We start from the raw sequence: 115,343 nt of genomic DNA on the forward strand, positions 1-115,343 counted from the left end.
GCCGCAACGGTTATTTTACAACTGTACTTTTTCTTTCCGATAACTGCCTGTACCTTTGCCGAACCCTTTTTTAAACCTTTTACGGTGCAGCCTGTCTTACTCTTTTTAGTTATCTTTACATATTTTTTTCCTTTTGAAACTTTCCATTTAACACTCTTTTTGTTGTTTTTAAGTTTTACCCTTACGGTCTTTCCCACCGTAACTTTTGCACTTTTTGCAATACTTGTTTTTTTTGCCGCAAGTGCAAATGTGCCAATATGCACACTTGAGATTATAAGCGATGCTGTCACAATACCCGTAAGACACCGCTTAATTTCCTTTTTTGTCCTTTTCTTCATAATAATCCTCACTTCTGCACACTTTTTTGCATATCAGGTTTGTGTCAGGTGTGCACATACACAAATCCTGTGTGTGAAAAATATTATTTTTCACACTATGGTCCCTCTTTTCTAAGATTTTTAAGAGTAATTTTGTTATATGGGATAAAAATATCTCTGTAACAAAAATATTCTTAACAAGCATATTTTAATCATAATATTTATATTTGTCAACTTTTTACATTCTAAAAAATATTCCTATCTGGCACACGGCGGCTGTTTCTTTTCTATTCTTAAGAAGCATATTGAAATGTGAGCACACATCTATAATATCTTTATAATTTGGCATTTTTGCCGCTTTTTACACATATAGGAGGTTTCATGAAAGCATTTTGGTATAACGAAAACAGAAAAAATATTATCGGTCTGGAAATAAGAAAACTGCGCCGCGAAAAGAAATTATCAACACGTGATCTTGCTGCAAAAATCCAGGTTAATGGTTATAACGATATAACTGAAAACACAATATCTAAGATAGAACACGGACGCCGTTTTGTTCCCGACTACGAAGTCAAGATTTTTGCAGATGCTTTAGACACGACGCCTAGCAAACTTCTTGAAATTTCACAAAAAACATTATAATGTGAAAAAATCACCAGTGGTACTTCTTATGTAAATAACACCAAAAACAAAGTCCCACAGGAACTATCCCGTGGGGCTTTATGTTATCTTTTCAATATCTTTGCGTATAATTTCAACTTACTCTTTGGCACTTTTATCTTAGCTTTTTTATTCAGCTTTTTAAATGCACCTTTTCCTACTGTTTTTGAAGTGAGTTTCTTTGTTTTAACTGTGAGGTCTTTTAGACCACTGCACCCGTAAAATGCATTTTTTCCTATTTTTTGTACTTTTGACGGAATACTTACCTTCTTAATCGGACAGAACAGTAACCTCACAGTCCGCTTCTGCATCTCCTAATTTAGCCGTTACCATTACCTTTCCACTCTTATATGCTGTTATGTTTCCTGCAATATCAACTGACACAACATCATCATTGTCATACGACCATTTTACATTCTGCCCTGTTGTATCAATATCAGAATATGCAATGCTTAACTTGTCCCTGTCTCCTGCATTTAAGCTTAACTTTGTCTTGTCAAACCGTATCTTACTCTATTCTTTATATGACAGACTTGAAGGCAATGTGTAGCTTATCTTTCCCTCTGCTGTCTCATACGCAATAACAGACTGTCCCGATACATAACCGAGCGTGAGGTTTCTCACAATGCTTTTTCCGCTGAACACCGTTTTCACAATCCGGTTATTCGCTTTTCCTAATGCGACTTTTAAACCCGTCTGCATACCCTCACTATCGTTTTCATTGTCCTGTACCACTGTCGCCGCTTTTGCACTTTTGCCATACTGATATTGCGGTGTCCCTGTAAACACCATGGCAGATGCAGTTATAATGGAAATCACACGCCATATTCGACAACAGAAAGTGAATCAAAAAGGTACACTAATAATCTTCACAAAACCCTCCCCGCAATCTCCTTCCCCGAAACCGTTCCGGCAAGTCCACCTACTCCGGTTTCTTTGAGCGACTCATCCATCTTGTCGCCTACATAAGCCATCGCATCTATAACCTCATCAACGGGAATCCTGCTTTTTATGCCAGCCGATGCCATCTGGGAGCTTGATACTGCATTTACCGCACCGACAACATTTCTTTTTACACATGGCACTTCAACAAGTCCTGCGACCGGGTCACAGACAAGTCCTAAAAGATTTTTAAGTGCCATTGCCACGCTGTCTGCTATCTGCTGTTCATTGCCGCCCTGAAGATATGTGAGTGCTCCTGCTGCCATTGCACTTGCCGAGCCTATCTCCGCCTGACATCCTCCTCTCGCTCCGCTTATCGATGCTCTCCGGGCTATGACCTCTCCTATACCTGCCGCCACATAGAGAGCCTTTATTATCTTTTCATCTGCTTCTTTTTTTGCTTTTGTGTCTTTGTCCTTCTGCTCTGCATTATCGGTCGTTATGTTATTTGATTTATTATCTCCATAATCGGTAGTTATGTTGTTTTTTGCATTATCTTCCACATTTATATTTTGTAAAATCATCCTCTCATAGTAAGGCACGAGGATTGCAGGCATAACACCACACGCACCCGCTGTCGGGGCAGCTACTATCCTTTTCATACAGGCATTTGACTCTCCCATCTTAAGTGCCTCCGTGATAACTTTTCCCATAAAATCACCGCAGAGACATTCGTGTGTCTTTATATATTCTTCCATCTTTTTGCCGTCACCGCCGCTTAGTCCGCTCGCTGATTTTATACTGCCGTCATATCCCTTAGCCGCCTGATACATTGCATCCCACAATTCTCTCATCTTTTGGGCAGACTCGTTCTCATCCACATTCCTGTCTGACATATCATCCTCAAGGATAACTCTCCAAAACTCCCTGCCATCACTCTCACACTTATCTAATATCTCTTTTATCGAACCAAACATATAGTTCCTCCTCTCACTCCATAATATTTACATAAGTAACCTTTATCACACCCTCAAGATGTTCAAGCCATTTAATAGACTCTTCCGGTATCTGCTGGTCTGTCTCTAGCACCATAACCGCATAACCTCCTCTTTTATCCCTGAAAAGCTGCATTGTCGCAATGTTTACACACTTATGTGAAAGCATTGATGTTACCTCAGCGACATGACCCGGCTGGTCTATGTTGTGAACGATAAGTGTCGGTTTTTCCGCTGAAAAGTTTACATCTATACCGTCTATCTTATTTACCATTATCCTTCCACCGCCGAGTGACGATGCCTGAACGCTTAATTTTCGGTCATTTTTTCCGACCATTTCTATAAGTGCAGTGTTCGGGTGTGCATTTCTTATGTCCGCATTGTAAAATTCAAACTCTATGCCTGCCGCCTTAGCAAGTTCAAAACTTTCAGGTATCCGCATATCGTCAGGATGCATATCAAGTATGCCTGCGATAAGTGCTCTGTCTGTTCCATGACCTTTTCCCGTTTGTGCAAATGAACCGTAAAGTCCTATCTTTACTTTGCATGGCTCGTCCTTTAAAAGATGCCTTGCGACATAACCTATTCTTACTGCTCCCGCTGTGTGCGAGCTGCTCGGTCCAACCATGACAGGTCCTAATATATCAAATAAGTTCATTTTTTCTCCTCCTTTTATTTTATAGATAACTACGAAACTGATATACTTTGTGTTAATTGCAATGATATCATCGCAATTTTATCAAGGTTTACGACAGTTTCGCAATTTTTTTATGAAAAAAGGAGCAAACATACTGTTATATATGTTTACCCCTTTGTAAATCTTTTATGACTTTTTTAGTTGTTTACACCGTGATGTACTGCATCTGTGCTGGCTGTTATAGGCAGGAACACATATCCGTGCTTTTTGCCGTATTTTATCATTTTGTCCAATGCATTTATTGTCTTGTCGTTTCCGTAAAAATCATGCATGAGTACGACATTTCCTCTACCTTTACAAAGTTCGCTGGTAACATTATGGAAAGTCTGCTGCGGATTTCTTGCTCCGCCTGCATCTTCGCTATCGACATTCCAGTCAAAGTAATGATAACCCCAGCCGTCAAGCTTCTTTGTAAGTCTTGTCATGATGCCTTTATTGTATCTGCTGACTGTATTTGAACTTCCACCCGGAAATCTTGATACGGTGCACCATACTCCAAATTTCTTAAAGAAAAGATTGCGGAGTTTGTCAAGGTTTCCTTTATAAACTTTTTCAGATTTGTATATCTCATAATATTTATGTTTATATCCGTGTAAAGCAAGTGTGTGTCCCTCGTCTATAACTCTCTTTGTAAACTTAAAGTCATAGCTTGCAGGACGAAGTTCAAAGAATGTTGCTTTTACATGATTTTTCTTGAGGATATTTAATACTTTCGGTGTCGTGTAGCTGTTTGGACCATCATCAAATGTAAGATATACTATATTCTTTGGTCTTTTTTTAACTGTTATCTTTGATACATATGTCCTTTTGCCATCATTTCCTTTTATGATAACATTTCCTCGTTTTTTTGCAACTATTTTTCCTTTTTTGTTTATTGTTGCGATTTTTTTGTTTGTAGAACTCCACCTGACATTTTTAGCTTTTACCTTAGTGCTGAACTGCATATCTAAATGTTCACCGGTAAGCATTGTAAATTTAGGATAAACCATCCCATGTTTCGCTACCTTTATCTGATAATGGATGACTTCTTTATCACTTTTCATAGTAATGGTTGTTTTTCCACGCTTAACACCATGTACTACTCCATTTTTTGTGACTGTCGCAATTTTTTTATCTGCTGAACTAAACTCAGCATCTTTGACTTTGTCAGGCAGTGATTTTGCTTCACTAAGAACAAGTTTTACCGCCTCTTTTTTCTTTACGACATTTTCCTTTGCATTAACAGTTTCACCGCTTTTTTTTGCCTCATCCTTTTTTCCTCCACAGGCACTACAGCTTACTGCTGTTGCAAACAATACCCCAAATAAAATACCCTGAACATATTTTTTCTTCATTAGTCTCATTCCTCACTATCCCTATTTTTATTATCAGACTTATGTAAGACCAGCTATTGCCAAATGCTATAAAATCTGCTAAAACACAGATATTTATGTCATATTTTATCAATGCCATGCTTTTTATTGCCATATTTGACACTGTAAAAGCATAATCCACTACATTGTAAAATCGTGGTTTATGACATTGTAAAAGGGCAAACACATCTATGTTTGCCCTTATGGTTTTCACATAAGCAATATAATCATAACAAATTAAAAATATAAGTCAAGGAAAAAAGTATTGCTTTTTGATTAAGAAATTGTTACATTTGCCAGCGTGCCACCTTTGCCTTGTCCGCCTCCATCTGGTTTTTCAGTTCGTCAAGTCCCGGAAATTTCTTTTCCGGTCTTATACGCTCATAAAATTCAACCATTATCTTTTTTCCGTATATATCCCTGTCAAAATCAAGCAGGCAGGTTTCCACACCTATGTCATATCTGCCGATAGTAGGTTTTCTTCCTATGTTTGTCACGCCTTTATAGACCATGTCATCACCTTCAATCATTACTTTTGACGCATATACTCCTGACGGCAGGAGCAGTTTTGATTTTTCCGGTATAATATTTGCTGTCGGCATATTCATTGTTCTTCCGAGTGCATTGCCATGAATAACAGTCCCCTCTATAAAATAACTGCGTCCGAGAAGCTCGTTTGCACGCACCACATCTCCGTCCTCAAGTTTTTTTCTGACAAGCGTGCTGCTTATTATCTCATTGTCAGACTCAAGCTTATGAAATATCTTTATGTCATAATCGTATATAGAAGCATATTTTTTTAACATTCCGACATTGCCCTCACGTTTTCTTCCAAAACGAAAATCTTCACCGACACATATATATTTCACATCAAGTTTTTCTACAAGAAATTTTTCTATAAACTCCTCAGGAGCCATGTTTTTTGTGTGCTCATTAAATGGAAATATAACCTCTCTTGCAATTCCTATTTCCTCTAATACTTTGTTTTTTTCATCCTGTGAATATATATATTTCTGAGGTGTATCTGACATTTCAAATGTAAATACGGTCGGTACAAGTTCTTTTCTCTCTGATATTCCGTTAAGCAAAAGGCGGTGACCTCTGTGCACACCGTCAAACTTTCCAAGTGATACCGCACTGTTTTTTACTTTTATATCCAAACCTTTTAGGATTTCCATTTTTCTTCTGCCTCCTTGAAAACTAAAACATTTTAAACACTTTAAAATCATTTTCATTTTTCTGATATACTGCCTTAAAATTGTTATTTTCATCGTAGACAAGTATTTTTTCATCCTGTTTTATCCCGGATACATCCTGCTTAAAATCTTTTGCCTTTAAAGTATTTCCATTTTGCAAATACCTTATCCCGTCACCTGCCACATTTACCTTAGAATAATCAAATAGCGAGTCAACGCTATAAACTTTCTCCCTGAATATCTCAGGCTTTTCTTTTGACAGAATTTCTATGTCATTCAATGTAAGTGCATCTTCTATCTTAAAAACTGACACTCTTGTCCTCATAAGTTTTTCCATTGTGGCACAGACACCTAGTTTCTTCCCTATATCGTGACAGAGTGTTCGTATATATGTTCCCTTTGAACAGGTAACATCCATTGTAAATATTTTTTCTTCAAGATTTATATCAACAATGTCTATCTCTGATATTGTTATCTTTCTCGGTTTTCTCTCAACGGTCTTTCCCTCTCTCGCAAGTTCATACAGCTTTTTGCCATTGATTTTTAAAGCCGAATACATAGGCGGTATCTGCTCCGTCTCACCGACAAAAGAATTTACACAGTCTCTTAACTGCTCCTCAGTAATCATATCAGTATCACATTCATTTAAAACTGTTCCTGTCATGTCCTGTGTGTCAGTCTCAACTCCGAGCCTGCACACTGCTCTGTACGATTTATCTTTGTCCGTAAGCAGTTCGCAGACCTTTGTTGCCTTACCGCAGCATACCGGAAGCACACCTGTTGCCTCCGGGTCAAGTGTGCCTGTATGACCTATCTTTTTCTGTCTTAATATCCCCCTGAGTTTTGCAACAACATCATGAGAAGTAAAACCTGCTTCTTTATATACATTAATTATTCCGTCCAAATTCCGCTTTCCATCCTTTATATTTTTATAACTGCTATTATCATCTATCATAAACAGTCTCTTTATTTATTGAACATCTGACTTTCAATATGACCTGTTATATTGTTTACAACATCATGTGCAGAGCCACGCATTGTAAAGCCTGCCGCTTTTACATGACCGCCGCCGCCAAAAAATGATGCTATCTTACTTACATCTATATAATTGTTTGACCTTAAACTTACTTTGTATTCCTGGTCGCCTATCTCGTGTAAAAGTATTGCAACTTCAACACCCTGTGTTATGCGAAGCTGGTCAATTATTCCCTCTATATCCTCTGTTTTAGCTTCATAAAACTCCATCATTCTTCTGGTGATAGTCGCCACTATACACTTTCCATCCATAACACGCATACTCGCAAGAAGCGTTCTTCCAAGAAGCTGTGTCTGTGTATAAGTCCTCTGGAGAAAACACTCATCAATATATTTCCAAAAAGGAATACCTGTTTCTATAAGTTTGCCGGCTATCTCCATCGTCTTTTTTGATGTATTTGAATACCTGAACACTCCCGTGTCAAATATTATTCCTATGTATAAAGCTCTCGCAATCTCAAATTCCAGCTTTTTGTCATTTTCAAGCGACAAAATGGCATCTGTAATATTTGCCTTATTTAGTGAATTTGAGAACTTTTCATCCTCAGACATAAGACAATACAACACTTCACAGGTTGAACTTGCATCCGCTTCAACGATATTTACTCCCGCATAGCATCTGTTGCTTATATGATGGTCTATGCACATTGTACTTTTGGCATTATAAAATGCTTTCTGTGCATCACCAAGTCTGTCGGGCGAGCTGCAGTCAAGTGCTATAAAAAGGTCAAATTTATCCTGCGGCACGCTGTTTGAGAATATATCTTTCTTATCATCCATAAACTGAAATACTTCCGGAACAGTTTCTATATAAACACATAGATTTTTTTCAGGATAAAATCTTTTAATATACCTCTGTAATGCAACGCACGCACCGATACAGTCACCATCAGGTCTTACATGACCTGCTATCATGATCTTTTTCGCATCGTCAATAGCCTTATTTAATTCATTCATTTGTCATGTCCCCTTTTCTTCACGATTTGCAAAAAAGAGCAAAACCAGCGTTTTGCTCTTTTTACGCCCTCATATCAGAGCAAAAACTTAAAATTATTTTTCATTTTCAGACTCTTTTTCTATGAGTTCATCAATTTTCTTTGACATATTTACACCGTATTCAATAGAATCATCTATATAAAATGTAAGCTCCGGTGTGTTGCGAAGGTTTAATGATTTAGCAAGGAGTGAACGTATATGTGATGCGGCACTTGCAAGCCCTTTTTTTGTTTTCTCCTTATCTTCATCATTTCCAAGAACACTCACAAAAACCTTTGCAAATTTCAGATCCGGTGTCACATCCACTGACACAACAGATGTCATAGGATGTATTCTCGGGTCTTTGATGTCTCTTGAAATAATCTTACTTAGCTCTCTTTGAACTTCTCCATTCATACGAGAATATTTTATACTGTTTTTTCTCATATAAATCATCCCCCTATTCTTTTTTTAATGTACTCTCAAAATTCTTCGTTCTGAAGATTCTGAGAGTACATTTATATTGTATGAAACATAAACATTGCTGTCAAATCATAGGTATTGCCTTATAACAATCTCTTAGCTTCTAGGAACTTCCACCATGATATATGCTTCTACCTGGTCCTCTACCTTGATATCGTTAAATCCTTCAAATACAAGACCACATTCATATCCGGCAGCAACTTCTTTAACATCATCTTTAAATCTCTTAAGCGATGCAAGCTCACCCTCGAATATCTGCTCGCCCTCACGGCTTATTCTTACCTTACAATTTCTCTCAATCTTTCCGTCAAGTACATAAGAACCTGCGATCATTCCGACACCTGATGCCTTGAATGTCTGTCTTACTTCTGCATGACCGATTACTTTTTCCTCATATTCAGGATCAAGCATACCCTTCATTGCTGCCTCGATGTCTTCGATAGCATTATAGATTACCCTGTAAAGTCTTACATCTACTTTTTCTCTGTCTGCTATCTCTTTTGCTGTATTGTCAGGTCTTACATTAAATCCGATGATTATCGCATTTGACGCACTTGCAAGAGATACATCCGACTCATTGATAGCTCCAACTGCCCCGTGGATTATCCTTACGGCAACCTCATCATTGCTGAGTTTAAGAAGACTCTGTTTAACTGCTTCAACTGAACCCTGCACATCAGCCTTAACGATAAGGTTAAGCTCCTTGATATTTCCTGCCTGTATCTGAGAGAACAATCCGTCAAGTGTAAGTTTTGACTTGGTATCATCAAGTAGTTTTTCTCTTCCCTGTTCAATATATACCTCGGCAATGTTTCTTGCTTCTTTATCGCTGTCTGTCGCCATAAATATCTCGCCTGCATCAGGAACATCATGAAGTCCCAATATCTCAACAGGTGTTGATGGAAGTGCGGTCTTAACTCTCTTACCCTGGTCATCCATCATGGCTCTTATCTTACCATATGCAGCACCAACTGCGATATTGTCTCCGACATGGAGTGTACCTTTCTGGACAAGTACAGTTGCAACAGGTCCACGTCCTTTATCGAGCTGTGCCTCGATAACGACACCTCTTGCTTTTCTGTTTGGATTTGCCTTAAGCTCAAGCACTTCGGCAGTAAGGATTATCATTTCAAGAAGCTGGTCGATACCCTCTTTTGTGTGGGCTGAAACAGGTACGAATACCGTATCGCCACCCCAGTCCTCTGCAATAAGACCATGCTCTGTAAGCTCCTGCTTAACTCTCTCGATATTTGCACTAGGCTTATCAATCTTGTTTACTGCAACGATTATTTCTACACCTGCTGCCTTAGCATGGCTGATAGCCTCTATAGTCTGTGGCATAACACCATCATCAGCCGCTACTACAAGTATAGCTATATCTGTTGACTGTGCACCACGCATACGCATTGAAGTAAATGCTTCATGTCCCGGTGTATCGAGGAATGTTATCTTCTCACCGTTTATCTCTGTCACATAGGCACCGATATGCTGTGTGATTCCGCCTGCTTCTCTTGATGTTACACTTGTTTCCCTGATTGCATCAAGAAGTGATGTTTTACCGTGGTCTACATGACCCATTACACATACTACAGGAGGACGCTTAACCATAAGGCTCTCGTCTTCTTCATCTTCTTTAAGTATCTCTGCTATCTTGTCAACCTTTTCTTCCATCTCAGCGATACAGTTATATTCAAGAGCGATTTCCTCTGCCTCCTCAAATGTTATCTCGTGGTTGAGTGTTACCACCTGACCGCGCATGAAAAGATTTTTGATAACAGTTGACGGTGTTACTTTCATTATATCTGAAAGTTCTTTGATAGTCATCTTTTCAGGAAGTGTAATAGTACGGATTCCATCTTCCGGCTCCTGTGGCTTTGCTATAGGTTCAGGCTTGATGAAAGCACCCTTACGATTTGGATCCTTTTTCTTCTTTCTGCCCTGCGTAAACATCTCTTCATCATCCATATCTCTGTCACGCTCTCTGCCATGTCTTTGTTTTGCACTTCTTGAATCCTTGTTTGCTCTCTGCTGTCTTGACTGCTTAACCTCAGATTTCATCGAATCCATAGGCATTGCAGGACCTCTTGAAAATCCGCCGCCGTTTCCGTTTCTATTTCTGTTGTCTCTGTTTCCACCGTTTCTGTTGTCACGATTTCCATTTCTGTTGTCTCTGTTTCCACCATTTCTGTTGTCACGGTTTCCGTTTCTGTTATCTCGGTTTCCACCGTTTCTGTTGTCTCTGTTTCCACTGTTCCTGTTGTCACGGTTTCCGTTTCTGTTGTCTCTGTTTCCACCGTTTCTATTGTCACGGTTTCCGTTTCTGTTGTCTCTGTTTCCACCGTTTCTGTTGTCACGGTCATCCCTATTTCCACCGTTTCTGTTGTCGCGGTTTCCGTTTCTGTTGTCACGGTCATCCCTGTTTCCACCGTTTTTGTTATCACGGTCATCTCTGTTTCCACCGTTTCTGTTATCACGATTTCCGTTATTTCTGTTTTCTTTGTTGTCTCTCTTTGTTTCTTTCTTAGTTTCCTGAGACTTTATTTCCTTTTCTGTTTCTGCTTCTTTCTTAGTTATATCTTTCTTTTCTTCAGCTTGCACAGTTTCCTCTTTTCCCTTTTTCTCTGTTTCCTTTGTCTCTTTTTCCGGCTTTGTCTCCTCAGCTTTTTCAATCTTCTTTTCAGTTTCAACAGCCGTCTTTTCTTTTATTTCTTCCTTTTCTGCCTTAGCTTCTTTTACTTCCTCTTTGACCTCAGCTTTTTTTACCTCTTTAGTCTCTTTCTCAGGCTCAGCTTTCTTTGCTGCTTTTGTTTCTTCCTTAACAGCCTTAGCCTCATCAGCTTTTTTTGAAGTTTCTGCTTTTGCTTCAGCTTTCTTTGGCTGTTCTTTTTTCTTTGCACTTTCTTTCTTTTTAGAATCTGATAAATGCTCTTTTGCGTGTTTTAACAAAAATCCTATAGCATCATCCTCTATAACACTCTGAGAGCCTTTAACCTCAAATCCGTTTTCCTGCAATAATGTAACAACATCTTTATTCTGTAAATTCGGAAACTGTCGCTGCATACTGCTGACAATTTCGTATATCTTCATTTTAGCCATATATTACCAAAACCTCCTAGTCTATATCCATTTTTTTCATAATTGCCTGTGCCAGACCACTATCAGTCACCGCCAGAGATGCCCGAAATGTTTTACCTGTTGCTTTTCCGAGTTCATCTTTCGTCCAACATTCTTTAATCGGCACATGATAAAACTCACACATATTTCTGAATTTTTTTTTGGTATTGTCAGATGCCTCCGCTGATACTATAACCAAAGATGCCATGCCTGACTTAACGGCATTTTCAGTCATAAATTCACCGCTTGCAATCTTTCCTGCTTTTGTCGCAAGACCTATCATACCAAGAGCCTTATCAACTTTCACCTTTAATCATCTCCTTTTCAAGTTCCTGATATATGTCCTTTGGAATCGGTGTCTTTAATGAGCGTTCTAAGGATTTTTTCTTAACCGCCTGCTTTAAACATTCAGTTGAATTACATATATATGCACCCCTGCCATTTTTCTTTCCGGTAAAATCAACTGTTATCTCACCCTCCGGTGTTTTTATAACTCTAATAAGTTCTTTTTTGTCTTTTTTGTCGCCACAGCCTATACACTGGCGTGTTGGCGTTTTCTTTCCGGCTAATGTATTACCCTTACCCAATTCTGACACCTCCTAAGTGTAACAATTATTCACATTTTATGTCTATCTTGTAACCTGTAAGTTTTGCTGCAAGTCTTGCATTCTGTCCCTCTTTGCCTATGGCAAGTGATAACTGATCCTGTGGAACAACGACGCTTGCAGTCTTTTCTTCCTCGTCTACATCAACAGATATGACCTTTGAAGGACTGAGTGCATTTTCTATAAGCACTGCCGGAGAATCACTCCAGTTGATAATATCTATCTTCTCACCACGAAGCTCCTCAACGATAGCATTAACTCTGCTTCCGTTTATACCTACACACGCTCCTATGGCATCTACATTAGGGTTGTCTGTTGAGACAGCCATCTTTGTACGCGAACCTGCTTCTCTTGCGATACTTCTTATCTCGACTGTTCCATCCTGTATCTCTGTTACTTCTTCTTCAAAAAGTCTCTTTACAAACTCAGGATGTGAACGCGAAACCGTAATCCTAGGCCCCTTTGTCGTATCCTTAACTTCAACGACATAAAGCTTGATATGTTCTGTCGGTTTGAAATGCTCGCCCTTGACCTGCTCACTCTCCATAAGGATGGCATCTACTTTTCCAAGATTTACACATATATTTTTTCCACTGTATCTCTGAACGATACCTGTGATAACCTCCCTCTCTTTTTCAAGATACTGAACATAGAGTACCTTTCTTTCTTCTTCCCTTATCTTCTGAACAACAACCTGCTTTGCTTTCTGTGCTGCAATTCTTCCGAAATTTTTAGGTGTGACCTCAACTTCAACGGTATCACCTATCTCAGTCTTGTCATGGACTAAGATTGCTTCCGTGATACCCATCTGTGTAGCTTCATCTTCAAGATCATCATCATCGACAACTTCTTTTATGGCAAATACCTTTACCTCACCCGTCTCTCTGTTGACATTTACCCTGATATTCTCTGATTTGCCAAACTGGTTTTTACAGGCAGCGAGAAGCGAATTTTCTATTGCTTCGAGAATAACTTCTTTACTTATCTGTTTTTCCTTTTCAATTATATCTAATGCCTCGATCAATTCAGACTTATCTGATTTTGTAGTTTTTTTAGCAGCCATTTTTGCCTCCTTATTCTTTATCATTTTAAAAATCTATTGTCAGTTTTACAGTTGAAATATCTTTTCTGTTTATAACATATTCGTTTGCAAAATCTGTTTCAAGAGTTATCGTGTCCTTGTCAAACTCTTTGAGCATACCCGTTATCTGCTTAACAGACATCTCTTTGCCGTTTCTTGGATTTGGAATCTTAACTGCTTTATAAAATTTCACATCCACATCTTCACCGATGCTTCTCTTAAAATCTTTTTCTTTCTTAAGCTGTCTTCCAAGTCCCGGTGAACTCACCTCAAGTATATATGCATCCGGAATGAAATCCTGTTCATCCATAATATCACTCCATGCACGGTTTACAAGTTCACAATCATCAAGCGTTATACCGCCCTCTTTGTCAACATAAGCACGCAGATACCAGTTTCCTGCCTCTTTTACATACTCTACATCGACCAGTTCAAAATTATTCTCTGTCATGATAGGTTCGAGAATTTTCTCTGTCCGTGTTTCATATTCTTCGCGTTTTGTCAAGCACATAACCTCTTTTCCACAAAATTAAAGAGTGGACTTGGCAGCCCACTCTAAGTATAATTACTTATTAACAATAAGATTTTATCACAAATTCCCATAATATGCAAGTGCTTTTTGGTCGATTTGCCTATATTTCTGGTATTTTTACATCAAAATGATATATTTTCTATATTTTAATCAAAGGACTGAATGCCATTTCTCAGATTTAAACAGCATAGCATTATCTCATACTTTGACATTTATTCCGACTGATATTCCTGCCGAAATAATAATCCTCGTCTCAAAACCATTCTTGAACAAATTATCTTCCGCTGCCCTTGCATCAGCATACTTTTCATATCTGCCGTGGCATACACTGTAAAGTCGGCCGCTCTTTTCAACAAAACAGTCAAAGCCGAGTTTCTGGACATTTTTTGCAAGTTTGTCGGCATTTTCATAATGCCTGAACAGCCCCATCTGTACCGAAAACCTCTCAGAAACGCTGCTTAAATCAGTAGCAGTTCCACTATCTGCTCTATCTTTTTCAGCTTTGAACCCGACAGCAGTTTCGTCTTTTACAGCAGTTTTATTTCTATTCAGAGCGATTGCCGTTTTGCTCTCTGACATCATTGAAACTCCCGTTCCTGCTGCCCCCGACACCGTTCTTACGATGGCATCCGCTATTCCTCCTGCTATCTCATCGTTTTTTTCATCAAACAGCCTGTTATCCGCATCAGTATTTATAAATCCCGTTTCAATAAGCACCGCAGGCATCCTTGTTCCTCTGAGTACCGCAAGATTTGGTCTTTCGATTATACCAAGATCTTTAAATCCCACATTTACAAGTTCTTTATTTATATTTTGTGCCATAACAAGCGGTATTCCCTCTGCTGAATACACAAGCGTCTGAATGCCTGAATATGTATCAGGCATCGGGCTTGAATTTCTGTGAAATGATACAAAATAGTCGGCATCACTCCTGTTTGCGATACCTGCTTTCTGGTTTGGACTCTGGTAAATATCTTCCGTTCTCGTATAAATAACATTCACACCTCTGTCCTCAAGTTCCTGACCAACCTTGAGCGTCAGACTAAGATTGTCATCTTTTTCTTTTCTTCCGTTAAACATCGCTCCATTGTCAAAACCTCCGTGACCGGCATCAAGCATTACTGTAGCCAATTTTTCCACCTCAAAAACTTTTTGTATCTATTATATTCATGTATGGGTGATAATTGATAAAATTATTTTTTTAATATTCAAAATTTAAGGCAATAAACTTGACAAGAGCAGGAGAATACCTTCTCCCGCTCTTAATTTGCAAATTTTTTAATTCAATTTTTTCTTTTAAGCCATACTTTTTTGCATACTTTAAAATCTTAGTTTACACTTTAATTTTTCTTAAATTCAAGAAGCTCAAGCCCCTCATTATCCTCTAATACCATTCTTATCATCCACTCATTTACAAATAGTAATAAAGGATTTCCTTTCATGTCTTTTACAGCTTTAACATTGTTCATCCGCTTAAGTTTTGTCACATCTGTTGACGGGTCACCTACCCATCTGATGTATTCATAAGGAAGTGCTTCAAGGCGTATCTCACATCCGTATTCATTTTCAAGACGGTATTTAAGCACATCAAACTGAAGCACACCTACAACACCTACGATTATCTCTGACATTCCCGCCGAAAACTCTTGGAAAATCTGTATCGCACCCTCCTGTGCTATCTGGGTTATACCTTTTACAAACTGCTTACGCTTCATGGAATTAAGCTGTATAACCCTGCAGAAATGCTCCGGTGCAAATGTAGGTATTCCTTCATATTCATACTTATGTCCAGGCATCGTTATCGTATCACCGATAGAAAATATACCAGGGTCGAATACACCGATAACATCACCGGCATACGCTTCCTGTATGACCTGTCTGTCCTGTGCCATTATCTGCTGCGGCTGTGAAAGTTTGAGTTTTCTTCCACTCTGGACATGATAAACATCTTTATCTGCGTTGAACTTGCCTGAGCAGATACGCATAAATGCTATTCTGTCTCTGTGTGCCTTGTTCATATTTGCCTGTATCTTAAATACAAACGCTGAAAACGGCTCCGATACCGGGTCGATAAGCCCCTCATCTGACATTCGCGGAAGTGGTGACGATGTCATTTCGAGGAAATATTTAAGGAAAATTTCTATACCAAAAGTATTTAATGCAGAACCGAAAAATACAGGTGAGAGTTCTCCCTTGCTTACTTTCTCCATGTCAAGCTCATCGCTTGCACCGTCAAGAAGTTCAATCTCATCAACAAGCTGGTCATAGAGATTGTCCGGAACAATCTTTCGTAACTCGGGGTCGTCAATCGCATAATCTGTTTCTGCCGCTGATTTTGCACCGCCTGTTGAAACAGCTTCAAAAGTCCTGACTGTCTTTGCTTTTCTGTCAAATATTCCTTTAAACTCCTTACCTGAACCGATAGGCCAGTTTATCGGACAGGTTCTTATTCCGAGAACGGTTTCTATATCATCGAGAAGTTCAAACGAATCTTTTGCGTCTCTGTCCATCTTGTTTATAAATGTAAAGATAGGGATATGACGCATAACACATACCTTGAAAAGTTTTATCGTCTGTGCCTCAACACCCTTTGATGCATCAATAACCATCACGGCTGAATCTGCCGCCATAAGCGTTCTGTAAGTATCCTCCGAGAAATCCTGGTGTCCCGGTGTATCAAGGATATTTATGCAAAATCCATCATAATTAAACTGCATAACCGAAGAAGTAACAGAGATACCACGCTCTTTCTCAATCTCCATCCAGTCCGATACGGCATATTTTGAATTTGCTTTTCCCTTAACCGAGCCTGCCGTATTTATGGCTCCTCCATAAAGAAGAAACTTCTCAGTAAGAGTTGTTTTACCTGCATCAGGATGAGAAATAATCGCAAAAGTTCGTCTTTTCTCAATTTCTGATTTTATATTATCAGCCATCATAACCTCTTTTCCACAAAAAATTACAGCTCACATATTTTATGTGTGAACCGTAATTTTTAATCATTTTTTATTTATCTGCTTTCTATAAGATGAACGCTTTTGCGTTCATCATTCATAATCAAGCTTATATCTTTACATTGAAGTTTCGCTAGAAACTTCTAAGATGAACGCTTTTGCGTTCATCATTTCATCTGTTTTATATAAGCTTCATAACCTATCTTGCCAAGTTTCTCGTCTTTTGCAACTACCTGGTCTTTAAGTTCTTCCTTATAATTTGCAAGTTTCTCTCTAAGCTCCTTATCAGAGATAGAAAGCATCTTTGCTGCAAGAATAGCTGCATTTGCTGCTCCGTTTATAGCCACTGTCGCAACAGGTATTCCTGAAGGCATCTGTACAATCGAATAAAGCGAGTCAACTCCACCAAGTGACTTTGTATGGATAGGGACTCCTATTACCGGAAGCGGGAACATTGCTGCACACATACCGGGAAGATGAGCTGCTCCACCTGCACCTGCTATGATAACCTCAATGCCTTTGCTCTCTGCACTCTTTGCATACTCGACAAATACATCCGGTTCTCTGTGTGCTGATATTACTTTCATCTCATAGTCAATACCAAACTTTTCAAGCATCGCTGCTGCCTTTGACATAACCGGTAAATCTGAATCGCTTCCCATTAAGATACTTACTTTAGCCATTTTGTATTTCCTCCATTGTTTAAAATATTATAATGTTGGGGGCAAAAGGTGCTCTGCCCTTAACTGATGCCACAAATTGCTCCATTGCTAAACAACTTGAGCAATCCTGTATATTTACAATCAAATCTTATTTCTGTCTGCTTTAAAGCAGAAACTCTGACAAAATATAATTACTTAAATCAATTCCTTTATCTGTCAGATAAATTCTATCACTATTATCATTTTCAGACAATAGGTTATTTTTTATAAATTTATCTATCACATCACCGTAAATTTCATCAATACTGTAATTAAACCTGTTCTTAAACTCAGTTTTTGACACACCGATGCACTTTCTAAGACCGACAAACATAAATTCTTCCATCTTTGCTTTTTCTGTCAGCTTCTCATAACTTTCAACTTTACTTTTTATTTCCGTATCAAAATTACAGCCAACCGTGGAAGTTTTCATCCTGTTTTTTCCATTTTCTTTGTCTGAAACTATCGCATCACAAGAAAATATATTCAATTCGTTTACTTTATCAGAACACATAACATCCTGATATTTCTTCATTTCTGAGAAGTTTGAAAATCTCGCTCCCTCAAAATATGATGAGGCACCAAGCCCTATACCGATATAATCGTCAAGATTCCAATAGACGAGATTATGCTTACATTCCCTGTCTTTTTTGCAATAATTTGATATTTCATATCGGTGGTACCCGTTTTCTTCAAGGAATTTTTTTGTATAAGAATACATCTGCCTGTCTGTATCTTCATCAGCAATATCAAGAAGTCCATCCTCGTGCATCTTATAAAAGACCGTTCCCGGCTCGATTATAAGACTGTACGAAGAAATATGTTCCGGATTCAATGCCACAACACGCTCAATAGTTTTTCTGTAACTATCGAAACTCTGCTTAGGAATGTCACTCATTAAATCTATATTTATATTGTTGAAATCAGCACCCCTGAGCAGATGATAACTCTCAAGAAATTCCTCGTAGGTATGAATTCTCCCAAGAAGTTTAAGTTCCTTGTCAACTGTGCTCTGAAGTCCGAGACTCACTCTATTCACACCAATCTTTTTGATTGCATTTATCTTTTCATTGTTGAGAGTTCCCGGATTTGCCTCTATCGTAAACTCTGCATTATCGTCAATATCAAACTGCTTTATAATATCTCCAAGCCGTTCAAGTTCCGATGCCGAAAGGCAGGTTGGCGTACCGCCGCCGACAAAAACAGTCTTAATCCTGTATCTGCCTGAAAGTTTATTTTTCCAAAAAATACTCTCCCTGTAAAGGGCATCAAGGTATTTTCTTTTCGTATCATCATCAGAACTAAACGAAAGAAAATCACAGTAATTACATTTTTTCACGCAAAACGGGATATGGACATATAACGCAATATCTTTTTGCATTTGCAAATACCTACCCTTTTATCTTAGTTTTAGATACGATGTTTTACTCCTCATCAAGTTTCAATACACTCATAAATGCCTGCTGTGGGATTTCTACATTTCCAAACTGGCGCATCCTCTTTTTACCTTCTTTCTGTTTTTCAAGAAGTTTTCTCTTTCTGGAAATATCACCACCGTAACATTTGGCAAGCACATCTTTTCTCATTGCCCTTACTGTCTCTCTTGCTATTACTTTTCCTCCGACTGCCGCCTGAATAGGTATTTCAAAAAGCTGTCTCGGTATCTCATTTTTAAGTTTCTCACACATCTTTCTTCCACGCTCGTATGCCGTGTCTGCATGAAGTATAAATGAAAGTGCGTCTATTTCTTCTTTATTTATAAGAATATCAAGTTTTACAAGTTTTGACGGAACATATCCATTCATCTCATAATCAAGCGAAGCATATCCTCTTGAACGGGATTTGAGTGCATCAAAGAAATCGTAAATAATCTCATTGAGCGGCAAGTCATATTTAAGAAGTGCTCTCGACTCCTCCATGTATTCCATTCCAATATAAACTCCTCGTCTTTCCTGACAAAGTGTCATTATCGCACCTACAAACTCCTTAGTAACCATTATCTCGGCTGAAACCATAGGTTCTTCCATATGCTCTATTTCTGACGGGTCAGGAAGATTTGACGGATTTGTAACCTCTATCATTTCACCGTTTGTCTTGTAAACATGATAGATAACACCAGGTGCTGTCGTTACAAGGTCAAGATTGTACTCTCTCTCTAATCTCTCCTGAATTATCTCAAGATGCAAAAGACCAAGAAAGCCGCATCTGAAACCAAAACCAAGTGCAATGGAAGTCTCAGCTTCAAACTGTAGTGCCGCATCATTTAATTGAAGTTTTTCAAGTGCATCCCTAAGGTCAGGATATTTCGCACCATCAGCCGGATAAAGTCCGCAATAGACCATCGGCTGGACTTTTTTATATCCCGGAAGTGCCTCGTCACAAGGATTTTCTTCAAGCGTGACCGTGTCACCTACTCTTGTATCACTTACATTTTTAAGACTTGCCGTGATATAGCCTACCATACCTGCCGAAAGCTCATCAGACGGAATAAACTGACCCGCTCCAAAAATACCGACCTCGACAACATCTGCTTTTGCCCCTGTTGCCATCATTTTTATCTCGTCACCCTTTTTGACACAGCCGTCAAATATACGGCAGAATATGATAACACCCTTATAAGCATCATATAATGAGTCAAAAATAAGTGCCTTAAGCGGCTTGTCTACATCTCCTGACGGTGCAGGAATCTTCTTAACTATCTGCTCTAAAACTTCATCTATGTTTGTTCCCATCTTTGCGGAGATAAGAGGTGCATCCTCGGCATCAAGACCGATAACATCCTCTATCTCACTCTTAACTCTCTCAGGCTCGGCACTAGGCAGGTCTATCTTATTTATGACAGGCATTATCTCTAGGTCATGGTCAAGTGCAAGATAGCAGTTTGCAAGTGTCTGTGCCTCTATACCCTGTGCCGCATCAACAATAAGTATGGCACCCTCGCAGGCAGCAAGGCTTCTTGAAACCTCATAGTTAAAATCCACATGACCCGGTGTGTCAATAAGATTAAATATATATTCCTCACCGTCTTTTGCCTTATATACGATACGCACTGTCTGTGCCTTTATCGTGATACCACGCTCTCTCTCAAGCTCCATATTGTCAAGAACCTGTGCCTGCATCTCCCTGCTCGTAAGGAGTCCCGTTTTTTCAATGATACGGTCTGCAAGCGTAGATTTACCGTGGTCTATATGTGCTACGATACAAAAATTTCTGATATTGGACTGTTTAATTCTCTCCATTGTATTCCTCCGCTGTTTTTTTCCATTGTTTTTTATTGTATCACATACGACGGTTATCAGTCAAAACATTTAGGTTTCCGTAACAGTTCAGCCATAAAAAGATAAGCCTGTTACTATCTGCCGTCTATCAGTACCTCTTTGTCGCAGTTTAAAAAACAAACTGCAACAGATTTTGGCAATGCTTCGCATCCTAAATTGCCAAAATCCTCACACGAAACTTTTTCTTACGATATTTTCGGTTCCGAAAATATCTACCGTCCATCTATCAACACCTCTTTACCTCTAAACGCAAAACCATAGTGATGAATGTTTTCTTCTTTCACTCCTCGTTTAACAAGCTCTGCATTATAGTTTTTTTCTTCTATCTGCTTTAATGCCGCTTTTACCGTTTCTTCAAGTGAGTTTTCTTTTCTATGATTTATCACTTTAAATTCTATTACGATGCCCGGCAGTTTTTCATTTGTTTTGTCTATTGGTTCAAGCATTATGTCATATCGACCGTAGCCGCTCTCACGGTTTGAGGTAATGATGTAGTTTTCTGTCTGGTCTACTATAAGTCCTAGTACAAATCCGTGGTAAAAATTTTCTGGAGCTTTTCTTTCTGAATTATGTTTTCCTGAGTCAAATGAACTAAATGTATTCAATGCTACATCATTCATGTACTCATTCATACTTTCTATATCACCACTTATGAGTGCTCTTATAAACTCATTTGTTTCATGCTTTGCGGGACTGAACCATCTGAGTATCATTTTTCTGAACATAAACAATATCTCACGGTTTGTCAATGCAAGTTCATATTCATTATCGCTTTCTCTTATCAGATTCAACTCTTCTGACGAAACAACTTTCAAATAGCCGCTCGCAAGCATAAGACTCCACACAGCATCTTCTGAATAATCAAGTTCAGAGAATACTATCTGTTCATCTATAACGACATTTATTTTTTCACCCCTGATAAGATTTTCTACCATTGTTTTTATATATGAGCTTCCTTTTTGAACAAGACTGTTTATAAGTCCATTTGAACTTGACTCTGCCCAATACAATGCGATTTTCTTTTTATCCAGATAATTAATTATCGACCACGGATTATAAATATCACTTTTTTCTCCAAATTTAAAGCCATCATACCATGTTTTCACAATTTCTTTTTCATCTGGCAGCCCCTGTTCATCAAGTGCGTTAAACACCTCTTTTTCAGTAAATCCAAATGAAGTCTCATATTTTGGTGATAATGTCGTAACTACTTCAAGATTATTCAAATCAGAAAATATGCTTTCTTTCGATACCCTCGTTATACCTGTCATTATCGCTCTTTCGAGATATGGATTTGTCTTAAATGTTGAATTAAAAAAGCTTCTTGTAAAAGCTACAAGTTCTTCCCAGTACCCGTTTACATAAGCCTCCTGCATAGGTGTGTCATACTCATCAAGAAGTATGATTACTTTTTTGCCATAATAACGGCTGAGATAGTGAGAAAGATTATTTAAAGCCTCTTGAGCTGTCTCATCATCCATCCCCACTCGAACAGATTTGTATTGCAGCCTTTCATTTTCATTATACAAATCACTTTTCATTATATAATCAAATACATTATATAAATTTATAAGCTCGTTTTTTATCTGCTTTACAGCACTCTTATAAGTATTCTGTTTTATCTTGGCAAAACTTAAAAACATCACCGGATATGTCCCCTGCAATTTGCGATACTTTTCATCGTTCCATATTTCAAGACCCTCGAATAAATCCCCTCTGTCCTTATATTTGTTTGAGAAAAAACATTCAAGCATACTCATGTTTAATGTTTTTCCAAAACGGCGTGGGCGTGTTATAAGTGTAACTATATCGTCATTGTCCCACCACTCTTTTATAAAATTTGTCTTATCTACATAAAAGTTATCTTTTTCCCGTATTGACTCAAAACTTTGATTTCCTATACTTATAACCTTTGCCATATGCACCCTCCTGTTTATTTTTCACTTATCCAGTCCCTTATTTAGTAGCTTCATTTTAACATTGAAGTATGGTAATGTAAAGCTAATACCCCTGCAGCAGCTTACCTGCCGCCAAGCACCTGACCTATCACTCCTGCAAGATGCGGCATGGCATTTTTTGCCTCCTGTAATGTATTGTTTTCATTTCCAAGTTCTATAAGGAGCGACCTTTTTCTAAGATGCAGGTTATAGCGATAGCCTTTAAGATAGACCGGCTTTGCAAAATCAGTATAATTTTCCATGCACTTTAATTTTAACTGTAAACTAAATGCAAGATTGTATTGAAGATTTGGATTATAAAGATACCCTATATTTCCACGGCGATTTCTTGATAATCCGTTAAAAAGCATAATCTGTGCTGTCCTCTTACCGTTTATCACGGTTGTTCTGTGCACCTTGTTTCCTACTCCGTCCCTGTGCAGATCTATCACCACTTGTACTGACGGATATTTTTGCAATGTCCTCTTTACCTGATTAGCCGCATTATTATAAGCCCTGTTTCTGTCTATCCTGCCATTTATTATGTCATATCTGGTTGTATCATGTATCACATTGTAACCTTGTTTTTTCAGATAATATGTAAGTGTTGTACCGACTCCGACAATCGACTGGCTGACGACTCCGCTCTTGCTGTCACGAAATGCTTCTGAACCTCCATGAGTATGAAATATAAGTATCTGCGGCTTTCTTCTGTTCTTTTTTATTCTAAGGTCTGCCGACAAGAGTTTTTTTACATTAAAAATCTTATCATCAATGGAAGTTGTCGAATCTGTTATATAAAAATTTTTTAAAAGGTAATTCCTGTTAAGTCCTTTTTTCAGCGTATTTATTTTACTTATGTTTGCCTTTAATGCAGCCCTGCTGTTATGACTTATCACTATATCCTTCTGTTTTATCTTTTCACTGTCACCTTTTAGTTTTTCCTCTTTTTTTGCCGCTTCATTTTCTTTTTTTGCAAGCTCTAAATCTTCATTTTCTTCCTGACAAGCCTGTCTGTATAATTCTCCTGACATTCCGCTCCATGTATTTTTACGACTGTTTTTTCCCGCCCATGTCATTGCCGTTTTTTCAGCATTTTTCTCACTAACACTCTGAAATCTGTTTCCATTTTCAACTATATATGTAACTCCCGAATTTGTTCCTGTTATAAACTTAAGCCAAAGTGGAACCTCACTTCCGTTTTTTGCCATACTTATTGTTGTGGAATTTGAATATCCAAAATCCACGAGTATATTTGCAGTCATTTTTTTTAATTTATCCGCAATATTTAATTTCTCCAGCCTGACTATAAAAAAACTTGACAGCCATATGATAACAACAGCAACAGCAACAAATTTCCTTGTATTTTTCATATACCATGTCCTACTCTTTCCAACAGCAAATCCCCACTGCCGATGTGTCACGGCATCCATTTTTATATAATGTACCCCGAAATCTTCTGAATGAAGAATTTCGAGAGCACATTATGCCTTTACACAACAGCTATTGCCGTTATTACATATTTTAAATATTACTACTCACAGTTACGATGTAAAAGTAACTATATATCTTCTAAGAACAAAATATGCAGAAGATTTTATTTATATGATTTTATTTCTGCAAAGCCATATTTAGTCCGCCGGCTATTGCTTTTCCGATAAAAAATATCTGCTCGTCAATATCTTTAGGTGTCACAAACAGACCGCTGTATTTGTCATTTGACATTCCATTTAAAAATATGTCAGTTTCCTCCTGAGAAAATCCCTGCTTAAGAAGCGTCTCCTCTATACAGTCATATGCAACCGTAGCCATTGATACAACTGTCGGCACACCTATCGCAATCACCGGAATTCCCATGACATCCCCGTTTATCTCTTTTCGCCTATTTCCAACCCCCGCACCTGGTGATATTCCCGTATCCGTCACCTGAATTGTATGACACAGCCTTTCAGTATGTGTTGAGCAGAGTGAATCTATCACTATAATGCAGTCAAAATCCCCTTTGCACACAATATTTCTTATTATGTCGCAAGTCTCCATTCCTGTCTGCGACAACACTCCCGGTGCTATGGCACATATTTTTTCAGGGACTATATCTATATACTCCACAACTTTATTACCGAGCATATCAGGCGTCGCATATCTGTTGCCAAGCCCAGCTATCATTATTCTTTTATCTGCTTTATCTCTGCTTACTGTTATATTATCTATTTTTATTTCACTATTCTCTTCATATATTCTTTTTTTATTTGATTTATCACACTCTTCATTTTCTCCTGTTTTGCCTTTCTTTATCCTATCATTATCTTCATCTTCTTTATTTTTCTTCTGATTTTCCCGATTTTCGTTTTTTTTATTCTTCTTTATATTTATATTCTCATCACCTTCACCCAATACACTCCCTGCCACTTTTCTGTTCTTACTTACTTTTTCAACAATAATGCTTTCCACAATCCCTGCCAAAACTTTTTCAAGCCCTGTCTCGTCACTTTTTTCCCACTCTCTATCTGAAAATTCAAGAGTAATATATTTTCCTACCGGCTTTCCCATCGCTTTCATGCCATGTTCATCCTTAATTTCAACCTCCGTCATAGAAATTCCTGAAATGCCGGTATCTCTCTTTATTATCTTAACTCCTGGAATCTCTACATTATCATCCGGAAAACTCTCCCTGACTTCAAGAGCCAAATCTGTCACTCTGCTAAGCATAATTTCCTCCCAAATATAAGCTGTGTTGATTGCGAAGATAACGATGTTTTTCAATCACACGATTACTCATAAAAATAAATTTTTCCATTAATATATCTAAAATAACCACACCTTTTAACTTCTCCAAAAAAAATATAAATATACAATTACAAATACAAACAAATTTTCCACCACACCAAACTCACAGCCGAAGCAAAAGATTGTCATACTGACCGAAGGGCGTAGAACCGTGTCGGTACTTGGCAGATGTATTTTATCTGCCTATGTACTGCTACACGGTTCTCCGAGCGAAAGCGTCCCTGAGCGTAGCATGAAAATCCTTTGCTTCGGCGTCCGTTCGCCAAAAAAATTATAAAAAACTCTCAAAAACCACTTGACAAACACCTTAAAAATCACTATGATAAATGAGTATGTTTACTTCAAAGCGACCGTGTCCGGTTTGATGAAACAAAAGATTTCACAATTGGGAGGTGTAAGGAATGGCTAACATTAAATCAGCAAAGAAAAGAATTTTAGTTGATCGCAGAAATGCAGAGAGAAATAAAGCAATCAAGTCTAAAGTTAAGACAGCTATCAAAAGTGTTGATGCTGCTATCGCAGCAGGAGATAAAGACGCTGCTTCTAAGGCTTTAACAACAGCAATCTCTGAAATCAATAGAGCTGCAAGCAAAGGTGTTTTCCACAAGAAAACAGCTTCAAGAAAGATTTCTCGTATTACAGTTGCTGTAAATAAAATCGCGTAATCTATTTAAAATTTAAAGAGTTGCCAATGGTGTGGGCAACTCTTTTTTGATATATAGGAAAATACTCTTAATGCAGCGTGAAGCCAACGAGAATTGTAAAGCAATTCTTGGTTGCAAAACGCTGGTTTTGACCTTTTTATAATATAAAATACAGGAGACAAACGATGAAAAAAGAAAATTATTTAAAATGGGATGAATATTTTATGGGCATTGCTCTCCTCTCTGCTGAAAGGAGTAAGGATCCACATACAAGCGTGGGTGCCTGTATTGTCAGTGAAGATAATAAAATCTTATCCGTCGGCTATAACGGGATGCCTATGGGCTGTTCTGACGATGAATATCCGTGGGAACGCACCTCTGACAATGAACTTGATGCCAAATATCTTTATGTCTGTCATGCTGAGCTTAACGCATTATTAAACTATACCGGTACAAACTTAAAGAATGCCACGATTTATACTACACTCTTTCCGTGTAATGAATGTACGAAAGCTCTCATTCAGTCAGGTATAAAGGAAGTTATATATATGTCAGACAAATATTCTGACACTCCTTCCGTTATCGCAGCAAAAAGGATGATGAACTCCGCTGGAGTAAAATTTACCCCATATAAACCAATAAACCGAAATATAGAATTACAGCTTTAAACCTAAAAAGGGAAATACCTCATCAACGGTATTTCCCTTATATTTTTATATCTATACTTTCTTACTGAGCCTTTCCTTTATATCTCATTATGTAAGACCAAATATCATTTTTTAAATCTCTCCATTTAGTCTTATGCTTGACATAATAGAGCGGGCAAAGCTTACCAGTCACATCATAATGTCTTATCACATTACTTTTACTGACATCGTACCGCGTACAAAGCCAGCCTGTAAGTTTTATCAGTGACTTATAAGTTTCCATGGAAAACTTACCGGTTTTGTCCGGATGGCAGCACTCAATCGATATGGTATCAGAGTTTCTATTATTTGAAGCATAAGAAATTTCATTTAAAGGAATACATTGTATAATCTGTCCATGAAGTCCGATAATAAAATGACTGCTCACTTTGTTTTTGCTGCTGTCTTCCTCATTTTTCCTGCTCTCAAAATAATTTCTGTTTGCCATCGCATCAGTTCCCGGATTTGCTGTATAGTGAATAACAATACCTCTCACTCTTCTTAAAGCAATTCCTGGTCTTGAATTTATATTTTCCGTAAGTAATCTCACATTTATCTTTGGTCTTGGCACTTTTATACTGCTCAAGTTGGTTTTTGATACATCAGAGCTTCTCTCTTTTAAAAACTCTGATTTGACAGCCAATATGCCCCCAACAACTAAAACAGATATAACTGCTGCCAAAACCGAAACACGCAATACTTTCATTCTACGACGCCGCTTCGCTTTTGAAAGTTTTTTCATATTTCCTAGTTATCTCCTACGCTGTAGTTTGGAGCTTCCTTTGTAATATGTATATCATGTGGATGACTCTCTTTAAGGGATGCTGAACTAATCTTTACAAACTCTCCTGTCTCCTGTAATGTCTTGATATCAGGTGCTCCACAATATCCCATACCTGAGCGGAGCCCTCCCATAAGCTGGAATACAGTATCTTCTACCGTTCCTTTATATGCAACTCGTCCCTCTACACCTTCAGGAACAAGCTTCTTTGCACCTGTCTGGAAATAACGGTCTTTACTTCCATTTTCCATAGCTGCGATAGAACCCATACCACGATATACTTTGTATTTACGTCCCTGATAAAGTTCAAATGTTCCCGGACTTTCATCACAACCTGCAAAGATGCTACCCATCATGCAGACACTTGCACCTGCTGCGATAGCCTTTGTCATATCTCCCGAATATTTGATACCACCGTCAGCGATAATAGGAATATCATATTTTTTAGCAACTTCATATGCATCCATGATAGCTGTTATCTGTGGCACACCGATACCTGCAACAACACGTGTTGTACAGATAGAACCCGGTCCGATACCAATCTTGACACAATCTACACCAGCTTTTATAAGAGCCTCTGTAGCTGCTCCTGTTGCTACATTTCCTGCGATTATCTGAAGGTCAGGATATGCATCACGAACCATCTTTATAACCTTTAATACATTTGCACTGTGACCATGTGCAGTATCAATAACGATACAGTCAACATGTTTTTCAACAAGTGCTGCAACTCTGTCAAGAATATTTGCAGTAACTCCGACTGCCGCACCACATAAAAGTCTGCCCTGGGAATCTTTTGCAGCTAAAGGATACTGTATCTGTTTCTCAATATCTTTTATTGTGATAAGACCTGCAAGATTTCCATCCTTATCTACTATAGGAAGTTTTTCTTTTCTTGATTTTGCAAGAATCTTCTTTGCTTCCTCAAGAGTAATTCCAACCTGTGCAGTAATAAGTCCTTCTGAAGTCATAGACTCCTTAATCTTCTTAGAAAAATCAGTCTCAAATTTCAAATCTCTGTTTGTGATTATACCGACAAGTTTTTTTCCCTCTGTAATAGGCACACCAGAAATATGAAACTTAGCCATAAGATTGTTTGCATCTTCTAAAGTATGCTCCGGTGATAAATAAAATGGGTCTGTGATAACACCGTTCTCTGAACGCTTAACCTTGTCTACCTCATCAGCCTGTGCCTCAATTGACATATTTTTGTGGATGATTCCTATACCACCCTGTCTTGCCATTGCAATTGCCATACGATACTCTGTAACAGTATCCATTCCTGCGCTCATCATAGGTATGTTGAGCTTAATTGATTTAGTCAGATTGGTTGCTAAAGAAACCTGATTTGGAATTACCTCTGAATAATGCGGCACCAATAAAACATCATCAAATGTAATGCCTTCACCAATAATCTTACCCATCTTAATATCCTCCTTATTAAATTCGTAAATAGTGTATTGTATTAGTATATAACAATGTTTTTAAGCTTGTCAACACTGATTTTACCTATGCCTCCTGTACCTTACTTCTTCCCTTAAGCTTCATAAGCTCAAGCATTTTTTCATCAGGAGTAAATCTTATCCTCTCTTTTCCTTTGTCCCCAAGTACAACTGCGATGTAATGCTTGTCATCGGACATTCTTGAAGAATAATCTTCCATCGGAAGATTTCTTGAATTGTATAAAACAGGTGCATCTTCAGGTGCAATAAGTTCTATTTTCTCCATATCAATTCTCTTTTTATGTTTTCTTCTCTCACCATTGATTATAAAATCAAAGTCTATCTGACCATCGACAAAAACATATTCATATGCAACATTTTTCTTTGGCAGAAAATAAATTATCATGGCATCAACAATAAAAACAAATATCAGAAGATATAAGCTTTTTAAAACCATAAGATCAAACGCTACCAAAAAAAGACATAAGAAAATCAGCCCAAACCTTAATGCCGTTCTTTTCGGTGACGGCTTAGCTTTTAAATAAGTTTCTGAATATAATTCTTCCATATTTTATATTTCCTCTCTTTATCATGAAACTATCTGACTCTTCTTCTTTCCAAGTAAGAACCAGAATTTTGAATTTATTATCAACACCAGACTATACTCTATCATCATAAGAATAGCCAGTATGATAATACATTGACCAACATATTTGTGATTTCCTACATCAGGAAGAAAAGTAACCTTTTCCCATCCAAAATACGCTACCGAACGCAGTCCGAAAACAGTATGCGTACACATGACGGCAAGCGAATTTTTTCCCCAGAAATCAAGACCTGACAAACTAATTCTTTTTGACAGAAAATCAAGTATCATTATGACACCAATGGACCCGACAATGCCGCATATATAAAACAATGCAGGTTTGTCTCCCTCTTCAAGCATATGGATATCTACATGTGGATTCATCTGTGACAATATCACATTTACAATGGAAAATGTAATACCAGCCACTAATTTCAAGCCGTCACTTTTTATCTTGCGATAGTATTTATATATAACATATCCTGCTCCGATAAACCATGCCGCCATAAATCCTTTTCCGATGGCACTAAGCAAAGCCGAAATATTATCTATGCTTGTCTGTGTAATCTTTCCATCTGCACGAAGCACAAAACTGTCAATAATATTGTTTGTAGCTGTTATCGCATACAAACCTGCAACTGAATACAAAAGCTTTATTGCAATGTGGCTTCTTATTAAAAAGAAAAATATAATCTCTCCGAAAAAAATAGTCGGCAAAAACCACATTGAATTTATACCTGCTAAAAACACACTGTCCCAAAGATATTCCCAAAATACTTTCGTAATCTTTTTTATTGGCTTTTCTTTCACATAAATACAACCAACCTTGAACATAATACCAAGAATACTAAAGGTTACATAAGGTATGGCAAGACTTGTGAGTGTTTTTTTCATGAACACACCAAAACTTCTCTTTTTGACAGATCCCGTGTAACTCATCAGAAAGCCGGACATAATATAAAAAATAACTACCTTAAATGATGACATCCATAAATCAACAGGATTATCATACTTAGTGATGTGTCCTAACATTATCAGCAACATTCCCAACCCTTTAGCCGCATCAACATAACCAATTCTTTCTTTCATTGTCAAAATCCATCCTAAAACATATATTTATTTGTGCAAAGTTTATTATAATGCATACACTTTTTATTTTCAAGACAGAGTTTTCGTTTTCATCGTCCACATACACGATTAAAACCAACTGTCACAGCATAAAAGTAACCTGAATTTCCAGGATTTCATCTGACTAAAAATCAACAGAGGGCTTCATATCTGAAACCCTCTGTCTTAAATTTAATAATATGGTCTGTATTATTTATTACATCATTCCCATTGGTGCCCCACCTGCCGGCATAGCTGCTGGTGCATCTTCCTTGATGGTAGATACTACTGACTCTGTTGTAAGAAGTGTTGATGCAACGCTTGTAGCATTCTGAAGTGCACTTCTTGTAACCTTTGCAGGATCAACGATTCCTGCTGCCACCATATCTGTATATTCTTCTTTAAGGATGTTAAATCCTGTTCCTACCTCAGACTCACGAACCTTGTTGATGATAACTGCACCTTCAAGACCTGCATTATGTGCGATAGTTGATAAAGGTGCTTCGAGTGCTTTAAGGATAATATTTGCACCTGTCTTTTCATCACCCTCAAGTGTAGCTGCAAGTTTTGCAACTTCTTTTGAAGCATGAATATAAGCTGAACCACCACCTGAGATGATTCCCTCTTCTACTGCTGCCTTTGTTGCTGCAAGAGCATCTTCCATACGAAGTTTTGCTTCCTGCATCTCTGTCTCTGTAGCAGCTCCGACACGGACAACTGCAACTCCTCCTGCAAGTTTTGCAAGTCTTTCCTGAAGTTTTTCCTTATCGAAATCAGATGTTGTCTCTTCCATCTGTGCTCTTATCTGGGCAATTCTTCCTGCGATAGCATCCTTGTCACCTGCACCGTCAACGATAACAGTGTTCTCTTTCTGAACCTTAACAGATTTAGCACGACCAAGCTGCTCGATAGTTGTATCTTTAAGCTCAAGTCCGACTTCCTCAGAGATAACAGTACCGCCTGTAAGGATTGCAATATCCTCAAGCATAGCCTTTCTTCTGTCACCATATCCCGGAGCTTTTACGGCTACGACATTGAATGTACCTCTAAGTTTGTTGATAACGAGTGTTGTAAGAGCTTCACCCTCAACATCCTCAGCGATGATAAGTAATTTAGCACCGCTCTGTACAATCTGCTCAAGTAATGGGAGGATTTCCTGAATGTTAGAAATCTTCTTGTCTGTAATAAGGATGTATGGATTGTCAAGGTTTGCTTCCATCTTATCCATATCTGTTGCCATATATGCTGAAACATAACCTCTGTCAAACTGCATACCTTCAACGAGGTCAAGTTCTGTTTTCATAGTCTTTGACTCTTCGATAGTGATAACACCGTCATTTGAAACTTTTTCCATTGCATCTGCAACCATTTCTCCGACTGCTTCATCACCTGCTGAGATTGCTGCTACTTTGGCAATCTGGTCTTTTCCTGTTACTTTTGAGCTCATGCTTGCAATAGCATCAACTGCACAGTCACAAGCCTGCTTCATTCCTTTTCTTAAAATGATAGGATTTGCACCTGCTGCAAGGTTTTTCATTCCCTCATTTACCATTGCCTGAGCGAGAACTGTAGCTGTTGTTGTACCATCACCTGCAACATCATTTGTCTTTGTTGCAACTTCTTTTACAAGCTGAGCACCCATGTTCTCAAATCCATCTTCAAGTTCAATATCTTTTGCGATAGTAACACCATCATTTGTGATAAGCGGAGCACCAAATGATTTATCCAATACTACATTTCTTCCTTTAGGTCCAAGTGTAACCTTTACTGTATCTGCAAGTTTATTTACACCACTCTCAAGAGCTGCTCTTGCGTCTGCACCGAATTTAATTTCCTTTGCCATTATTAAAAGCCTCCTAATCTGCTATATTTGATTTCTATAAATCATTTTAATTTTATTGTGTCAAATTCTATTGTTTTAAATCTTTTTATTTGAAATAAGATTATATCTTATAACTGATATTTTTTAATAAAATATATTAACCTTAATCCTCTACGATTGCTACAATGTCATTCTGACGAACTACGATAAACTCCTCATCTCCGAGTTTAACTTCTGTACCTGCATATTTAGAATAGATAACCTTATCTCCTACACTAACCTGCATCTTAACTTCTTTACCGTCAACAACTCCTCCCGGACCAACGGCAATTACTTCTGCCTGCTGTGGCTTTTCCTGGGCATTTCCCGGTAATACGATACCTGATGCTGTTGTCTCTTCTGCTTCTAACTGTTTTAATACAACTTTGTCTCCTAATGGTGATAATTTCATGTCTATATCCTCCTTACGCTTCTTAGTTTACTAGCACTCACTTACTCTGAGTGCTAACCATAGCTTTAATATATTTCATTTAATGATATTCTGCAATATTATTCATTATGAAAAAACAGCTTATTTTCCCATAATTCTCATATTTTCTCTTTTTTTCTCTTTTTTACTCACTTTTAAATTTTTTATATTTATTTTCAAATTTTTTAACTTTCCACATTTAAAATTTACCTATATCTGCGTCAAAACAGTCATAAAGAAAATAATCGGTACAATAATGTTTTTTGACAGCCGAACCTATATATAATATAATTTTTTAAGAAACACAATTAAATCAGGCACCTATGGAGGTCACAATGAAAGAACAGCTTTATACTATACCTGTCAATGATGCATTTAACCAACCATGTGAATGTCCTCTCTGCAAGATATATGACAATCTCGAACAGGAATCAATTGATTTTATGTTAGGACCAAGCTATATGGAAGACGACATACGAATGGAGACAAACAAAACCGGATTTTGCACAAAACACATAAAACAACTCTACGACAGACAAAACCGTCTTGGTATCGCTCTTATGCTGCATACACATATGAAACATACCGGTGAACATATTGAGAAAATGGCAAAATCATGCGATTCTTCCAAAAAAAGTCTGTTTGGCAAAAAAGAAAAATCACCGCTTATTGATTATATTAAAGAAATTGAAAATTCATGCTATATATGTAACCGTATAGAAAATGTATTTGACAGATATATAAAGACAGTCATCCACTGCTACACACATGATGATGATTTCAAAAAGAAATTTAATGAATCTAAAGGCTTTTGCACAAAACATTATGGTATGCTATATGAATATGCCAAAAAAACATTAAATTCTTCAGCTTTAAATAATTTTATATCAGACTTAAATGATATATACATAAATAATTTTAAGCGTGTGACAGATGAGCTCGAATGGTTTATCGATAAATTTGACTATAAAAATGAAAATGAGCCCTGGAAAAATTCCAAAGATGCCATTCAAAGAAGTATATTAAAAACAAATGGACTTTTCATAGAATAGACTATTTAAAAATATACCATTAACAATCTGTTTTAAAATCTTTTATGCTATAAACGAAAAACAAACTAAAACAGCCACACAGAATAAAAAATCATCAGAACAACAAAGAGACAGAATTTAAAATCCTGTCTCTTTTATCATTTAGCTGATACCAGCTTTCTTCTTGTCTTCGTTAAGAAGTTCCTTAATATCTCTTGCCTTATTTTTAATTCTCTCATTTGCACTGCGTGAAGTGAGCACTTTTGATATCCATCTTCCTGATTCTTCATATTTGCCCGTTCTTCTTGCAAGCTCGGCAACAAGGAAAGTAACCGTCATTTCATCCATACCGCACATAGGGAATGACTCTCTTGAAAATGCTGTCATAAATCCATCATAAGCCTTAGAAAGAAGTTCTGTTTCCTCTTTTTTAAGCTCTTTTATAGTCTTATCATAGTCCTTTGTCTCTTTTGGAAGAGTCTCTGCTTTTCCTCTGTAGAGCCATGCCATTTTAAGACAGGTATATGCTTTCTCACTGTTCTTTGCCTTTTTCACTATCGCATTTGCAAGAGCAAGCTGATGACGAAGTATCGCATCATCATATGTGTATGTACTTCCCGTTTTCGGAAGTCCGCTGAAATTTTTACTTATATTTTCACGAATAAGTTTCGCCTGTGCCGGCATCATAAATTTAAAGAAACGGCTTAATGATGCATATCCGCACTCAGGACACACAAGTGCATCATATTTAAGCGAATCTACAAGCTGATATTTAGGTCTGAGATCAGTATCCGCAGATAAAAGCTTAACCTTTCCGGTTCTTATCATTTTTGAATGAAATTCATTGTCACATACCGGACATGTATATGATTTATCAAACAGCAGATCTTCTTCTGTCACCTTATGTTTTTGTGTAGCTGCTGTACCCGGCTGCCCCGGCTTTGCAGCATTTTTCTTGGAATCTTCTTCAAATACTTCAAGCTTGTCAAGCTTTCCAAGTCCCATTTTCTCTAATCCGGAAAATAATCCCATGATAAATCCCCCTTACTTTGGTTTGTATGAACTTTTTAATGAAACAATACGATTAAATACCATATGCTCTTTTGTTGAATCTTTTGAATCAACACAGAAATAACCATGTCTTACAAACTGGAAACTGTCAAGTGCTTCTGCTTCTGCAAGAGCAGGCTCTACATAACAATCATCAAGAACTGTCAATGAATTTGGATTAACATTAATCGAACCATCTTCATTATACACCCCTTTTTCCTCATCTACAATATTCTCATACAGCCTTATCTCGCATTTTTCTGCCGTTTCAGCACAAACCCAGTGAATCGTACCCTTAACTTTTCTTGCATTAAACCCTGAACCACTCTTTGTCTCCGGGTCATAAGTACAATGTACTTCCGTGACATTTCCGTCTTCATCAGTCACATAATCCGTACAAGTCACGAAATATGCATTCATAAGACGGACTTCATTGCCTGGATACAGTCTGAAATACTTTCTAGGCGGTTCAATCTTAAAATCTTCTCTATCAATATATAAAACTCTGCCAAATGGAACCTTTCTGCTGCCCATCTCAGGATTTTCCTGATTGTTTGACACATCGAGATACTCTATTTCATTTTCAGGATAATTTGTAATAACAAGTTTTACAGGATCGAGCACTGCCATCATACGAGGTCTTTTCATCTTTAAGTCCTCTCTTATACAATACTCAAGCATCGCATAATCAGATGAACTCTGTGCCTTTGATATTCCCGAAAGCTCAATGAACATTCTTATTGACTCCGGTGTAAATCCACGCCTCTTAAGTGCTGCTATAGATACAAGTCTTGGATCATCCCATCCGTCAACTATTCCATCTTCAACAAGCTTCTTTATATAACGCTTACCTGTCACAACATTTGTAAGGTATAATTTTGCAAACTCAATCTGTCTTGGCTTGTTTTCCATGTCGATCTCATTTACTACCCAGTCATACAAAGGTCTGTGATCTTCAAACTCAAGTGTACATATAGAATGTGTAACTCCCTCAACCGTATCTTCAATAGGATGTGCGAAATCGTACATAGGATAAATGCACCACTTGTCACCTGTTCTGTGATGACTCATTCTTGCAACACGGTAGATTACGGGATCTCTCATGTTTATATTAGGCGAACTCATATCTATCTTCGCACGAAGTACCTTGCTTCCATCCTCAAATTCACCGTTTTTCATTCTCTCAAAAAGATCAAGGTTTTCTTCAACCGTTCTGTCTCTATATGGGCTGTTCTTTCCCGGCTCCTTTAATGTTCCACGATACTCTCTTATCTCATCTGCTGAAAGATCACATACATACGCCTTTCCTTTCTTGATAAGTTTTACGGCACATTCATACATCATATCAAAATAATCTGATGCATAAAAAACATGCTCCATATCAAGATCTCCGCAGATCCATTTAACATCTTCGAGAATTGAATCAACAAATTCTGATTTTTCTTTTGTAGGGTTTGTATCATCAAAACGCAGATTAAACTGTCCGCCATATTCTTTTGCAAGGCCTGAATTTAAAATAATAGACTTTGCGTGTCCAATGTGAAGATAACCATTTGGTTCAGGTGGAAATCTTGTTACTACCTTTTTGCAGCGTCCCTCCTCAATATCTTTATCTATTATGTTTTCAATAAAATTACGAGATACTGTCTCCTTCTTTTCCTCTGAATTTTCCTTAATATCAACCGGACTACTCAACTGTGTCTCCTCCTTCGATCTTATATCTTATATTTAAAATACTGTTACCTCTCACATTATCGTGCAGCGATAACAAAATACTGTCCTATATTCTAACATAAAATTTACAAATATTAAAGTATTTTTTATTTTTCACTTTTTAACGGTAATATTTCCTATACTTTCAAAAAAGACATATCAATATCTTGACATGTCTTTTGTATTCTTAATATATTATTTAAATTTATGACCACCAAGTTTCATTCTGGCACCTGCAAGATATACACTGAAGAAATGAAAACTTTTCATATTCTTTGTCTTTCCTCTGTAAAGGATAGTTTTCTGTCCCTGTAAAACTCTTTTTGCAGCACTTATACAGCTTTTCCACTGCTTTGAACCTGTTCTTTTTGCATCATACTGTTTTAATCTTTTTTTAAGCGAACCATTTCTTACCGGCGAAAACTGTCCTTTCTGATAAATAACACCTTTTATGCTGTTTGGAAATGACTTTGAACTTACTCTGTTCATTACTACGATACCAACTGCAACTTTTCCCTGATAAGGCTCTGAACCTGCCTCACAGTTAATTATGCTTGCCATAAGTCTTAAATCAGCTTTTGAATATTTTTTCTTTTTCCTTTTCTTAGTTGTTTTTTTAGCCTTTGTTGTCTTTTTATTTGAAGCCTTTGTATCTGATTTGTCTGATATACTTGAAGATGTTGCAACAGACTGAACTACAGTAGTTTCTTCTATATTTACATTTTCAGATTTGAGTATCATGCCCTCAATCTGGGTATCTGCTGTCTCATTGGCTGATGCATATGAAGAACCGGCTGTGAATGATGTCATAAATAATGATACTGCCATGACCATCACAGCGACTTTCTTGAATCTCATAAAATATAACCTCCTAAATGTTATAATTGCTTTAATGCAATGCAATATTTTTTAAACCTTTGCTTAACAATTATGTAACAATTATAACACAGATTTTAAAAAATGCAACCCCCCTAACACAAAATTTTAAATCCACACCTATTATCCCCTAATAGTTATTGTATATTCTGTATGTTTTTGCATTAAAAAAGAGTGTAAATTTTGTCATTTTTCGACAATTTTTACACTCTTTATTTTGTTTATATTTATTTTGATATTTCGCATTTAAAATTTATTACAAAATTGTTACGCCATTTCTTACACATTGCACATCTTAAGATTTGCATATTTTATTTTTCCGCCAAAGAGATCAAGTGCACTTCCTATTGTAAAATCAACCCTGCCATTTCCCTTTTCCCTGATAAATGAAATATCTTTCATTGAATGTATTCCACCTGCATATGTCACAGCTTTGTCCTCGAGTTTTCCAAGTGTTTCTACAACATTTTTTTCAATACCCGATGATTTTCCTTCGACATCAACAGCATGAACAAGAAACTCATCACAATAACTTCCAAGTTTCTCTAGAAGTTCGCTATCAAATTTTTCTTTTGTCATCTTCTGCCATCTGTCAGTGACTACATAATAATCATTGCCATCAGAACGGCAGCTAAGATCCAGTACAAGTCTTTCTTTTCCCACTAAATGAGATAGATTTTTCAATCTGTCATAGTCTATAATACCATCTCTAAATACATAAGATGTCACGATAACATGGGAGGCTCCCATATCCAGATATTTTTCTGCATTATCAGTATTTACTCCACCGCCTATCTGCATTCCTCCAGGATATGCTGCCAATGCAAGTTTTGCCTGTTCTATATCTTCATTATAATATGTACTTCCTGCCGGGTTTAATATAATTATATGCCCGCCTTTAAATCCATCTTTCTTATACATATTGGCATAAAAATCCGCTTTTTTTTCAGAGACAAAATTATTTTTTGCCTGATTTTCGTTGTCAGTCAGCGAACCTCCAACTATCTGCTTTACACATCCGTTATGAATATCTATACACGGTCTGAACTTCATCCTGATTCCTCCATTTTTACTGCACTGCGGCAAAAACAAAAATATTTATATTCACACTATTTTTTGCTGCCTGACTTTTTCTGTTTAGTTATCATCTTGGCTATCTCACTAAAATCCTCATCCTCTTCAAACTGATACTCGCCAGCCCTTATCTTTCCGGCATAATCATTGTCTTTCATATAATCGACAAACTTATCTGAATCGTCTATAACTCCTTCTTTTTCAAGTTTATCTGCGACTTTCTTTGCCCAGTCTCCGCTATTTATTGTCAGATTTTTCTTTTCATTTTCCATATCCTGCTCTAACTTTTTCTTTTCACTTTTAAACTTGTCTGTATCACTGCTCTTTTTTGAAGCCTTAGATGATGCTTTTGGTGTATTTTTAATATTGTTATCCTGCTTATCTGCATCTTCGCTACTTGACTTGCTGTCATTTCCACCTGATACTGAGGAACCTGTTGCCGGTACTTTTGTATCTAATACACTTTTATTGCCGCTCGTGCTAAAAGTCATACCAAGCTTTCTCGCTCTTGATATAACTGCCGAATCAGATGTCCGTATAAGACATGATATTCCAAGGATAACAGCAACAAACAAAACTCCTGTTCCAAAACCTCTTATAAATGATTTTTTATCCATTTTATCTCTCCATTTCATTACCTGTCAATCTATCGCAGCCGTCCACATACACTATAACTATACAACCGCCATTTATTACTGTTCCCCCCACGGTGCAGCCAGAATAATCTGACATTATCTTGCGTTATATAGGTCTACAACAAGTTTTACCTCTCCCTGTCCGATTGAAAGCATCTTTGATATTTCCAATATACTTATTCCTTTTTTATACAATGCAATAATCTCACTATTTGAATTTGAAGAATTATCATTTCTTTTATTTCCGTCATAATAAGTATTTTCTTCTTCAGAATATCCTCCGTCCGATGTCTCGGTAATCTCAGCTATTGCCTTTGCTTCATCATCATCAAGCACTGATGAAAATGCCTCATTTGATTTCTCATCTTCACCTGTATTCCTTACATTTTCAACCTCAATCTGCCTAATGGCACTGTCAACATCCGACAACTGTTTCTTTACTTCCTGATATGTCTTAGCTGCTTCATCACGAAGACCTGCATTTGTTGTATCTACGCTGTGAACAAGCTTCTGTATCTCTTTTTCCTTTTCCGTCAGCATATTGTATAAGAAAACAGTTTCTTCATGATTTTTTTCTATTTTATCAAAAACCTCTTTTGAATACTCATTAAATCCCATTATCTTGTCATTTGAAATCTGACTGAATTTTTCATCTGCTTTCGTTATGATGTAGTCTTCTGTTTCTTTAACGGCATCCTTTATCTTTTCTTCGAGTTCTTCTGCATCTATATTACTCTTTGTATTATCTGTTTCCTTTTCATCTGACAGACGAAAACTTGCAATAACTGCTGCTATACCAATTATGAGCATTATTATTTCTATTGCGATCATTTTACTTTTATCCTCATTTCTTTATCATATCTTTATATCAAATAATCCACCCTCTGTCGGGTTAAGATTTTTAACCTTGTCTTTTTCGGAAGATTTTTTATTTTTTCCGTTGCTATTCTTCCCGTATTTTCCTTTTCCTCCACCCTCTTCATCATTCTTTAATTCGTCATTATTAACATTTCGTCTCGCTATTGCAGTTTTTGTTTCTTTCTGCACAGTCTGTTCAAACATTGCCGCCGTCTGCTGATTCTCAACATCCTGTTTTATATGCTCCGACTGTTGAATCTGTGAAATTTCCTGCGATTTTGGTGGCATTGTTATATAATCTACCGTCAATGACATTGAAATCACCCCTTTCAGCTTTATAAAATTTCTTTTTTAGTAAGGTTTTATTCTTATATCTGCACCTTCTCTGACAAAAGTGCAATGCTGCGTCTCTGTATGTATAAATGATGTCATGTTTGATATTACTATCTTAACTCCGGGATATGCAATACTTTCTACTCTTATCTTTCCTCCGTCAGAGGTTCTTCGCATCTCCTCATCAATTTTTTCATATTCTTCTGTCTCCTCCTCAACAGTATTGTCAATGACTTTGATTCTCTCTGTACCCTCTTTTATAAATTTCATCTTATCTGCCGGAAGTTTTCCCTGTGTCTTTAATCGCTTTTGCAGCAATGCGAGATTTTTTACTATCGACTCTTTTTCATCCATCAATTGGTCGATATGTTTTTCTATAATACGATATCTTTCACCTAAAGTTGTGTCCAGACCAACCTCTAATTCTGTCGGTGTCCCCATTGTAGAGCCTGCAATTTTTGTCTCAATCCTTGTCGTAGTTGCAACACTTCCACCTGCTATCAATCCTCTTTTACCACTTACTATAATGTCACTGTTTGCATCAATCTTACTGTGCATTATGGCATCTGTGTAAACAGCTCCTCCGGCTTTAACAGTTGCACTTTCAATGAAGTTTGAAATAACATCACCTTTTGCTTCCATAACTCCTTTTCCCATGCCCTGCATACCTCTTTTCAGGACTATCTTCCCTTCTGAAATAAGTGTCGCTCCCTCTACTGCACCTTCCACTGTAATATCTCCGGCTGCCTTGACAGTATATCCGGTAATAACATTTCCTTTAACCTCTACTGCACCATCATAGTCTACATCTCCGGTTGAAGGACCTACATCACCCTCTATAACATATGTATCTGATACAAAAACTCTGTCCTCAACAAGCGTTACATTACCTGAAACATCCGAATACATCTTAAGACCATCTTCCGATAAATGTATATTTTTCCCATGTCTTAGTCTCTTATTTCTGACTTTTTTAGGTCTTATGATATTTCCGTAAACATCCTCTCCCGGTGTACCATAATCAATCGGAACAAGAGTAGCAAGTAACTGTCCCTCCTGTACTTTTTCTATCATGTCAAGCTTATGAAAATCTACACTTCCATCCTCACTCATCGCCGGTTTTGATGTTTTGTCAGCATCAAATTCATATATTATCTCTGCACTTTTTCCATCTACCGGCATCTTAGCCTTGGCAATAAGTATATCCGTACAATATAGTCTGGCTCTTAATGCCATTTCAATATTTTTGTCAATAAAACCAGATTTGATTCCACGCTGCTCTATCAGATTTTTCAATTCTGAAACCGAAAGTCTTGCCCCTTTGTCGGATGGCGGATATAACCTGATTTTTGCATAAAATCCATTTTTGTCCGTAGAAATAATTGCAAATTCTTTCTCAGGAAGATGATTTCCTTCTAAAACTTTAACTTCTACACTTCCTGTTTCGTCTGCATTCGCCTTTTCTACAAATTGTTTTACATTTCCTGTTTCTATATCTCTTAGATTTTTTTTGTCTATATAATCAAGTATATCCTCCATTGTAAGCTTTTTTCCGCCTTCAACTTCCGGATATGATTTAAGATACATCCCATCTTTTTTTTGTATAATCTGAAAAAATGCATTTCTCCTCATCAGCCTACTCCTCTCGATAAATCGCTTTATATATACGATAACTTCTATATACACATATAAGCACAAACTCAACATGCCTGTGCTTATATATTCAATATACTGAAAATACCCATATTTTCTTTTCCAATTTTTTCTCTCATTTTTTTAAGTGCTTTTGTATGAAGCTGAGAAACCCTTGACTCTGACACACCAAGAACTTTACTAATCTCTTTTAGTGTCAGTTCTTCAAAATAATAAAACGCAATTACTTTCTGTTCATTGTCATTTAATGCTTCTATAGCCTCCGTCAATGTTCTTTTAAGTTCCTGACGGTCTATAACCTGTTCCGGACTTTCAAAACATGACTTGTTATTTCCTTCTGGTGATATATCGCTTCCCTGTTCAAGATATTCATCAAGCGAAACAAGACTTGCTATCTGTGTCTGATTTACAAGCCCCTTTAACTCTTCTACTGATATATCCATTTTTTTTGATAATTCTTCGCTGGTTGCAGCCCTTCCAAACTCTACTTCAAACTCATGCATAGCCTGCTCAAGTTTCTTTTGTTTCTGTCTGAGAGTTCTCGGAATCCAATCCATCTTTCTTATCTGATCAAGTATAGCTCCTCTTATCCTAAGACTCGCATATGTCTCAAATTTAACACCCTTTGTAAGTTCAAATTTGTCAATAGCATCAATCAAACCAAATATTCCATAACCTACCAGATCATCATATTCAACTGTATAACCAAGATACATAACAAGACGACCGGCAACAATTTTTACAAGTTCGGAATATTGCAATATAAGTTTTTCTCTAATCTTAGGATCTTTAGTCTGTGAGTATTCTTCCCACAAAGCTGTCTTGCCTTTTTCATCCATAGATATTTTCCTTCCACTGCTGTCCAGAGTCCTTATTATTTATTCTGATCTTCATTGTCAGATTCAGACTCTTTATTACCTTCTGAAGGAGAATCTTCTTTTTTCTCCTCATCAATATCTTCTTCTGCCTGTTTGTCAATCTTTTTTCTTAAAACACTATTGCTGATAAGTATATTCTGTATCATTCTTTTCACAAGACAACCTACTATATAAAAAATAATAAGCGTAGCCAGTAAAAATTCTAACGAGCGCGTTACATCCACACCGTTTATAATACAGACTATTGATACCATAGCACCTGCAAGCAGTGTTATAACTTTTGGTATAATCTCTGTTTTCACAAGATAATCCCCCCATTAAATAGTCTTTACGAGTTTTCCGACAGACTTAATTATAAAATCTCCTGTCTCCGGATAAAATTCTACCGTACGACCATAATTTAAACCTGTATCCTCAGCAAGTATGCGAATGCCTAATTTTTTTAATTTATCCTTAACAGCCTCCACATTTCTTTCACCTACTCTAAGCATATCATTACTGGAACTAAACGCAAACATCTGTGCACCTCCTGCAATTTTAGCAGTAAGTGAAGATTTTTTTGCACCTTCCTTTTCTAACAATTCTATCAGATAATCAATTCCTGTATCTGCAAACTTTGCCCTATTCTGATTTTGTCTGACTTTCGTACTGTCAGGAAGCATAACATGCACTAACCCGGCTGTTTTTGTGTTTTTGTCATATAAAGCAACACCAACACATGAACCTAATCCCAATGTTGTTATTGCATCTGGTGAATGACATATATTTAAATCTGCCATTCCAACCTTAACCATTTTTGCCATTATCCATCACCTATAACCCTAACGATGTCAAAATTCGTCCATATGATTCTAATGTAGGTATTAATATGAAATAACCACTGATATCTACATCCAAATCCTTAAACTTCGATTCTATTAATAACGCTTTATCTCCAAGTTTTCCAAATTCAATAGCCGGGACACTAAGGATTGCCCCTGCCATATCCACTGCAAGATAAGGAACCGAAGATGTTATTTTCATATTTGTTAATTCTGAAATTGATGATAAATATGCTCCTGCAATAATGTTGCCGATTTCCATCAGAGCCGACTGTTCCATCTCTGAAAAATCTCCCTTGTTTTCACCTGAAACACACCCCATCAACTGGTCTACAAGAAGATGTGCAGCAGAACTTTCCAGCACAAACAGCATCATTCCGTCTACATCACCTTCTAAAGACAATAATATACCTGCAACCAGTGTTTCTGCTCCGCCAACAATCTCCGCCAGCTCTGAAAAACCAAGCAAATCCACTTTTGGGACACGCATATCAATACGAGCGTTTATGAGCTGGGACAATGCTGTTGTTGCATTGCCCGCTCCAATATTTCCAATTTCAGTGAGAACATCAAATTCAATTTCTTTTCCCTCTGAATTATTATTGTTTTCCTGCACTTAATTTCACCTCTGCGATTTTAAATAATCTCTTTTTCAATTATTACTGATGCAATATTAAGCAAAGAAATCAATCCATCTCCATGCTTTCCTATTCCACTAAGATACTGCACCATAGAATCTGATGCATCTGAAACGGTTGGCTTCTCTATTGAATCTTCACTTAATGTCACAACTTCCTTTACCTCATCAACAATAATTCCAATAGCAGATTGAGGTTCAAGCTTTATTATGATTATGCGTGTTGTGTTAGTGTATTCATCTGGTTCAAGTCCAAATTTTAATCTAAGACTCATAACCGGTATGATTTCACCACGAAGGTTAATAACACCTTTAAAGTAAGGCTGAGCCTTTGGAATTCTTGTAATACGCTGATTCCTTACAATGTTGTCAACATATTTTATATCTATACCATACTGCTCTGTTCCTATCCTAACTACTATATACTGCTTGCCATCACTTGCAGTTTCTATATTCTGTACATCATTCATATCTTCCATTGTCAGACCCTCCCTATACCAAAGAATTTACTTCAAGAATCAATGCTATTTCACCGTCTCCAAGGATAGTTGCACCACCGATCATCTTACTACAGTTAATGTAATTGCCGATTGACTTAATAACAATCTCCTGCTGTCCGATAAGATTATCTACAACAAGTCCTGCAAGCTTGTCGCCTTTCTTTACGATTACAACCGTAAGATTTTCTGAATCATTTTCAACCGGTTCTACATCAAGTATCTGGTCAAGTCTGATAAGCGGAATAACCGTACCACGAAGATTGATAACTTCCTTAGTCTGCACATATTTTACATCTGAGATAAGGACATCTTCTATAGTCTGGATATTTCCGAGAGGAATAGCGTATTTTTCAGTACCAAGTTCTACCATGAGAGCCTGAATAATTGCGAGAGTAAGAGGAAGTCTGATAATAAAGCTGCTTCCCTCTCCAAGCACTGATTTACATTCTATGTTTCCACCAAGTTCCTCGATCTTTGTCTTTACGACATCAAGACCTACACCACGACCTGATACATCAGTAATTTTTTCTGCTGTTGAAAAACTTGGTCTGAACAGAAGGTCGATAACCTCTTTGTCAGTCATATTTTCAGCCTGCTCAGGTGTTATTGTCCCTGAACTTATTGCCTTATTTTTAACCTTTTCGATATTGATTCCGCCGCCATCGTCACGCACTTCAATGTTTACATTATTTCCATCCTGATATGCATCAAGATATATATTTCCAACTTCTTCCTTACCTAATGCCACACGCTCTTCATTTGATTCAAGACCATGATCAGCGGCATTACGAAGAAGATGCTGAAGTGGATCTCCAATTTCATCTATAACAGTTCTGTCAAGCTCTGTCTCCTCACCTGTCATATGAAGTGTCATCTTCTTGTTGAGTTTTTTCGTCAAATCTCGAATCATTCTAGGAAATCTGCTAAACACACTCTCAATAGGTACCATCCTGACTTTCATAACTGACTCATGAAGATTTGTAGTCACACTTTCAAGATATTCTATCTGTTCATTAAATCCTGTGTCATTTCTGGTATCACTCTCAGACGAACTTATTGAAACAAGTCCATTTTTTGCAATGATAAGCTCGCTAACGAGATTCATAAGTACATCAAGCTTTTCTATATCTACGCGGACTGTTCTTCCTACAGCCGGCTTTGCGGCTTTCTTTGCTGTAGCAGTTGTCTTTTTATTCTTTGCCGGAGCCGCCTCAGCTTTTGTAGCAGCTTTTGCAGCATTGTTTTCGCTGCTCTTTGCAGCTTTTGCAGCTTTTTCCTCTTCTTCTTTTTTCTCTTTTTCCTCCTGTGCTGCCTGTTTTGCCGACTCGTCAAGTTTTATCTCAAATGGTCCTACTACTGCGTTTTTCACTTCAGAAACATTTTCAATGGCAGCCTTAACAGTTTCAAGACTCTCTTTTGTGAAATAGACAAGACTGAAATCAAAATCAAATTTTTCATCCTCAATATCCTGCACATTTGGCACTGCCTTTATAACTTCACCTAATTCTTCAAGTGCCTTGAATACAAGAAATGCCCTTGCGGCCTTCAATATGCATGATTCCTGAAGATATACCGTAATACCAAAAATATTCTGATTCTGACTTTTTGCCTTATCAAATGTATTTCTCTCAAAATCAGATATTTGAATAGAATCATACTTAGCACCCTGGATATCTTCTGTCTTTTCTTTCTCCTCTGCCGGTTTAGTTTCTGCCGGTTTTGATGCTGTGCTCTTTCCTGTAGCATTCTCAGCAATGGAGTTTAAAGCATTGATTATTTCTTCATTATCCTCTGTTCCTTCATCAGCAGTATTTATAATATTATTTAAATATGCATCTAAAGCATCAAGTCCTCTGAACAATACATCAACAAGTTCCGGCTTGACTTTCATGTTTCCGCTTCTGATTTCCTGAAAAACATTTTCCATGTCATGCGTAAGACGCTGCATACGCTTATATCCCATGGTTCCTGCCATTCCTTTCAAAGAATGTGCTGCTCTGAATATCTCATTAATCGTATCAGTGTTTTCAGGTTCCTGTTCAAGTATCATCAACTGATCACTTAAAGTCTGTAAATGTTCTTTTGTTTCATCAATAAAAATTTCAAGATACTGGCTTACATCCATTTTATCGCACCCCCACATGTCTTGTTATCGCATCAGCTATCTGCTTTAATGGCAACACCTCATCAACTAATCCTGACTCTGCGATTGCCTTAGGCATACCGTAAACCGTACAAGTTTCTTCATCCTGACCGATAACATAAATTTTGTTGGTTTTATTTAACTGTACTATTCCCTGAGTGCCGTCGGCTCCCATACCCGTCATAACAACACATATCACTTCATCAAAATCCATATCCATAAGTGACTCATACATTATATCCGCACATGGTTTCAAGCCGTTTCTGGCTGCCTCAACTGTTACTGACAATGTGTATGTCCCAGCAGCAGCTCTTTTAAGTCTCATCTGTGAACCGCCTTTGGCAATATACACTGTGCCATTTTGAAGAATGTCTCCATCTGCTGCTTCCTTAACATTAATCCTGCTTAATTCATTCAGTCTTTTGCTAAGTGATGCCGTAAATCCCTCCGGCATATGCTGCACCAGCAGTACGGCTGCATCAAGATTTTTAGGAAGGAATGGAATAACATACTGTAGAGCTCTGGGACCACCGGTAGAGCACGCCAATGCCACAAGCTTCTTCCTGTACTTTACACCTGGAACAGATGCCGATGCTTTACGGTTTTTAGTTCCACCTGTCTTTATAACCGGAGTCTGCTTTCTGCCGCCTACCATGTTCTTAACTTCTTCTGCAGCTTTTTGAACTATGTATGTGATTGAAACATTACATGCCGCATAAATCATACTTATAAGTCTGTTTGAAAATTCAGAACCCTTTGCTTCAGCAAGGCTGTCCGGTTTTGTGACAAAGTCGAATGCACCAAGTTCCAATGCTTCAATAGTCTCCTTTGCACCCTCCTTTGCGATTGTGCTTACAATAATAACATTTTGTTTTATCCCTTTTCTGTTCATGGTCTTTAAAAACTCAATGCCATTCATCTTTGGCATATTTATATCTAAAATGATACAATCAAATCTCTGCCCTGACTCAAGCATATTTATAGCTTCAAGACCATTTGTAGCAGTTCGCTCACTATGCAATTCTTCATCTGAATTTATTATATCAGATATTATCCTTCTCATAAGTGCAGAGTCATCTATAATCAATATATTTTTCAATATTTTCCGCCTCCATTCTGAACTTAAGATTCATTTATGGCTATCTTCACTTATATCTATACTTCAAAAACCATATGAAACTACAATGTTCCTATTTATTTCTATTTCTAAACATTTTTGAAAACAAACCTGACAAACCTCCCAATGTCTGTCTCTGATTCTCCGGCTCAACATTAGCAAGTTTTTCTGCCATTGCCTTAATGGATTTAGATGCCGGAGTATTCGGATATGCGACTGAGACCGGCTGTTGTTTCATCACAGCTTTTGTCAAATTTACATCAAAAGGAACTGAGCCCAGATACTCCATATTCATATGTAAAAATTTAGTGACAACCGAGTTCAGTTTATTATAAAGTTCTTCTCCATCTGACATACTCAGCGTTCTGTTTCCGATCATCTTTATTTTTATATTATCATTACTGTAACCCGGAGCTTTATTTATAGTTTTTAACAATGCATATGCATCTGTTATAGATGTAGGTTCCGGAGTTGTGACAAGTAATACCTCTGAACTTGCAAGTACCATGTCAATTACCGCATCTGATATTCCTGCACCGGTATCTATTATAATTACATCCGCTATAGAATCAAGCTCATACATCATATTTACTATACCTGAAATCTGGTCTTTAGACAAGTTTGACAACTCTTTAATTCCGGAACCCCCTGATATAAATCCTATATTTTCAGGGCCACGGCAGATTATATCCTTTATGCCTTTCCTACCGTATATCATATCTGCCATATTGTATCTCGGTCTTGTTCCAAGCATAACTTCAACATTGGCAAGTCCAAAATCAGCGTCGAGTATCACAACCTTTTTCCCAAGTCTGCCAAGCTGTATTGCCATATTGACAGACATATTTGATTTACCGACACCACCTTTTCCGCTTGTTACTGTTATAACTCTTGCAAGATGCTGCTGCATATTCTGTTGTTTTATTATATTTCTAAGCTGCTGTGCCTGATCCATCAACCATTTCCTCCAAGTAGCTGCTTTGCAATTTTCTGTGCATTAAATTTCCCTATATCGTCAGGTACATTCTGCCCCCAGGTCGCATATGAGAGCGGAGCACCTGTTAGCACTCTCAGATTATATATGTTTCCTACTGTATCTGTCTCATCAAGTTTTGTGAAGATAAGATTATATTTTGTCATTTCTGAATATACCTGTGATATTCTTACGAGGTCATTGTATTTGGTAGTAGAGCTTAAAACAAGAAATACCTCCTGCTCGTCTTCAGGTACGGATGCAAGCAGCTTTATCAAATCTTCCTTTTGCTCGGCATTATTATGTGAACGACCTGCCGTATCGATAAGAACAATATCAAATGCAAGCAATTCGTCCCTTATACTCTCCATTTCCTCTGCGGTATAAACTACTTTAAGCGGAATGCTTAAAATATTCGCATAAGTTCTAAGCTGCTCAACTGCTGCTATCCTGTATGTATCTGATGTAACTAATGCAACTTTTAATTTTTTTGATAACTTCATAGTTGATGCTATCTTTGCAATAGTTGTCGTTTTGCCTACTCCGGTAGGACCGATAAAAAATATAAATTTTGTTTTCTCATTATCTGTATCAATCATGTGAGGCTGACCGATTTTTAAAACAATCTTCTGATAAACACTTGCCAGAACATTATCGAGTGAAACATTTCTGCCAAGACTTCCCTTAATCTCATCCATAATCTGATCTATATAGACAGCCTCAACTTCATTTTGCAAAAGCTGCTTCTTTATCAGCTCAAGATAGCCCTGATTTTTATCTTCTTTTTGTTCATTTGCTTTTTGCTCATCTTTAATACTCTGAGCCATCTGTTTCTCTATAAGATCCTGAAGTGTATTTAACTTCTGTTCAATCTCATTGCTTGAATCCATTTTGCCGCCGACAACATCAACAACATTATCCCTTATAACCTGATTATTTCTAAACAGTCTCTCCTTATTTTCTTCCATTCTTGCTGTCTTAGAATCCGGAGCCGGTGTAAAACCATTTCCATCAAGTGCCTGTTGAAGTTTTGCAAAATCCGTATGCTCTTTTTTTCGTTCAGGTGTTTTTGATTCCGTTTTGACATCATCGATTGCAGCAGTAACTTCGACACTGCTCTTTTTAAACAATCTTGAGAGTCCTTTCGGATTGTTTTCTTTAATATTCATAATTGTGACATCTTCACCAAGCTCAGCCTTTGCAAGTGAAACTGCCTCTTTTTCAGTCGTTGCAATATATTTCTTAATAATCACTATACTGTCACCATCCCTATAGATTGTAATTCAACATCAGTATCGATTTCATTGTAAGATACAACTATCAAATCCTTAAACTGCTCTGATGTTATCTTCTTAAAATACATACGAACTATCGGCGAAGTCACAATTATAGGATTTTTTCCAAGTTCTTCCATTTTGTCAACTTCCTCTTTAACCGAGTTTAATATATCCTGTGTCTTTTCAGGTGCAAGATTGATATATGCTCCCTGCTCTGTCTGTTTGACAGAACTCATTATCTCCTGCTCTATCTTAGGATCAAGTGTTACTACACTTGTCATCTCGTTTGCAGGAAAATATTTATTAGATATAGCTCTCTTAAGACTCTGTCTTACATACTCCGTAAGTACATCTGTGTCTCTTGTCGTTGCCGCATTGTCGGCGAGCGTTTCAAATATCGTCACAAGATCTCTTATCGAAATCCCCTCTTCAAGAAGATTCTGGAGCACTTTCTGAATCTCACCTACACTTAAAAGTTTAGGTACAAGTTCAGAAATAAGTGTTGTATTTGCCTCCTGAATATTATTTATAAGATTCTGAACATCCTGTCTTGTAAGAAGTTCATTGAGATTGTTTCTTATAACCTCAGTAAGATGTGTCGCGATTATCGAAGGCGGATCAACAACCGTATAACCGAGTGATTCTGCCCTCTCCCTCTGTGACTCTGTTATCCATATTGCCGGCAGATGGAATGACGGCTCAAAAGTCGGAATACCTGTTATCTCCTCCTCAACATATCCCGGATTCATAGCCATGTAGTGGTCGAATAATATCTCGCCCTCGCTCACCGGAACACCTTTTATCTTTATAACATATTGGTTTGGATTAAGCTGTATATTATCCCTGAGTCGTATCATAGGCACGACACAGCCAAGTTCAAGTGCTATCTGTCGTCTTATCATAACCACTCTGTCCAAAAGATCACCGCCCTGATTTACATCGGCAAGCGGTATGATACCATAACCAAACTCTAATTCTATAGGATCAACTTGCAAAAGTGAAACGACATTTTCCGGCCGCCTTATCTCCTCTGCTGACTGCTCCTCAGTTTCAACTTCATCCTCGATCTCTGCTTCCTCAACATTAGCCTGTATCGCTCTTCCGGCCGCAATAAATAAGACTGCATATATAAGACATAACAATGTGTTAAGCGGTGTGCATATGCCAAGGAAAGCCATGGTCAATCCGACTATGTATAATACTTTAGGTATTGAAAAAAGCTGTCTTATAAGGACATTTCCAAGATCAGATTCTTTTGATGCCTTTGTAACTATAATACCTGTTGACAAAGATATAAGCAATGACGGAATCTGCGAAACAAGACCGTCACCTATCGTAAGAATAGTGTACTTTGACAACGCATCACTTATTTCCGCTCCCTGTACAACAACACCGAGTACAATTCCGCCAACAAGGTTTATCGCCGTTATGATAAGACCTGCCGTGGCATCTCCTTTTACATACTTTGTAGCACCATCCATCGCTCCAAAGAATGTTGACTCGTCCTGTATCTTTTCACGACGCCTTTTTGCTTCGGCATCATCTATCGCACCCGTATTTAAGTCGGCATCTATCGCCATCTGTTTACCCGGCATGGCATCAAGCGTAAATCTCGCAGTAACTTCTGATACACGCTCAGAACCTTTATTGATAACTATAAACTGAATAATTATCAAAATAAAGAATATAACCATACCAACTACAAGGTTACCGCCACCTACGAATTGTCCGAATGTCTCTACGACATTACCTGCGTATCCGTGTAATAAAATATTTCTCGTAGAACTGACATTGAGTGACATTCTAAACAGTGTCGTCATCAAAAGCAGTGTCGGAAATATCGACATATTTAATGCTTCTTTTGAAAAAAGTGCATTAAAAAGAATTACCAGTGCAATTCCTATATTAAATAAGATTAAAATATCTAGTAACAATGTTGGAATCGGTACAATCAAAAACACGACCGGTACCAAGATATATAAGCCCAGAAATATATCCTGTCTTTTCATACATACCTCCATATATTAATAACAATTTTAATATAACTTTTAATTTATACACAACCGTATGAACATATATATGATAACATAACATTACGGTATGTATATTTACCCTTAAGATTTCCCTTTTAAATTATATACATAAGCGAGAACTTCTGCAACCATCTGATACAATTCAGGTGGAATTTCTGCACCTATATCTACATTATGATATAACATACGCGCGAGCGGCTTATTCTCAACTATTTCTATTGAATTTTCTGCTGCCACATCTTTAATCTTACGTGCAAGATAATCAGCACCTTTTGCAAGAACTATCGGTGCTTCATGTTCATTTTTATCATATTTTATGGCAACCGCAAAATGCGTCGGGTTTGTAATAACAACATCAGCCTGCGGAACTGACTGCATCATACGCCTTCTTGATGCCTGCTGCATACGTGCACGCTGCTGACTTTTAACTTTAGGATCACCCTCTGAATTTTTAAATTCATCCTTAACTTCCTGTTTTGTCATCTTCATGTCATCATGGAACTTCCATTTCTGATATGCAAAATCAGCGGCACCTATAACTATAAACCACATACTGACACGCATACCTATATCTATGATAATGTCTCCTATAAGTGCTATTCCCTGTGTGAGCGTATAGGAATACATTTTCATTACAAGATCCCACTTATCCTTAAGATAACTGATAACCACGGCACACAATATAACAAGCTTTGCCGTATCAAACAAAGTCTCAAAAAGTTTATTCTTTGAAAATATCCTCTTAACACCACTGATAGGATTAAATTTTGAAAACTTCGGCTTCATGGGTTCAAATGAAACTTTCCACTTTATCTGAGCCATCTGTGATATAAATGCGACCACAAATATAACTGCATAAAACGGAAGACCCGTGATAAGTATATATTTTACCATGTCTCCCATAAGTGCACTGGAAAGCGGAACTGTAAATTCATCATTTCCGTATTCTGAAATATGCTTAAAAACATATTCAAAGCAGCTTAAAAATCTGCCTCCGAGATATCCTATAAAAAATTTTAAAAGTACAAAAAATGTAAGCAGCATTGCTGCCGTTGTAACTTCCTTACTTTTTCCTACCTGACCTTTTTTTCTCGCATCAGATAACTTTTTAGAAGTCGGCTCCTCTGTCTTTTCGCCGTTAGGACCATCTTTTGCAAACAACTGCAAATCGTAGCAATAAACAACTTTTAAAGAGTCTTTTTCAATCATACTGTTCACCCTTTTAAAATAATATAAACCATTTGCATAAAAATAGCAAATATAAAGTTACCTGTCACACCATAAACCTATACAGTACATTGATGAGTCAGGCAGATGTTTGTAATCTGCTCAATAACACTATTAGCAGCTATGGTGTTATTGATTTAATGAACAACTGCGTCATGTCCTGCATCTCCTGAAAGATAAAATCACATAATCCCGGAAGAAGATTTAGCACAAAATATATAACTACAAGTCCTACAAAAATCTTTAACTGCATACCTATTACAAACATATTCATCTGTGGTGCTATCCTCGCAAGAATACCTAAAACGACATTTATTACAAGAATACACGAAAATACCGGCAGTATTATTCTAAATCCAATAACAAAATAATCAGTTATATATTTTACCATAGATGAAACAACACCACCATTTGGCACCATTCCACCTATAGGTATCGTCTCAAATGAACCGTATAGTGCATCAATAAGATAATAATGCATATCTGTCACTAGAAACATCAGCATAAACGAATACTTCAAAAAATTTGATATTACCGTTGACTGCATATTGGATGTCGGATCAAACTCAGTAGCCATAGACAATCCAAGCTCTAAACTCAACATATGTCCGGAAAAATCCAATATATATAATGATAAATTTGCTGCCATGCCTATCAGCAGGCCGGTGATTGCTTCTTTTACAACAAGAATGCTGTATCCTATAACACCAGTATAAGATACAGCATTATAATCAACTGTATTGCCAACCAGAACTGCAAGAAAAAATGAAATCGCTATTTTCACTTTGACCGGAATACTCCTGTCGCCAAAAAAAGGCATAATATAAACCATTGCAGAAATCCTTACCATCACAAGCAAAAAAACTTCAAGATATTCTACAGTAAATTTCAACAGTCTCACCCCTATTTAATATAATTTGGAATGTTTGCCATCAATGCTTCAAAAAGCGTAACACATTTATTCATAATCCAGTTTCCACATAATACTACAACAAGCATTATTGCGATAAACTTTGGAATAAAAGTCAATGTCTGTTCCTGAATTGATGTAATGGTCTGAAATATACTTATTATCAGACCTATCACTAATGATATCAATAAAAGTGGCATCGATGTCTCTACTATGGTTAATACGGTTTCCCTTGAGAGATCTATAATCGTAGCCTCATTCATAATAACCCTCCAATTTTCAAAAAACAATTTACTTTAGGTGCTGACCTCAGTTAAACGAATTAACAAGCTGCCCAATCACCAAATTCCATCCGTCTGCCAAAACAAACAATAACAATTTAAACGGCAACGAAATCGTTGTCGGTGGGAGCATCATCATACCCATTGACATAAGTGTCGAGGCAACAACCATATCTATTACTATAAATGGAAGATATATCAAAAAACCTATTATAAAAGCCGCACGCAATTCGCTTATGATAAATGCAGGAATCACTATAGTTATTGGTATATCATCATAATCTTTTATATCATCAGCAGATTTTTTATTAAGATCCATAAATAATTTTAAATCTTTCTCCCTTGTCTGCTTCAGCATAAATTCCCTAAGAGGTGACAGCCCCTTCTCTATTGCCTGTTCCTGTTTAATCTTTCCTGCCGTGTACGGCTTAATCGCCTTAGTATTTACCTCCGTAAAAACCGGTGACATAATTGCAATCGTAATAAACAATGCAAGTCCAACAATCACCTGATTCGGTGGTGTAGTCTGCGTTCCCAAGGCAGTCCGCAGAAAGTGAAACACAACAACTATTCTTGTAAATGATGTTACCATTATAAGAATTGACGGTGCAAGTGATAATATAGTCAGCATAATCAAAATCTGAAGTGTTGACTCCAACTTCATGCTTCCCGCATTAGATGATATATTGATGTCTAGTGTATTATCATCTATATCAGGCTGTCCGCTTATTTCATCCTGAGTCGTTTTATCTACACCGCTTGCCACTGCAAATGCAGGTCTTGAAACAGAAAAAAGCAGGACAAACATACCTATTATCATAAGAGAATTTATGACTTTTTTTAACTTTTTCTTATTAATTTTGTTTATCATTTATTTTCCTCATAATTTCTTGTCTGACTTAGTGTCTTTTTTTCTGCTTTTAACAATGTTTGAAAAAACATCTTTAAAAGAACTGTCCGAAATTTCAACTTCGCGGTTCAGAATGAGTTCTTCCTCCGTAAGCTCTGCCAATTTAACCACATTATCCTTAAACTGTGCTAAGGCAACATATTTCTCGCCTATCCTTACAATAGAAATCGTCTTTCCGGGAGCAAGCTGAAAAGACTCTTTAATCTCTATATTGTTTGTTTTGTTTTTTACAAGACCGGAATTTGCATACCACTTTGTAACAAGATAAGACAACACGAGAATAACTATAAAGATAATGACAAGAAAAATCAATTTAAAAATGCCGGCAAATGTAGAATACTTTGTAATTAAACTAAACATATCTACACCTCCAGCATTTTAATTTATTTTTATTTTGAAATTTCAACAAGTCTGATACCAAAGTTTTCTTCGATAACAACTACTTCGCCTTTGGCAACAAATTTACCATTGACTAATACATCTACCGGCTCACCTGCAAGTTTATCAAGCTCTATAATAGTTCCCGGAGAAAAATCAAGAATTTCCTTAATTGATTTATTTGTGCGACCAAGTTCTACCGTTACCTCCAATGGCACATCGAGCACAAGATCTATATTTTCTTCCTGCATAAGCGGACTGACACCTGTATTAAATGTCTGGAACTGTGCAGACTGCACATTCACATTTGGCATAGGCATTGCATACTGTGGCTGCTGCATCTGTTGTGGCATTGGCTGTGGTACAGGCTGAGGCTGCACTGGTTGCGGTGCCGGTGTTGGAACCGGTTCCGGTGCCGGTGATACAGGCTGAGTCTGTTCCGGCTGTGATGCCGGTGCTGCTGTCTGCTCAACTTCCGAACCCATAAATTTCTTATACAATTCTCTAGCAAAATCAAACGGATATAACTGCATAATCTGGCTGTCAACCAAATCTCCGATTTTCATATCAAATGCTACCTGAACAATGTCTCCGTCTAAGAAATTTGACAATTCAGTATCTTCAATAGTGTCATTTAAGTCTACAAGACTTGCAACTGGTGGACTGATATCCACTTTCTTTTCAAGCATTGAAGATAAAGAGGTCGCAGCAGAACCCATCATCTGATTCATAGCTTCACTGATAGCACTAAGATGAAGTTCAGACAACTCGCCCTCAGTATTTGTTCCATCTCCGCCCATCATCAAATCTGTAATAACTTTAACATCATGTTCCTTAAGAATAAGGATATTATTTCCATCTATACCGCTTATATAAGATATATGTATAAATACACATGGTCTGTCATACTGTGCTGACAGTTCATTCAAGGTAACATATGAAACTCTTGGAGTTGTAATCGTTACCTTATTATTCAAAAGAGTAGATAATGTTGTCGCAGCAGTGCCCATATTGATATTGGCAATCTCACCTACCGCATCTCTTTCTGCATCTGTAAGACTTTCACTAATATCTGATGCCTGCTGTGTACTGCTATCTGAATTGTTGCCACCCGTCAACGCATCAATCTCTTCCTGAGTTAACATTCCATCCATATGTCTATTGCTCCTCCCTTATCACTGATGTAACTCGAACAGCATAAGAATCACTAGTCGCACCCGGAAGTGCAGTAAACTTCTTTATGTTTCCCACATAAACCTCAAGTTCATCATTAACTTTAGTATCCAGCTTAATAATATCACCAATCTGGATATTGATATAATCATTTACGGAAATCGTACTCCTTCCCAGCATTGCTTTTACCGGAATCTTTGCATAGTCGATTATATCTTCTATAACTTCCTGATAAGCACCCGAATCACTCTCTTTCATGCTTGAATACCAGTACTTCGTATTCAGCTTGTCTATAACCGGTTCAACACATGAATACGGAATACATATATTCATCAGTCCCTCTACTGAACCAATCTTGACACTCATTGTAATGATTGCAGTCATCTCACCCGGAGATATAAACTGTGCAAACTGTGAATTTGTCTCTATTCTCTCTAACCGGGGTTCTATAGACACAACGCTCTCCCATGGATCAACAAGCAGATTTGTGCATACTTCCAAAACTCTTTCTAAAATAATAAGCTCAATCTCTGTAAAATCCCTGTTTCTTTCTAATGGTGCCCCGCCACCACCTAACATTCGATCTACTATCGTAAATCCGAGATTTGCTGAAAGCTCAATGATAATGTTTCCTTCTAATGGAGCAAAATTAACAACTCCTAAAATAACAGGATTAGAAAGTGCATTTGCAAACTCAGAATATGTATTTGCTTCCGCATTGACAACTTCAACCTGAACATTTTTTCTAAGATATGCCGGTAAATTTGTCGATAAAAGCCTGCCATAATTTTCAAAGATAATTTCGAGTGTACGAAGATGATCTTTTGAAAACTTTGATGGTCTGGCAAAGTCATAATTTTTAACCTGTTTTTCCTTGGTGTCACTAAAATCATCCGCATTTAAATCACCATCATTAAACGCCTTGAGCAGATTATCTATCTCTTCCTGAGATAAGGTATCTCCCATTATTTTCACCTCACACCTAAAACCCTGTATATGCTAACACAAAAAGATATCCAAGATTTCAGTTTTCTAAACCATAGTAATAATAACACATTTTTAACAAAAAGCAAAGTAATTTTTTTGTCAAAACTACTGATACATAAAGTTTGTTAATGTAATGCCTACGATCGCCTTAGTATTAAACTTCTTCTGAATCTGCTGCAAAGCTTCTTTCTTTACAAGTTCCTCTGATATATCATCCTTTGAATGTGACTGTATTACTGAACGGACAATATCCGTATATACAGATGATTTTTCCGTAACTTTATCTGTAGCAAAATCTTTATAATCATCAGCCTTTTTGTTTACTGAAATCGTATATCCTGATAACATAGCATAATGCTGAGAATTATCTGAACCTGTTTTAAGATTTATAGTCTGCTGTGAATCAAATGAAACTGTTGTGTCCTCAAGGTCACTTATCTTGTAATCAGCATCACCTTTTGCGTCCGAATCACCATCAAGTTCAAGATTGAGCACTGATGCCACCTGTGTTATAAGATTATTTGTTTTATTGAATGTTGGAACCATTATAAAAAACATGATTGCTGTCAGTACTACATTCACCACTGTCAATACTGTAATAATTACACTAAAAATATTTTTTTTCATATTACTTTTGCACCTTTCCTAATCATTATTGCTGTAGATTTTTATTTCTACACGTCGATTCTTTGACCTTCCCTTTTCGGTCTTGTTATCAGCCACCGGATTTACATCTGCCCTTCCTGATGCTTCAAGATATTTTGCATTTAAACCTTTCTTTTGTGCAAGATACTGTAAAACACTTGTTGCTCTTGCTGTTGAAAGTTCCCAGTTGCTCGAATATTTCGATGTACTTCCTATAGGAACATTATCCGTATGGCCTTCTATCTTTATCCTCTTATTTGAATAATTCTTAAGAATATCTCCTACTCTTCCTATTATCATGGAAGCTCCTTTTTTGATATCAGCACTGCCTGAATCAAACAAAATACCACCACTAAGAGAAATCATAACATACTGATAACTATTATCCATAGAAACCTCTATGGCATCCTGAAGGCGATTATTTTCTGCTTTTTTTACAATATCACTGTATAATTTTTCCGTAGATTTCTTTTGTTCCTCTTTTTGCTGTTTTTCAAGTTCTGACATGGGATCTTCTTCTTTTTGAGATTCTTTTGCTTTTCCCATATCAGAATAATATTCATCCAGATTGTTTAGCTGACTTGCACCGCTTGAAACAAGTTGTCCGTCACCAACTGCTTTTTCCCCACCGGTAAATATACTGAAACTGTTTGAAAGCGAAGCTACGAGTTCGGCATACTTGACCTGATCAACATTCGACATTGAGTACAAAAGGACAAAGAAACAAAGCAACAAGTTCATAAGATCCGAAAATGTATCTTTCCAACCGTCGGTTCTTATTTCTTCCTTTTCTTTTTTTGCCATTAAGCTTCACCACCTTCAGCCGCCGCTTCACCAGCCTGTGCATCATCTCCCTGATTTTCACGCTCACCCGGCGAAAGGAATGATTTAAGTTTTTCTTCAATAACTCTAGGGTTCTCACCTGCCTGTATTGATAAAAGCCCCTCCACCATAATCTGTTTCATCGTAATCTCATCATCATTCTTCATCTTTAATTTGAATGACACCGGAATACAAATCCAATTGGACAATAGAGAACCGTATAGTGTAGTCAGAAGTGCAACCGCCATATTAGGTCCGATAGAACTCATATCATCCATGTTGTAAAGCATATTTACGAGTCCGATAAGTGTACCTATCATTCCCCATGCAGGACCCATTCCACCCCAGTTAGCCCAGAAACCTATTTTTTCATTATGCCTTGTATCTACCGCATCAAGTTCTGTCTGCATTATATTTCTTACAAGTTCAGGATCCGTACCATCAACAATAAGCATTATTCCTTTTTTAAGGAAATCATCCTCTATAGAATTTGCAGCTTCTTCAAGTGCAAGAAGACCTTCCTTACGTGCTACATTTGATAAATCAATAATATTCTTTATTGCATCTGCCTGATTTAATTCTTTTTTCTTTAATGCAATCGAAATCGATTTAAATGAGTTTATAAACTCCGGAAATCCTTTTGCCTGAATCATCATACAGCATATAGAACCACCAAGTGTAATAAAGACTGACGGAGGATCACCAAAATGAGGAATACCCGCAAATCCATCTACACCTGTTATGATACCGAAAAATACAACGACGATACAAACTATCATACCTACAATTGTTGTAATATCCAAAACAGCCACCACCTTAATTTTATTTTTTATTTATATAATTTCTATTTAAAATCAATAGAATTGCATTCACGCTTATATAATATTACTAAATTTTTGACTTTCTGTCTACTTTCTTTTATAATAATTTTCTTTCCTGTAGTCAGGGTTAGAACAGTATCAGGATTTTCCTCAACCGTTTCTATCAGATCTGAATTTATGGTCACTTTAGAACCATTCATTTTTGTGACATCAATCATATACCAACTCCCCTTTTCTTCTTTCTTTTTTCATATAACAGTGACGGCAAAGTTAAAAAGAAATAACTCTATCAATATCCTTACCATCACTGTTTTATTTAAGATACACTCTGCAGACGCATTTAACTGAATAAAATCCCGTTATACTTCTTGCAAAATATTTATTTAATCATAATTATCGTTTAAGGTTTACAAGTTCTTCAAGCATCGTATCTGATGTTGTGATAATTCTTGAGTTAGCCTGGAAACCTCTCTGTGTTGTGATCATACTTGTAAATTCTGCTGCGAGGTCAACATTTGACATTTCAAGTGCACCTACCGCAAAACTTCCTGAAAGACTTACATCCTCACCTACACCATCAAATGTTCCTGAGTTAAGTGTTGCTGAGAATAATGAATCACCCTCCGCCTCAAGACCTGACGGATTTGAGAATGTTGCCACAGCTATCTGTGCAAGAAGTTTCTTTGAACCATTGTTGTATGTACCATAAATCATACCCTTATCATCGATTGAAATACCTGACATCTCACCTGCCGTGTTACCCGTGCCTAGTCCTTTTGTACTTCCTTTGCTGTATGATGTGCTTGATACACCTGAGCTTGAATACTGTGTAAGACTTGAAAAATCTACTTTAACTCCGCCTGAATCAGTTGCAGGAACATACTTTGTAAATGTGTTGTCAAGAGTACCTGCATCAGTAACCTGAAATACAAGACTCTTCCCCCAGTCAGTTGAGGTATTTGGAATATTTGCATCACTAACGGTTGAAAAGTCACCTGTCTCGGCTATAAAAGAGAGTGTAGGCACTGTTCCTGTTCCTGTTATGGTAAACTCTCCTGTTTTCTGATTTATATCAGTAGTCTCATTTGCTATCGTGTATTCAACACCACCAAGATTTATCTTTACTTTTGTTGATGAATATGAAGTTGCTCCGTTAGCAACCGTTTTCTTCACAAAAATAGAATTTCCGTCCGCATCAGTTACATCGGCAAGTGTTACTGAATATACGGATGTTGCCTGTGCATCAGTTCCTGTTCCTGTAGTTCCTGAACCGTTTCTGTATAAGTTCATCTTAACTGTATATTCCTGACCAAGTTCATCGTAAAAACTGAATGTAAGCTTCTTACCGTTCTTTGTATCTATGATTGTCGGATCATTTACCACAAGGTCTGTATCCGCTTTATCAATATTACCTGTTATTGTAACTGCTGATGTTTCTGTAGGAGCATAGTACATATTGGCTGCAGACATTACCTGAAGATCCTGAACCGTATTTTTTACAATACTCTGATTTCCCTGTGCGTCTGTCTGTGCCATCCATCCCTGAACAGTAGCTCCGTTTGTCGTACAGTATAATGTACCGTTTGCATCTACATTTAATGCTCCTGACTTTGTAAAGTATGTAGCTCCTGCTGATTTAACGATAAGGAATGAATCTCCGTTTATTGCCACATCAAGTGCTCTGTTTGTCGTCTGTGTTCCACCCTGCTCTGTTATATTTGTCGTTATTGATGCAACTGTTGATCCAAGACCTATCTGCTTTGCATTTGTACCGGCTGCTCCTGTTGCTGCATCTGCACCTGTTGCATTTGACATTGTCTGATAAAACTGATCAGCAAAGTTTACACTGCTTGACTTAAATCCTACCGTGTTTACATTGGCAATATTGTTACCAATAACATCCATCTTTGTCTGGTGTGTTTTAAGACCTGCAACACCAGAATAGAGTGATCTCATCATAATATTTTTCCTCCTTCATATAAAATACAAAAATTTTGTATTTTCAAAAGCTTTGATACTTTGGGATTTATCAATCAGTCAAAATCCCTACGCTTCCTTATGAGGTCCGGCGTATAAGTATTTTAGCTTATCACTGCTCCGTCAATATTCGTAAATATTGAATCTGTTTTGTCATTCATCGCTGTAATAACCGTATTGTTTTTAACATTGACGATAAATGCCAAGTCATCTACCATTACCAAAGACTCCTGAATTCCTTTTTCCCTAGCCTTCGTTGTGCCATTTTCAAGACGCTCCATCTGCTCCGCAGATAAGTTAATATTTCTGTCTGCCAGTCTCTCATTGGCATGCTTTGAAAATTTTAAGCTCTCAGCAGAATTTTTCTGAGTAGAGTTGAGTATTTCCTCAAATGAATCCTTTGAGTCAGTGGATGTATTTCTGTTTACACTTTTCTGATTTATGAGCTGACTTGCCATTTTACTGATAGATGAATAACCATCATTAAGTCGTTGCATAATCTCCACCTCTCTCTTATTTTCCCTTTTTCAATCCTGCCTACTCAGTTTTTGCTGTACTGTTGTCTGTATCCGTACTTCCATCAGAATCATTGTCAGACTTGTCTGTATCTGTTTTGTCAGAAGATGAATTATCCCCCGTTGTTTCTTTTATTCCCTTTACAACAAGAGTTACACTTGAAGCGTCAACCGTGCTGTTTGCATCATCAAATACAAAGCCAATCGTATATGTACCCGCATCGAGACTTGCAAATGCTGACTTGTCTATAGTAAGAACTCCATCCTTATATGAAAGCTTACTTGCATCAACCTTTGTAGTATTGCCCTTAGAATCAATAAGACCTATGCCTATTGAAGCTGCCTGATAACCGTTTGAGCCAAGACTTACACCCTTTATCACTACATCCTGTGGTGCTCCGTGAAGATATGTAACCGTCTGCTTACTTACCTTTGGTATGTACTGCGATATAAGATATGATGAATCTATCACCTCTGAAATGTCATCGTACGAATAAAGATTACCATTTACCTGAACATATGCTTTATTATTCTTAATAGTTACCTTGTCTACAGTACCCTGCATCTCTGTCACCTGACCTGTGCCTGATGTCTGTTCTATCTTTACTGTCTTACCTACAAGTGAATATGCCGATGTATTTACAGTCGTACTGTTTAAGTTTTCCATCTGCTCAAGTTCTGAGAACTGTGCAAGCTGTGCTACATACTCAGTGTTATCTGTAGGTTCAAGCGGATCCTGATATTGCATCTGTGTTACAAGAAGTAAAAGGAAGTCTTCTTTTCCAAGCGAATCATTTGTCTTTCTCTCTTTTGTCTGTTGTGAATCCTCTGAAATCTGAACCTTACCGTTTACTACCGGTGCTGTTAATCCCATAATATTCCTCCTTTCCTTTCATCTATGCCGTAAAGTCTATCTGCGAACCATTGTCACGCATAACCTGTTTTCTCACGGCTTCTTTTTCCTCGTTTGAAATTGCTGACTCATCTGACGAATCATCCCCAAAGTCAAACTTCATCTGTTTGCCATTTCCATCATCAGCTTTGCTCTGTCCGCCGTCCATAGCCTGGTCACTTCGTGAAAAATCAAAATCTGACACATTTACTTCAACCGCATCGACTTTAAGTTCTCTTAACTCAAGATTTTCACGCAATGTGAACATCTGGCTCTCAAGTGCCGCTTTTGCTTCTTCCGACTGCACTGAGAATACTGCTGTCATCATACCGTTTTTAGACGATACATTGAGAAGTACTTTTCCTAAATGTTCAGGATTAAGCTGCATCTCCATAGATGTCGATTCAGTTCCAAGTGAAACTTTTATCTTTTCGACAACCTGATTTACAATGTCAACCATCTGCTGCATCCTTACAGTATCCGGTCTTGCACTCTGTGTCTGTTCAACACTTGCAGCCGCCTGCTCCATGTTCTGAATAAAATTATTCTGAACATTTGTCTGCCTGCTACTTACCGCATCATCGTCAGACACTGTGCTTTCAGCTATTTCTTCTGACATATTTTTACCGGCATCTGAATCTGTCTGTGCCGAACCCTGCTCTGCTTCGTTCTGATTTTTCTCTACTGCTACAGCAACATCCTGTTTTGCATCTGTTATATTATCAGAAACATCTGTTTGAACATTCACCTGCCCGTCCGAAGCATCTTCCTGAATCACACTAAATGTTTCACCATCAGAAACAGTTGTCATCAAATTTTCATCTTCAATGTCACTCTGCTGCATTGAATTTGCAAGAGCTGTGGCAAAATCTTCTTTAGACATTCCCGTCAACTCTTCCCAATTGATATTCTCAACAACATCAATAAGAGAATTTAACTGGTTCATCATATTCTCATCAGTGAGCAAATCCGTAAATTCACTGCTTCCATTGATTGTAAGAACAAGTTTTGCAAGATTACTGGTATCGAGCAAGTCAAGTGCACTAAAGCCAAGTGCTGTCATGGCATTTGCCAGCGTCTCGTCATCGACACCAAGTATATCCCTGACCTCATTTGTTATCTCATTTGTTATCTCATTTGCAACATTTTCTACTGATTTTAAATCTGCTTTCACTGATGTATTTGCATTAAGTTCTGAAATGTTATCATCTGTGTTTTTTGCGTTTACAGTATTTGATTTTGCAACCTTAAGATTACTGCTTTTCTGATTGTCAGACACACTGTTCTTAGTATTAGCAGTATTAGCAGTGTTACCATTTTTAGATGCACTCAGGCAATTTGCAAAATCATTTGCATTTTTGTCTTTTTTCATCTGTACCTGATTGTTTGACTGAACCTTTGATAATGAATCCATCATCAATGATTTGATCTCTGCCATCATTTCACCTCCTTATATTGATATAGATATATATGTAAACGGCTAATGCCGTAAACATCTGATTACTTTTCCAAGCCACACTTGCAATGTGAAAGATAACTATTTTTTCACTGATGATATTTTCTTTGTAACCTGTGCGGCGAAATCAACATCCATCTCCTGCAATATTGCAGCCGCCTGTTTTTCTGTCATATTTTCAAGAATATCCCTGATAAGTGAAAGGTCTTCAGACATCTCTGAAAGTCTTGCAGCCGCCTTATCAGCATCCATATTAGCATAGAATTTTCCAAGTTCTTCTGCTTTCTTTGTGTATTGAAGTTTGAGGAGCACCTGTTTGTATATCTTTTCGGCATTTTCCGGTTGAATTTCCTCATAATACTTTTGATACTCTGAGATATCCGGAGCATTCTTTGTAAACACAACCTTTTCATCAAACTCTTTTACACGCTTCTGAAAATCATCATACTCATCTTTATACTTCTGGAGTTTCATTAACTTAGCCTCAAGTTCTGAAATATAATCAGAATTTGCATCCTGTGTTCCATTTTCAGACTTAAGTTTACTCTCTAATTCTTTAATCCTCTCATTTGCAGCTTTAAGTGTTGTGTATTCATAATCACCCTCTTCAGCCTGCAAATCTTCTGAAACATTAGGAAGTATCTTGTTTACTACCGGAACATCTTTAAGCACCGGATACAATACTTTACTTCCAATACCTCCTACATCCATTTTTATTAAAAATGCAAAAACTGCCAGCCAGATAAGAATGATAACGATCGCTATCAAAGCAGTTACCAGCTTGCTTCCACCGCTCTCATTTTCTTCACCTACTATTTTGTCCTTATCTTTCTTTGCCATCCGCTTATTCCTCACTTTCATCACTGCCACTTCTAAACTTAAAACTTACAAGTTCATTTATCTCTTTTTGTTCTTCTGCATTTATCTCTGCCTTAAATTCTTCAAATGCATTTTCTTTTAATTTTTCATAAGTTTTTCTTTCTTTCATGGCATTGTCAAGTTTTTCTCCTGCCTTCTCAACAACTCTCTGCTGATTTGCGACAACCACCATCTGCAGTTTTATGTTATATTTTATATTTTCGACGCTATCTTCAAGTATCTTTATTTCTAATATATTCAGCTTGTCCGTTACCGCATCATAAAGTTTTGACTGGTACATATCCCGTCTTAATTTTAATTTATCTAACTTTTCTTCTTCCTGCCTGAGTTTCATCATCTCAATACTGTATTCGGCTTTTGCCTGTTCTTCAAGTTTTTCTTTTACAGAAAGAATACTCTCCATCTTAAATATAAATTTTGCCATCAGCCAACCTTCAATTCATTTATAATAATCTAAATCTCTGCTTCTTCAACATTCTCCTCGAAAATATTCTGAAGCCTTTTTATCGTATCCTCGAAAGAAACTTTCTCATATACATCCTGAATCAAAAATCCGTTTACGGCATCAATTTTAGATAATGCAAAATCAATTTCTTTATTTGAACCCGGCTTATATGCACCTATATTTACAAGGTCCTCTGCCTCTGCATATGTCGCCATGACATTTCGTAATTTTCCAGCCCATTGTTTATGCTCTTTCGAGGCAATACTACTCATAACGCGGGATATGCTCGCTAAGACATCTATAGCCGGATAATGATTTTTCTGAGCAATTTTTCGGTCTAGTACGATATGTCCATCCAAAATACTTCTTGCCGTATCCGTGATAGGCTCGTTGAAATCATCCCCATCAACAAGTACCGTATAAAGACCTGTTATTGAGCCTTTTTCGGAACATCCTGCCCTTTCAAGCAGTTTTGGCATTTCTGCATATACACTTGGCGGGTATCCTCTTGAAACAGGCGGCTCACCCGATGCCAGACCTATCTCACGCTGTGCCATAGAAAAACGTGTCAGTGAATCCATCATAAGAAGCACATCTTTTCCCTGATCTCTGAAATATTCTGCAATGGCTGTCGCCGTCTTTGCTGCTTTTTTTCTTATGAGTGCCGGTTTATCTGATGTTGCCACTACGACAACCGAACGTTTCATTCCTTCAGCTCCTAAATCTCTCTCGATAAACTCCCTGACCTCTCGTCCTCGCTCTCCAATAAGTGCAATCACATTTATATCAGCTTTAGTATTTCTTGCGAACATACCCATCAGTGTACTCTTTCCAACACCACTTCCTGCAAATATTCCTATTCTCTGACCTTTTCCGACTGTAATAAGACCATCTACTGCCTTTACACCAAGCGGAAGCACTTCATCGATTATCTTTCTTGTAAGTGGATCCGGCGGTTCAGCTTCAACTGAATATGCCCCTTCTGTTGTCAGAGAAGTATTGTCTATAGGATAGCCCAGACCATCGAGCGTCTTTCCAAGAAGTTCATCACCAACGGCTACTTTCAGAGGAGCACCTGTATTTTCCACTCTGCTTCCAAGTCCTACTCCCTCAGTCTGATCATAAGGCATGAGTAACACTCTGTCATCTTTGAAACCCACAACCTCCGCATTAATAACCTGATTCGTCTCTTTTGTGATTATGTGACATAAATCATTAAGCTTTGCAGACGGTCCGATTGATTCTATCGTAAGACCTACCACCTTAGCAACTTTGCCAAGTTTTTTCTCAAATGACTGATTTAGAAGCATATCATATTTTGATAAATCAATGTCTATCATACCTATGCGCCCCTCTCTTTCCTTACCTTACATTGCTATCATTCTTAAACTGTCCCTAAGACTTTTGAGCTGTGTATCAAGACTGCAATCTATAACCTTTGTATCAAAGTCTATAACACACTGGTTATGTTCAAGACTTGTATCCTCAATAATATCAACTTCTATATCTTTATTTAAGCCTTTTACAAGATCATCTTTCTTTGCAGTAACGATTCCCATATCAGCTTTCGAAATATGCAATGTAATGTTCTTCGTTTTTTCTGCTCCCTGTAAGTTGCCATGCAGAGCATTATCTATCAGATAGACTATAATATCTTTTTTATCCCGGCATACAACACCTGTTATTTTTTCAACAAGTCCCGCAACAATATCAGCATACTTAGGTTCAAGGCTCTTTGCCATGTTATCGACTTCTGCCATTTTTAAATTATAATCTTCTTCTAACTTTTCTTTCTGTTCTTCAATCTCCATCAGACCTTGATTTCTGCCTTCCTCAAGACCACTCTGTTTTCCTTCTTCAAATGCCTGATTTTTTATATCATCTGCTGAAAGGTTTGCACTATCAATAATCTTCTCTGCTTCTTTTCTTGCTTCCTGCAGGATTTTTTCTCTTTCGTCATTGAGTTCTTCTGATATTATTTTCTTTTCTTCTTCCCTAACCTCTTCCATTGAAAGAACATTCATGCCCTCCTGAAAATCTTCAGGCTGCTCATCCATATTTTCCAAAGAAGCCGCCGTTTCATCTCCAAGCTGTCTGAAGCTGAATGGTTTTATTTCACTTTCTACTTCTTTGCCATGGTATATCTCAGGATGAACCTCTTTTCCATAATCATCAGAATTAATTACTCTCTTATCTTCCTCATCTACGGTAAAATAAACATTTTTAATAAGATTAGACAACTATCTCGTCACCTCCACCTCTGGAGATAATAATCTCAGCAGAGTCTTCGAGTTTTCTGATAATATTAACAATCTTCTGCTGTGCTTCCTCAACATCCTTCATACGAACAGGTCCCATAAAGTCCATATCTTCTCTTATCATTGTAGCAAGACGTTTTGAAAGATTGCTGAAGATAAGATTCTGAACCTCTTCGTTTGAGCCTTTAAGTGCAACGGCAAGTTCGTTATTGTCAACTTCACGAAGCACACGCTGGATAGATCTGTCGTCGAGCGAAAGAATATCTTCGAATACGAACATCTTCTTTCTGATTTCGTCTGCAAGTTCCGGATCTTCGATTTCGAGACTTTCCATAATATGCTTTTCTGTTCCTCGGTCTACTGTATTTAATATATCTACGATAGAATCGACACCACCAACAATTGTGTAATCCTGATTGACAAGGGAAGCAAGCTTCTGTTCGAGCACCTTTTCAACCTCCTTGATAACATCCGGCGATGTTCTGTCCATCTGTGCAATACGCTTTGCAACATCTGTCTGTTTTTCAGGCGACAATGCCGAAATAATTGCTGATGCCTGATTTGATGACAGATACGACAAAATAAGTGCTATCGTCTGCGGGTGCTCGTCCTGAATAAAGTTCAACAACTGGCTTGCATCCGTCTTTCTGACAAACTCGAACGGTCTGACTTGCAATGATGCCGTAAGTTTTCCAATAACATCTTTTGCCCTTTCTGAACCAAGTGCCTTTTCGAGAAGGTCTTTTGCATAACCAATACCACCTTCTGCAATGTACTGCTGTGCAAGACATACTTCATAGAATTCATCCAGTACCGCATCTTTCATAGCAGGAGATACACTTCTCGTATTTGCTATCTCAAGGGTAAGCTGTTCTATTTCGTCCTCCTTCAAATGTTTAAATACATTTGAAGACTTATCAGGTCCAAGTGCAATAAGCAGTATGGCAGCTTTTTGCACGCCTGTAATTTCTTCTGATTTAGCCATACCAATCCTCACCTTTCAATTATCTCTGTATCTTTATTATTCCCACTCATCATTTAGCCAGTTACGAAGCAACTGTGCAACTGCCTCAGGATTTTCATCAACAAATTTTTCTATCATCTTTCTAGTCTCAGATTTATCACTAAATTCAATGTCATCCAAAGACTGGTTCTCTTTTGTCGTTGCAAGGAGCTGTTCTACTGAAAGTTCCGGTTCTTCGTCCTCTGCCGCAAGTGGTGACGCACCACGGAGGATTACGAATATGAGCAACGCAATTATAAGAACTGTAAGTATTATCATCAGATAATTTGAAATACCGTTTGATGACTTTGTACTGCTTACAAACTGTGGAACATTGTATGCGAGTACTGTAATCTTATTTGCACTGACACCTGTTGCTGCTGAAATAAGATTTATCTCATCAGTCGATACTGTTGTAGTGCTTATCTTATTATTCTGAGATATAAACTGATCCCATGTCGTCTTATCAAGAGTACCATCTGCCTTAAGATCATCCTCTTTATAAACAGTATATTTTCTTACGACAATACCAAGTGAAGAATCTGCAAGCTTAATGGCAGGTGTTTCCTGCTTAATGTTCTGAACTTTCTCGTTTGTAAGAAGATCTGTGAGTTTCTGCACATCTACAGTGTTCGATGTACCTGAGCTGCTGTTATTTACATAATCAGTGTCACTGTCATTTGAGTCTGTTCCCGGTGTACCGCCGTTTCCTGACGCACCTTTTGAACTATATGTATAAAGATTTGTCGGATAACCGTACTCTCTTCCATCATCAACAGAATACTCTTTTGTGAGAGTTTCTATCTTGTTCATATCGAACTGTATGCCGTCTGTTCCTACCTGTGCATCATCATAACCGCACCTTATAAGAAGTGTTGTAACATTGTCTGCTATTGTATTGCGGAGTTTGTTGCAATATTCTGTGCTTCCGCCTGTGAGCACTCCACCTAATCCATCACTGGTATTTCCATTATAAATGCACTTTCCATCGGTATCATTGATGATAACATTCTTCACATCTGTACCTACTGTATTGGCAAGCCAGTACGCAAGTGTCTCTGCTGTCTTATCATCAAGCAGATCCTTATTTTTATCATTTAATTCAATGCTTGCCGTAATAGATGTCTTTGCTGTTTCTGCATCATCACTTGATAGAACAGTATATGTAGTCTCCGGGACATTTATAAATACATTTGCATCATCAATGAATTTATACTGAATAAGACTCTGTCTTATCTCAGACTGTAATGCAAGAACTCTCTTTTGATCCTTTTCACTTTCCGTTGTTGACATGGAATTATCAAACGCAGCATCCCATGTATATCCTTTGTCAGTGAGACCGTTATCACTCATTGCATAAAGAGCATTTGTCATATCATCCTGATGTACATATATAGTTTTTCCGTCACTCGATGCCTTCCATGTAATACTCTGGTCATCAAGTGCCTTGGTCATGGTATTTGCATCATCTACACTGTCAAACACCTGAAACTTTGACCATGTAGGTCTCGAAGCAAGCCATGCCACAACTCCTATGGCTATGAGAACCACACATATTATAGCAATAACTATAGTCTTTTGTTTGCTTGTATATTTATCCCAGAACACTTTAAATTTTTCCGGAATTTCTTTTACTTTTTCGCGCATAATCCAGTTCTCCTAATTCCTTTCGGCTTATTTTAGAATTGTAAATTCATCAATTCTTTGTATCCCTGAACAAAAGCGTTTCTTACAGCAACCGTATATTGTAACGAAACATTTGCTTTTTGCTGGGCTATCTGCAGATCATGAATACTATCGGACTCTCCTAATGCATATTTTATTTCTTCTTCTTCTGCTGCATTACTATAGTCATTTGTCTCATTTACCATTTTTACAGCCGAATCAAACAATGTAGAAAACGCACTCTTGTTATCATCTGAATTTATAATAAGCGAATCACTTCCATCTGAAAGAGAAGATGATATCGCCGGTGTCGTAAAATTATCATAATTAACACCTGATAATGCCGTTAAACTCATTTATAAAATCCTCCAATCCAATCGCACATCAACATGTGCTTTTATCTCACATATTAACATTACTGATTTTATCATGATGATTTGCCTATATCTAATGCCTTGAGCTGCATATTTTTTGAAGCATTAAACGCCGTAACATTAGCCTCGTAAGATCTGCTCGCATCTATCATGTTAGTCATTTCAGTAACTGTATTTACATTTGGATATGTAACATATCCTTTTTCATCCGCATCCGGATTTGAAGGATCATAAACCATTCGACATTCTGTCTCATTATCCTCATATATCTTTGTTATCTTTACACCTTTTCCAAGTGTGCCTGTCGCATTTATAAGAGCATCATCAAAAGATACATAATTTTTTTCTTCAAAAACAACTGCTTTTCTTTTGTAGACATCTCCGTCTGCTGTTCTTGTAGTATTTACATTTGCAATATTTTCTGAAATAAGATCAAGTCTTGTCCGCTGTGCCGTCATACCCGTGGCACTTATATCCATTGCTGAAAAAACACTCATACTTTTCCTCCTGTTTCAATCCATACACTATCAGCTCGTCTTAAATACACTCTGTATCCTTTTAAATTCCTGACTGATAGAATCCAACATTGTGTAATATTTAATCTGATTTTTTGCAAGTTCTGCATTTTCTGTATCAATATCTACATTATTTCCATCTATGCGGTAACTTGAAGACGCATAGTCTGTATATGTAGTTCCGGTAAGACTGTCCAGATCAGCATCGGCTATATTGTCATCTAATGATGAACCACCACTGACAGCACCCTGAAGATATTCCTCAAATCTTATGTCTTTTCTCTTATATCCCGGCGTATCTACATTTGCAATATTGTTTGATATTACTGAATTTCTCGTCCAGCTTGCATCACTTGCTTTTTCCAGAACATTTATGTAATTATAAGCCCCTGATGAAATCATACCCGCACTCCTTTCATTTTATATCATTTTATCTCTACATAATTTATCTATCATCACAATGAATTATATTTAATTCATTATCTATGTATAAGAATACATATTCAATTATAAAGAAATTACGACAAATTACAAGTATTTAAGCAAAATTTATTTATTTTTTAGTAACAGTTCAGCCATAAAAAGATAATTGGCAATACAATGAGCTTGTTCATTGTATTGTTAAGTACCTTTTTATGGTAGAATAGCCTTTCATTTCTGAAATGAGTAAACATAAGCTGCAAAGCAGCGACTGACAGCTCGCTGGCAGGTTTATGAATGTAAGAAATGCAAGGCTGAACTGTTACATTTTTTGTTAAGTAAGTCATTTTATGTAAAAAAACCATGCAGCACTTAAAATGATTAAGCACAGCATGGCATAATATTTATATATTCCGTGCAATTATATCTTCGCACAGCAAATCATTTACAATATGTATTGTAGTTCCTTTCATACCCGATGATTTAGTTTCAATTATACCTGCACTCTCACACTTTTTCAAAGCATTTACTATAACAGATCTGGTTATACCAACCTTATCAGCAAGCCTGCTTGTAATAAGTATCCCCTTTTTTTCTTCGCCAAGCTCTGCCAACACATACATCATCGCATGTGCTTCAAGTTTTGACAATGTTTTTATCGCAGCATATATATCATGCTCCTTGTGATGCTCCTCAGAATTTTCTTCACTTTCCGCTCTCTGCATCGCAAGTCCTATAACTGTAGCACCATATTCTGTCAGTATTATATCATCTATTGAGAAATCATTATTTTTACGATAGACAAACAAGGTACCCAGCCTTTTGCCTGACATACATACCGGTGCTATCATTGCCCGATACTCTAATATATTATCGCATTCTAACCCAATAGTCAACAGATTTACATTTTCCTTTGTGGATAAGATATTCATAAATCTGTCTCTTATGGCACTGTCTATATAGTCTCCATATCCTATATCTTTTATTTTCGGAAATTCCTCGATGCCCTGACATTCCTTTAATCCAAGTACCTTTCCTTTTTTACTCGTGAGCAGTACATTGACATTAAGCTCATTTGACAACACATTGCAAAACTGTCTGAAATCAATTTTATCTGATTCCTGTTCAGTCAAAAGTTTATTTATCTTTCTAGTCTTATCCAGTAACTCCAAACTCATTTTATTTCTTTTCCTTAGCCTCTACATAACCACATTGTTCATCCATGCACACAATTTTATTTCCTTTTTCAACCATTGCTCCGCCACATTTTGGACATTTCTTTTCTGATGGTTTCTGCCATGACATAAAGTCACATTCAGGATTGTTGATGCAGCCATAGTATCTTCTTCCTTTTTTGGTTTTCTTTATTACAATATCATCACCACACTTAGGACACATAACTCCGATTTTTTCATAATAAGGTTTTGTATTCCTGCAGTCTGGAAATCCCGGACACGCAAGGAATTTTCCATGAGGTCCATATTTGACGACCATATTTCTTCCACATTCCTCACAGATAACATCCGTAACCTCATCCTCGATCTTTACCTGTTCAAGTTCCTTTTGTGCCTGTTCTACTGCCTCATGCAAATCCGGATAAAAGTTTCTGACAACCGTCTTCCATTTTACTGAACCATCCTCAACTCTGTCCAAAAGCCCTTCCATATATGCTGTAAAATTTACATCCACGATACTGGCAAAGGATTTTTTCATAATATTATTTACAACCTCACCAAGCTCTGTAATATAAAGATTCTTTTGTTCTTTTGCAACATAATGTCTGTTTATTATCGTTGAAATCGTAGGTGCATAGGTACTTGGTCTGCCTATACCAAGTTCTTCCAGCGTTTTAACAAGTGATGCCTCCGTAAAGTGTGCCGGTGGCTGGGTAAAGTGCTGCTTTTTGTCAACCTCTTCAAGACCAAGCTCCATTCCCTTTTCAATCTTCTTAGAAAGAGCCTTTTTATCTATTTTATCCTCATCTGTCTGATATACAGTAAGATACCCCGCAAACACAACTTTTGAAGATGCAGATGTAAATCTGTATTTGTCCGAATCTATCTTTACTGATTTTGTCTCATATTTAGCATCTGACATCTGGCTTGCCACAAAACGTTTCCATATAAGCTGATACAATCTGAACTGATCTCTTGATAAAGAGTCTTTAACCTGTGCCGGTGTAAGATCAACATATGTCGGTCTTATCGCCTCATGTGCATCCTGTATCTTTTTTTGACTCTTTCCGGCTTTTTCGTTCTGGTTAAGATACTCCCCGCCATAACTTTCTCTGATAAAATCAGCAGCACTCTGTTTTGCTTCATCTGATATTCTCGTAGAATCTGTACGCAGATAGGTGATAAGACCTATAGTTCCTCTTCCTTTTATGGCAGTACCCTCATAAAGTCCCTGTGCTACCCTCATCGTCTTCTGTGTCGCAAAATTAAGTGTCTTTGCTGCCTCCTGCTGCAATGTACTTGTAGTAAAAGGTAACGGGCTTTTTTTTGTCCTTCCGGAAGTTTTAATATCTGAAATTTCAAACTTAGATTTTTTTATTTCTTCTATTATCTTTTCTGCCTGCTCTTTTGATTCAATGGTCATCTTTTCTTTTAAAGTTCCATAGAAATCTGCCGCAAGAGGTTTCTTCTCTCCGTCAATCTTAAACTCCCCTGACAATGTCCAATACTCTTTTGCGATAAAGGCATTTATCTGCTCTTCTCTGTCTGCTATTATCCTTAAAGCAACAGACTGAACCCTGCCTGCACTAAGTCCTCTTTTTACCTTTGCCCAGAGCACCGGACTAATCTGATAACCAACCATTCTGTCTAGCACTCGCCTTGCCTGCTGTGCATCAACAAGATCCATATCTATCTTTCTTGCCTGTTTTATGGACTGCTTAACAGCATTTTTTGTTATCTCATTGAATGTAATACGCTTTGCATTTTTGTCATCAAGTTTAAGTGCCTTTGACAAATGCCACGATATAGCTTCTCCTTCACGATCCGGGTCAGTTGCAAGATAAACTTTATCAGCTTTCTTAACTTCTTTTCTAAGTTTTGCAAGAAGCTCGCCCTTTCCCCTTATCGTAATATATTTAGGTTCAAAATCATTCTCAATATCAATTCCAAGCTGGCTTTTGGGCAAATCCCTTACATGACCATTTGAAGCTATCACTTCATAGGTACTTCCCAAAAATTTTTTAATAGTCGTAGCTTTTGATGGCGACTCAACAATTACCAGATTCTTTGCCATACTGTTTCCTTCCTTTCACCCAGGCTTGCAAGATCTCATATCTTTATTGCATAATAATTGTTTCCGACCGTGTCAATAAGCCCCTTCATCTCAAGAGATAAAAGGCAGTCCATCACATCAGGGATGCCAAGTCCCGTTTCAGATGCAACTTCTGATACATGTGCCGGCTCCAAACTTAAACTAGCATACACTATTTTTTCAGTGGTTTCAAGCAAAAGATTATTTTTTTTATTTTTAATCTCAATATCTTCACTATAAAATATGCCAAGTGCATCTAAAATATCTCTGCCGTTTGTGACTAAACAGGCTCCGTTTTTTATCAGTTCATTACTCCCATAATAAAAGCTGTCATTTATACTCCCGGGTACCACAAATATGTCCTTTCCATGTTCTAATCCAAGCTCTGCCGTAATGAGCGAACCACTCTTTTTTCCCGCCTGCACAACAAGTATTCCATCAGACAGTCCGCTTATTATCCTGTTTCTTCTCGGAAAGTTTCCTGCCACCGGACTTACACCGGGTGCATACTCTGAGATTACACCTCCCCTTGTCTGCATCATTATATATTCATTTATATGCTGCCTCGGATAACATATATCTATCCCACATCCAAGAACAGCAAATGTTCTTCCTCTTACAACTGACATTGCCCCCGTCTGGCTTTTTATATCAACTCCCCTTGCAAGTCCGCTTATCACCTGCACACCGTACTTTGCAAGTTCACGCCCAAATTTTTCCGCTATACATCTTCCCTCGTATGTTGCATTTCTTGCTCCGACAACTGCTACTGCCGGTTTATTATTGTCCGGAAGTTCCCCCCTGTAAAAAAGACTATACGGAGGGTCATATATATTTTTTAACTTTTCAGGATAATCCTCTGCTCCGATATATGTAAAATTTGTCCCTGCATCACACATTTTCTGCCATTTTTTGCTTATATTTTCGATATTCCTGCTGTCAATAAGTTTTTGTATCACATCTTTCCTTATACCGTTTACTTCATACAGCTTCTCACTATCCGCTTGAAAAACAGCTTTTTCACTCCCGAAATAATTTATTAGTCTTTCTCTGGTTTTTGTCCCGACTCCCTGAATACAGCTAAGCCAGAACGGATACAAAATATCTTCACCTGTTTTCACATAGTCACCCCCCAATACTTCTTATCTGCGGTACGGTAACATACTGCCTCTGAAATATGTTTTCTTTTTATTTCCCCGCTTTCGTCCATATCTGCTATTGTCCTCGCAGTCTTTAGGACCTTGTGATATGCCCTCGCACTAAACTCCATGTTCTCAAATATATTTTCAAGATATTCCTTTGCCTCATTATCCATGACACAATATCTTTTTATCATGCCTGCACTTAGTTCTGAATTAAACAATATCCCGTCATTTTTATAGCGTTCTTTTTGAATATGGTGAACTTTTTCTATCCTCTTTCTGACATCATATGAATTCTCACCTTTGTCACTGTTGCTTATTTCTCCATATTTTAATATTATCGTTTCAGTAAAAATATCTATCCTGTCAAGCAATGGTTTACTTATCCTGCCGAGATAATTTTTTATCTGTCCCTGCGAACAAGTGCATTTTTTCCTGTCGGGGTAATATCCGCACTTACATGGATTTAACGCAGCCGTAAGCTGAAACTTTGCAGGATAGCGGTAGCTTCCCTCCAATCTTGAAACATTTACATACCCATCCTCTAAAGGCTGTCTCATCACCTCAAGCACCTGTCTTTGAAACTCCGGCAGCTCATCAAGAAAAAGCACACCTCCCGACGCAAGGCTCACCTCCCCCGGCTTTGGATACCTGCCGCCTCCTGCAAGTGCCGTCTGAGTAACAGTGTGATGCGGAGACCTGAATGGTCTTTTTTGCACAACCGGATTTTCCTTGTTTAAAAGACCGGCAACGCTATATACTTTTGATATTTCCATTCTCTCTGAAAATGTAAGTTTTGGCATAATACCAGGTATGCACTGTGCAAGCATTGTCTTTCCCGTGCCCGGAGCGCCAATGAGTGCAATATTGTGCATACCTGAAACAGCAACCTCTACCGCTCTTTTTGCCCCCTCCTGACCCCTTATGTCAGATAAGTCATGTTCATCGTCTTCTACTTTAAACGGCATCTTGTGTTTTGTGTCGGATATGTACCCGGCAATATCCTCCGAATTCAATATCTCAACCATCTCTTTAATATTTTTTACACCTATGATTCCTACATCATCTATGATACCTGCCTCACAAACATTGTCAAAAGGCACGATACAATACTTAAATCCGTTTTCATATGCTGTATAAACTCTGGGAAGTACGCCATTAACTGATTTGATATTTCCATCAAGACCTAACTCACCGATAAATAGAATTTGTTTTAAGATTTCTTTGTCTATATAACCAAATGCCGCCAATATTGCAACAGCAATAGACAGGTCAAATGATGTCCCGTCTTTTCTCACATCAGCAGGAGAGAGATTTATCGTTATTTTTTTAGGCGGAAATCTGTATCCGCTGTTTTTTAATGCAATCCTTACCCTCTCTCTTGCTTCTTTTACTTCTGACGACAGATAACCTACCAGAACAAGACCCGGAAGTCCTTCTGATATATCTGTCTCAATATGTACTACACAGCCGTCTATTCCAAATATGGCGGCACTAAATGATTCACTATACATAGTCTACCTCCATGCACAGCAAATCTACCCGTAAATCATAATGTTATATTATCAGAACACTCTGATATTTACAAGCTGTAATTTTATTTATCAAGAATTTTTTTCAGCTCTTCCATAAATGTATCTACATCTTTAAATTCTCTGTATATGGATGCAAACCTGACATATGCAACCGCATTGAGTTTTTCAAGCCCCTCCATTACAAGTTCTCCTATAAGGCTGCTTGGTACTTCATTTATCTCTTTGTTGAATATCTCCGTCTCCACCTTATCCACTAACAGATTCATATCGTCAACCGATATAGGCAGCTTGTGACATGACCTGAACACTCCTCTTTCTATCTTTGCACGGTCATAAGGCTCTCTTGTCTGGTCTTTTTTTATGACAACAAGAGGTATCGACTCTACCTTTTCATATGTAGTAAATCTTTTATTGCACTTATCACACTGTCTCCTTCTCCTTATAGATGTATTTTCATCTGCCGGCCTGGAATCTATAACTTTTGTATCTGCTTCTCCGCAAAATGGACACTTCATCGCTGTTTCCTCCATCAAATATATATTATATTCAAAATATTTTTAGTCTGTTTTTAATATCATGCTCCCCGGCCAAATATATATCGACCTGTGGCTTTTGCCCATGCTCAATATATTATAATAGAAGAAATCTAAATTGTCCATTATATAAATTGTTACCATTCACATTTGTGAAGACATTTTGATGCTTCGACCTCAACCAATACAACATCCGCACCAATCCTCTTTACACACTCATATGGAATTATATATTCACTGTCACGCCCTATAATGCCAAACACCTTACATGGTCCCGGTATTATCAGCGAGCAGATTCTGCCTGTACGCTCCTCAAAATCCACATCGCAGATATTCCCAAGACGCTCCCCGTCACACACATTTACTACTTCCTTCTCCCTAAGCTCACAAATTCGCATAAAGCCCCCATAATAATCAAAGATATTGTTTCATAACCTTAAGTGCTCTTTTTTCGAGACGACTGACCTGTGCCTGTGAAATACATATTTCATTTGCAACTTCCATCTGTGTCTTCCCCTCATAATATCTCATCTTAATTATACGGTTCTCTCTTTCAGACAGGTGATCTATCGCTGCTTTTATCGACATTTTCTCCACCCAGTCCTCCTCAAGATTCTTTTTATCACTTATCTGATCCATGATATATAGTGTATCTCCGCCCTCGGCAAACACGGGTTCATAAAGTGACACGGGACTCTGTATGGCATCCAGTGCAAATGCCACATCTTCGGGCGTTGTTTCAAGCATTTTTGCTATCTGCTCTATCCCCGGTTCTTTTTCGCTCTGCTTCATAAGTGCTTCTTTTGCATATATGGCTTTATACGCAAGATCTCTCACCGACCTGCTCACCCTTATGCTGTTATTGTCCCTTAAATACCTGCGTATTTCCCCAATTATCATCGGAACAGCATAGGTACTGAATTTTACATTCATTGTCACATCAAAGTGGTCAATAGCTTTCATAAGACCTACACAGCCTATCTGAAACAAGTCATCACTGTTTTCTCCGGCGGCACCAAACCTCTGGATTATACTTAAAACAAGTCTCAGATTCCCCTTTATAAATTTTTCCCTGGCTTCTCTATCGCCCTTTCGTATCTTAACAAAAAGCTCCTTTTTCTCTTCTTCGGTAAGCAATGGTAATTTTGATGTATTTACACCACATATCTCTACTTTATATACAGCCATCATAACCTCCGGATATTTTGAAATTAAGCTTATACAAAGTAGGATTTACCAAATCAGACGATTCTATTCCATTCTTACTATTTCTTTTTTCAGGCGTCTGATTATTTTTTTCTCAAGTCTTGAAATATATGACTGGGAAATCCCCATCATGTCTGCCACTTCTTTCTGCGTTTTTTCTTCCCCATCAGCAGAATTTATCCCAAATCTTAACTCAATAATCGTTCTTTCCCTTTTGTTTAACTTTGACAATGCCATTCTAAGCAGTTTTTTGTCAACTTCATCCTCCATGTCTTTTGAAATAACATTTTCATCAGTGCCAAGAATATCCGATAAGAGAAGTTCGTTTCCATCCCAGTCAACATTTAACGGTTCATCGATAGAAACCTCAAGTTTAAGCTTATTATTACGCCGCAGATACATAAGTATCTCATTTTCTATGCATCTTGACGCATATGTAGCAAGCTTTATGTTTTTAAGCGGATTAAAGGTGTTTATCGCTTTTATAAGTCCTATCGTTCCTATTGAGATGAGATCTTCAACTCCGACCCCGGTATTATCAAATTTTTTTGCAATATACACTACGAGTCTGAGATTATGTTCGATAAGATTGCTCCTCGCCTCCTTATCCTCATCACCTCCGAGTTTTTTCATAACCTGTTCTTCTTCCTCTATCGTAAGCGGAGCCGGAAGTATCTCTGCCCCTCCTATATAATGGATTTCTCCGCCCCTTTTGGGGAATATAAATCCTCTTATCTCCGGCATCATCCTGAATTGAAATCTGTTTGGTATTGACACTTTTACCATTTTTGTCCTCCTTTTTGCACAGGTACAATCTATATTAAAGCATTAATGCCCACCTGTTGTACCATGCCTTTTTATTTTTTTATTGGAACAGTTTAATATCATCTGAACATCACCGGTTTTATCAATTCTTTCACTAACTGCTCCTAAAAAGTTCATCATAATACTGCCATCCATAAATACCAGTTTTTCAAACCTGTATGTTTCAAGCAGTCCGCTGCCACCTATTGAATTATAAGGTATCAGAATCGGTTTCTGCTTATCCCTCACTCCCATTTGAACGACTGTCTCTTTTGATATTATGTTTACGGGTTCATTTGTGTATGGACTGAAAAGATTATTTCCCGTGTCATACAATACATTAATATTTTTTTTTACACTGCCATGTATAAGCGTGGCACACATTATAGTCTCACACTTTTCAGCTTCATTCTTAATAATATTACGCATCACAAAAAATAATGCATACAATATCGCAAATGAAATGATATTAAAGATAAACGCCTTTTTAACATCTGCACTTTTCATATCGCCCATATGCTCCTGCATGAACAAAATACATCCGGCGGTAATACTCACACCAAACATCAATATAACCATATCCGTGAGAATCTCCGTCAGTACACTTCTCTTTTTATTGCTCTTATATTTATAGGATAACCCTATCAGCATCAACACGCAAAACACGCAATATGCACCATCCGGAACAACACTTCTCTGCTCTAAAACACTTATTTTATGTATAACTGAGATAAGTGCCACCACGGCACAAGCCACCGCCCATCGAAACGGTGTATATTCCTTTCTGCGTATAAATGCCACAAGCCACACCAGAAACTGGTTCATTACAAAGTTTAAAATCCAATAAAAATCAGCATAAAAAGAGTACACAAAATCTTAACCCCCGTGTTCATGTGATGTTAAAATCATACTACACTATTTCTTATGCGTATTTTGTCAAAACAGGTCCATTTTCAGAAATTTAATTATTATCTTTACATCACAGCCGTGTATGAGCGATAATATCAAATAAAAGGTGCAGTAATCACAGAATTAGATTTCAAAAGTCAATGCATACAAAAAAGACATGACATCTAAAAAAGATTGTCATGTCTTTTTATATAATTCACCTCTAAGCATTTTCATTGAAAAATCTCTGCTTCAGAAACATTACTTACTTTCCGTCCGCTTAGTCCAGATATAATGTAGTAAAATTCCAAAGAAGCGGTTTTCCTGCACTAAGACAAACATTGTCCTTATCTTCAACTTTTGCGATAAATGCGTTTGGTATGTCTTCATCCACGATACCATTTTCTTTCGCATATTGCAGCGACATATATCCCTCATCAGCATCATAATCAATCTCATCTGTAATCTGATAATGAGCTGCATCTATCTTATATCCTTCAAGGCTCTTTCCGTTAAAGTATATCTTTGTATAATCTGTAAAACCCTTTCCCTTGACAAAGTAACCCTTTTTATTTTTCCTTACATCTTCAAGCGTAACAGGATAAGTTCCCATCTGAAGATTTGACTGCACAAACTCATTCTGACCGTTATAGGCATATTTTTCTCCATAGAACCAGTCATATTCAAGAGTCTTTAAGTCCGAAAGATAAGAATTGCTGTTCCAATCCATCTGCTGATGGTATCTTGTTATAAGCCCCTCATGTATCCCCGCCTTTCCGAGAACATATGAATACAACTGATATGCAGCCATATCCTTATCTAACTTTTTAAGACCAAAATTATCCCAAATAACATACTGCGTCTGATACAAATCAGAATTTTTGAGTTCATCTGCTGATATATCAAGGCTTGGAAGATGATCTCCATAAAGAACGAGAATAGTCTTCTCGTTTCTCTTCCGTAGTCTGTTTATGAGATTTCCAATCATATTGTCAACCTGTGCAATCTGATTTACATAATAAGTGTATTGGTTTTCCATACCTTCTTTTGCACCGGTAACTTTTATCGGCTGTTCACCTTCAATATCAACATCATATTTACCATGACTCTGAACCGTAATTCCAAATGTAAAGTCTGAACCCTGTGTAGAATCAAGTGTCTTAATTATCTGCGGTACCATCACATCGTCATTTACCCAGCCGTTTAGATTTTCCTTAAGACCGTTCATATATTCCATTGAAGTAAATGTGTCAAATCCAAGATTCTTAAAAACAGTATTTCTTCCATAGAATGTAGCATTGTTATTGTGAACACAATGCGATTTATATCCTATCGAAGCAAGATCATTGCATACGCTCTCAGAAGTCGTGCTCTTAAGAACTGTCTTATACGGATACTCACATACCCCAAAGTCTCTCTGACGCATACCGGTAAGCACTTCAAACTCAGTATTAACTGTACCTGCACCAACCGTAGGCACTTTTAACAGTCCACTGGAATAATTTTTACAAAGTTTGTGGAATACCGGTAACGGATCTTTAGAAAACTTTAAATTTTTCATATAATCCACATCAAAAAATGACTCTAACTGTATCATTATAATATTTGGCTTATCATCACTATTTTTTGACTTTGACTGATTTTTTGAGCTGTCATCAAGTTTATTCACAATTTTCTTAACTGACTTCTCGCTGTAATCATCAGGCTCTGATATACCGGTATCTATAATACTGTTTGTAAAGCAGTAAACGAAGCCGTAATTTTCATATGCTTCAGATATATTTGTATAGTTTGTAGCAAGAGCCTGTACAGAACCGCTTGAACTTTTCATAAATACGAGTGCAAGCGAAATTGATGCAACTGCCATAACTGAAACCACTATGTGTTTATGATTTCTCTTATGATGTTTTGGTGCTCTTCTATAAAGTGACACCATTGCAAAGCCCAGCACACCGGCTGCAACCACCATCATAAGCACATTTAAAACCGTGAGATAATGACCTGACACACTTATTGCTGTATTTATCATTGTAAAATCAACTGCAGAAAATGGTGTGACCCTGAAGTGGAGTATCACAAAATTTGCAACTCCAAAACAAAGCCATACGACTGCCACTGTTATAAAAACAAAAATCTCCCTTTTGAAAAAAAGTGCAACTGATAATGTCAGCATTATTATGAGAGCATTAAACGAAAATAACACAGGACTTGAAAACATATATCCTATTCCTGAAATCAATGACTTTCTGCTCAATGACTCTATTATTATTTCCAACAATACAGGCATCATCAAATACTGAAATATATATGTGAACGCTTTCTTCAAATTATAATGCATTAAAACATCCCCTTTATATGCCATCTTATCTTATGAACCGACTACTATTCTGTCATATTTTTATATATCCTTGCAACTTTGTCAACCGGACCTGATGCAACAAGCCTTCCACTGTCAAGTATTATCGCCCTGTCACAAAGTCTTTTTACCTGTTCAAGTGAATGAGATACAAAAAGTACGGTAACTCCGTTGTCAAACATACTCATTATCTTTTTTTCACTTTTAGTTCTGAATTTCTTATCACCTACCGACAAAACTTCGTCAAGTATAAGAATATCAGGCTCTACAATTGTAGCTATCGAAAAACCAAGACGGGATTTCATTCCTGAAGAATAGTTTTTTATAGGAACTTCTATAAATTCTCCAAGTTCTGAAAAATCAACTATCTCGTCAAACTTTTCATCAAGAAATTCTTTTGTATAACCGAGCACTGAACCGTAGAGATAAATATTTTCCCTTCCAGTGTACTCCGGACTAAATCCTGCACCAAGTTCAAGAAGCGGAGCTATAACACCTCTCGTTGTTATGCTTCCTGCTGATGGTTTTAAAACTCCTGACACCACTTTAAGAAGTGTACTTTTGCCTGAACCGTTAAGACCTAAAACTCCGAGTCTCTGACCCTTTTTTATCTCAAAATTTATGTCTTTGAGTGCCCAGAACTCACTATATTTTAAATCTCTTTTTAAAAATTTTATAACATATTCTTTTAAGTTGTCAACTCGTTCCTGATTAAGATTGAAACGCATTCCAACATCTTTTACGCTGACTGCAACATCTTTTTTCACAGCAACCTCCTGAATTATACATACAATATAAATTTATCCTGTTTCTTGTAAAATAATACCGAACCGACTATGACACTTACAATTGCAAATATCGCAGAATGGATACAATAGCTCATGTCCATTGGTTTTCCATACAAAACGGCATTACGGAAATTTGCTATACACATATACAACGGATTAATATTAAACACCCATCCGTTTCCCGTATTTATAACTCTCTCTGTCGTATAGAATATAGCCGATGCATACATGATAAGCATACTTACTACAGTCCATATATACTCAATATCCCTGAAAAATACATTTAATGTAGCAAGGATAAGACCTATTCCGAGAGTCATAACAAACAATATAACTAATGGCACAAGTCCCTCTATAATATGCCATGTAGGCTCTACTTTAAGAACTGCACCTACTCCTACAAGTACAATGAGCGATATTAAAAATATAACAAAGTTCGATACAATCGCAGCTACAACATATATATACTTAGGTACATATACTTTCTTTATCATGGCGGCATTTCCACTTACTGCCTTTAGTCCTGCCTTTGTAGCTGATGAGAAAAATGAATACAAAAGTCGTCCACACAATATATATACCGGATATGTCGGATCATCTTTTCCAAACAATGTACCAAACACAAGTGTAAGAACTATCATGGTAAGGAGTGGTTCAATAAGTGTCCATAAAATACCAAGATATGATCTTCTGTATTTTAATTTAATATTCTTTTTCACAAGTTCGTACAGAAGGTATTTATACTTGAGAAAATTCTTTAAATGATTTTTAATCTTCATATTTAATGCTGCTCCATATTTGATAAATATATGTTTACGGTTACAATCTGCCTTTTAAGACAATTACTTTATCTTATATATTTAATGTGTCATTTGTCTGTCAAAAGGCAAGTCAAAGGTAATTATAACATAGACTTACAAAAAGTCAAATGATACATAACAGTTCAGCCATAAAAAGATAATCAACAATACAATGAGCAAGCTCAAGTATCGTCAATTATTTTTTATGGCTGAACTGTTACAATGATACTGTCAACACTCCCAAAAACATATTGCTACTTTTATTAAAATACGATATACTTTAATTAATATGATTTGAGAAACGGGGGATTTTATGAATAATTTACATATGTCAGAAATTCTGTCATCTAAATATGATGTACATTTAGATTATCAGATTACCATGTACGATCAGCTTCCATACAAACGCAATGCAGATTTGTGTGGTGAACAAAATATTGCTATGTATAGCGGACACATTATAAAATACTATATGTGCGATAACAAAGAGGATTCTTTCGAGGTGGACAACCACGATGGCGAAATAAAAACACTTCTCGCAGACATTGAGGCAAATACCTCTGTCACACCAACCGTAGAAGATATTTCTGATAATGAGGATGATATGCCTGAGGGCATTTCACAAAAACAGGTGCAGACACTTCTCGATGACAAACCTGAACCTGAAGATATTTCAGTAAAAGAATTTGAGTCTTTTGACGATGTCCCTGATAATGAACCAAATCCTTCCATACCGACTGTTGATGCATTCGCCGGTATAGAAGACTGGTAGTGCAAAAGACTGTCCGGGTAAAACTTTAGCTCTGATATTAAGTTTTACCCGGACAGTCTTTTTTAAGTATAGGAAAATGCTCGTAAAGTAGTGTGGCATCAGGAGCAAAATGCTGGTTTTGCTCTTTTTTATTTCATTATATTTTTATTTAATTTAATATTTATTTCATTATATTTTTATTTCTTTTTTTTCCCAAACATTCCTTTTTTACCGTGCTTCTTTTCATCGGATGGTGTTTCATCTTCATTTTTCTCACCATACATCGCTTTGTCAAATGCTTCAAGAAGCTCTTTCTGTTCTGAGTTCATCTTTGTAGGCACTTCAACTACAAGCGTTACATAGTGGTCACCACGCACCTGCTTGTTTCTGAGCGATGGAACACCTTTATTTCTAAGGCGTACCCTTGTGTTTGTCTGAGTTCCCGGTTTAACGGTATAAATAACCTCGCCGTCAACAGTCTTTATGCGTACATCACCACCGAGTGCTGCCTGTGCAAATGTGATAGGTGCAGTCGAGAATATATCTCTATCCTGTCTCTGGAAGATAGGATGTCTTGAGACAACAACCTCAACTAAAAGGTCACCTCTCTGACCGCCGTTCACACCCGGCTCACCCTTATCGCGTATTCTAACACACTGACCGTTATCGATACCGGCAGGAATTGAAACCGAAATTTTCTTTCTCTTACTTATATATCCTGAACCGCTGCAGTCTGAACAACGCTCTTTTATTATCTTTCCTGTTCCGTGACAGTCAGGACAAGCCTGCACATTTCTCACAACACCAAACAAAGACTGCTGTGTAAATACGACCTGACCTTTACCACCACACTTCTTACAGGTTTCCGGTGATGTTCCCGGCTTAGCACCTGTTCCGTGACAGGTTGCACACTCTTCTTTCAATGTAACATCAATTTCCTTGTCAACACCAAAACAAGCCTCTTCAAATGTAATCCTTACTGATGTACGGATGTTCTGACCTTTCATAGGACCATTGCTCTGACCTCTTGAACGGCCGCCGCCAAAGAAATCTCCAAAAATATCACCGAATATGTCACCCATATCCATGCCGCCAAAGTCAAAGCCACCTGCACCACCGGCACCGCCATCAAATGCTGCATGACCGAACTGGTCATACTGTCTTCTCTTATCTGCATCACTAAGAACTGCATATGCCTCAGATGCTTCTTTAAACTTAGCTTCGGCTTCTTTATCCCCCGGATTCATATCCGGATGATATTTCTTAGCCAGCTTTCTATATGCTGATTTAATCTCGGAATCAGACGCCCCCTTACTGACACCCAAGACCTCATAATAATCTCTTTTCTCTGCCATAAAACTCCTCGTTTCCGTGCCAAAGCACACAATCCAAAAATAAAATCACAAAAACAACCATAAGGCCGCCACCGTGGGAGGCAGCAGCCTAAAAATCTTATATTTAATGTGGGAAGAACAGCCATGCTGTTCAAATGAAGAATGGTCAAAGACCATTCTTCTAATGACAAAATGCTTTTAGCATTTTGTCTATTTATACCTCGCGGTAATCTCCGTCTACTACATCATCAGCTCCGGCATTGCTGTCATTTGCCGTTCCTGCTCCGGCAGCTCCCATGTCAGGACCTGCACCTGCTGCACCCTGTGCCTGAGCCTGCTCATACATCTTCTGGAATACACCCTGTGCACTTTCCATAAGTTTTTCTTTTCCTGCCTTAAGCTCATCAATCTCACTGTCAGTCATTGACTCAGGATTTGTTTTCTCAACAACAGCCTTAAGTGCATCAATATCTGCCTGAACTTTTTCTTTCTCAGCAGCATCTACCTTGTCTCCTGCTTCGTCAAGAGCTTTCTGTGTCTGGAATACCATGCTGTCTGCTTCGTTTCTTGCATCGATTCCATCTTTACGCTTCTTATCCTCAGCCTCAAACTGTGCTGCCTCCTTAACAGCCTTATCAATATCTTCATCAGACATATTTGAACCTGCTGTGATAGTGATATGCTGCTCTTTTCCTGTACCAAGGTCTTTTGCTGAAACATTTACGATACCGTTTGCATCAATATCGAATGTAACTTCAATCTGTGGAACACCTCTTCTTGCAGGTGGAATACCATCAAGTCTGAACTGTCCAAGTGACTTATTGTCTTTAGCGAACTGTCTCTCACCCTGAAGTACATTGATATCAACTGCACTCTGGTTATCAGCGGCAGTAGAGAATATCTGGCTCTTCTTTGTAGGGATTGTTGTGTTTCTCTCGATAAGTCTTGTAGCAACTCCACCCATTGTCTCGATTGAAAGTGAAAGTGGTGTTACATCAAGAAGAAGGATGTCTCCTGCACCTGCATCTCCTGCAAGCTTACCACCCTGTACTGATGCTCCGATAGCTACACACTCATCAGGGTTAAGTGATTTGCTAGGCTCATGTCCTGTAAGCTGTTTAACCTTATCCTGTACGGCAGGAATACGAGTAGAACCACCTACAAGTAATACTTTTCCAAGCTCTGAAGCTGTAATTCCTGCATCGTTAAGTGCATTCTGAACCGGAGTAGCAGTAGCTTCTACAAGGTCATGTGTAAGTTCATCAAACTTTGCTCTTGAAAGATCCATGTCAAAGTGCTTTGGTCCTTCTGCTGTTGCTGTGATGAATGGGAGATTGATATTTGTTGTTGTAGCTGATGAAAGTTCTTTCTTTGCTTTCTCAGCAGCTTCTTTCAATCTCTGGAGTGCCATTTTATCTGTTGAAAGATCGATGCCCTCTTTATTCTTAAATTCCTGAATCATGTAGTCTGTAATTTTCTGGTCGAAGTCATCACCACCAAGATGGTTGTTACCAGATGTAGCTAATACTTCGATAACGCCGTCACCAATCTCAATGATAGATACATCAAATGTACCACCACCTAAATCGTAAACCATAATCTTCTGCTCTTTTTCATTGTCAAGACCATAAGCAAGTGCGGCTGCCGTTGGCTCGTTGATGATTCTCTTTACATCAAGACCAGCAATCTTACCTGCATCCTTTGTGGCCTGACGCTGTGCATCGTTGAAATATGCCGGAACAGTGATAACTGCTTCTGTTACTTTCTCACCGAGATAACTCTCAGCATCTCCTTTTAATTTCTGGAGAACCATTGCTGAAATCTCCTGTGGAGAATATTTCTTATCATCTATAGTTACTTTATAATCTGAACCCATATGTCTCTTGATAGAAGATATAGTCTTGTCAGCATTTGTAACTGCCTGACGCTTTGCAGGCTCACCTACAAGTCTTTCTCCTGTCTTTGTGAATGCTACAACAGAAGGTGTTGTTCTTGCTCCCTCTGTATTTGCAACTACTACAGGTTTTCCACCTTCCATAACTGCTACACAAGAGTTTGTTGTTCCTAAGTCAATACCAATAATCTTACTCATAATGATTGCCTCCTATATCATAATCTCTTTATTTCATATATTATTTATTAGAAAAATAACTGATAAAACTAATTAACTACTTTTACCATACTGTGTCTTACGACACTTTCTTTATACATATAGCCTTTCTGCATTTCCTCTGCAACTGTTCCGCTCTCCAATGAATCATCATCGACAGCCATAACAGCATTGTGAAGATTTGGATCAAATTCTTTTCCAACTGCATCTATAGGTTTAACTCCCATCTCATCGAAAGCTGTGAGCATCTGTTTATAAACCATCTCAACACCTTTGACAAACGGTGCGTCTTTTTCTTCCTCAGGTACTCCCTGTAATCCTCTCTCAAAATTGTCAATAACCGGAAGAATCTTTTCGATAACGCTCTTTGCTCCGACTTCAAACATCTGACTCTTTTCTTTTTCAGAACGTTTGCGGAAGTTTTCAAACTCAGCAAGCTGTCTCACCCTCATGTCTTCAAGCTCTTTAACTTTCTCCTCAAGCTTTTCAACCGCTTTATCCTTTTTCTTGCCGAATTTCTTTTCTTTCTTTGGAGCTGCTTCCTTTGAAGCCTCATCTTTTTTATCTTTTGCATCCTCCGCTGCTTTTTCTTCCTCAACAGCTTCATCTGCGGTATTATCTTCTTTTACTTCTTCAATATCAATATCTTTTTCTATATCTTTATTCTCTGCTACCAATTCCCTGCCACCTCTCTATTTTTGCTTTTTTTTGAATATATCATCAAGCTCAGACATAAGCGACTGTAATGTACTTACAACCTTATCATAATCCATTCGCTTTGGTCCGACGATACCAATCTTTCCATATACACCTTCGTGAATCTTGTATGTTGCCGTTACAACCGAACAATCTTTCATGGTATCTACTTTTGTCTCATTTCCAATGTAAACCTGAATATCATGAGTGTCGCCCGGCTTACTCTTGCCCTGACCGTTTTCTCCTGATTCCGACTCTGCCGTATCAAGCCAATCACCTATAATATTTTTTTCCTCAAACGCATTGAGTAACTCCGTTGCACTCGCCTTATCCGAGAGCTCAGGATATTTCAAAATATTTGTTGCTCCACTTGTATATATCTCCAGATCATCATCTTCCGTAAGTGCCTTTCCGATAACCTCCAAGACTGAATCAATGACCTCCGTGTGACTGCCGACCTGTTCTTTTATCTTTCTGATGATGGCCAGGTTCATCTCGGTAACATCAAGTCCGTTCAATGTGGTATTTAATATAAAATTTAACTTTACCATCATTTCCTGGTCTATATCACCCTCAACTCGCACCATCTCATTTTTAACTACATTGTTGTCAAGAACTATAACAGCAAGTATGCTGTCGGCATCAACCTGTGTGAGCTGTATAAACTTAACTTTCTTTGACTCATATCTCGGCCCTGAAACAAGTGTCGCATAATTTGTATTGTTTGCGAGCAGCTTTGCAACCTGCTTAAGCAATACATCTATCTTTCCTGCTTTCTGTTCCAGCTCATCCTTAAGGTTCATAACCTCACTCGTCTTGTCATCGAGCATCGTATCTACATAAAGACGATAACCTTTATCAGAAGGAACCCTGCCTGCCGATGTATGAGGCTGGATGATATATCCCATCTCCTCAAGATCAGACATTTCATTACGAATAGTCGCTGAACTTAGATTGAGGTCAGTATCTTTTGAAATCGTTCTTGAACCTACCGGCTCTCCGGTTTCAAGATAAGTCCTGATAATCGTTTGAAGTATCTTTAACTTCCTATCATCTAACTCCACTTAACCACTCCCTTCTGCTTCTCTGTTAGCACTCTTTGTAGTGGAGTGCTAACATCTATAAAGTAAGATAGCACGCATACAAAATCTTGTCAAGAGTATTTTGAAACTTTTTTTATTTTTTATTACAGTTCAGTCAAAAAACAAGAAAATGAACCATTATATTTTTTCACCTTTAAAGTCGATATAATAAATATAATACTTAAATGACTTTGCAAATCTCTTTATAAGTATTATTATGATGCAAGGGTCAAAACAGCTTTTACCCCGGACATCATTATAATAGTAGAAACTAACACATTGAAATGAGGAGTATTATGGATAATAATGCAAGCAGAATAAATTCATTAAACACAAACAGAATGAATAGCCAGACGGCTGGCGGACAGACCCGGGCAAGAACCGCTGCATCGGGAACCAATAGTGCAGGTGCTCAAAATCCCGGAAATATTTCAAGGACTCCGGGCGGCAACAGTGATTACGGTGTTGCAAGAAGTGCCACACAGCTAAAAGCAGGTGACATCGTCAAAGGTGAGATTTCCGACCTAAGAGGAAACCAGATAACTGTCACTCTCGACAACAATACCATTTTAAAAGGATATATAGCTGACAGTTCAAAACTTTCCATCGGACAGACCGCCGCTTTTTCGCTCAGCAGCCCAAATCCCGGTCAAATACTTCTTTCACCAGTATCAAACAGCTACTCTGATACTGAACTTAACCTTATCAATAAAGCACTTGAAGAAGCGGGACTTCCAAACACTGAGCACAACCAGGCAACTGTAAAGGCTCTTATGGACAATCTCCTCCCTATAAACAAGAACTCTATCCAGTCACTTATGCAGCAAGCATACGATTGCAAGACAGAGGACTTTTCAACATTAGCGATAATGAACCGTCTTATGATGGATATAAATGAAGACACCGTGACCCAGTTTTCAAGCTACAGACATGGAACTTACCACCTTATAGACAAGCTTTCATCACTTTCAGAACAGATACCGGAGCTCCTCAGTTCTCTCTCTGAGAATGCAGCCTCCTCATCTGTTGCCGCATTTGGTGAAAAACTTATAGATATATTGTTTCAGTCCTTTGACAAGGCAAATAATACCTCACAGCCACAGACAATCTCATTTCTCAGCAGCGAACAGAGAAATGAACTTTTAAATCTTTTATCGGGCACGGCAATGACCGAGGACACTTTAGAACAGCTTGAAAATGGTACTCTCTCTCTAAGAGATGCACTTACAATGCTTAGGGACTCCGCAGGCAGCAAGTCACTTGTCTTTCCCGGCGGTATGGATGCCACAAATGAACTGTTTCAGCAGACACTTTTAAATATAGACAGTACTCTCGAATCTGCAACCGATATTTCAGTGCTTAAAAACTCTGACTTATTTAAGAACATCCCTACGATAAATGAAAACATTGAAAATACCGAATCGGCTGATACAGAAGCTTTGGAAGAACAAAAAAATACTGCCGATACTGAAAATGCAAAAAATGTAATTGAGGAACTTCCAAAGGGGAATACATCCGAGAACAGGATAGGATTTGCCGCAAAGTTTCTTCACAATATTACCGAGACGGCAAAAAATTCCATCAACAACATGCTTCAGCAGTCATCACAAAATACTGACAAAAGGGAAATTTCAACCTCCGGAACGGTCATTGACACACTGTGCGAAAAGTTTAACTCACTTGGCATTGAAAACGATTATCTAAGCACATTCCTTGACAAAGACGCAAGAAATGAACTGTTAAGTACATTATCAAAACTTCCGGTCAGCAAAGCCCTTATCATGAAGATTACATCAGGTGATGCCACCGCAAAAGAAGTGCTTACCGTAATCAAAAATCTTATACCACTCTCTGACCCCGAAACAATAAATGAACTTTTCAGGTCACAGTCCTTTGAATCCATATTTTCAAAGGTACTTGAAAGTAACTGGCTGCTCTCACCACAGAAATTAAAAGACGGTGAAAACATAAATAATTTCTATAACAAGATGCAAAAACAGTTAAAAGATTTTGATTCACTTATAAGTACCAATCTCTCAGGTGACGATTCCGACAGTCTCGGCAGTCAGGCAAGAGATGCACAGAGCAACATTGATTTCATGAAAACATTAAGCGAAGCATTTTCGTATTTTCAGATGCCTTTAAAATTAAGAAACCATAATACACACGGCGACCTTTATGTCTACACCAAAAAGGAAAAGCTGAGGAAAGACCCAAACAACATACATGTATTACTGCATCTTGATATGGAAAATCTCGGTGCACTTGATGTATATCTCGATAAAAACCACAATGAGATAAACACTAAGTTCATATCCGACAATGACAGGTCGATAGATCTTCTCTCGACAAATGCCGGTCTTTTAAAAGATGCATTAAACTCACAGGGTTATGCTTGTCATGTAAAAATAGAAAAAGCTGATGCAAGCACCAGCACTGTAGATGAATTTATCAATGCAAAGATAAACACACAACAGACAACCGATATGAAACGGTTCTCGTTTGATATAAGGGCTTAAATAAGCCCCCGGTACATCTATAGACAGACCGGGGGCTTTACAATAATCAATTATTCATTTTTTCATCGTCAGAATGATTTTTCAAATACTCATTTTCTATATCGTCAAATATATAGTCAAATATCGACGGCATACCTACAAATTCACAACCGTAAAGCGTTGTACCATCATCTTTTTGTTTTCTTCTGACTATCTGAACCACGCAGTTTAAACTGTCATTCTTCTTTTCAAATTCAAGTCTTGAATTAAAATAAAATCCAATAGGCAAAACACTTTTTGTGACAAATCCGATACCATTTCTTGAAATATCCGTTATCTCAATAGGTGCATTTATGTTCTTTACATGAACATTATCCTGTTTAAACAATGATGATACATCAAGATGCATTGTTATCGGTATTCTCTTACTTCTTCTTTTTTCAGCACCCATACCCTTACCTCCATTTTAACACTGCCGTTCACACCCTGATGCATCAGGCAGTTTTTATATTATGATATGAGTGTCAATAAGTCTATAATGCTCATTTGTGCAGACAAAATCGAATTTTATACTTTTGACACTTACATGATATTCTTTATTTGTCAAGTATCTCTTTTAATATCTGGTTTATCATTCCCGGATCAGCCTTTCCCTGTGTTGCTTTCATCGTCTGACCCACAAGGAAACCGATAGCCTTTTTCTTTCCACTGTGATAATCCTCTACTGACTGTGGATTGTCGGCAACTATCTTTTCGATAGTCTCTTTTAAAGCTCCATCATCAGTATCATTTTTAAGACCATTTTCCTCGACATATTTCTCAGGATCAATATCCTCGTTAAATATCTTTTCAAAGACTTCTTTTGCAACTGAGCTGTTTATAACCCTGCTTTCTGCAAGGTTTATAAGTTTCGCAAGATTTTCAGGCGAGAACTTAAGCTGTTCAGGCTCCATCTCATTTTCTTTCATAAGACGCATTGTCTCGACCATAAGCCAGTTAGAAACCTTTTTAGGATTGTTGCATATTGCCGTTGTAACTTCAAAAAGATCAGCAAGATGCTTATTCCCCGTAAGAATGTCCGCATCATATTCAGGAAGTTTGTATTCTTCAATATATCTCTTGAATTTCTCATCCCTAAACTCAGGCTGGTTTTTCTTTATCTCGTCAAGCCATTCATCACTTATGATAATAGGTACAAGGTCAGGCTCAGGGAAGTATCTGTAATCCTGTGCATCCTCTTTTGATCGCATCGCATAAGAATACTCTTTTGTATCATCCCATCTTCTTGTCTCCTGAACAACCTTTTCTCCTGCTTCGATAAGGTCTATCTGACGCTCTCTCTCGCCCTCTATCGCTCTTGCGATTGCTTTGAAAGAATTAAGGTTCTTCATCTCCGTTCTCGTGCCAAACTCTGCCGCTCCGACTTCCCTTACCGAAAGGTTTACATCAGCACGCATTGAACCCTCCTGTAATTTACAATCAGAAGCACCGAGGTACTGAACGATAAGTCTTAACTTTTCAAGATATGCGATAACTTCCTCAGCAGACCTCATATCAGGCTCAGATACTATCTCGATAAGCGGTACACCTGAACGGTTGAAATCTACAAGTGAACTTTCACCCCACTCATCATGCACGAGCTTTCCGGCATCTTCTTCCATGTGTATCTCATGTATTCCGATGCTCTTTTTGACACCGCTCTCTGTCTCTATATCAATATGACCGTTGCGGCAGATTGGCTGGTACAACTGTGAAATCTGATAATTCTGAGGATTATCAGGATAAAAATAATTCTTTCTGTCAAATTTGCAATTTTGTGTAATAGTACAGTTTGTGGCAATACCTACTGCTGCGGCATATTCAACAACCTTTTTATTAAGTACAGGAAGTGAACCCGGCATACCCGTACATACTGGACAGGTATGTGAATTTGGCTTGCCGCCAAACTCTGTAGAACATCCGCAAAAAATCTTTGTCTTTGTGGCAAGCTCTACATGTACTTCCAATCCGATGACTGTTTCATACTGTTTCATACTTTACCTCTTTTCCATTATTCTGCAAGCGGACTGTGTTTAAAATCTCTTGTCTGCTCAAAACTGTATGCTGCACGTATAATGTTTTTTTCCTTAAAGCAGTCACCAATAAGCTGTAAACCTATCGGCAGACCTTTTGAATCCGTTCCGCATGGAACAGTTATACCCGGAAGTCCGGCAAGATTTACCGAAATAGTGTATATATCTCCAAGATACATCTTAAGAGGATCACTTAAACTTTCACCAAGCTTTGGTGCTGTTGTAGGTGCAGCCGGTCCTAAAATAACATCGTATTTTGCAAATGCTTCATCAAATGCTTTCTTTATGAGAGCCTTTGTCCTGAGTGCCTTAAGATAATACGCATCATAATATCCTGAACTCAAAACGAAAGAACCGAGCATTATTCTTCTCTTTACTTCTGCTCCAAAGCCCTCTGAGCGGGACTTTTTATACATATTGTGAAGCCCGTCGTACTCTTCTGTGCGGTATCCGTATTTCACACCGTCAAATCTCGCAAGATTTGAACTTGCCTCAGCACAGGCGATAACATAATATGCAGGGATGGCATACTCAACGAGGCTTAAATCAAACTCCTCAACTATCGCACCTTTTTCTTCAAGAACCTTTGCAGCGTTTAGGATTGCATCTTTTACTTCGCTGTCAAGTCCCTCACCGAGATAATCTTTAGGAATACCTATTTTCATGCCTTTTACATCATCCACAAGTGCAGATGTGAAATCAAGGTCATCTCTCTTAACGGAAGTTGAATCCTTTTCATCATGTGAAGCTATTATCTCAAGAATAGCAGCACAATCGGTGACATCTTTTGCAACAGGTCCTATCTGGTCAAGCGATGAACCGTAAGCGATAAGTCCGTAACGCGATACCGTTCCGTAAGTCGGCTTTATACCCGTAACACCACAGAATGAACTTGGCTGTCTTATAGATCCGCCGGTGTCAGAACCGAGTGCATAAAAACACTCTTCTGCCGCAACTGCCGCACATGAACCGCCTGAAGAACCACCCGGAACATGCTCTAAATTCCACGGATTTTTAGTTTCGCCGTATGCGGAAGTCTCTGTTGTACTTCCCATGGCAAACTCATCCATATTTGTCTTGCCAAGAATGACAGCTCCTGCTTTTTCAAGATTTAATACTGCCTCAGATGTAAATGTAGGGACAAAATTTCCAAGAATTTTAGAACTGCATGTAGTAAGAAGTCCCTCTGTGCACATATTATCTTTTATCGCAACCGGAACACCCGCAAGCGGTCCGTCAAGTTTTCCATCGTCTATAAGTTTCTGAACTTCCTCTGCTCTTTTTAATGCACCCTCCCTGTCAACAGTCACAAAGCTGTTTACTTTGTCTTCTTTTGCATCAATGGCATCAAGAGCAGCCTTTGTAGCTTCCACTACCGTAACTTCTTTATTTTTAATCTTTTTTCCCAGCTCAACAGCTGTAAGATTCATCAAAGACATAACTTTCCTCCATTCTCTATCCTACAATGGTTTTTGGCACAACAAAACTGTCATCTTTTTTTTCAGGTGCATTTGCAAGCGTCTGCTTCGTGCCATCACCGTTTGTAACCACATCTTCCCTGAACACATTGTTTACAGGGAATACATGAGACATTGGTTCAACATCCGATGTATCAAGCTCATTTAACTTGTCTATATAATCGAGCATTTCTTCCATGTCTTTTTTAGCTTTTTCTTTTTCTTCATCACTAAGTTCAAGCTTTGCGAGAATTCCAACATAATCTATTGTTTCATCAGAAATAACATTTGCCATATTCAACCTCACTTCATATTAGCCAAAATAACTGCCGTCCGCATCCGGTTTGCAGACAACAGACAAAAACTTTTACATTTAAAGAGTTATTTTAAACATAAGAGACTCACTCATTTGGGTGAGTCTCAGATTTTTAATTTATTTTATCCGAACAAACCTGAGAAAAAGTTTGCTATCGCCGTAAATATATTGCCAAAGAAATCGCCTATTTTCTCACCGAGTCCCTTTGTATCTACATTTGCAAGGTCAATACCTTTTTCTTTTAATTTGTTATATATATCAGATGCCTGCTTTGCAATCGTGTCAGGATCTATATCCTCGTTAGACACTTTCATCATCATGTTTGTCAGTTTTTCAACATCATCATCCGAAAGGTCGATACTAAGTTCATTGGCAGCCTGTTCAATAGCATCCCTTATATCCGTCTCAGATGAAAGCTGATCCTCAAACACTGCTTTCTTTGCTGCTGCCACAAGCTCCGTGACTTTCTGCTTATCACCAACATTTTTGGCAACTTCCGCAGTTGTTACAAGCTCATCTGTCGCAGTATCCATCGTCTTTTCGGATATTTCTTCACCCGTCATAACAGAATAGGCTTTCATCGCACCAACAAGTGCAGATGTACCTGATATATCAAATGGTCCGACAACAGTCACCTTTGCATCTGAAAGACCTGCCGTTACAAGTGCATTACAATACATACCAGATGTGCAGTAGGTAATATGCTTTGTCGAAACATTTACACCACTGTTTTCATCTGCTTTCACTACCATAACAGATGACAATGCTCTTGTCCCAATAACGGAGTCCGACATATAATCACCGAGATAATCATGCTCATCTTTATTTGTAATCTCTATCGTCTTATAATCTGACAGATCACTTTCGGTAATTCCAAATCCGTCGAGTACCGCCGCCTTTTCTTTTGCATTAAGGTCTGCTCCAAATGCAATATATTTTGAAGTTCCCGTAACTGCATCTGCCGATACCACATTTTTTTGTACTGCCACCGAAGTTATGACAAGTCCGGCGGTAAGTACGATACCCATCGCTCTAACTATACACTTTTTCAATATAATTCCTCACTTTTAAATTCATGACTTTAAATGCAACATAAATATGCATCACATTTACTATAAATTCGGCAAACCTGTAAGTAACAACACCCTGCCGCTTGTCATCACGCTTTACCTGCTTTGATACGCTCCATTGCTTTCTTTGTATTCTCAAGACTTCCGAATGCTGTCAGTCTAAAGTAGCCCTCACCACTTGGTCCAAATCCTGAACCAGGTGTTCCGACAATGTTAAGATTTTCAAGGAGATAATCAAAGAACTCCCATGAAGTCATCTTGTCAGGTGTCTTAAGCCATATATATGGAGCATCAACACCACCGTAAACTTCATAGCCTGCACCTGTAAGACCGTCTCTTATTATCTTGGCATTGTTCATATAATATGCTATCTGCTCTTTAGTCTCTTTCTTTCCCTCATCAGTGTAAACTGCTGCACCGGCTGCCTGAATAATATAAGGAGCACCGTTAAACTTAGTTCCGTGACGGCGTGCCCAAAGACTGTGAAGCATTACATCACCGCATTTAAGTTCTTTAGGGATTACTGTAAATCCAAGTCTTGTACCTGTAAATCCTGCATTTTTTGAAAAGCTTCTAAGTTCGATGGCACATCCTTTTGCACCCTCACACTCATAGATTGAATGAGGTACATTTTCAGTAGAAATATATGCTTCGTAAGCAGCATCATAGATGATAACCGCACCTATCTTTAAGGCATAGTCAACCCATACCTGTAACTGGTCTTTTGTAATAGTTGTTCCTGTAGGATTGTTAGGGAAGCAGAGATAAATAATGTCAGGCTCTTCCTTAGGAAGTTCAGGAACAAAGTTGTTTTCTTTTGTGCATGGCATATAGATAACATCTGACCACTTTTCTGTTTCAGGGTTATATACACCTGTACGGCCTGCCATGGCGTTTGTATCTACATATACAGGATAAACAGGGTCGCATACGGCAATCTTGTTGTCAACTGCGAATATGTCTCCGATATTTCCTGAATCACTCTTTGCACCATCACTTACAAAAATCTCATCTGCCGCAATATCGCATCCTCTTGCCTTATAATCATTCTCTACGATAGTTGTACGAAGAAATTCATATCCGAGGTCAGGAGCATATCCCTTAAATGTCTCTTTTACTGCCATCTCGTCAACCGCACTATGAAGTCTTTTTATAACAGCAGGTGCAAGTGGTAATGTAACATCTCCGATACCGAGTTTGATAACTTCTTTATCAGGATTTGCTGCCGTATATGCTGCTACTTTCTTTCCAATGGTAGAAAAAAGATAACTACCAGGTAATTTTAAATAATTGTCATTAATCTTAAACATTCTAATTTAACCCGCCTTTCAGTTCCGTCACCGCTAAATCCGCATATTATCACACCGTCTGACAGTCAGGCGGATATTTACAATCCGTACTGCTGCCTGCTTATAATATTATTATCTTATAGTGCTAAATGTCAGACTTATAAATTAGCTGCAACTTATTTTCTCAATTACACATTTTACACGAAACAACACGTTATTGCAAGATGTGATATTTTCGCTGTTCACTCAATAATGAAAAAGGGTGTTATTCACTTACAAGCCTGATACTGACTATCAGGCTTGTAAATAAACTTTTATGACTATGGTAAATATTTTCAGAATACTACTACCGCTACTGAATTTGCAGGTAGTAATATCTCTGCTGTCTGATTATTTACGGCTGTCTGATATTTTACCGGAACGACATATTCTTTTTCTTTAGTATTCACATTTGCAACACCGGCAAGCTCCTTATCCGCCGTAAGCATTACAACTTCGGCACTCGCAACTTTTTTGTAAGCATCAAGTTTTACTGATACTTTCTTTGCAACATTATCTTTATTTACAAGTTTTGCATAGATGTTCTTTTCATCTCTTGTTACGGAATTAAATACAACTCTGTTATATGCATTTAATTTATAGTCAAGGACTATGCTCTTATTTCCTGCCTCATCTGTATAATACATCTTAAGTCCCTTCGCATCTCCGCATCCGTAATTAACAGTAAATACATACTGTTTTCCGTCCTGAAGCGGTTCAAAATTGCACTCTCTCAAATTTCCTGCAAGCTCACTTGATGAGTAGTCGCCCATTCGGTAGCCCTCACTTCCGTCCTTAAAGACTCTTACACCGGTGAGATAACCATGCATTGAAACAGCATACTCAACGACATTTTTATTCTTCTCTGATATATCCGTAAGACCTGCTCCCACAAACAATCCGCCGTTTCCTGATATTCTCTTTGCAGTTACATTTATCTTATAATCTGTCCAACTATCATCATATATATAAATTCCGTTTGCTGCTTTGTCAGTTGCCTTAAACAAAATTCCATCTGCCTGTTTTTCATAATTCTCCGAACCCGGTATCAGTGAAATTTTCTCATTAAGTTCATTTGCAAAATCCTGGCTGAACAATACACTTCCGTCTGCATTTGAGGTTATCTCAATTTTCTGTAAAAGCACATCAGCTTCAGTTACCGAAACTGATACTCCTCCATGCGGTATAAGCTGCTTCTTCTCGTCTTTGTCATACATCTTAAATGATGTGTCAACGGCACGGTCACCTATATACTTTGCAAACATCTGCTGAACATAATAGTTTGGTGTGTACCATACCGAATCATTGTCAAACCAGATGGCATCAGGTGTCCAGCGGTATGCTCCGTCAGAGAGCACCTTATTAAACAGTGGTGCTGTTGCCGCAAGTCTTACTACATCTGAGTTATTTTCAAAACCTGTCATGACCGCTGCCTCTGCAACTGCTCCGGCGAGTGTGTTTTTATCCGATGATGCATACTCACCGACAAATACTTTTGATGAATTACTGTCATCTATTGTTCCATCTGTATTGTATGCCCTGTAATAATAATCATATCTGTCTGCATTTTCATATAAATACGCATTTGAACGGTAATAATGCTCGTCAGCTACCGTCTCCATATAATGTTTCTGGTATTTATACCACTCGACTTCCTTATCAAAACTCTCGTTTCCGTCAGTAAATGCAATGACAGCTCCCTTATCCTTAAGATTACCGCTCAAATATCTCCATCCAAACTTATAGGCATCATCATCTGCCTGTGCACCTACCGTTGAAATGATAGTGAGGTCATAACCCGGATAATTCTTTTCCATATGCTCGTCAATAGCGTGTTTAAATTCTTCAAAACTTGCGAAAAATTCTTCGCCCCAGTTTTCATTTCCAACACCTAAAAGGTGCATATCAAACGGCTTTTCGTGTCCCATCTTCTTTCTCAAAGCAGCCCACTCATTATTTTTACAGTCGGTACTTATCGCAAAGTCGATAAGGTCTGTAAAGTTTTTAATATATTTCTCCTGAAGGCTTCCACCTGCCGGATTTGCATAATCAGAACGAGCCTGACAAAGCACTCCGCAAGCCATGACAGGAAGCGGTGATGCACCTAAGTCCTCGGCAAGCTGGAAATATTCCATATAACCGAGTCCCATTGTCATCATATATCCCCACACATTAAAGTTTTCTTTTCTGTATTCAATATCATCGACCGAATCTTTCCAGTCATATACATTTTCCCATATAAACGAACCCTCTGAAATACATCCGCCCGGAAATCTTAAGAATTTCGGATGAAGGTCACGCATGGCTTCAACAAGATCTCTCCTTAAACGATAATTCTTGTTGCCAATATAGTTTGCATGAGCTGTAGCACTTGTGCTCTCATCACCTGCTCCCCATACATTTTCAGGCATAAGAGAAACCATATCTATTGAAATCTCGCCCTCAAACGCAAGTCTTAACTGTGCATATCCTGTCTTTTTTGCAGTAAGGACAATCTTTTCATCCTCACCAAATTTCTTCCATGTGTCAGAAATTCCAGCAAGTTCTTTCTCGTCACTCACCAAAACATCCTCCTCATCGACAAGAGCTATCTTTATCTTTGCCACATTGTCTGTACTCTTAGCCCATATAGAAAAATCATATTTCTCATCTTTTTTAAGATACATTGAGAGAGCCGCCGTCGTGTCACAGAAACCTCTGTTATAGAGCACCGCACCTGACTTTGCAATAACATAATACTCACTTGTATCAGGTTTTGTAATTCCGAGATGCTCATTTAAACCGCCCTCACACTTAGGTGTGACCTTATCTGTGTCACCAAACCAGAATGCGAGCGGTGTATGATTTCTTCCTGTCGATTTTCCGTTTTCCCCTGATGACGGGTCATATGTATTATATGTAAACGCTTCAAATGAACGATTATTTACAAGTTCAGCGTATATACCGCCATCTGCCGCATTGTTTATATCCTCATAGAAAAGACCGTAGAGAGTATCACTTATCTTTACCTTTTCACGGTCGGCATGAATAGTGAGTTCATATGGAACTTCCGTCTTTGGAACAACAGTAACCATATATTCAATAGTCTTTTTCTCATCATCAAAAGAGAGCATTGCACTAAGTTTCATATACTTAGCTTTCTCAAAATCCCCGACTTTTCCATCAGAGCTTAAAACAGCTTCGTCCTCTGACTTCCATACAACATTTACCTTTCCTCCCATATAAGATGTAGGAAGTTCTATATTCTCTGTTATTATCTTGTCAGGTGCAGTGAGATATTTTTCGCACACCATCTCAAGAATATCTTTCTTTGAAATACTCTCACACACAATATCTACTATATCACCCTCTGAAAGTGCAGAATCGTAAATTCTAAAATCTGAAAGTGCCACATTTGCATCCGGGTCTGCATCAAACTGTGAACGGCCGATAAAGTTATTTACATATTTTCCATCCTCCTTAAGACCTGCAAACCACTCTCTGAGTCTTCTGTAGTTTCCGCTTGATGTCTGACTTATAAGACCGTCTGCTATAAGCTCACCGTCAACATATACCTGCGGACCTGCACTGCTGAGTGTTCCGTTCTTCGTGCCGTGAACAACAACTGCAACATGAATCCATGTGTGCTCTGCAAATCCTTTTCCCGGATCAGCTAAAAGGTCTGCCCCACTAAAACAGCTTGCCCTGAGATTTCTCGTAAGGAAGAAATAAGGTCCCATTGTAGAATGACCGAAATCAAAAAGTCTCTCCCACACATTCTCACCTTTAGAGAGATTCATCCAGAAAGAAATGCAAAGACCGTCATCATCAGAAACACCCTTAAGGATATTTTCAGGAAGTTTAATGTATGAATTAGCGACCTTTCCATCACCACTGATAACAACAGCCTTTCTTCCGTCAACATCCTTTATGACGGGGGCATTATCCCCGGCAGGAACGGCATCAAAACCATTCCCTGAACTATCTGCTCCAATATTTTTTTCATCATCAAATTTGTACCATGCTATCATAGTATGCTTCTCCTTTTTTTGTATTTTTATTTTTCAAAGCTATAGCACTATTTTACAATTTATTAAAATAATTTACAATATTATTTCCAAAAAAATTGTAAAAGTTCGTAACAGTTCAGCCAAAAAAAGATAAGTCAATAATACACAAGCTTGCTCGATGTATTATTGGCTTGTTTTTTTGGGCGGAATAGCCTTTCATTTATGAAATGAAGTAAACACAAGCTGCATTGCAGCGACTGACTGCTTGCTGGCAGGTTTACGAATGTAATAAATGAGAGGCTGAACTGTTACAAGTTTTTTCCATGCCCCATTGCCTTTCATTTTTTATGCCTGAACAGCCACATTTTCCCTTACATTTTTCCTCAAAGACACCAATAACACTAAAAACAGCACAAGTATGAACCATATATTCTCCGTTCTGAACTTAATATCCATCCAGACACCATATTCCCTCAGATTAAATATTTTCAATATCTCAATGCCAAGCACTATACCGGCTACAATCCCCGAAAAGATAAACAGGACAAGCTGGTACCATATTATCTTTTTCACTCTGCCCTCTGACATTCCGAGTTTTCTTAGTACCACATATTCTTTTCTTCTCGACTGTATCATGTTTGCTGCAGCATTTACCCAGCCTATCCCTGCCATTACACTTAACATATAGAGTGTAAATCTCACTATAAAATATCTCTGTTTAAGAATTTTATGTGAAAATGCCATTATCTGTTCAAAACTTTGCCATCTGAGTGCCGTAAATTCCATTCGGGCATTTTGCAAGCTCATATCAAGTTTTTTTGTCATTTTATGTGCAAATATCTTCCATTCGCCCACAGCCATTTCTTTTGGAAATGATATGAATATTGTACTGTCTGTATCAATTATGACACTCGCCAAAGTGCTGTCAGGTATAACACCGACAACTGTTACAGTGGTCTTTACCCCCTTATAGCCCTCCCACATTTTATAATTAGTTCTCATTCTCTCATCATAATCTGTAAAATCTGCATCATCTGTGCTAAGTACCAGCTTATCGCCTACTTTTAACTTATAATCTTTAGCCGCTTTCCTGCTTATCAATATTGAATGTGCAAAATCTGATATACTGCTTTTCACAAGCCCTGATTTCTGCATATTTTTCAATGATGCAAAAGATGTTCCACCCGAAAAGAAAAACTGTTTCCCCGATGATTTTCTTGCCGTAATGCCTGTTGCCGCATCTATCTCTGACTGTAAAAATACATTTGTATCTACCTGTTTTTGAATTTTTTTGCACAAATTGTCAAGTTTTGAGTAATAATAAGACTGCTCATCCTGTATAAGCACATCATCGGTATATATGTTCTTATAATATATCTCATTATTTCTTCCTATCTCGTCCATCAAATCCTCACTGCAATATGTAAATACCGTTAGCATGATTATCGTAAATATCATAAGAAAATTTTCTTTCATTTTCGGAACAGCCATCTTATAGCTTATAAGCATATCAGATGGCAATACGGCAGATATAAAACGGTTTATAATTCCTTTTCCCGAATATGCCTTATTTGACGAGCCATCGTTTTTCATGGACTGGTATGGAAGTTTATTTATAAATGACTTTGAAAATAATGTAAGAAATATTTCTACTACGGCAAATACTGCTGCCATGATACCAAAAGCCAGCGAAATATCAACATTCCTCGCCTCAGCGACAAGGTCAAATTCATTACCGATAACACCAAACAGGATTTTTCCCGCTAACACCGAAAAAACAAATCCAAGTAAACATCCCACACCTGTAATATAGACACCCAGCAGTGAAAATATCATTTTTACCTGTCCTATACTTGCACCCATCGTCCGCATAACAGCCATATCCCTGCTGTATTTCTGCATAAATCTCCTGAATACGGCGGCTATAAACAACAGACTTATTATAATGACTATAACCGCAAGAATATTCATAAAACTCGAATACACCTTTACATAGGACTGGTATTCCTTAGAATCCTCTATCATAGTTATGTCAAGTTTTTTATCTGCACTCTTTACAGCATTTTTAATATTGCTCATCTTTTTGCTGTGTTTTGTCTTTATCAGCATATATGATGAACTTATATCCTCATTCTTTATCCCGCTAAATGCTTTCTTTGTAATTACCGCAAAATAAATATTCTGGAAAGAAAAATTATCATCATAGATTATCTCTGACACGGTAAATTTTTTTGTTCCACAGTAAACCGCATCACCGACTTTAAGATTTTGGGAGTCGGCAAACTTCTGATTTATCACTATAAGATTGTCTTTTAAACGGCTGTAAAACTTATATCTCGCCCTGTTTAATCTCCCATTGTCAGTGCCTATAGTATAGATACTCACGGAATTTTTTTCTTTAAGAGCCGTTTTCATATCAATATAATCCCATATCCCTGTATTAAGTTCACTTATACCGTCAAGCCTTGACACATTTTTCAATACCTTATCATCAATCCTTGAATAATCTTCATGGGCGGCTATTATATCGCAGTCTCCAAATGTCTCCCGCATATTTTGAAGATATGACTTTTTTGAATTTCTTGTAAGCTGAAACATCAAAATGAGCATTGCACTTACAAAAAACACACATACAATACATGAAGCAGTTAAAAATCTACTGTTTTTCAAAAAATCAAGGCTTATCCTGTTTAATTTTTTTATATCTTCTCTCTCCATTTTTCTCCCCCTCACGCCACAAGTCCTCTGAATATAGCGAGTATATTTGAAAAATTATCACTGCCTTCCTCATTTTTATATTCGTTCTTTATCTCGCCGTCATGTAGAAATATAACTCTGTCAGCGTATGTAGCAATAATCGGGTCATGTGTCACAACGATAAAACTCTGTTTTTCTTCCTTTTTTAACTGCATAAACAGTTCCATTATCTCAAGTGAAGTATTGTAGTCGAGATTTCCCGTCGGCTCATCCGCGAGAACTATATCCGGATGTGTCACCACCGCCCTTGCTATCGCAATCCTCTGCTGCTGCCCTCCCGAAAGCTGCGTAACACCGCTGTCAAGTTTATCATCAATCCCCACTCTCCTGACTATGCTTTCAACTGTATCTTTAACTTTCCTGTCACGACCCCCTTTAAGCACCAGCGGCAGTGAAACGTTTTCACGCACTGACAGGTCATTTAGCAGACTGAAATCCTGAAATATAAAACCAATATGTTTATTTCTTATCTCCGTGGCATGAGGTTCTTTGGAATACTGCTCTTCAAGTCTGCCGTTCAGATATATCTCGCCCTCATCCGGCACGAGAAGTGCACCTAAGATATTTAAAAGTGTGCTCTTGCCTGAGCCGCTTCCCCCCATGACCGCAAGTATCTCGCCCTTTTTTAGACAAAAAGAGACTCCCTTTAAAGCTTGAACTTCTGAATTTCCTGTAACAAATGTTTTCTTTATATTTTTGATTTCTAAAATAATTCCACTGTTCTCCATTATTTTTCTCCTATCAATATACTATTTTCACCTAATTACAATAATTTTTATTTACATAATGCTTTATAGACATTATGTCTTCCGGCATACGGCATCCGACTGTGTACTCCCCGTCATTATTTGAGCATCTTATAATACATCCTTCTAGCGGATTTGTACAAATCTCATCAAAATTATCCACTGAAACAACTATATTCTTATCTTTTGCATTTACAAAAGCACTGTCACAGACCGAAAATGCAAAACCGTTTGCACTCACATTTACCATACGCCCATTATATGTTTTGTCATCGTTCTCAAATTTTATCGTACAGGCATTTGCAATCGGCATACGAGGATATTTTCTTCTGTTATGTACCTGCGGATTTGACTCTATATAAAGTTTATACTCACCACTTTCAGCGGCTTTACTGTGTCTGATTGATATATTTTCCCAATAATACAATACATTGTCTACTACTATATTAAAGTTACATCTCGTATGTTTATCTTTTTTATCAAACAATTCACTGTCTTTTTCGTCAACAGTTATATATAGTTCATTGCCTTTACGCTCTACAACTTCACCACTATACTCTTTCTTAACACCATTTACATTGCTTATGGAAATCTTCATGCCGCTTCTTACATCCTGAACACCCATAAATCCGCCAACGCCAAGTTCTTCCATTAGTTTTCCGACAACATCCTCAATGTCCATCGCACTTTTAGCACTTGACTCATACTTGCTGAGCATGGTTTTTGTAGTAAGTTCCGCCTTGTTTATGCTTTCTGTCATATCGTTCATAACAGCACCTACCTGATTCATATTGTCAGTAAGTGTTTTATTTGATGTCTCTACCTCTTTTACTGCACTATCTACAATCTTTATATTTTCACCAAGCGTTGCAGCATCATTTGTTATTTTTGTCACACTCCTATTAACATTTGATACTTTTTCTATGTTCAACTGGATAAGTTCTATAGTCTGTGCAATGGAATCCATCATTTTTGCCGATGTCTCCTCAAGTCTTGAAAGTGCCTGCATAATACTTCCCGATGATTCTTTAGTTCCATTACTTAAATTTCTTATCTCATCTGCAACAACTGCAAAGCCCTTTCCTGCTTCACCTGCTCTTGCTGCCTCTATTGAAGCATTAAGTGCAAGAAGATTCGTCTGCGATGTTATACCATCTATCGTGCTTGTCTCATCTTTAACACCGTTGAACTCTTCTTTAAAGTCTGCCAGTATATTTTCTACTTCTTTAGAAAGTTCAGACATTTTGTTTGTTGTATCAACCACTTCCACAAGGTCCTTAGCACTTGTATCTGCGTGCTCAACAGATGCATTTATAAGTTCTACGACCTGTTCCATAAGTCCTGCAACATTTCTTACCTGGTCGTCAATTACATTTGTCATATCAACCGAAGATACGGTTTTCTCATTTAATACATCATTGTTATCCGAGAGCACTCTCATATCTTTAACAACTTCATCCGCACCTGCCTTATTCTCATCTGCAAGCTCTCTTACAACAGTTACTCCATCAACAACCTCATTACTTGCAACTTTTACCTGTTCAACTGTCTTTACCACTCTCGCAAGGTTTCCTTTAATGGAAGCTGTCAATGCTCCATCTGACTCTACAAGATGCTTTATTGCCATATTTGTGCATACATAACAACAGATGACAACGGCAAACTCAAGTGCACATTCCTCACTTGAAACAAAATCCATCATCCCCTTTACTAAACCTTTGTACATATTGCTGGAAAGAAGAATAAATAATGTTATCCACATCATTACCTTTATGAACTTAGGATCCTTATAGAGAATCAATATTGAAAGTAATGGCAATATAAATACATATGATACCTGGTCAAGTGAGGTCCACGCAATAACAGAATAAAACAATAAATATCCTATTCCTAACATCCATTTATAATTTTTATTGTCCTCACCCTTAACTTTTAATAATACTTTGCTGATAATAAGCGACAGCCATCCAACAGTAAAAAACATAAAGAAATATCCAACATCCAGCTTGCCGGTACCAACCTTTATACCATAATAAACTGACACTATTATCATCAATATAAACCAGGTTATTCCACCACGCTTATTTGCTTTTGTTATAAAAAATGATTCATCATATTCCTGCATATCCTAATACCTCACTTATTTTTCTATTTAATAATCTACCTATTATTTTAATATATTATAATATATAAATCAACATACTGATAGACTTTTCAAAAAACTATTTTCCCTGCTGCCGCCATATTTCAGTCTGTTTTTGTTAATTATATCGTATAACAAGTAACAGTTCAGCCTTGTATTTTTTACATTTATAATTTTATATTGACAAACATTCTTCAAAGTTATAATATAACAGCAGTATTGATTAGCTTTCTAATTAGCTTTCTTACTTTAAAATCGCATTTGTTTTACTATATTAAACCCGGAGGTTACAAACATGAAAAAAAAATTAACACTTATTCTCACAGCAGCACTGACAATTTCTACATTATTATTACCCGTCACATCGTTTTGCACCACACACAGTATTGCAAAGACTGCCAGACAACCTAAACTTAGTGCCAAAAAACTCATAATGAAAACAGGACAGACTAAAAAATTAAAATTAAAAAATGTTTCCGGTAAAAATCAGAAAAAGATTAAATGGAGTTCAAATAACAAATCCATTATTACAGTTAATAAATCAGGACTTATAAAAGCAAAAAAGAAAGGAAAAGGCAAAATAATGGCAAAATACAACAATAAAACTTATACTTGTAATGTCACGGTAAAAAAAAGACCAGCAACAAAGCCGGACCCATATGACGGCGATGTGGCATATCCTGTATCTTTTGCATATACAGAAAAAAACAGTGATGTCACTTATGGTAAGGTTAAAATTGATACATACTTTTCAACAACCACCAACAAAAACAGAAAATGTGCCGTAGTACTGCCGCCAAACTACGACAAAAACAAAAAATATCCGGTGTGCTATCTTCTCCATGGTCTTGGTCAGGATCATACAGACTGGCTTAATGCTAATGCACCTGTTATAATAGGAAACATGATTGCTGAAAAAACGGCAAAAGAAATGATACTTGTGCTTCCAAACTGCCGTGCAAGGGCAAATGATACATATGTTGGAGATGCTTTTTCGCTTGACAATTATCGTGCATTTGACAATTTCATAAATGATCTTCGCGACAATCTTATGCCTTATATAAAGGAAAATTATTCGGTAGCAGAAGGTCGTGAAAACACAGCAATTGCCGGTTTTTCAATGGGTGGCCGCACTGCACTTTATATCGGTCTTTCAATGCAGGACACTTTTGGATATATAGGAGGTTTCTGCCCTGCTCCCGGACTTTTTGCATACGAAATGAACGGAATAGCTGAAGACGGTCTTTTTAAAGCAGATACATTTAAGTTAAATGATGAATATGCCGACAACACTCTTTTAATGATTGTTGCAGCCAAAAGCGATACAGTTGTTTTTGATATTCCTGAAACATACCACAATGCACTTGTTAAAAATAACACTAAACATATATGGTACAAAACAACCGGTGGGCATGATGCCACAGTAATGGATCACGGTTTTTACAATTTTGCAAAAAGACTTTTTAACAATTAGTAGTTAATATTTACTATCAAACGAGGATTTTACATATGAATGAGAAATTTTTTTTAAAACTGCTTGAACTTTCCGCAGCACACGCAAAACGCAGCCATGCCATTTTTGAAAGGCTTAATCTTTCAAATGCACAGCCAAAGGTTTTGTATATACTCAGAGAGACAGATGGATACACCCAGAAAGAACTTGCCTCTATCTGCAGAATAACACCCCCGTCTATGACATCCATACTTAATAACATGGAAAAAGCTGATTTTATATATCGCGAAAAAGTATTAACTGCAGGTCAAAAACACGCACATAAAATTTATCTTACGACAAAAGGAAAAAAAACTGCTGAAGAAGTTTATTCCGAATTTGAAAAACTTGAAGAGTTATGTCTTAATGGTTTCTCGGAAAAAGAAAAACTTCAGGTATTTGAAATTTTTGACAAAATAATTAAAAATCTTTCATAATTTCATAACGATAAAAATATCGTTAAACATTTATATCTTGTATAACTCTGTATTAAAAACAATAAGCCGTATTCTAAATATCATTATCATTTAGAATACGGCTTATTTATTTCACTTAATATGTATATTTGTAACTATAATATGCCGTCTGCAGATTTATATCCGAAGTAAAAGCATTATTTCTCAAATCTATAGCATGTTTCATTTTACTGTTTTTTGATACTGTTACCGTTATCGTCTTTGAACTGTATGCTTTCATATTCACTTTCTTATTAACCACTCTCTGGTGCAGACATCTGCCATTTGCGTATATTTTTACATCAAGTGCCTTTATAACTTTTAATTTTCTGTCAGTATATGTATTATATAATTTTATTTTGACTTTAAGTTTGTTCCCTGAAAAATATGTCTTTACAACCTGATAATATATCCTGTCGAGAAGCATATCTTTAATTTTTGCAGAAGGCTGTGTATATACATTCTTATGTACTGTAACTTTCTTCTTTATTGTAATACCATTCACCTTACATTTTAATGTTGCAACACCCGTTTTTTTAGCTGTTATCTTTCCATTTTTCACCGTTAATATCTTTTTATTTGATGATGACCATCTTTCTTTTTTTGATGAATTTGATCCTATAATTCGCATTTTGCAGCTAAGCCCCTCTGTCATAGTGCCATCCATTCCAATCATATACGGTGTATCAACAGTAACATTACAAGTTAATTTTACTCCGTCAACTTTGCATATAATCAAAGCATTACCTCGTTTTTTTGCCGTAATTTTCCCACTCTTTGATACCGTGGCTACTTTTTTATTTGATGTACTCCATTTCAAAGTTCCTTTTTTATCAAGCACTTTTACTTTCTGCGTATTTCCAATATACAAATAACATCTTGAGCAATTCAGATAAGGACCTTTAACATTAACTTCACATGACATCTCATAACTTCTTGTTCCTATTTTCATAGTGACATCTACAACTGTATTACCTCTTCCGGCTGCCTTCAAAATACACTTATCATCCCCACTTTTTGTAACCCTCACCACACTTTCGTCACGAGATATAAATAATACCTCATCCCATTTGTATCCTGTATAATCTTTCCCATCATCATATGTAAGAACAGGCTTAAGTGTAAACTTTTCATTTACTCTCATTTTTACGAAAGATTTATTAAGTGAAATCTGCGGCTCCTGAACTACTACCTCATATTTTTTCACAACTCCATCCCATGTCGTTGCTGTTATGTTAGTCGTTCCCATATTGACAGATGTAACAAGACCGTTTTGATTCACGATTGCAACGCCTTCGTCTTCTGATGCCCAGGTAACTTCATTGTTCTCTCCTGAAGCCGTTGTGACTTTTGCGTTAAGCTGCATTGTCTTTTCAAGCCCTACTATCAGCTTGTCACCAGTTCCTGTAATTTCAAGGTCTTTTGTTTTTTCCCTTACAAGAACATCTATCGACCCTGTTGTATATGAATCTTCAAAACATACCCTTACTGTATATACCTGATTTGCCTCAAGCTCACAAGATATATCTGCATTTGATATTCCTCTTTCACTTGCAATATATCCTTCTGTTTCCTGAACCTTATCTCCCTTATATATATATACTACACCGCCTACACCCTTCTGCATCTCTATCATAAAATTATATTGAGTTGTATTCTTTGGAGTAAATGTAAAATATGCCTCTGCATCACCGCTTTTTATATCAGCACTTGCTTTTTTGTTTACTGTCAGCTCTTTTTCAGATAAAACACTGTCCGTACTTATAACCGTAACATAAAAAGTTTCTTCATAATTATCATATGTAGAGATATTTATGCTTGTACTGCCGGCTTTCACTGCCGTAACAACTCCGTTTTCATCAACCGTTGCAATGCCCTCATCCAGACTTCTATAAGTTATAAGTCCATTTGTCTTGATACTTGCAGGTTCAACCTGAGTATCAATCTTTAATTTGTTTTCATTTCCGATAATAATTCCTGTTCTTTTAGAGAGAACTAACGACTCTGTCTGCGGTAATATTTTCACCCCGGCACAGCTTGCATAATACATAGAACTGACTTTTTCTACCTCTATTGTATATTTTCTTCCCTCTGTCATATTATAACTGAAATAATCATTTTTTCCCGCCTTGATATGCTCAACATAGTTATTTTCAACATCATCATGAATCCTTATAGTCATTCGTTGATCTTCATAATCATTTATCTCAATTCTATATCTTGCCGTATCTTTTGCCGTAAATGTCGCATAACCTTTACCTGTTCTGTCAGTAAAATTAATCTTATTTTCAACAGCAAGCGAAAACAGTTTATTCTGAAATGCCGCATTTTCATCTGTATATTCATTAACCGTCTGTGCCGCCTTCACTATATTTGTATCACTTGGAATAATACTCAATGTCATTGCTATAAGCATAATAAAAACTCTAATATTTTTTTTCATCTTAATTGTCCT

The 115,343-nt window shown here is 37.5% G+C and carries 106 protein-coding genes and 1 pseudogene (1 of these 107 only partly in view); 8 read left to right on the top strand and 99 right to left on the bottom strand.

All coding sequences use genetic code 11. The features are described from left to right. Positions 1-338 carry the beginning of a hypothetical protein gene (locus DWZ63_RS02355; protein ID WP_118498566.1) on the bottom strand. 412 nt of this gene lie to the left of the window's left edge, so the window shows 338 of its 750 coding nt (coding positions 1-338); its start codon is at positions 336-338; its stop codon lies beyond the left edge, outside the window. A gap of 360 nt (positions 339-698) precedes the next feature. Between DWZ63_RS02355 and DWZ63_RS02360 the strand changes: the two genes are divergently transcribed. Continuing rightward, the gene (locus DWZ63_RS02360; RefSeq protein WP_022014356.1) at positions 699-959 is read left to right on the top strand and encodes a helix-turn-helix transcriptional regulator; all 261 of its coding nucleotides are present in this window, start codon (positions 699-701) and stop codon (positions 957-959) included. An 83-nt stretch (positions 960-1,042) separates the two neighbouring features. On the opposite strand, the gene DWZ63_RS02365 is transcribed toward DWZ63_RS02360, so the two are convergent. The 23 genes and pseudogenes from DWZ63_RS02365 to gpr form a co-directional block, all read right to left on the bottom strand. Next, entirely contained in the window at positions 1,043-1,273 is a 231-nt protein-coding gene (locus DWZ63_RS02365) for a leucine-rich repeat protein (RefSeq protein WP_182431422.1), read from the bottom strand. Next, positions 1,248-1,484 (bottom strand): Ig-like domain-containing protein, encoded by a 237-nt coding sequence (locus DWZ63_RS02370; protein ID WP_118498570.1) that lies wholly within the window; start codon positions 1,482-1,484, stop codon positions 1,248-1,250. Before DWZ63_RS02370 ends, DWZ63_RS02365 begins: the two co-directional genes overlap by 26 nt. Positions 1,485-1,490: 6 nt before the next feature. After that, the gene (locus DWZ63_RS02375; RefSeq protein WP_147353193.1) at positions 1,491-1,796 is read right to left on the bottom strand and encodes a hypothetical protein; all 306 of its coding nucleotides are present in this window, start codon (positions 1,794-1,796) and stop codon (positions 1,491-1,493) included. A gap of 50 nt (positions 1,797-1,846) precedes the next feature. Beyond that, a complete protein-coding gene (locus DWZ63_RS02380; protein WP_022014353.1) occupies positions 1,847-2,836 on the bottom strand; it encodes an L-serine ammonia-lyase, iron-sulfur-dependent, subunit alpha in 990 nt (329 codons plus the stop codon). 13 nt (positions 2,837-2,849) lie between these two features. Continuing rightward, a complete protein-coding gene (gene sdaAB, locus DWZ63_RS02385) occupies positions 2,850-3,512 on the bottom strand; it encodes an L-serine ammonia-lyase, iron-sulfur-dependent subunit beta (RefSeq protein WP_022014352.1) in 663 nt (220 codons plus the stop codon). 176 nt (positions 3,513-3,688) lie between these two features. Beyond that, a complete protein-coding gene (locus DWZ63_RS02390; protein ID WP_182431423.1) occupies positions 3,689-4,885 on the bottom strand; it encodes a polysaccharide deacetylase family protein in 1,197 nt (398 codons plus the stop codon). A gap of 305 nt (positions 4,886-5,190) precedes the next feature. Then, positions 5,191-6,081, bottom strand: a complete 891-nt coding sequence (locus DWZ63_RS02395) for a bifunctional riboflavin kinase/FAD synthetase (protein WP_182431424.1) — start codon at positions 6,079-6,081, stop codon at positions 5,191-5,193. A gap of 22 nt (positions 6,082-6,103) precedes the next feature. Further along, a complete protein-coding gene (gene truB, locus DWZ63_RS02400) occupies positions 6,104-7,054 on the bottom strand; it encodes a tRNA pseudouridine(55) synthase TruB (protein WP_022013953.1) in 951 nt (316 codons plus the stop codon). 11 nt (positions 7,055-7,065) lie between these two features. Further along, the gene (locus DWZ63_RS02405) at positions 7,066-8,091 is read right to left on the bottom strand and encodes a bifunctional oligoribonuclease/PAP phosphatase NrnA (RefSeq protein ID WP_118498578.1); all 1,026 of its coding nucleotides are present in this window, start codon (positions 8,089-8,091) and stop codon (positions 7,066-7,068) included. Positions 8,092-8,184: 93 nt separating this feature from the next. Continuing rightward, a complete protein-coding gene (gene rbfA, locus DWZ63_RS02410) occupies positions 8,185-8,556 on the bottom strand; it encodes a 30S ribosome-binding factor RbfA (RefSeq protein ID WP_118498580.1) in 372 nt (123 codons plus the stop codon). 132 nt (positions 8,557-8,688) lie between these two features. Next, positions 8,689-11,679, bottom strand: a complete 2,991-nt coding sequence (infB, locus tag DWZ63_RS02415; protein ID WP_347474819.1) for a translation initiation factor IF-2 — start codon at positions 11,677-11,679, stop codon at positions 8,689-8,691. Positions 11,680-11,704: 25 nt separating this feature from the next. Beyond that, entirely contained in the window at positions 11,705-12,013 is a 309-nt protein-coding gene (locus DWZ63_RS02420) for a ribosomal L7Ae/L30e/S12e/Gadd45 family protein (RefSeq protein WP_022013957.1), read from the bottom strand. Beyond that, positions 12,003-12,293: a YlxR family protein gene (locus DWZ63_RS02425; RefSeq protein WP_055942448.1), complete on the bottom strand. Its 291-nt coding sequence runs from the start codon at positions 12,291-12,293 to the stop codon at positions 12,003-12,005. Before DWZ63_RS02425 ends, DWZ63_RS02420 begins: the two co-directional genes overlap by 11 nt. Positions 12,294-12,321: 28 nt before the next feature. Continuing rightward, positions 12,322-13,374: pseudogene (gene nusA / locus DWZ63_RS02430) on the bottom strand (transcription termination factor NusA); the annotation flags it as partial. A 25-nt stretch (positions 13,375-13,399) separates the two neighbouring features. After that, positions 13,400-13,897 (bottom strand): ribosome maturation factor RimP, encoded by a 498-nt coding sequence (gene rimP, locus DWZ63_RS02435; RefSeq protein WP_022013960.1) that lies wholly within the window; start codon positions 13,895-13,897, stop codon positions 13,400-13,402. A 225-nt stretch (positions 13,898-14,122) separates the two neighbouring features. Beyond that, complete coding sequence (locus tag DWZ63_RS02440; protein ID WP_118498584.1) at positions 14,123-15,055, bottom strand: N-acetylmuramoyl-L-alanine amidase; 933 nt, start codon at positions 15,053-15,055, stop codon at positions 14,123-14,125. 209 nt (positions 15,056-15,264) lie between these two features. Further along, complete coding sequence (locus tag DWZ63_RS02445; protein ID WP_022013962.1) at positions 15,265-16,860, bottom strand: peptide chain release factor 3; 1,596 nt, start codon at positions 16,858-16,860, stop codon at positions 15,265-15,267. Between the two features lie 185 nt (positions 16,861-17,045). Then, positions 17,046-17,561, bottom strand: coding sequence for a 5-(carboxyamino)imidazole ribonucleotide mutase (gene purE / locus DWZ63_RS02450; RefSeq protein ID WP_022013963.1), 516 nt, complete (start codon positions 17,559-17,561; stop codon positions 17,046-17,048). Positions 17,562-17,703: 142 nt separating this feature from the next. Beyond that, positions 17,704-18,960, bottom strand: a complete 1,257-nt coding sequence (gene hemW, locus DWZ63_RS02455) for a radical SAM family heme chaperone HemW (RefSeq protein ID WP_118498585.1) — start codon at positions 18,958-18,960, stop codon at positions 17,704-17,706. Positions 18,961-19,003: 43 nt separating this feature from the next. Then, a complete protein-coding gene (gene lepA / locus DWZ63_RS02460) occupies positions 19,004-20,818 on the bottom strand; it encodes a translation elongation factor 4 (RefSeq protein WP_022013965.1) in 1,815 nt (604 codons plus the stop codon). 251 nt (positions 20,819-21,069) lie between these two features. Then, the gene (locus DWZ63_RS02465; RefSeq protein WP_118498587.1) at positions 21,070-22,776 is read right to left on the bottom strand and encodes an AAA family ATPase; all 1,707 of its coding nucleotides are present in this window, start codon (positions 22,774-22,776) and stop codon (positions 21,070-21,072) included. Positions 22,777-22,877: 101 nt separating this feature from the next. Continuing rightward, positions 22,878-24,167 (bottom strand): stage II sporulation protein P, encoded by a 1,290-nt coding sequence (locus DWZ63_RS02470; protein WP_182431425.1) that lies wholly within the window; start codon positions 24,165-24,167, stop codon positions 22,878-22,880. 238 nt (positions 24,168-24,405) lie between these two features. Continuing rightward, positions 24,406-25,503, bottom strand: coding sequence for a GPR endopeptidase (gene gpr, locus DWZ63_RS02475; RefSeq protein ID WP_118498591.1), 1,098 nt, complete (start codon positions 25,501-25,503; stop codon positions 24,406-24,408). A 479-nt stretch (positions 25,504-25,982) separates the two neighbouring features. Between gpr and rpsT the strand changes: the two genes are divergently transcribed. Both rpsT and DWZ63_RS02485 read left to right on the top strand, forming a co-directional pair. Continuing rightward, positions 25,983-26,246, top strand: a complete 264-nt coding sequence (rpsT, locus tag DWZ63_RS02480; RefSeq protein WP_118498593.1) for a 30S ribosomal protein S20 — start codon at positions 25,983-25,985, stop codon at positions 26,244-26,246. A gap of 164 nt (positions 26,247-26,410) precedes the next feature. Beyond that, the gene (locus tag DWZ63_RS02485; protein ID WP_055942476.1) at positions 26,411-26,893 is read left to right on the top strand and encodes a dCMP deaminase family protein; all 483 of its coding nucleotides are present in this window, start codon (positions 26,411-26,413) and stop codon (positions 26,891-26,893) included. 61 nt (positions 26,894-26,954) lie between these two features. Here DWZ63_RS02485 and DWZ63_RS02490 read toward each other — a convergent pair whose 3' ends face one another. The 6 genes from DWZ63_RS02490 to DWZ63_RS02515 form a co-directional block, all read right to left on the bottom strand. Continuing rightward, complete coding sequence (locus tag DWZ63_RS02490; RefSeq protein ID WP_118498595.1) at positions 26,955-27,653, bottom strand: peptidoglycan recognition family protein; 699 nt, start codon at positions 27,651-27,653, stop codon at positions 26,955-26,957. Positions 27,654-27,658: 5 nt separating this feature from the next. Next, positions 27,659-29,116 (bottom strand): IMP dehydrogenase, encoded by a 1,458-nt coding sequence (guaB, locus tag DWZ63_RS02495; RefSeq protein WP_055942482.1) that lies wholly within the window; start codon positions 29,114-29,116, stop codon positions 27,659-27,661. An 85-nt stretch (positions 29,117-29,201) separates the two neighbouring features. Next, positions 29,202-29,702 (bottom strand): hypothetical protein, encoded by a 501-nt coding sequence (locus DWZ63_RS02500; RefSeq protein WP_118498597.1) that lies wholly within the window; start codon positions 29,700-29,702, stop codon positions 29,202-29,204. 21 nt (positions 29,703-29,723) lie between these two features. Beyond that, positions 29,724-30,809, bottom strand: a complete 1,086-nt coding sequence (locus DWZ63_RS02505) for an acyltransferase family protein (protein WP_118498599.1) — start codon at positions 30,807-30,809, stop codon at positions 29,724-29,726. A 235-nt stretch (positions 30,810-31,044) separates the two neighbouring features. Continuing rightward, the gene (gene groL / locus DWZ63_RS02510; RefSeq protein ID WP_055942493.1) at positions 31,045-32,670 is read right to left on the bottom strand and encodes a chaperonin GroEL; all 1,626 of its coding nucleotides are present in this window, start codon (positions 32,668-32,670) and stop codon (positions 31,045-31,047) included. Between the two features lie 142 nt (positions 32,671-32,812). Further along, positions 32,813-33,100, bottom strand: a complete 288-nt coding sequence (locus DWZ63_RS02515; protein ID WP_055942497.1) for a co-chaperone GroES — start codon at positions 33,098-33,100, stop codon at positions 32,813-32,815. Between the two features lie 353 nt (positions 33,101-33,453). Here DWZ63_RS02515 and DWZ63_RS02520 point away from each other — a divergent pair, with 353 nt between their 5' ends. Continuing rightward, a complete protein-coding gene (locus DWZ63_RS02520; protein ID WP_118498601.1) occupies positions 33,454-34,170 on the top strand; it encodes a DUF6062 family protein in 717 nt (238 codons plus the stop codon). Positions 34,171-34,311: 141 nt separating this feature from the next. On the opposite strand, the gene DWZ63_RS02525 is transcribed toward DWZ63_RS02520, so the two are convergent. From DWZ63_RS02525 to DWZ63_RS02790, 54 genes are all read right to left on the bottom strand, one after another. Next, positions 34,312-35,181: a DUF2225 domain-containing protein gene (locus DWZ63_RS02525; RefSeq protein ID WP_243020460.1), complete on the bottom strand. Its 870-nt coding sequence runs from the start codon at positions 35,179-35,181 to the stop codon at positions 34,312-34,314. Between the two features lie 12 nt (positions 35,182-35,193). After that, the gene (locus tag DWZ63_RS02530; RefSeq protein WP_243020461.1) at positions 35,194-36,894 is read right to left on the bottom strand and encodes a glutamine--tRNA ligase/YqeY domain fusion protein; all 1,701 of its coding nucleotides are present in this window, start codon (positions 36,892-36,894) and stop codon (positions 35,194-35,196) included. Positions 36,895-37,107: 213 nt separating this feature from the next. After that, positions 37,108-37,770 carry a cell wall hydrolase gene (locus DWZ63_RS02535; protein ID WP_118498605.1) on the bottom strand — a complete coding sequence of 221 codons (663 nt, stop codon included), beginning with the start codon at positions 37,768-37,770 and terminating at the stop codon, positions 37,108-37,110. 297 nt (positions 37,771-38,067) lie between these two features. After that, positions 38,068-38,841, bottom strand: coding sequence for a phosphoribosylformimino-5-aminoimidazole carboxamide ribotide isomerase (gene hisA, locus DWZ63_RS02540; RefSeq protein ID WP_055942500.1), 774 nt, complete (start codon positions 38,839-38,841; stop codon positions 38,068-38,070). Between the two features lie 56 nt (positions 38,842-38,897). Continuing rightward, positions 38,898-39,479 (bottom strand): endolytic transglycosylase MltG, encoded by a 582-nt coding sequence (locus tag DWZ63_RS02545; protein WP_055942503.1) that lies wholly within the window; start codon positions 39,477-39,479, stop codon positions 38,898-38,900. A 114-nt stretch (positions 39,480-39,593) separates the two neighbouring features. Next, positions 39,594-40,328: a DUF6115 domain-containing protein gene (locus DWZ63_RS02550; protein ID WP_055942506.1), complete on the bottom strand. Its 735-nt coding sequence runs from the start codon at positions 40,326-40,328 to the stop codon at positions 39,594-39,596. A gap of 24 nt (positions 40,329-40,352) precedes the next feature. Further along, positions 40,353-40,670, bottom strand: a complete 318-nt coding sequence (locus tag DWZ63_RS02555) for a hypothetical protein (RefSeq protein WP_022014308.1) — start codon at positions 40,668-40,670, stop codon at positions 40,353-40,355. A 36-nt stretch (positions 40,671-40,706) separates the two neighbouring features. Then, positions 40,707-42,320, bottom strand: coding sequence for a FapA family protein (locus tag DWZ63_RS02560; RefSeq protein ID WP_055942509.1), 1,614 nt, complete (start codon positions 42,318-42,320; stop codon positions 40,707-40,709). Between the two features lie 83 nt (positions 42,321-42,403). Then, positions 42,404-43,180 (bottom strand): FliA/WhiG family RNA polymerase sigma factor, encoded by a 777-nt coding sequence (locus tag DWZ63_RS02565; RefSeq protein WP_022014306.1) that lies wholly within the window; start codon positions 43,178-43,180, stop codon positions 42,404-42,406. 35 nt (positions 43,181-43,215) lie between these two features. Continuing rightward, complete coding sequence (locus DWZ63_RS02570) at positions 43,216-43,521, bottom strand: hypothetical protein (RefSeq protein WP_118498607.1); 306 nt, start codon at positions 43,519-43,521, stop codon at positions 43,216-43,218. Positions 43,522-43,536: 15 nt separating this feature from the next. After that, entirely contained in the window at positions 43,537-44,022 is a 486-nt protein-coding gene (locus DWZ63_RS02575; protein ID WP_055942513.1) for a chemotaxis protein CheD, read from the bottom strand. Between the two features lie 10 nt (positions 44,023-44,032). After that, positions 44,033-44,656, bottom strand: coding sequence for a chemotaxis protein CheC (locus DWZ63_RS02580; protein ID WP_022014303.1), 624 nt, complete (start codon positions 44,654-44,656; stop codon positions 44,033-44,035). Between the two features lie 20 nt (positions 44,657-44,676). Further along, positions 44,677-45,156 carry a chemotaxis protein CheW gene (locus tag DWZ63_RS02585; RefSeq protein WP_055942516.1) on the bottom strand — a complete coding sequence of 160 codons (480 nt, stop codon included), beginning with the start codon at positions 45,154-45,156 and terminating at the stop codon, positions 44,677-44,679. 13 nt (positions 45,157-45,169) lie between these two features. Next, the gene (locus tag DWZ63_RS02590) at positions 45,170-47,302 is read right to left on the bottom strand and encodes a chemotaxis protein CheA (RefSeq protein ID WP_055942520.1); all 2,133 of its coding nucleotides are present in this window, start codon (positions 47,300-47,302) and stop codon (positions 45,170-45,172) included. Position 47,303: 1 nt separating this feature from the next. Then, positions 47,304-48,419, bottom strand: a complete 1,116-nt coding sequence (gene cheB / locus DWZ63_RS02595; protein WP_312032802.1) for a chemotaxis-specific protein-glutamate methyltransferase CheB — start codon at positions 48,417-48,419, stop codon at positions 47,304-47,306. A gap of 91 nt (positions 48,420-48,510) precedes the next feature. Then, complete coding sequence (locus DWZ63_RS02600) at positions 48,511-49,392, bottom strand: MinD/ParA family protein (RefSeq protein WP_022014299.1); 882 nt, start codon at positions 49,390-49,392, stop codon at positions 48,511-48,513. Then, on the bottom strand, positions 49,392-50,663 hold the full coding sequence (gene flhF / locus DWZ63_RS02605) for a flagellar biosynthesis protein FlhF (protein WP_055942523.1): 1,272 nt from the start codon (positions 50,661-50,663) through the stop codon (positions 49,392-49,394). Before flhF ends, DWZ63_RS02600 begins: the two co-directional genes overlap by 1 nt. After that, positions 50,663-52,696 carry a flagellar biosynthesis protein FlhA gene (flhA, locus tag DWZ63_RS02610; RefSeq protein ID WP_022014297.1) on the bottom strand — a complete coding sequence of 678 codons (2,034 nt, stop codon included), beginning with the start codon at positions 52,694-52,696 and terminating at the stop codon, positions 50,663-50,665. The genes flhF and flhA overlap by 1 nt, the downstream gene beginning before the upstream one ends. A gap of 105 nt (positions 52,697-52,801) precedes the next feature. Beyond that, a complete protein-coding gene (flhB, locus tag DWZ63_RS02615; RefSeq protein ID WP_055942526.1) occupies positions 52,802-53,929 on the bottom strand; it encodes a flagellar biosynthesis protein FlhB in 1,128 nt (375 codons plus the stop codon). A gap of 139 nt (positions 53,930-54,068) precedes the next feature. Then, positions 54,069-54,839 (bottom strand): flagellar biosynthetic protein FliR, encoded by a 771-nt coding sequence (fliR, locus tag DWZ63_RS02620; protein ID WP_055942528.1) that lies wholly within the window; start codon positions 54,837-54,839, stop codon positions 54,069-54,071. A gap of 11 nt (positions 54,840-54,850) precedes the next feature. Then, positions 54,851-55,120, bottom strand: coding sequence for a flagellar biosynthesis protein FliQ (gene fliQ / locus DWZ63_RS02625; RefSeq protein WP_022014294.1), 270 nt, complete (start codon positions 55,118-55,120; stop codon positions 54,851-54,853). Positions 55,121-55,166: 46 nt separating this feature from the next. Further along, complete coding sequence (gene fliP, locus DWZ63_RS02630) at positions 55,167-56,009, bottom strand: flagellar type III secretion system pore protein FliP (RefSeq protein WP_022014293.1); 843 nt, start codon at positions 56,007-56,009, stop codon at positions 55,167-55,169. 9 nt (positions 56,010-56,018) lie between these two features. After that, a complete protein-coding gene (locus DWZ63_RS02635) occupies positions 56,019-56,408 on the bottom strand; it encodes a flagellar biosynthetic protein FliO (protein ID WP_055942531.1) in 390 nt (129 codons plus the stop codon). Positions 56,409-56,437: 29 nt separating this feature from the next. Next, a complete protein-coding gene (gene fliY, locus DWZ63_RS02640) occupies positions 56,438-57,580 on the bottom strand; it encodes a flagellar motor switch phosphatase FliY (RefSeq protein ID WP_055942534.1) in 1,143 nt (380 codons plus the stop codon). 4 nt (positions 57,581-57,584) lie between these two features. Continuing rightward, on the bottom strand, positions 57,585-58,565 hold the full coding sequence (gene fliM, locus DWZ63_RS02645) for a flagellar motor switch protein FliM (protein WP_055942537.1): 981 nt from the start codon (positions 58,563-58,565) through the stop codon (positions 57,585-57,587). 126 nt (positions 58,566-58,691) lie between these two features. Further along, positions 58,692-59,213 carry a flagellar basal body-associated FliL family protein gene (locus DWZ63_RS02650; protein WP_022014289.1) on the bottom strand — a complete coding sequence of 174 codons (522 nt, stop codon included), beginning with the start codon at positions 59,211-59,213 and terminating at the stop codon, positions 58,692-58,694. An 18-nt stretch (positions 59,214-59,231) separates the two neighbouring features. After that, the gene (locus DWZ63_RS02655; protein ID WP_022014288.1) at positions 59,232-60,035 is read right to left on the bottom strand and encodes a flagellar motor protein MotB; all 804 of its coding nucleotides are present in this window, start codon (positions 60,033-60,035) and stop codon (positions 59,232-59,234) included. Continuing rightward, positions 60,035-60,856, bottom strand: a complete 822-nt coding sequence (locus DWZ63_RS02660; protein ID WP_022014287.1) for a motility protein A — start codon at positions 60,854-60,856, stop codon at positions 60,035-60,037. The genes DWZ63_RS02655 and DWZ63_RS02660 overlap by 1 nt, the downstream gene beginning before the upstream one ends. Before the next feature lie 41 nt (positions 60,857-60,897). Further along, the gene (locus DWZ63_RS02665; protein ID WP_055942539.1) at positions 60,898-61,092 is read right to left on the bottom strand and encodes a flagellar FlbD family protein; all 195 of its coding nucleotides are present in this window, start codon (positions 61,090-61,092) and stop codon (positions 60,898-60,900) included. A gap of 175 nt (positions 61,093-61,267) precedes the next feature. Continuing rightward, complete coding sequence (locus DWZ63_RS02670) at positions 61,268-62,833, bottom strand: flagellar hook-basal body complex protein (protein WP_055942542.1); 1,566 nt, start codon at positions 62,831-62,833, stop codon at positions 61,268-61,270. A gap of 122 nt (positions 62,834-62,955) precedes the next feature. Then, on the bottom strand, positions 62,956-63,348 hold the full coding sequence (locus DWZ63_RS02675) for a TIGR02530 family flagellar biosynthesis protein (protein WP_022014284.1): 393 nt from the start codon (positions 63,346-63,348) through the stop codon (positions 62,956-62,958). A 40-nt stretch (positions 63,349-63,388) separates the two neighbouring features. Then, positions 63,389-64,240 (bottom strand): flagellar hook capping FlgD N-terminal domain-containing protein, encoded by an 852-nt coding sequence (locus DWZ63_RS02680; RefSeq protein WP_055942545.1) that lies wholly within the window; start codon positions 64,238-64,240, stop codon positions 63,389-63,391. 22 nt (positions 64,241-64,262) lie between these two features. Then, a complete protein-coding gene (locus DWZ63_RS02685) occupies positions 64,263-65,696 on the bottom strand; it encodes a flagellar hook-length control protein FliK (protein WP_182431426.1) in 1,434 nt (477 codons plus the stop codon). 99 nt (positions 65,697-65,795) lie between these two features. After that, positions 65,796-66,554 carry a hypothetical protein gene (locus DWZ63_RS02690; protein ID WP_055942551.1) on the bottom strand — a complete coding sequence of 253 codons (759 nt, stop codon included), beginning with the start codon at positions 66,552-66,554 and terminating at the stop codon, positions 65,796-65,798. A gap of 4 nt (positions 66,555-66,558) precedes the next feature. Then, positions 66,559-67,017 carry a flagellar export protein FliJ gene (fliJ, locus tag DWZ63_RS02695; RefSeq protein ID WP_055942555.1) on the bottom strand — a complete coding sequence of 153 codons (459 nt, stop codon included), beginning with the start codon at positions 67,015-67,017 and terminating at the stop codon, positions 66,559-66,561. A 29-nt stretch (positions 67,018-67,046) separates the two neighbouring features. Continuing rightward, the gene (gene fliI / locus DWZ63_RS02700) at positions 67,047-68,378 is read right to left on the bottom strand and encodes a flagellar protein export ATPase FliI (RefSeq protein WP_055942558.1); all 1,332 of its coding nucleotides are present in this window, start codon (positions 68,376-68,378) and stop codon (positions 67,047-67,049) included. A gap of 27 nt (positions 68,379-68,405) precedes the next feature. Beyond that, positions 68,406-69,278, bottom strand: coding sequence for a FliH/SctL family protein (locus DWZ63_RS02705; RefSeq protein WP_055942561.1), 873 nt, complete (start codon positions 69,276-69,278; stop codon positions 68,406-68,408). Beyond that, positions 69,271-70,281 carry a flagellar motor switch protein FliG gene (gene fliG / locus DWZ63_RS02710; protein WP_022014277.1) on the bottom strand — a complete coding sequence of 337 codons (1,011 nt, stop codon included), beginning with the start codon at positions 70,279-70,281 and terminating at the stop codon, positions 69,271-69,273. The genes DWZ63_RS02705 and fliG overlap by 8 nt, the downstream gene beginning before the upstream one ends. Positions 70,282-70,317: 36 nt before the next feature. After that, complete coding sequence (locus tag DWZ63_RS02715; RefSeq protein ID WP_055942564.1) at positions 70,318-71,946, bottom strand: hypothetical protein; 1,629 nt, start codon at positions 71,944-71,946, stop codon at positions 70,318-70,320. A gap of 32 nt (positions 71,947-71,978) precedes the next feature. Next, positions 71,979-72,320 (bottom strand): flagellar hook-basal body complex protein FliE, encoded by a 342-nt coding sequence (gene fliE, locus DWZ63_RS02720; protein ID WP_055942567.1) that lies wholly within the window; start codon positions 72,318-72,320, stop codon positions 71,979-71,981. Between the two features lie 71 nt (positions 72,321-72,391). Next, positions 72,392-72,835, bottom strand: coding sequence for a flagellar basal body rod protein FlgC (flgC, locus tag DWZ63_RS02725; protein WP_022014274.1), 444 nt, complete (start codon positions 72,833-72,835; stop codon positions 72,392-72,394). A 30-nt stretch (positions 72,836-72,865) separates the two neighbouring features. Further along, a complete protein-coding gene (gene flgB, locus DWZ63_RS02730) occupies positions 72,866-73,255 on the bottom strand; it encodes a flagellar basal body rod protein FlgB (protein WP_055942570.1) in 390 nt (129 codons plus the stop codon). Between the two features lie 422 nt (positions 73,256-73,677). Beyond that, on the bottom strand, positions 73,678-74,451 hold the full coding sequence (locus tag DWZ63_RS02735) for a transcriptional regulator (protein ID WP_055942573.1): 774 nt from the start codon (positions 74,449-74,451) through the stop codon (positions 73,678-73,680). Position 74,452: 1 nt separating this feature from the next. Next, a complete protein-coding gene (topA, locus tag DWZ63_RS02740; protein ID WP_022013312.1) occupies positions 74,453-76,522 on the bottom strand; it encodes a type I DNA topoisomerase in 2,070 nt (689 codons plus the stop codon). Between the two features lie 35 nt (positions 76,523-76,557). Then, positions 76,558-77,661 carry a DNA-processing protein DprA gene (gene dprA, locus DWZ63_RS02745; RefSeq protein WP_055942577.1) on the bottom strand — a complete coding sequence of 368 codons (1,104 nt, stop codon included), beginning with the start codon at positions 77,659-77,661 and terminating at the stop codon, positions 76,558-76,560. Beyond that, positions 77,658-79,196 (bottom strand): YifB family Mg chelatase-like AAA ATPase, encoded by a 1,539-nt coding sequence (locus DWZ63_RS02750; protein ID WP_055942578.1) that lies wholly within the window; start codon positions 79,194-79,196, stop codon positions 77,658-77,660. The genes dprA and DWZ63_RS02750 overlap by 4 nt, the downstream gene beginning before the upstream one ends. A gap of 83 nt (positions 79,197-79,279) precedes the next feature. After that, on the bottom strand, positions 79,280-79,732 hold the full coding sequence (gene nrdR, locus DWZ63_RS02755) for a transcriptional regulator NrdR (protein WP_022013309.1): 453 nt from the start codon (positions 79,730-79,732) through the stop codon (positions 79,280-79,282). A 155-nt stretch (positions 79,733-79,887) separates the two neighbouring features. Then, entirely contained in the window at positions 79,888-80,148 is a 261-nt protein-coding gene (locus DWZ63_RS02760; RefSeq protein ID WP_022013308.1) for a YlmC/YmxH family sporulation protein, read from the bottom strand. A 16-nt stretch (positions 80,149-80,164) separates the two neighbouring features. Next, positions 80,165-80,938 (bottom strand): RNA polymerase sporulation sigma factor SigG, encoded by a 774-nt coding sequence (sigG, locus tag DWZ63_RS02765; RefSeq protein ID WP_022013307.1) that lies wholly within the window; start codon positions 80,936-80,938, stop codon positions 80,165-80,167. A gap of 63 nt (positions 80,939-81,001) precedes the next feature. Beyond that, positions 81,002-81,742, bottom strand: coding sequence for an RNA polymerase sporulation sigma factor SigE (gene sigE, locus DWZ63_RS02770; RefSeq protein WP_055942581.1), 741 nt, complete (start codon positions 81,740-81,742; stop codon positions 81,002-81,004). 42 nt (positions 81,743-81,784) lie between these two features. Next, positions 81,785-82,630 (bottom strand): sigma-E processing peptidase SpoIIGA, encoded by an 846-nt coding sequence (locus DWZ63_RS02775; RefSeq protein ID WP_055942584.1) that lies wholly within the window; start codon positions 82,628-82,630, stop codon positions 81,785-81,787. Between the two features lie 298 nt (positions 82,631-82,928). Continuing rightward, complete coding sequence (locus tag DWZ63_RS02780; protein ID WP_182431427.1) at positions 82,929-84,986, bottom strand: LTA synthase family protein; 2,058 nt, start codon at positions 84,984-84,986, stop codon at positions 82,929-82,931. 44 nt (positions 84,987-85,030) lie between these two features. Next, positions 85,031-85,771, bottom strand: coding sequence for an ABC transporter ATP-binding protein (locus tag DWZ63_RS02785; RefSeq protein ID WP_243020464.1), 741 nt, complete (start codon positions 85,769-85,771; stop codon positions 85,031-85,033). A gap of 14 nt (positions 85,772-85,785) precedes the next feature. Continuing rightward, on the bottom strand, positions 85,786-86,571 hold the full coding sequence (locus DWZ63_RS02790; protein ID WP_055942590.1) for an ABC transporter permease: 786 nt from the start codon (positions 86,569-86,571) through the stop codon (positions 85,786-85,788). Positions 86,572-86,905: 334 nt separating this feature from the next. Here DWZ63_RS02790 and DWZ63_RS02795 point away from each other — a divergent pair, with 334 nt between their 5' ends. Further along, positions 86,906-87,364, top strand: coding sequence for a hypothetical protein (locus DWZ63_RS02795; RefSeq protein ID WP_055942593.1), 459 nt, complete (start codon positions 86,906-86,908; stop codon positions 87,362-87,364). A 176-nt stretch (positions 87,365-87,540) separates the two neighbouring features. Here the strand turns inward: DWZ63_RS02795 and dnaJ are convergent, their stop codons facing one another. The 4 genes from dnaJ to hrcA all read right to left on the bottom strand — a co-directional run bounded on the left by dnaJ (position 87,541) and on the right by hrcA (position 92,547). Then, positions 87,541-88,698 carry a molecular chaperone DnaJ gene (gene dnaJ, locus DWZ63_RS02800; protein ID WP_118498614.1) on the bottom strand — a complete coding sequence of 386 codons (1,158 nt, stop codon included), beginning with the start codon at positions 88,696-88,698 and terminating at the stop codon, positions 87,541-87,543. Between the two features lie 193 nt (positions 88,699-88,891). Next, the gene (gene dnaK / locus DWZ63_RS02805; RefSeq protein WP_055942598.1) at positions 88,892-90,769 is read right to left on the bottom strand and encodes a molecular chaperone DnaK; all 1,878 of its coding nucleotides are present in this window, start codon (positions 90,767-90,769) and stop codon (positions 88,892-88,894) included. A 68-nt stretch (positions 90,770-90,837) separates the two neighbouring features. Further along, positions 90,838-91,464 carry a nucleotide exchange factor GrpE gene (gene grpE / locus DWZ63_RS02810; protein ID WP_118498616.1) on the bottom strand — a complete coding sequence of 209 codons (627 nt, stop codon included), beginning with the start codon at positions 91,462-91,464 and terminating at the stop codon, positions 90,838-90,840. Positions 91,465-91,479: 15 nt separating this feature from the next. Continuing rightward, positions 91,480-92,547, bottom strand: a complete 1,068-nt coding sequence (hrcA, locus tag DWZ63_RS02815) for a heat-inducible transcriptional repressor HrcA (protein ID WP_055942600.1) — start codon at positions 92,545-92,547, stop codon at positions 91,480-91,482. 314 nt (positions 92,548-92,861) lie between these two features. Here hrcA and DWZ63_RS02820 point away from each other — a divergent pair, with 314 nt between their 5' ends. Further along, positions 92,862-95,084, top strand: coding sequence for a flagellar hook-length control protein FliK (locus DWZ63_RS02820; RefSeq protein ID WP_182431428.1), 2,223 nt, complete (start codon positions 92,862-92,864; stop codon positions 95,082-95,084). Between the two features lie 46 nt (positions 95,085-95,130). Here the strand turns inward: DWZ63_RS02820 and DWZ63_RS02825 are convergent, their stop codons facing one another. From DWZ63_RS02825 to DWZ63_RS02870, 10 genes are all read right to left on the bottom strand, one after another. Then, complete coding sequence (locus tag DWZ63_RS02825) at positions 95,131-95,514, bottom strand: PilZ domain-containing protein (protein WP_022014693.1); 384 nt, start codon at positions 95,512-95,514, stop codon at positions 95,131-95,133. A gap of 145 nt (positions 95,515-95,659) precedes the next feature. Then, on the bottom strand, positions 95,660-97,096 hold the full coding sequence (gatB, locus tag DWZ63_RS02830) for an Asp-tRNA(Asn)/Glu-tRNA(Gln) amidotransferase subunit GatB (protein WP_055942606.1): 1,437 nt from the start codon (positions 97,094-97,096) through the stop codon (positions 95,660-95,662). 17 nt (positions 97,097-97,113) lie between these two features. Beyond that, positions 97,114-98,574 carry an Asp-tRNA(Asn)/Glu-tRNA(Gln) amidotransferase subunit GatA gene (gene gatA, locus DWZ63_RS02835; protein WP_118498620.1) on the bottom strand — a complete coding sequence of 487 codons (1,461 nt, stop codon included), beginning with the start codon at positions 98,572-98,574 and terminating at the stop codon, positions 97,114-97,116. Positions 98,575-98,590: 16 nt separating this feature from the next. Further along, on the bottom strand, positions 98,591-98,887 hold the full coding sequence (gene gatC / locus DWZ63_RS02840; protein ID WP_022014690.1) for an Asp-tRNA(Asn)/Glu-tRNA(Gln) amidotransferase subunit GatC: 297 nt from the start codon (positions 98,885-98,887) through the stop codon (positions 98,591-98,593). Between the two features lie 143 nt (positions 98,888-99,030). Next, on the bottom strand, positions 99,031-99,960 hold the full coding sequence (locus DWZ63_RS02845) for a DUF1002 domain-containing protein (protein WP_243020465.1): 930 nt from the start codon (positions 99,958-99,960) through the stop codon (positions 99,031-99,033). Positions 99,961-100,067: 107 nt separating this feature from the next. Next, positions 100,068-101,288: an LL-diaminopimelate aminotransferase gene (locus DWZ63_RS02850; protein ID WP_022014688.1), complete on the bottom strand. Its 1,221-nt coding sequence runs from the start codon at positions 101,286-101,288 to the stop codon at positions 100,068-100,070. 314 nt (positions 101,289-101,602) lie between these two features. Beyond that, a complete protein-coding gene (locus DWZ63_RS02855; RefSeq protein ID WP_118498622.1) occupies positions 101,603-105,316 on the bottom strand; it encodes an alpha-L-arabinofuranosidase C-terminal domain-containing protein in 3,714 nt (1,237 codons plus the stop codon). Between the two features lie 324 nt (positions 105,317-105,640). After that, positions 105,641-108,013, bottom strand: a complete 2,373-nt coding sequence (locus DWZ63_RS02860) for an ABC transporter permease (protein ID WP_118498624.1) — start codon at positions 108,011-108,013, stop codon at positions 105,641-105,643. Positions 108,014-108,024: 11 nt separating this feature from the next. Further along, positions 108,025-108,780 carry an ABC transporter ATP-binding protein gene (locus DWZ63_RS02865; RefSeq protein ID WP_118498626.1) on the bottom strand — a complete coding sequence of 252 codons (756 nt, stop codon included), beginning with the start codon at positions 108,778-108,780 and terminating at the stop codon, positions 108,025-108,027. A gap of 31 nt (positions 108,781-108,811) precedes the next feature. Next, entirely contained in the window at positions 108,812-110,923 is a 2,112-nt protein-coding gene (locus tag DWZ63_RS02870; RefSeq protein ID WP_118498628.1) for a methyl-accepting chemotaxis protein, read from the bottom strand. A gap of 313 nt (positions 110,924-111,236) precedes the next feature. Here DWZ63_RS02870 and DWZ63_RS02875 point away from each other — a divergent pair, with 313 nt between their 5' ends. Then, positions 111,237-112,415 carry an alpha/beta hydrolase-fold protein gene (locus tag DWZ63_RS02875; protein ID WP_118498630.1) on the top strand — a complete coding sequence of 393 codons (1,179 nt, stop codon included), beginning with the start codon at positions 111,237-111,239 and terminating at the stop codon, positions 112,413-112,415. Positions 112,416-112,450: 35 nt separating this feature from the next. Then, on the top strand, positions 112,451-112,870 hold the full coding sequence (locus DWZ63_RS02880; RefSeq protein ID WP_055942625.1) for a MarR family transcriptional regulator: 420 nt from the start codon (positions 112,451-112,453) through the stop codon (positions 112,868-112,870). A 115-nt stretch (positions 112,871-112,985) separates the two neighbouring features. Here the strand turns inward: DWZ63_RS02880 and DWZ63_RS02885 are convergent, their stop codons facing one another. Continuing rightward, positions 112,986-115,331, bottom strand: a complete 2,346-nt coding sequence (locus DWZ63_RS02885; protein WP_182431429.1) for an Ig-like domain-containing protein — start codon at positions 115,329-115,331, stop codon at positions 112,986-112,988. Between the last annotated feature and the right edge of the window lie 12 nt (positions 115,332-115,343).

The sequence above is a fragment of the Clostridium sp. AF34-13 genome, assembly GCF_003477845.1.
GTDB classification, from domain to species: domain Bacteria; phylum Bacillota; class Clostridia; order Lachnospirales; family Lachnospiraceae; genus Butyribacter; species Butyribacter intestini.

Coding starts and splice junctions, on each gene's coding strand:
- sigG (WP_022013307.1), bottom strand. CDS start 80,938: ATGGCTGTATATAAAGTAGAGATATGTGGTGTAAATACATCAAAATTA.
- hemW (WP_118498585.1), bottom strand. CDS start 18,960: ATGCAAAAAGATATTGCGTTATATGTCCATATCCCGTTTTGCGTGAAA.
- sdaAB (WP_022014352.1), bottom strand. CDS start 3,512: ATGAACTTATTTGATATATTAGGACCTGTCATGGTTGGACCGAGCAGC.
- DWZ63_RS02795 (WP_055942593.1), top strand. CDS start 86,906: ATGAATAATTTACATATGTCAGAAATTCTGTCATCTAAATATGATGTA.
- lepA (WP_022013965.1), bottom strand. CDS start 20,818: ATGGAGAGAATTAAACAGTCCAATATCAGAAATTTTTGTATCGTAGCA.
- DWZ63_RS02465 (WP_118498587.1), bottom strand. CDS start 22,776: ATGGCAAAGGTTATAAGTATAGGAAATCAAAGTTTTGAGTCAATACGG.
- DWZ63_RS02380 (WP_022014353.1), bottom strand. CDS start 2,836: ATGTTTGGTTCGATAAAAGAGATATTAGATAAGTGTGAGAGTGATGGC.
- gatB (WP_055942606.1), bottom strand. CDS start 97,096: ATGAAACAGTATGAAACAGTCATCGGATTGGAAGTACATGTAGAGCTT.
- topA (WP_022013312.1), bottom strand. CDS start 76,522: ATGGCAAAGAATCTGGTAATTGTTGAGTCGCCATCAAAAGCTACGACT.
- hisA (WP_055942500.1), bottom strand. CDS start 38,841: ATGAAGTTCAGACCGTGTATAGATATTCATAACGGATGTGTAAAGCAG.
- DWZ63_RS02790 (WP_055942590.1), bottom strand. CDS start 86,571: ATGAAGATTAAAAATCATTTAAAGAATTTTCTCAAGTATAAATACCTT.
- DWZ63_RS02360 (WP_022014356.1), top strand. CDS start 699: ATGAAAGCATTTTGGTATAACGAAAACAGAAAAAATATTATCGGTCTG.
- fliM (WP_055942537.1), bottom strand. CDS start 58,565: ATGGGAGATACCTTATCTCAGGAAGAGATAGATAATCTGCTCAAGGCG.
- guaB (WP_055942482.1), bottom strand. CDS start 29,116: ATGGGTAAGATTATTGGTGAAGGCATTACATTTGATGATGTTTTATTG.
- DWZ63_RS02445 (WP_022013962.1), bottom strand. CDS start 16,860: ATGGCTGATAATATAAAATCAGAAATTGAGAAAAGACGAACTTTTGCG.
- DWZ63_RS02390 (WP_182431423.1), bottom strand. CDS start 4,885: ATGAAGAAAAAATATGTTCAGGGTATTTTATTTGGGGTATTGTTTGCA.
- DWZ63_RS02875 (WP_118498630.1), top strand. CDS start 111,237: ATGAAAAAAAAATTAACACTTATTCTCACAGCAGCACTGACAATTTCT.
- DWZ63_RS02665 (WP_055942539.1), bottom strand. CDS start 61,092: ATGATTGATGTCACAAAAATGAATGGTTCTAAAGTGACCATAAATTCA.
- DWZ63_RS02680 (WP_055942545.1), bottom strand. CDS start 64,240: ATGGGATTAACAGCACCGGTAGTAAACGGTAAGGTTCAGATTTCAGAG.
- flgC (WP_022014274.1), bottom strand. CDS start 72,835: ATGAGTGTTTTTTCAGCAATGGATATAAGTGCCACGGGTATGACGGCA.
- DWZ63_RS02395 (WP_182431424.1), bottom strand. CDS start 6,081: ATGGAAATCCTAAAAGGTTTGGATATAAAAGTAAAAAACAGTGCGGTA.
- fliP (WP_022014293.1), bottom strand. CDS start 56,009: ATGATAAACAAAATTAATAAGAAAAAGTTAAAAAAAGTCATAAATTCT.
- DWZ63_RS02715 (WP_055942564.1), bottom strand. CDS start 71,946: ATGCGCGAAAAAGTAAAAGAAATTCCGGAAAAATTTAAAGTGTTCTGG.
- gpr (WP_118498591.1), bottom strand. CDS start 25,503: ATGCTTAGCAGAGTGACAGATTTGGCTCTTGAAGTCAGGGAGAGTTTT.
- flgB (WP_055942570.1), bottom strand. CDS start 73,255: ATGATTTCATCAGGGGCTTATAATTACATAAATGTTCTGGAAAAAGCA.
- DWZ63_RS02405 (WP_118498578.1), bottom strand. CDS start 8,091: ATGAATGAATTAAATAAGGCTATTGACGATGCGAAAAAGATCATGATA.
- DWZ63_RS02560 (WP_055942509.1), bottom strand. CDS start 42,320: ATGAGGAGAAATGCATTTTTTCAGATTATACAAAAAAAAGATGGGATG.
- DWZ63_RS02505 (WP_118498599.1), bottom strand. CDS start 30,809: ATGAAAGAAAGAATTGGTTATGTTGATGCGGCTAAAGGGTTGGGAATG.
- DWZ63_RS02585 (WP_055942516.1), bottom strand. CDS start 45,156: ATGGAAGATATGAATGATGTACAGAATATAGAAACTGCAAGTGATGGC.
- DWZ63_RS02550 (WP_055942506.1), bottom strand. CDS start 40,328: ATGATCGCAATAGAAATAATAATGCTCATAATTGGTATAGCAGCAGTT.
- DWZ63_RS02650 (WP_022014289.1), bottom strand. CDS start 59,213: ATGAAAAAAAATATTTTTAGTGTAATTATTACAGTATTGACAGTGGTG.
- DWZ63_RS02490 (WP_118498595.1), bottom strand. CDS start 27,653: ATGAAAAAACTTTCAAAAGCGAAGCGGCGTCGTAGAATGAAAGTATTG.
- fliY (WP_055942534.1), bottom strand. CDS start 57,580: ATGGATGGAATGTTAACTCAGGAAGAGATTGATGCGTTGACGGGTGGC.
- DWZ63_RS02500 (WP_118498597.1), bottom strand. CDS start 29,702: ATGGAAGAATTATATTCAGAAACTTATTTAAAAGCTAAGCCGTCACCG.
- DWZ63_RS02575 (WP_055942513.1), bottom strand. CDS start 44,022: ATGGCAAAAATGGTTAAGGTTGGAATGGCAGATTTAAATATATGTCAT.
- DWZ63_RS02520 (WP_118498601.1), top strand. CDS start 33,454: ATGAAAGAACAGCTTTATACTATACCTGTCAATGATGCATTTAACCAA.
- DWZ63_RS02675 (WP_022014284.1), bottom strand. CDS start 63,348: ATGCAACGACTTAATGATGGTTATTCATCTATCAGTAAAATGGCAAGT.
- DWZ63_RS02885 (WP_182431429.1), bottom strand. CDS start 115,331: ATGAAAAAAAATATTAGAGTTTTTATTATGCTTATAGCAATGACATTG.
- DWZ63_RS02635 (WP_055942531.1), bottom strand. CDS start 56,408: ATGTTTAGTTTAATTACAAAGTATTCTACATTTGCCGGCATTTTTAAA.
- flhB (WP_055942526.1), bottom strand. CDS start 53,929: ATGATTGAAAAAGACTCTTTAAAAGTTGTTTATTGCTACGATTTGCAG.
- DWZ63_RS02535 (WP_118498605.1), bottom strand. CDS start 37,770: ATGAGATTCAAGAAAGTCGCTGTGATGGTCATGGCAGTATCATTATTT.
- DWZ63_RS02670 (WP_055942542.1), bottom strand. CDS start 62,833: ATGATGAGATCACTCTATTCTGGTGTTGCAGGTCTTAAAACACACCAG.
- dnaJ (WP_118498614.1), bottom strand. CDS start 88,698: ATGGCAGAGAAAAGAGATTATTATGAGGTCTTGGGTGTCAGTAAGGGG.
- flhA (WP_022014297.1), bottom strand. CDS start 52,696: ATGAAAAGACAGGATATATTTCTGGGCTTATATATCTTGGTACCGGTC.
- dnaK (WP_055942598.1), bottom strand. CDS start 90,769: ATGAGTAAGATTATTGGTATTGACTTAGGAACAACAAACTCTTGTGTA.
- DWZ63_RS02525 (WP_243020460.1), bottom strand. CDS start 35,181: ATGGGATTATTTTCCGGATTAGAGAAAATGGGACTTGGAAAGCTTGAC.
- rpsT (WP_118498593.1), top strand. CDS start 25,983: ATGGCTAACATTAAATCAGCAAAGAAAAGAATTTTAGTTGATCGCAGA.
- DWZ63_RS02780 (WP_182431427.1), bottom strand. CDS start 84,986: ATGCATTATAATTTGAAGAAAGCGTTCACATATATATTTCAGTATTTG.
- DWZ63_RS02470 (WP_182431425.1), bottom strand. CDS start 24,167: ATGAAAAATACAAGGAAATTTGTTGCTGTTGCTGTTGTTATCATATGG.
- DWZ63_RS02735 (WP_055942573.1), bottom strand. CDS start 74,451: ATGAGTTTGGAGTTACTGGATAAGACTAGAAAGATAAATAAACTTTTG.
- DWZ63_RS02690 (WP_055942551.1), bottom strand. CDS start 66,554: ATGGCAAAGAAAGATAAGGACAAAATAGTAGGTGAAGAAAATGAGAGC.
- fliE (WP_055942567.1), bottom strand. CDS start 72,320: ATGAGTTTAACGGCATTATCAGGTGTTAATTATGATAATTTTACGACA.
- fliG (WP_022014277.1), bottom strand. CDS start 70,281: ATGGCTAAATCAGAAGAAATTACAGGCGTGCAAAAAGCTGCCATACTG.
- gatA (WP_118498620.1), bottom strand. CDS start 98,574: ATGTCTTTGATGAATCTTACAGCTGTTGAGCTGGGAAAAAAGATTAAA.
- DWZ63_RS02485 (WP_055942476.1), top strand. CDS start 26,411: ATGAAAAAAGAAAATTATTTAAAATGGGATGAATATTTTATGGGCATT.
- DWZ63_RS02590 (WP_055942520.1), bottom strand. CDS start 47,302: ATGGATGTAAGCCAGTATCTTGAAATTTTTATTGATGAAACAAAAGAA.
- DWZ63_RS02865 (WP_118498626.1), bottom strand. CDS start 108,780: ATGGAGAACAGTGGAATTATTTTAGAAATCAAAAATATAAAGAAAACA.
- DWZ63_RS02545 (WP_055942503.1), bottom strand. CDS start 39,479: ATGGATAAAAAATCATTTATAAGAGGTTTTGGAACAGGAGTTTTGTTT.
- DWZ63_RS02760 (WP_022013308.1), bottom strand. CDS start 80,148: ATGCGAATTTGTGAGCTTAGGGAGAAGGAAGTAGTAAATGTGTGTGAC.
- DWZ63_RS02870 (WP_118498628.1), bottom strand. CDS start 110,923: ATGCAGGAATATGATGAATCATTTTTTATAACAAAAGCAAATAAGCGT.
- DWZ63_RS02685 (WP_182431426.1), bottom strand. CDS start 65,696: ATGGCAGAGATCAAATCATTGATGATGGATTCATTATCAAAGGTTCAG.
- fliJ (WP_055942555.1), bottom strand. CDS start 67,017: ATGGCAAAATTTATATTTAAGATGGAGAGTATTCTTTCTGTAAAAGAA.
- DWZ63_RS02655 (WP_022014288.1), bottom strand. CDS start 60,035: ATGGCAAAAAAAGAAAAGGAAGAAATAAGAACCGACGGTTGGAAAGAT.
- sigE (WP_055942581.1), bottom strand. CDS start 81,742: ATGGTAAAAGTGTCAATACCAAACAGATTTCAATTCAGGATGATGCCG.
- fliI (WP_055942558.1), bottom strand. CDS start 68,378: ATGATAGACATTGATTTATCAAAATATGATATGCTTCTAAATCAGTCA.
- rbfA (WP_118498580.1), bottom strand. CDS start 8,556: ATGAGAAAAAACAGTATAAAATATTCTCGTATGAATGGAGAAGTTCAA.
- DWZ63_RS02555 (WP_022014308.1), bottom strand. CDS start 40,670: ATGTCATTGACGGTAGATTATATAACAATGCCACCAAAATCGCAGGAA.
- gatC (WP_022014690.1), bottom strand. CDS start 98,887: ATGGCAAATGTTATTTCTGATGAAACAATAGATTATGTTGGAATTCTC.
- DWZ63_RS02825 (WP_022014693.1), bottom strand. CDS start 95,514: ATGGGTGCTGAAAAAAGAAGAAGTAAGAGAATACCGATAACAATGCAT.
- infB (WP_347474819.1), bottom strand. CDS start 11,679: ATGAAGATATACGAAATTGTCAGCAGTATGCAGCGACAGTTTCCGAAT.
- groL (WP_055942493.1), bottom strand. CDS start 32,670: ATGGCAAAGGAAATTAAATTCGGTGCAGACGCAAGAGCAGCTCTTGAG.
- DWZ63_RS02850 (WP_022014688.1), bottom strand. CDS start 101,288: ATGTTTAAGATTAATGACAATTATTTAAAATTACCTGGTAGTTATCTT.
- DWZ63_RS02880 (WP_055942625.1), top strand. CDS start 112,451: ATGAATGAGAAATTTTTTTTAAAACTGCTTGAACTTTCCGCAGCACAC.
- DWZ63_RS02565 (WP_022014306.1), bottom strand. CDS start 43,180: ATGGATGAAAAAGGCAAGACAGCTTTGTGGGAAGAATACTCACAGACT.
- DWZ63_RS02600 (WP_022014299.1), bottom strand. CDS start 49,392: ATGGATCAGGCACAGCAGCTTAGAAATATAATAAAACAACAGAATATG.
- DWZ63_RS02750 (WP_055942578.1), bottom strand. CDS start 79,196: ATGTATAGTGAATCATTTAGTGCCGCCATATTTGGAATAGACGGCTGT.
- nrdR (WP_022013309.1), bottom strand. CDS start 79,732: ATGAAGTGTCCATTTTGCGGAGAAGCAGATACAAAAGTTATAGATTCC.
- truB (WP_022013953.1), bottom strand. CDS start 7,054: ATGATAGATGATAATAGCAGTTATAAAAATATAAAGGATGGAAAGCGG.
- fliQ (WP_022014294.1), bottom strand. CDS start 55,120: ATGAATGAGGCTACGATTATAGATCTCTCAAGGGAAACCGTATTAACC.
- purE (WP_022013963.1), bottom strand. CDS start 17,561: ATGGCTAAAGTAAGTATCTTAATGGGAAGCGATTCAGATTTACCGGTT.
- DWZ63_RS02860 (WP_118498624.1), bottom strand. CDS start 108,013: ATGGAGAGAGAAGATATAAAAAAATTAAACAGGATAAGCCTTGATTTT.
- DWZ63_RS02855 (WP_118498622.1), bottom strand. CDS start 105,316: ATGATAGCATGGTACAAATTTGATGATGAAAAAAATATTGGAGCAGAT.
- DWZ63_RS02515 (WP_055942497.1), bottom strand. CDS start 33,100: ATGAAATTATCACCATTAGGAGACAAAGTTGTATTAAAACAGTTAGAA.
- DWZ63_RS02820 (WP_182431428.1), top strand. CDS start 92,862: ATGGATAATAATGCAAGCAGAATAAATTCATTAAACACAAACAGAATG.